Origin of the sequence: Rouxiella sp. Mn2063 (genome assembly GCF_049319665.1) — a bacterium.
Lineage (GTDB): Bacteria > Pseudomonadota > Gammaproteobacteria > Enterobacterales > Enterobacteriaceae > JBMOUD01.
In genome coordinates this window covers 173,015-288,357 of the sequence record NZ_JBMOUD010000004.1, presented here as the reverse complement: position 1 = coordinate 288,357, position 115,343 = coordinate 173,015, and the positions used below count along the sequence as shown (strand labels likewise).

Annotated in this window: 107 protein-coding genes, 1 tRNA gene, 1 other RNA gene and 2 pseudogenes (2 of these 111 running past the window's edge); 52 read left to right on the top strand and 59 right to left on the bottom strand. The window is 47.7% G+C overall.

From position 1 onward, the window contains the following. Nucleotides 1–385, top strand: the 3' portion of a protein-coding gene (locus ACL9RG_RS08820; protein ID WP_422792218.1) for a lactonase family protein. It extends 809 nt beyond the left edge of the window; the window shows 385 of its 1,194 coding nt (coding positions 810–1,194); the start codon falls outside the window, past its left edge; it ends in the stop codon at nucleotides 383–385. 182 nt (nucleotides 386–567) lie between these two features. After that, complete coding sequence (locus tag ACL9RG_RS08815) at nucleotides 568–2,484, top strand: BglG family transcription antiterminator (RefSeq protein WP_422792217.1); 1,917 nt, start codon at nucleotides 568–570, stop codon at nucleotides 2,482–2,484. Between the two features lie 50 nt (nucleotides 2,485–2,534). On the opposite strand, the gene npr is transcribed toward ACL9RG_RS08815, so the two are convergent. From npr to ACL9RG_RS08760, 11 genes are all read right to left on the bottom strand, one after another. Next, on the bottom strand, nucleotides 2,535–2,807 hold the full coding sequence (gene npr, locus ACL9RG_RS08810) for a PTS phosphocarrier protein NPr (RefSeq protein WP_422792216.1): 273 nt from the start codon (nucleotides 2,805–2,807) through the stop codon (nucleotides 2,535–2,537). Then, on the bottom strand, nucleotides 2,804–3,658 hold the full coding sequence (rapZ, locus tag ACL9RG_RS08805; RefSeq protein WP_422792215.1) for an RNase adapter RapZ: 855 nt from the start codon (nucleotides 3,656–3,658) through the stop codon (nucleotides 2,804–2,806). The genes npr and rapZ overlap by 4 nt, the downstream gene beginning before the upstream one ends. A gap of 58 nt (nucleotides 3,659–3,716) precedes the next feature. Beyond that, nucleotides 3,717–4,187 carry a PTS IIA-like nitrogen regulatory protein PtsN gene (gene ptsN, locus ACL9RG_RS08800; RefSeq protein ID WP_422792214.1) on the bottom strand — a complete coding sequence of 157 codons (471 nt, stop codon included), beginning with the start codon at nucleotides 4,185–4,187 and terminating at the stop codon, nucleotides 3,717–3,719. Between the two features lie 185 nt (nucleotides 4,188–4,372). Continuing rightward, the gene (gene hpf, locus ACL9RG_RS08795) at nucleotides 4,373–4,660 is read right to left on the bottom strand and encodes a ribosome hibernation promoting factor (RefSeq protein WP_422792213.1); all 288 of its coding nucleotides are present in this window, start codon (nucleotides 4,658–4,660) and stop codon (nucleotides 4,373–4,375) included. A 23-nt stretch (nucleotides 4,661–4,683) separates the two neighbouring features. Beyond that, nucleotides 4,684–6,117, bottom strand: coding sequence for an RNA polymerase factor sigma-54 (gene rpoN / locus ACL9RG_RS08790; RefSeq protein WP_422792212.1), 1,434 nt, complete (start codon nucleotides 6,115–6,117; stop codon nucleotides 4,684–4,686). A gap of 144 nt (nucleotides 6,118–6,261) precedes the next feature. Beyond that, nucleotides 6,262–6,987: an LPS export ABC transporter ATP-binding protein gene (gene lptB, locus ACL9RG_RS08785; RefSeq protein ID WP_422792211.1), complete on the bottom strand. Its 726-nt coding sequence runs from the start codon at nucleotides 6,985–6,987 to the stop codon at nucleotides 6,262–6,264. A gap of 6 nt (nucleotides 6,988–6,993) precedes the next feature. Continuing rightward, nucleotides 6,994–7,548 carry a lipopolysaccharide ABC transporter substrate-binding protein LptA gene (lptA, locus tag ACL9RG_RS08780; protein WP_422792210.1) on the bottom strand — a complete coding sequence of 185 codons (555 nt, stop codon included), beginning with the start codon at nucleotides 7,546–7,548 and terminating at the stop codon, nucleotides 6,994–6,996. After that, nucleotides 7,517–8,098: an LPS export ABC transporter periplasmic protein LptC gene (gene lptC / locus ACL9RG_RS08775; protein ID WP_422792209.1), complete on the bottom strand. Its 582-nt coding sequence runs from the start codon at nucleotides 8,096–8,098 to the stop codon at nucleotides 7,517–7,519. The genes lptA and lptC overlap by 32 nt, the downstream gene beginning before the upstream one ends. Beyond that, nucleotides 8,095–8,661, bottom strand: coding sequence for a 3-deoxy-manno-octulosonate-8-phosphatase KdsC (gene kdsC / locus ACL9RG_RS08770; protein WP_422792208.1), 567 nt, complete (start codon nucleotides 8,659–8,661; stop codon nucleotides 8,095–8,097). The genes lptC and kdsC overlap by 4 nt, the downstream gene beginning before the upstream one ends. Nucleotides 8,662–8,737: 76 nt before the next feature. Further along, nucleotides 8,738–9,724 (bottom strand): arabinose-5-phosphate isomerase KdsD, encoded by a 987-nt coding sequence (kdsD, locus tag ACL9RG_RS08765; RefSeq protein ID WP_422792207.1) that lies wholly within the window; start codon nucleotides 9,722–9,724, stop codon nucleotides 8,738–8,740. Nucleotides 9,725–9,812: 88 nt separating this feature from the next. Next, nucleotides 9,813–10,790, bottom strand: a complete 978-nt coding sequence (locus tag ACL9RG_RS08760) for a calcium/sodium antiporter (protein WP_422792206.1) — start codon at nucleotides 10,788–10,790, stop codon at nucleotides 9,813–9,815. A gap of 331 nt (nucleotides 10,791–11,121) precedes the next feature. Here ACL9RG_RS08760 and mlaF point away from each other — a divergent pair, with 331 nt between their 5' ends. The 7 genes from mlaF (at nucleotide 11,122) to murA (ending at nucleotide 15,939) form a co-directional block, all read left to right on the top strand. Then, nucleotides 11,122–11,925 (top strand): phospholipid ABC transporter ATP-binding protein MlaF, encoded by an 804-nt coding sequence (gene mlaF, locus ACL9RG_RS08755; RefSeq protein ID WP_422792205.1) that lies wholly within the window; start codon nucleotides 11,122–11,124, stop codon nucleotides 11,923–11,925. A gap of 14 nt (nucleotides 11,926–11,939) precedes the next feature. Further along, nucleotides 11,940–12,722, top strand: coding sequence for a lipid asymmetry maintenance ABC transporter permease subunit MlaE (gene mlaE / locus ACL9RG_RS08750; protein WP_422792204.1), 783 nt, complete (start codon nucleotides 11,940–11,942; stop codon nucleotides 12,720–12,722). A 3-nt stretch (nucleotides 12,723–12,725) separates the two neighbouring features. Further along, nucleotides 12,726–13,274, top strand: coding sequence for an outer membrane lipid asymmetry maintenance protein MlaD (mlaD, locus tag ACL9RG_RS08745; RefSeq protein ID WP_422792203.1), 549 nt, complete (start codon nucleotides 12,726–12,728; stop codon nucleotides 13,272–13,274). Between the two features lie 12 nt (nucleotides 13,275–13,286). Beyond that, a complete protein-coding gene (gene mlaC / locus ACL9RG_RS08740) occupies nucleotides 13,287–13,931 on the top strand; it encodes a phospholipid-binding protein MlaC (protein ID WP_422792202.1) in 645 nt (214 codons plus the stop codon). Next, nucleotides 13,931–14,230 (top strand): lipid asymmetry maintenance protein MlaB, encoded by a 300-nt coding sequence (gene mlaB, locus ACL9RG_RS08735; RefSeq protein ID WP_422792201.1) that lies wholly within the window; start codon nucleotides 13,931–13,933, stop codon nucleotides 14,228–14,230. Before mlaC ends, mlaB begins: the two co-directional genes overlap by 1 nt. 144 nt (nucleotides 14,231–14,374) lie before the next feature. Further along, entirely contained in the window at nucleotides 14,375–14,629 is a 255-nt protein-coding gene (gene ibaG / locus ACL9RG_RS08730; RefSeq protein WP_422792200.1) for a BolA family iron metabolism protein IbaG, read from the top strand. Between the two features lie 50 nt (nucleotides 14,630–14,679). Next, nucleotides 14,680–15,939, top strand: a complete 1,260-nt coding sequence (gene murA / locus ACL9RG_RS08725; RefSeq protein WP_422792199.1) for a UDP-N-acetylglucosamine 1-carboxyvinyltransferase — start codon at nucleotides 14,680–14,682, stop codon at nucleotides 15,937–15,939. A gap of 92 nt (nucleotides 15,940–16,031) precedes the next feature. Here murA and degS read toward each other — a convergent pair whose 3' ends face one another. The 3 genes from degS to zapG all read right to left on the bottom strand — a co-directional run bounded on the left by degS (nucleotide 16,032) and on the right by zapG (nucleotide 19,090). Further along, nucleotides 16,032–17,099 carry an outer membrane-stress sensor serine endopeptidase DegS gene (gene degS, locus ACL9RG_RS08720; protein WP_422792198.1) on the bottom strand — a complete coding sequence of 356 codons (1,068 nt, stop codon included), beginning with the start codon at nucleotides 17,097–17,099 and terminating at the stop codon, nucleotides 16,032–16,034. 88 nt (nucleotides 17,100–17,187) lie between these two features. After that, nucleotides 17,188–18,555, bottom strand: coding sequence for a Do family serine endopeptidase (locus ACL9RG_RS08715; RefSeq protein ID WP_422792197.1), 1,368 nt, complete (start codon nucleotides 18,553–18,555; stop codon nucleotides 17,188–17,190). 133 nt (nucleotides 18,556–18,688) lie between these two features. Then, entirely contained in the window at nucleotides 18,689–19,090 is a 402-nt protein-coding gene (gene zapG, locus ACL9RG_RS08710) for a Z-ring associated protein ZapG (RefSeq protein WP_422792196.1), read from the bottom strand. Between the two features lie 277 nt (nucleotides 19,091–19,367). On the opposite strand from zapG, the gene zapE reads away from it, so the two are divergent. The 5 genes from zapE to sspB all read left to right on the top strand — a co-directional run bounded on the left by zapE (nucleotide 19,368) and on the right by sspB (nucleotide 23,140). After that, entirely contained in the window at nucleotides 19,368–20,507 is a 1,140-nt protein-coding gene (gene zapE, locus ACL9RG_RS08705; protein ID WP_422792195.1) for a cell division protein ZapE, read from the top strand. A 310-nt stretch (nucleotides 20,508–20,817) separates the two neighbouring features. After that, nucleotides 20,818–21,246 (top strand): 50S ribosomal protein L13, encoded by a 429-nt coding sequence (gene rplM, locus ACL9RG_RS08700; protein WP_013577239.1) that lies wholly within the window; start codon nucleotides 20,818–20,820, stop codon nucleotides 21,244–21,246. Between the two features lie 16 nt (nucleotides 21,247–21,262). Next, nucleotides 21,263–21,655, top strand: coding sequence for a 30S ribosomal protein S9 (rpsI, locus tag ACL9RG_RS08695; RefSeq protein WP_011091939.1), 393 nt, complete (start codon nucleotides 21,263–21,265; stop codon nucleotides 21,653–21,655). 345 nt (nucleotides 21,656–22,000) lie between these two features. Then, nucleotides 22,001–22,642, top strand: a complete 642-nt coding sequence (gene sspA / locus ACL9RG_RS08690; RefSeq protein WP_422792194.1) for a stringent starvation protein SspA — start codon at nucleotides 22,001–22,003, stop codon at nucleotides 22,640–22,642. A gap of 3 nt (nucleotides 22,643–22,645) precedes the next feature. Then, nucleotides 22,646–23,140 carry a ClpXP protease specificity-enhancing factor gene (gene sspB, locus ACL9RG_RS08685; protein WP_422792193.1) on the top strand — a complete coding sequence of 165 codons (495 nt, stop codon included), beginning with the start codon at nucleotides 22,646–22,648 and terminating at the stop codon, nucleotides 23,138–23,140. A 192-nt stretch (nucleotides 23,141–23,332) separates the two neighbouring features. Here sspB and ACL9RG_RS08680 read toward each other — a convergent pair whose 3' ends face one another. Together ACL9RG_RS08680 and gltB are read right to left on the bottom strand one after the other, a co-directional pair. Further along, the gene (locus tag ACL9RG_RS08680) at nucleotides 23,333–24,751 is read right to left on the bottom strand and encodes a glutamate synthase small subunit (protein WP_422792192.1); all 1,419 of its coding nucleotides are present in this window, start codon (nucleotides 24,749–24,751) and stop codon (nucleotides 23,333–23,335) included. A 9-nt stretch (nucleotides 24,752–24,760) separates the two neighbouring features. Next, nucleotides 24,761–29,218 carry a glutamate synthase large subunit gene (gene gltB, locus ACL9RG_RS08675; RefSeq protein WP_422792191.1) on the bottom strand — a complete coding sequence of 1,486 codons (4,458 nt, stop codon included), beginning with the start codon at nucleotides 29,216–29,218 and terminating at the stop codon, nucleotides 24,761–24,763. 878 nt (nucleotides 29,219–30,096) lie between these two features. On the opposite strand from gltB, the gene arcB reads away from it, so the two are divergent. Both arcB and mtgA read left to right on the top strand, forming a co-directional pair. Next, nucleotides 30,097–32,433, top strand: coding sequence for an aerobic respiration two-component sensor histidine kinase ArcB (gene arcB, locus ACL9RG_RS08670; protein WP_422792190.1), 2,337 nt, complete (start codon nucleotides 30,097–30,099; stop codon nucleotides 32,431–32,433). 912 nt (nucleotides 32,434–33,345) lie between these two features. Next, nucleotides 33,346–34,077, top strand: coding sequence for a monofunctional biosynthetic peptidoglycan transglycosylase (gene mtgA / locus ACL9RG_RS08665; protein ID WP_422792189.1), 732 nt, complete (start codon nucleotides 33,346–33,348; stop codon nucleotides 34,075–34,077). A gap of 59 nt (nucleotides 34,078–34,136) precedes the next feature. Here mtgA and dolP read toward each other — a convergent pair whose 3' ends face one another. From dolP to ACL9RG_RS08645, 4 genes are all read right to left on the bottom strand, one after another. Further along, a complete protein-coding gene (gene dolP / locus ACL9RG_RS08660; protein WP_422792188.1) occupies nucleotides 34,137–34,712 on the bottom strand; it encodes a division/outer membrane stress-associated lipid-binding lipoprotein in 576 nt (191 codons plus the stop codon). A gap of 9 nt (nucleotides 34,713–34,721) precedes the next feature. Continuing rightward, nucleotides 34,722–35,312, bottom strand: coding sequence for a DnaA initiator-associating protein DiaA (gene diaA, locus ACL9RG_RS08655; protein WP_422792187.1), 591 nt, complete (start codon nucleotides 35,310–35,312; stop codon nucleotides 34,722–34,724). Nucleotides 35,313–35,361: 49 nt separating this feature from the next. After that, nucleotides 35,362–35,718: a YraN family protein gene (locus ACL9RG_RS08650; protein ID WP_422792354.1), complete on the bottom strand. Its 357-nt coding sequence runs from the start codon at nucleotides 35,716–35,718 to the stop codon at nucleotides 35,362–35,364. Nucleotides 35,719–35,805: 87 nt separating this feature from the next. Continuing rightward, nucleotides 35,806–37,839, bottom strand: a complete 2,034-nt coding sequence (locus ACL9RG_RS08645; protein WP_422792186.1) for a penicillin-binding protein activator — start codon at nucleotides 37,837–37,839, stop codon at nucleotides 35,806–35,808. A 62-nt stretch (nucleotides 37,840–37,901) separates the two neighbouring features. Here ACL9RG_RS08645 and rsmI point away from each other — a divergent pair, with 62 nt between their 5' ends. From rsmI to ACL9RG_RS08620, 5 genes are all read left to right on the top strand, one after another. After that, nucleotides 37,902–38,783: a 16S rRNA (cytidine(1402)-2'-O)-methyltransferase gene (gene rsmI / locus ACL9RG_RS08640; RefSeq protein WP_422792185.1), complete on the top strand. Its 882-nt coding sequence runs from the start codon at nucleotides 37,902–37,904 to the stop codon at nucleotides 38,781–38,783. Between the two features lie 82 nt (nucleotides 38,784–38,865). Further along, nucleotides 38,866–39,244, top strand: an RNA gene (gene rnpB / locus ACL9RG_RS08635) — RNase P RNA component class A. Between the two features lie 272 nt (nucleotides 39,245–39,516). Then, nucleotides 39,517–40,008, top strand: coding sequence for an Hcp family type VI secretion system effector (locus tag ACL9RG_RS08630; RefSeq protein WP_422792184.1), 492 nt, complete (start codon nucleotides 39,517–39,519; stop codon nucleotides 40,006–40,008). Nucleotides 40,009–40,019: 11 nt separating this feature from the next. Next, the gene (locus ACL9RG_RS08625) at nucleotides 40,020–40,376 is read left to right on the top strand and encodes a tlde1 domain-containing protein (RefSeq protein WP_422792183.1); all 357 of its coding nucleotides are present in this window, start codon (nucleotides 40,020–40,022) and stop codon (nucleotides 40,374–40,376) included. Further along, nucleotides 40,373–40,873: a hypothetical protein gene (locus ACL9RG_RS08620; protein WP_422792182.1), complete on the top strand. Its 501-nt coding sequence runs from the start codon at nucleotides 40,373–40,375 to the stop codon at nucleotides 40,871–40,873. The genes ACL9RG_RS08625 and ACL9RG_RS08620 overlap by 4 nt, the downstream gene beginning before the upstream one ends. A 79-nt stretch (nucleotides 40,874–40,952) precedes the next feature. On the opposite strand, the gene ACL9RG_RS08615 is transcribed toward ACL9RG_RS08620, so the two are convergent. Next, a complete protein-coding gene (locus ACL9RG_RS08615; protein WP_422792181.1) occupies nucleotides 40,953–41,657 on the bottom strand; it encodes a pirin family protein in 705 nt (234 codons plus the stop codon). Between the two features lie 114 nt (nucleotides 41,658–41,771). On the opposite strand from ACL9RG_RS08615, the gene ACL9RG_RS08610 reads away from it, so the two are divergent. After that, a complete protein-coding gene (locus ACL9RG_RS08610; RefSeq protein WP_422792180.1) occupies nucleotides 41,772–42,677 on the top strand; it encodes a LysR family transcriptional regulator in 906 nt (301 codons plus the stop codon). Nucleotides 42,678–42,727: 50 nt separating this feature from the next. Here the strand turns inward: ACL9RG_RS08610 and ACL9RG_RS08605 are convergent, their stop codons facing one another. From ACL9RG_RS08605 to argF, 12 genes are all read right to left on the bottom strand, one after another. Continuing rightward, on the bottom strand, nucleotides 42,728–43,714 hold the full coding sequence (locus ACL9RG_RS08605; protein ID WP_422792179.1) for a glutathione S-transferase family protein: 987 nt from the start codon (nucleotides 43,712–43,714) through the stop codon (nucleotides 42,728–42,730). 319 nt (nucleotides 43,715–44,033) lie between these two features. After that, nucleotides 44,034–44,426, bottom strand: a complete 393-nt coding sequence (locus ACL9RG_RS08600) for a DoxX family protein (protein ID WP_422792178.1) — start codon at nucleotides 44,424–44,426, stop codon at nucleotides 44,034–44,036. Between the two features lie 307 nt (nucleotides 44,427–44,733). Next, nucleotides 44,734–45,030 carry a YqjK-like family protein gene (locus ACL9RG_RS08595; RefSeq protein WP_422792177.1) on the bottom strand — a complete coding sequence of 99 codons (297 nt, stop codon included), beginning with the start codon at nucleotides 45,028–45,030 and terminating at the stop codon, nucleotides 44,734–44,736. Then, complete coding sequence (locus ACL9RG_RS08590; protein WP_422792176.1) at nucleotides 45,027–45,431, bottom strand: phage holin family protein; 405 nt, start codon at nucleotides 45,429–45,431, stop codon at nucleotides 45,027–45,029. The genes ACL9RG_RS08595 and ACL9RG_RS08590 overlap by 4 nt, the downstream gene beginning before the upstream one ends. Nucleotides 45,432–45,433: 2 nt before the next feature. Continuing rightward, nucleotides 45,434–45,739 carry a DUF883 family protein gene (locus ACL9RG_RS08585; RefSeq protein ID WP_422792175.1) on the bottom strand — a complete coding sequence of 102 codons (306 nt, stop codon included), beginning with the start codon at nucleotides 45,737–45,739 and terminating at the stop codon, nucleotides 45,434–45,436. Between the two features lie 148 nt (nucleotides 45,740–45,887). After that, entirely contained in the window at nucleotides 45,888–46,259 is a 372-nt protein-coding gene (locus ACL9RG_RS08580) for a DUF1090 domain-containing protein (protein ID WP_422792174.1), read from the bottom strand. A gap of 115 nt (nucleotides 46,260–46,374) precedes the next feature. Beyond that, nucleotides 46,375–46,788: an EnvZ/OmpR regulon moderator MzrA gene (mzrA, locus tag ACL9RG_RS08575; protein ID WP_422792173.1), complete on the bottom strand. Its 414-nt coding sequence runs from the start codon at nucleotides 46,786–46,788 to the stop codon at nucleotides 46,375–46,377. After that, the gene (locus ACL9RG_RS08570) at nucleotides 46,788–47,468 is read right to left on the bottom strand and encodes a DedA family protein (protein ID WP_422792172.1); all 681 of its coding nucleotides are present in this window, start codon (nucleotides 47,466–47,468) and stop codon (nucleotides 46,788–46,790) included. The genes mzrA and ACL9RG_RS08570 overlap by 1 nt, the downstream gene beginning before the upstream one ends. A 471-nt stretch (nucleotides 47,469–47,939) precedes the next feature. Continuing rightward, nucleotides 47,940–48,326 carry a 2-iminobutanoate/2-iminopropanoate deaminase gene (gene ridA / locus ACL9RG_RS08565; protein WP_422792171.1) on the bottom strand — a complete coding sequence of 129 codons (387 nt, stop codon included), beginning with the start codon at nucleotides 48,324–48,326 and terminating at the stop codon, nucleotides 47,940–47,942. Nucleotides 48,327–48,429: 103 nt separating this feature from the next. Continuing rightward, entirely contained in the window at nucleotides 48,430–48,894 is a 465-nt protein-coding gene (gene pyrI / locus ACL9RG_RS08560) for an aspartate carbamoyltransferase regulatory subunit (RefSeq protein WP_422792170.1), read from the bottom strand. Between the two features lie 13 nt (nucleotides 48,895–48,907). Continuing rightward, on the bottom strand, nucleotides 48,908–49,843 hold the full coding sequence (pyrB, locus tag ACL9RG_RS08555; protein ID WP_422792169.1) for an aspartate carbamoyltransferase: 936 nt from the start codon (nucleotides 49,841–49,843) through the stop codon (nucleotides 48,908–48,910). Nucleotides 49,844–50,202: 359 nt separating this feature from the next. Next, nucleotides 50,203–51,210 carry an ornithine carbamoyltransferase gene (argF, locus tag ACL9RG_RS08550; protein WP_422792353.1) on the bottom strand — a complete coding sequence of 336 codons (1,008 nt, stop codon included), beginning with the start codon at nucleotides 51,208–51,210 and terminating at the stop codon, nucleotides 50,203–50,205. Between the two features lie 168 nt (nucleotides 51,211–51,378). Here argF and rraB point away from each other — a divergent pair, with 168 nt between their 5' ends. Further along, on the top strand, nucleotides 51,379–51,807 hold the full coding sequence (rraB, locus tag ACL9RG_RS08545; RefSeq protein ID WP_422792168.1) for a ribonuclease E inhibitor RraB: 429 nt from the start codon (nucleotides 51,379–51,381) through the stop codon (nucleotides 51,805–51,807). 100 nt (nucleotides 51,808–51,907) lie between these two features. On the opposite strand, the gene ACL9RG_RS08540 is transcribed toward rraB, so the two are convergent. From ACL9RG_RS08540 to pepA, 7 genes are all read right to left on the bottom strand, one after another. Beyond that, nucleotides 51,908–53,344, bottom strand: coding sequence for a 6-phospho-beta-glucosidase (locus tag ACL9RG_RS08540; RefSeq protein ID WP_422792167.1), 1,437 nt, complete (start codon nucleotides 53,342–53,344; stop codon nucleotides 51,908–51,910). A 60-nt stretch (nucleotides 53,345–53,404) separates the two neighbouring features. Continuing rightward, nucleotides 53,405–54,940, bottom strand: coding sequence for a PTS transporter subunit EIIC (locus tag ACL9RG_RS08535; protein WP_422792352.1), 1,536 nt, complete (start codon nucleotides 54,938–54,940; stop codon nucleotides 53,405–53,407). A 173-nt stretch (nucleotides 54,941–55,113) separates the two neighbouring features. After that, entirely contained in the window at nucleotides 55,114–55,851 is a 738-nt protein-coding gene (locus tag ACL9RG_RS08530) for a MurR/RpiR family transcriptional regulator (RefSeq protein WP_422792166.1), read from the bottom strand. Nucleotides 55,852–55,873: 22 nt separating this feature from the next. Continuing rightward, nucleotides 55,874–56,377, bottom strand: coding sequence for a GNAT family N-acetyltransferase (locus ACL9RG_RS08525; protein ID WP_422792165.1), 504 nt, complete (start codon nucleotides 56,375–56,377; stop codon nucleotides 55,874–55,876). Nucleotides 56,378–56,522: 145 nt separating this feature from the next. Further along, on the bottom strand, nucleotides 56,523–59,378 hold the full coding sequence (locus ACL9RG_RS08520) for a valine--tRNA ligase (RefSeq protein WP_422792164.1): 2,856 nt from the start codon (nucleotides 59,376–59,378) through the stop codon (nucleotides 56,523–56,525). A gap of 14 nt (nucleotides 59,379–59,392) precedes the next feature. Further along, on the bottom strand, nucleotides 59,393–59,857 hold the full coding sequence (locus ACL9RG_RS08515; protein WP_422792163.1) for a DNA polymerase III subunit chi: 465 nt from the start codon (nucleotides 59,855–59,857) through the stop codon (nucleotides 59,393–59,395). Nucleotides 59,858–59,945: 88 nt separating this feature from the next. Next, on the bottom strand, nucleotides 59,946–61,457 hold the full coding sequence (gene pepA, locus ACL9RG_RS08510) for a leucyl aminopeptidase (protein ID WP_422792162.1): 1,512 nt from the start codon (nucleotides 61,455–61,457) through the stop codon (nucleotides 59,946–59,948). 279 nt (nucleotides 61,458–61,736) lie between these two features. Here pepA and lptF point away from each other — a divergent pair, with 279 nt between their 5' ends. Then, a complete protein-coding gene (gene lptF, locus ACL9RG_RS08505; protein ID WP_422792161.1) occupies nucleotides 61,737–62,831 on the top strand; it encodes an LPS export ABC transporter permease LptF in 1,095 nt (364 codons plus the stop codon). After that, nucleotides 62,831–63,901, top strand: a complete 1,071-nt coding sequence (lptG, locus tag ACL9RG_RS08500; RefSeq protein ID WP_422792160.1) for an LPS export ABC transporter permease LptG — start codon at nucleotides 62,831–62,833, stop codon at nucleotides 63,899–63,901. Before lptF ends, lptG begins: the two co-directional genes overlap by 1 nt. Before the next feature lie 331 nt (nucleotides 63,902–64,232). On the opposite strand, the gene ACL9RG_RS08495 is transcribed toward lptG, so the two are convergent. Together ACL9RG_RS08495 and ampH are read right to left on the bottom strand one after the other, a co-directional pair. After that, on the bottom strand, nucleotides 64,233–64,403 hold the full coding sequence (locus tag ACL9RG_RS08495) for a hypothetical protein (RefSeq protein WP_422792159.1): 171 nt from the start codon (nucleotides 64,401–64,403) through the stop codon (nucleotides 64,233–64,235). A 335-nt stretch (nucleotides 64,404–64,738) separates the two neighbouring features. Next, entirely contained in the window at nucleotides 64,739–65,887 is a 1,149-nt protein-coding gene (gene ampH / locus ACL9RG_RS08490; protein WP_422792351.1) for a D-alanyl-D-alanine-carboxypeptidase/endopeptidase AmpH, read from the bottom strand. A 407-nt stretch (nucleotides 65,888–66,294) separates the two neighbouring features. On the opposite strand from ampH, the gene ACL9RG_RS08485 reads away from it, so the two are divergent. Together ACL9RG_RS08485 and ACL9RG_RS08480 are read left to right on the top strand one after the other, a co-directional pair. Then, nucleotides 66,295–66,379, top strand: a tRNA-Leu gene (locus tag ACL9RG_RS08485). A gap of 221 nt (nucleotides 66,380–66,600) precedes the next feature. Then, complete coding sequence (locus ACL9RG_RS08480) at nucleotides 66,601–67,668, top strand: DUF1176 domain-containing protein (protein ID WP_422792158.1); 1,068 nt, start codon at nucleotides 66,601–66,603, stop codon at nucleotides 67,666–67,668. Nucleotides 67,669–67,761: 93 nt separating this feature from the next. On the opposite strand, the gene ACL9RG_RS08475 is transcribed toward ACL9RG_RS08480, so the two are convergent. From ACL9RG_RS08475 to ACL9RG_RS08460, 4 genes are all read right to left on the bottom strand, one after another. After that, entirely contained in the window at nucleotides 67,762–68,589 is an 828-nt protein-coding gene (locus ACL9RG_RS08475; RefSeq protein WP_422792157.1) for an aldo/keto reductase, read from the bottom strand. Next, nucleotides 68,589–69,635 carry an LLM class flavin-dependent oxidoreductase gene (locus tag ACL9RG_RS08470; protein ID WP_422792156.1) on the bottom strand — a complete coding sequence of 349 codons (1,047 nt, stop codon included), beginning with the start codon at nucleotides 69,633–69,635 and terminating at the stop codon, nucleotides 68,589–68,591. Before ACL9RG_RS08470 ends, ACL9RG_RS08475 begins: the two co-directional genes overlap by 1 nt. Nucleotides 69,636–69,712: 77 nt before the next feature. Next, nucleotides 69,713–70,114, bottom strand: coding sequence for a DoxX family protein (locus ACL9RG_RS08465; RefSeq protein ID WP_422792155.1), 402 nt, complete (start codon nucleotides 70,112–70,114; stop codon nucleotides 69,713–69,715). A 49-nt stretch (nucleotides 70,115–70,163) separates the two neighbouring features. After that, on the bottom strand, nucleotides 70,164–70,775 hold the full coding sequence (locus ACL9RG_RS08460; RefSeq protein WP_422792154.1) for an FMN-dependent NADH-azoreductase: 612 nt from the start codon (nucleotides 70,773–70,775) through the stop codon (nucleotides 70,164–70,166). Nucleotides 70,776–71,088: 313 nt separating this feature from the next. On the opposite strand from ACL9RG_RS08460, the gene ACL9RG_RS08455 reads away from it, so the two are divergent. Both ACL9RG_RS08455 and ACL9RG_RS08450 read left to right on the top strand, forming a co-directional pair. Further along, on the top strand, nucleotides 71,089–72,051 hold the full coding sequence (locus ACL9RG_RS08455; protein WP_422792153.1) for a LysR family transcriptional regulator: 963 nt from the start codon (nucleotides 71,089–71,091) through the stop codon (nucleotides 72,049–72,051). A 205-nt stretch (nucleotides 72,052–72,256) separates the two neighbouring features. Beyond that, nucleotides 72,257–72,823 (top strand): glycerol-3-phosphate responsive antiterminator, encoded by a 567-nt coding sequence (locus ACL9RG_RS08450; protein WP_422792152.1) that lies wholly within the window; start codon nucleotides 72,257–72,259, stop codon nucleotides 72,821–72,823. Nucleotides 72,824–72,867: 44 nt separating this feature from the next. Here ACL9RG_RS08450 and ACL9RG_RS08445 read toward each other — a convergent pair whose 3' ends face one another. After that, nucleotides 72,868–74,343, bottom strand: a complete 1,476-nt coding sequence (locus ACL9RG_RS08445; protein WP_422792151.1) for an FGGY-family carbohydrate kinase — start codon at nucleotides 74,341–74,343, stop codon at nucleotides 72,868–72,870. Nucleotides 74,344–74,380: 37 nt separating this feature from the next. Continuing rightward, a complete protein-coding gene (locus tag ACL9RG_RS08440) occupies nucleotides 74,381–75,688 on the bottom strand; it encodes an MFS transporter (RefSeq protein WP_422792150.1) in 1,308 nt (435 codons plus the stop codon). Between the two features lie 387 nt (nucleotides 75,689–76,075). On the opposite strand from ACL9RG_RS08440, the gene ACL9RG_RS08435 reads away from it, so the two are divergent. The 5 genes from ACL9RG_RS08435 (at nucleotide 76,076) to ACL9RG_RS08415 (ending at nucleotide 81,425) form a co-directional block, all read left to right on the top strand. Next, nucleotides 76,076–76,861, top strand: coding sequence for an SDR family oxidoreductase (locus ACL9RG_RS08435; RefSeq protein WP_422792149.1), 786 nt, complete (start codon nucleotides 76,076–76,078; stop codon nucleotides 76,859–76,861). 69 nt (nucleotides 76,862–76,930) lie between these two features. Then, entirely contained in the window at nucleotides 76,931–78,385 is a 1,455-nt protein-coding gene (locus ACL9RG_RS08430) for an FAD-binding oxidoreductase (protein ID WP_422792148.1), read from the top strand. Nucleotides 78,386–78,551: 166 nt separating this feature from the next. Next, complete coding sequence (locus ACL9RG_RS08425; protein ID WP_422792147.1) at nucleotides 78,552–79,919, top strand: MFS transporter; 1,368 nt, start codon at nucleotides 78,552–78,554, stop codon at nucleotides 79,917–79,919. Nucleotides 79,920–80,565: 646 nt separating this feature from the next. Then, nucleotides 80,566–81,084, top strand: a complete 519-nt coding sequence (locus ACL9RG_RS08420; RefSeq protein WP_422792146.1) for a type IV secretion protein Rhs — start codon at nucleotides 80,566–80,568, stop codon at nucleotides 81,082–81,084. Then, nucleotides 81,081–81,425 (top strand): putative T6SS immunity periplasmic lipoprotein, encoded by a 345-nt coding sequence (locus ACL9RG_RS08415; protein ID WP_422792145.1) that lies wholly within the window; start codon nucleotides 81,081–81,083, stop codon nucleotides 81,423–81,425. The genes ACL9RG_RS08420 and ACL9RG_RS08415 overlap by 4 nt, the downstream gene beginning before the upstream one ends. 94 nt (nucleotides 81,426–81,519) lie before the next feature. On the opposite strand, the gene ACL9RG_RS08410 is transcribed toward ACL9RG_RS08415, so the two are convergent. Then, a complete protein-coding gene (locus ACL9RG_RS08410) occupies nucleotides 81,520–81,837 on the bottom strand; it encodes a hypothetical protein (RefSeq protein WP_422792144.1) in 318 nt (105 codons plus the stop codon). A 389-nt stretch (nucleotides 81,838–82,226) separates the two neighbouring features. Beyond that, nucleotides 82,227–82,715, bottom strand: coding sequence for a hypothetical protein (locus tag ACL9RG_RS08405; RefSeq protein WP_422792143.1), 489 nt, complete (start codon nucleotides 82,713–82,715; stop codon nucleotides 82,227–82,229). Between the two features lie 124 nt (nucleotides 82,716–82,839). Here ACL9RG_RS08405 and ACL9RG_RS08400 point away from each other — a divergent pair, with 124 nt between their 5' ends. The 17 genes from ACL9RG_RS08400 (at nucleotide 82,840) to ACL9RG_RS08320 (ending at nucleotide 106,514) form a co-directional block, all read left to right on the top strand. Further along, nucleotides 82,840–83,535, top strand: a complete 696-nt coding sequence (locus tag ACL9RG_RS08400; RefSeq protein ID WP_422792142.1) for a DUF1963 domain-containing protein — start codon at nucleotides 82,840–82,842, stop codon at nucleotides 83,533–83,535. A 128-nt stretch (nucleotides 83,536–83,663) separates the two neighbouring features. Further along, complete coding sequence (locus ACL9RG_RS08395; protein WP_422792141.1) at nucleotides 83,664–84,248, top strand: hypothetical protein; 585 nt, start codon at nucleotides 83,664–83,666, stop codon at nucleotides 84,246–84,248. A 1,296-nt stretch (nucleotides 84,249–85,544) separates the two neighbouring features. Then, nucleotides 85,545–86,141 (top strand): LuxR C-terminal-related transcriptional regulator, encoded by a 597-nt coding sequence (locus tag ACL9RG_RS08390; RefSeq protein WP_422792140.1) that lies wholly within the window; start codon nucleotides 85,545–85,547, stop codon nucleotides 86,139–86,141. Between the two features lie 541 nt (nucleotides 86,142–86,682). Further along, on the top strand, nucleotides 86,683–88,113 hold the full coding sequence (gene wbaP / locus ACL9RG_RS08385; protein ID WP_422792139.1) for an undecaprenyl-phosphate galactose phosphotransferase WbaP: 1,431 nt from the start codon (nucleotides 86,683–86,685) through the stop codon (nucleotides 88,111–88,113). 179 nt (nucleotides 88,114–88,292) lie between these two features. Continuing rightward, on the top strand, nucleotides 88,293–89,441 hold the full coding sequence (locus tag ACL9RG_RS08380; RefSeq protein ID WP_422792138.1) for a polysaccharide export protein: 1,149 nt from the start codon (nucleotides 88,293–88,295) through the stop codon (nucleotides 89,439–89,441). Next, a complete protein-coding gene (locus ACL9RG_RS08375; protein WP_422792137.1) occupies nucleotides 89,438–89,872 on the top strand; it encodes a protein tyrosine phosphatase in 435 nt (144 codons plus the stop codon). Before ACL9RG_RS08380 ends, ACL9RG_RS08375 begins: the two co-directional genes overlap by 4 nt. Before the next feature lie 22 nt (nucleotides 89,873–89,894). Beyond that, entirely contained in the window at nucleotides 89,895–92,066 is a 2,172-nt protein-coding gene (locus tag ACL9RG_RS08370; RefSeq protein WP_422792136.1) for a polysaccharide biosynthesis tyrosine autokinase, read from the top strand. A 293-nt stretch (nucleotides 92,067–92,359) separates the two neighbouring features. After that, nucleotides 92,360–93,520, top strand: coding sequence for a glycosyltransferase (locus ACL9RG_RS08365; RefSeq protein WP_422792135.1), 1,161 nt, complete (start codon nucleotides 92,360–92,362; stop codon nucleotides 93,518–93,520). A 104-nt stretch (nucleotides 93,521–93,624) separates the two neighbouring features. Beyond that, nucleotides 93,625–94,611, top strand: a complete 987-nt coding sequence (locus ACL9RG_RS08360) for a glycosyltransferase family 4 protein (RefSeq protein WP_422792134.1) — start codon at nucleotides 93,625–93,627, stop codon at nucleotides 94,609–94,611. A 258-nt stretch (nucleotides 94,612–94,869) separates the two neighbouring features. After that, entirely contained in the window at nucleotides 94,870–96,117 is a 1,248-nt protein-coding gene (locus tag ACL9RG_RS08355; protein ID WP_422792133.1) for a hypothetical protein, read from the top strand. Nucleotides 96,118–96,125: 8 nt separating this feature from the next. After that, nucleotides 96,126–97,775: a right-handed parallel beta-helix repeat-containing protein gene (locus ACL9RG_RS08350; RefSeq protein ID WP_422792132.1), complete on the top strand. Its 1,650-nt coding sequence runs from the start codon at nucleotides 96,126–96,128 to the stop codon at nucleotides 97,773–97,775. A 164-nt stretch (nucleotides 97,776–97,939) separates the two neighbouring features. After that, a complete protein-coding gene (locus ACL9RG_RS08345) occupies nucleotides 97,940–99,403 on the top strand; it encodes a lipopolysaccharide biosynthesis protein (protein WP_422792131.1) in 1,464 nt (487 codons plus the stop codon). Between the two features lie 156 nt (nucleotides 99,404–99,559). Further along, nucleotides 99,560–100,981, top strand: a complete 1,422-nt coding sequence (locus ACL9RG_RS08340) for a mannose-1-phosphate guanylyltransferase/mannose-6-phosphate isomerase (protein ID WP_422792130.1) — start codon at nucleotides 99,560–99,562, stop codon at nucleotides 100,979–100,981. A 15-nt stretch (nucleotides 100,982–100,996) separates the two neighbouring features. Then, on the top strand, nucleotides 100,997–102,376 hold the full coding sequence (gene cpsG / locus ACL9RG_RS08335) for a phosphomannomutase CpsG (RefSeq protein ID WP_422792129.1): 1,380 nt from the start codon (nucleotides 100,997–100,999) through the stop codon (nucleotides 102,374–102,376). 268 nt (nucleotides 102,377–102,644) lie between these two features. Further along, nucleotides 102,645–103,799 (top strand): glycosyltransferase family 4 protein, encoded by a 1,155-nt coding sequence (locus tag ACL9RG_RS08330; protein WP_422792128.1) that lies wholly within the window; start codon nucleotides 102,645–102,647, stop codon nucleotides 103,797–103,799. Between the two features lie 47 nt (nucleotides 103,800–103,846). Further along, the gene (locus tag ACL9RG_RS08325; RefSeq protein ID WP_422792127.1) at nucleotides 103,847–105,013 is read left to right on the top strand and encodes a nucleotide sugar dehydrogenase; all 1,167 of its coding nucleotides are present in this window, start codon (nucleotides 103,847–103,849) and stop codon (nucleotides 105,011–105,013) included. A 406-nt stretch (nucleotides 105,014–105,419) separates the two neighbouring features. Beyond that, nucleotides 105,420–106,514 carry a GDP-mannose 4,6-dehydratase gene (locus ACL9RG_RS08320; RefSeq protein WP_422792126.1) on the top strand — a complete coding sequence of 365 codons (1,095 nt, stop codon included), beginning with the start codon at nucleotides 105,420–105,422 and terminating at the stop codon, nucleotides 106,512–106,514. 423 nt (nucleotides 106,515–106,937) lie between these two features. Here ACL9RG_RS08320 and ACL9RG_RS08315 read toward each other — a convergent pair whose 3' ends face one another. After that, nucleotides 106,938–107,126, bottom strand: a complete 189-nt coding sequence (locus ACL9RG_RS08315) for a hypothetical protein (protein WP_422792125.1) — start codon at nucleotides 107,124–107,126, stop codon at nucleotides 106,938–106,940. A gap of 151 nt (nucleotides 107,127–107,277) precedes the next feature. After that, a complete protein-coding gene (locus ACL9RG_RS08310) occupies nucleotides 107,278–107,562 on the bottom strand; it encodes a type II toxin-antitoxin system RelE/ParE family toxin (protein WP_422792124.1) in 285 nt (94 codons plus the stop codon). Between the two features lie 304 nt (nucleotides 107,563–107,866). Here ACL9RG_RS08310 and ACL9RG_RS08305 point away from each other — a divergent pair, with 304 nt between their 5' ends. Then, the gene (locus tag ACL9RG_RS08305; RefSeq protein ID WP_422792123.1) at nucleotides 107,867–108,322 is read left to right on the top strand and encodes a nitrogen fixation protein NifS; all 456 of its coding nucleotides are present in this window, start codon (nucleotides 107,867–107,869) and stop codon (nucleotides 108,320–108,322) included. Nucleotides 108,323–108,643: 321 nt separating this feature from the next. On the opposite strand, the gene ACL9RG_RS08300 is transcribed toward ACL9RG_RS08305, so the two are convergent. From ACL9RG_RS08300 to ACL9RG_RS08270, 7 genes and pseudogenes are all read right to left on the bottom strand, one after another. After that, complete coding sequence (locus ACL9RG_RS08300) at nucleotides 108,644–108,952, bottom strand: hypothetical protein (RefSeq protein ID WP_422792122.1); 309 nt, start codon at nucleotides 108,950–108,952, stop codon at nucleotides 108,644–108,646. A gap of 296 nt (nucleotides 108,953–109,248) precedes the next feature. Then, nucleotides 109,249–109,638 carry an Imm50 family immunity protein gene (locus ACL9RG_RS08295; RefSeq protein ID WP_422792121.1) on the bottom strand — a complete coding sequence of 130 codons (390 nt, stop codon included), beginning with the start codon at nucleotides 109,636–109,638 and terminating at the stop codon, nucleotides 109,249–109,251. Nucleotides 109,639–109,652: 14 nt separating this feature from the next. Then, a pseudogene (locus ACL9RG_RS08290) lies at nucleotides 109,653–110,234 on the bottom strand (HNH/endonuclease VII fold putative polymorphic toxin); the annotation flags it as partial. 348 nt (nucleotides 110,235–110,582) lie between these two features. Continuing rightward, nucleotides 110,583–110,987: an SMI1/KNR4 family protein gene (locus ACL9RG_RS08285; RefSeq protein WP_422792120.1), complete on the bottom strand. Its 405-nt coding sequence runs from the start codon at nucleotides 110,985–110,987 to the stop codon at nucleotides 110,583–110,585. Further along, nucleotides 110,978–111,541: pseudogene (locus ACL9RG_RS08280) on the bottom strand (RHS repeat-associated core domain-containing protein); the annotation flags it as partial. The pseudogene ACL9RG_RS08280 and the gene ACL9RG_RS08285, both read right to left, overlap by 10 nt. Nucleotides 111,542–111,984: 443 nt before the next feature. After that, nucleotides 111,985–112,467, bottom strand: a complete 483-nt coding sequence (locus ACL9RG_RS08275; protein WP_422792119.1) for an immunity 26/phosphotriesterase HocA family protein — start codon at nucleotides 112,465–112,467, stop codon at nucleotides 111,985–111,987. Further along, on the bottom strand, nucleotides 112,464–115,343 hold the 3' portion of the coding sequence (locus ACL9RG_RS08270; RefSeq protein ID WP_422792118.1) for an RHS repeat-associated core domain-containing protein. The gene runs 1,344 nt beyond the window's last position; 2,880 of the gene's 4,224 nt are visible here — the last part of the coding sequence; its start codon lies beyond the right edge, outside the window; its stop codon occupies nucleotides 112,464–112,466. The genes ACL9RG_RS08275 and ACL9RG_RS08270 overlap by 4 nt, the downstream gene beginning before the upstream one ends.

The following is a 115,343-nucleotide window of genomic DNA, read 5'->3' as shown; positions in this document are numbered from 1 at the left end:
TCGTTTTGATGCTGAAAAAGGCACGCTGAGCGAATTACACAGTCTGTCGACTCTTCCTGTCAGTTATAAAGGCACTAATTTTGCCGCTGGGATCGTACTTAGCCATGACGGGCGTCATCTCTATGTTGCAAACCGCCTGCATAACAGTATTGCGTTGATCAATGTTAATGCAGAGGGCGAGTTACATTGGGGGGGCGAAGTCTGGACGCACGGAGATTATCCACGCACGCTGACTTTATCAGCCAATGGCCAGTATGTTTATGCCATGAATCAGCGTAGCGATAACATCACGCGATTTAAGATTGAACCTCAGGATGGCAAGCTAACTTTTATTGACGACTATACTGCAATAGGCAGCCCGTCACAGATGGTGATTGTGCCCTGATTTTTGAGCGATGCGCTTGGCAATAAGTTTGCTATCAATCGGTGGGACGACATGGGGTTATCCCACCGTTAATTTTTAAAAGTTATACCCGTCATACTTTAAATTGCAGGGTTGGTGGCTGCTCTCGATTGCTGCCTACCTGTAACTTGACGTTTCTTGGGTATACAAATAGCGAAAGGACGATGGTGAGATTTCCTAATCAACGATTGGCGCATTTATTTGACGCTTTACAGGCTGAGACTTTGCCGCAGGAAGAGCTGGCAAAGCGTTTGGCTGTCTCGACGCGTACGGTGCGCGCGGATATTACCGCGCTCAATGAGATCATGGCGCAATATGGCGCGCGTTTTGTACACAGTCGCGGCAGTGGTTATCAGCTGACTGTTGATGACAGCGAACTGTTTGCCGCCTTTGCTGAGCTTAATCGCCGCGTCAACCCTACGCCACGTACTGCGGCTGAGCGGGTCAATGCGTTGTTGATTCGTTTTTTAACCTCTGCTTTTTCTCTTAAGTTGGAAGACCTGGCCGATGAGTGGTTCATCAGCCGGGGGACGTTGCAAAATGATATGGCTGAGGTTAGAGAACATCTGACAGGCTATCACCTAAATATCGAAACCAAACCGCGTTACGGCATGAAATTGTTCGGGTCTGAGCTGGCAATTCGCGCCTGCCTGACCGATTTGGTCTTTCAGTTAAACAGTGAAGACCAAATTAACCCGCTGCTGAAAGCAGAAAGCTTCGAACCCGCAGTGTTGACCCCTTTGACCGAATTTATGCATCAGTTATTAACCCAGTCGGCGATTCAACTGACTGATGAAGGGGAGAAATACCTAATCCTCTACTGTGCGGTGGCATTAAAGCGTATTGCTGGCGGCTATCCGCTGACTGACTTTGATGCTGAAGAGGGCGATCCTGCAGTTGAACGGGTGTCTACCAAGTTAGCGGCCGAGTTGCGAAATATGGCGGGCAAGGCGATCCCCGCAGCGGAAGAGGCCTATTTACGGGTGAATATTGCCGCCCGTCGGGTACAAAATATTCTGCCAACTGATATTAACGCCGATGATGATGAATCACTGGTGGACTATATCCTCGACTATATCAATGCGCACTATAACTATGATTTGCAAGGTGATAAGCAGCTAAGAACTGACCTGCTTACCCATATTAAAGCCATGATTACTCGGGTGAAGTATCAGATAAATATCCCCAATCCTCTGCTTAATAATATTAAGCAGCACTATCCGATGGCCTACGATGTGACGCTGGCGGCGGTATCAAGTTGGGGAAAATATACGCCTTATACGCTCAGTGAAAACGAGATAGGTTTTTTGGTATTGCATATCGGCGTGGGCCTGGAGCGGCATTACAATATTGGCTATCAACGTCATCCGCGGGCCATGTTGGTCTGCGATACCGCCAATTCGACCGTACGGATGATCCAAGCGCAGATTGCACGCAAGTTCCCGCAAATTGAGGTCACTCAGGTCATTACCCTACGTGATTACGAAAAATGTCAGAGTATCGACGAAGATTTTGTTATTTCTAACGGTCGGTTAACCGAGCGTAATAAGCCAGTGGTGGTGTTATCACCGTTTCCTACCGAATATCAGATGGCACAATTAGGCAAGTTAGTGCTGGTGGACCGCACGCGGCCTTATATGCTGGAGAAATTCTTCGATCAACGCCACTTTATGATTTTAAATGAACCGATGACCCAAGCGCAGTTATTCCGTTTGGTGTGTACCCAGCTGGAAGAGGAAGGTTACGTTGATGAGGCCTTCTATCCATCGGTTCTGGAACGAGAAGAGATTGTTTCTACTATGCTGGGTGAAGGGATTGCTTTGCCGCACTCACTCGGGCTGCTGGCGAAGAAAACGGTGGTGATTACGGTGTTATCACCGCAAGGTATTGTCTGGGGAGAAGGTGAAACCGCGCACGTGATTTTCCTGCTGGCAATTAGCAAGGCTGATTACGAAGAGGCGATGGCAATTTATGACCTGTTCGTCACCTTTGTGCGCGAGCGTTCTATGAGCCGCTTATTAAGCAGCGAGAATTTCGATAGCTTCAAAGCCATTGCTATTGATTGCCTGAGTCGTATTTAATTCTTTATTGCTTAAATACTAGTAGATTAAGAGCTTACCGTGGCAAGCTCTTAATCTTCATCAAAGCCTGAATTTATCAGATCGATTACCGCTTTTAACGCCTGTGTCTCATCTGAGCCGGTGGCCTCAATTTCAATCTGCTGGCCTTTTGGCGAATCGAGCATCAGCAAGGCAATAACGCTGCTGGCTTCGGCTTCAATACCCGCATCATTGCGTAGCATCACTTCAGACTCAAAACTTTGTACCAACTCAAACAACTTCATCGCCGGGCGGGCGTGCATGCCCAGCCGATTTTTGATTTCTACTGTTTGTTTAACGGTCATGATTTACGTTTTTCCAGCGTGCGGTGGCGCGATTGAACATTCTTCCCACGGGAACGGAAATAGTCGGCTAATTGCTCGGCAACGTAGACTGAACGGTGCTTACCGCCGGTACAGCCAATGGCTACAGTCAGATAGCTGCGGTTATTGGTTTCCAGCATTGGCAGCCATTGCTCGAGATAGCTACGGGTTTGATAGATAAAGTTATGGACTTCGGTATGTCTATCCAGGAAGGCGGCAACCGGTTTATCTAAACCGGTCATCGGCCTTAATTTTGGATCCCAGTGCGGGTTAGGAAGAAAACGCACATCGAAAACGTAATCGGCATCGATTGGAATGCCGTGTTTGAAACCGAAAGATTCAAACACCATCGTCAGCTCGCGTTCACGTTTACCCAACAGACGGGTACGTAGCATTTCAGCCAACTCATGAACCGACATTTCTGAGGTATCAATAATCAGGTCAGCGCTAGAACGCAGCGGCTCGAGTAGATCGCTCTCTTCATCAATCGCGCTTTCCAGCGACAGATTTTTGCTTGAAAGAGGATGCAGACGACGGGTATCGCTGTAACGACGGATCAGCGTATTGCGATCGGCATCAAGGAACAGTAACTGCGGAGAGAAGCTAGCAGGTAGCTGGGTGATGGCATGCTCGTAGACTTCCGGCGTTTCCGGCATATTACGCACGTCGATGCTCACGGCGGCAGAAGTATTGCGTTCAGCAAGCGTTTGAGCAAGCTGAGGCAATAGCACTACCGGCAAGTTATCGACACAGTAAAACCCCATGTCCTCTAAGGCACGTAAGGCAACAGACTTCCCCGAACCGGAACGGCCGCTGACAATCATCAAGACCACGTTGTCACTCCCTCAGCTTTCGCTAAAAACAGTACGATCCTGCTTTCAGGCTATTCAATTACTCTATTTCAGTGATGATTTGATAAAGCTCTTCATCGCTTTGCGCGCCACGTAAGCGGCGACATACGCCTTTATCAGCCAATTTCTTGGCGACTAAAGACAAGGTATGTAAGTGGGTTTTACATTGATCTGCCGGAACCAGCAAGGCAAAAAGTAGGTCCACGGGTTGATTATCAATGGCGTCAAAGGCGATAGGTTGCTCAAGTTGGATAAACACGCCAACGGCTCGCAGCGTATCCTCTTCCAGTTTACCGTGAGGGATAGCTATCCCTGCACCAATACCGGTACTGCCCATACGTTCGCGGGTTAAGATCGCATCGAAAATGACCTGCGGAGCCAGATTCAGTTGTTTGGCTGCTAGCTCGCTGATAATTTCCAGCACGCGTTTTTTACTGGCGCATTGGACGTTACTTTTGGTGCACTCGGCGTTTAAAACCGAGGTTAACTGTAGTGCTGAATCGTTGTTCATCTCATCTTTCGCTTAGGTGCGTTTTTTTGCTTAGGCACATTTTCGCTTAACTAGGTTTATCGCTTAAGTGCGTTTTCACTTAGGTGCATTTTCACATAAGTGTCTTGCCCTTTGATGCTTATCGGCCCGGACCTGGGGCCACGAGCCGATGTGCAAAACTGTAGCCTTAGGTGCTACGAGTAAGGTCAGTGCTGTTTCAGTTTATCTTTATGCTTGTTGAGCTGTCGGCTCAGTTTATCAATTAAACCGTCAATAGCAGCATACATATCCTGATGCTCCGAGGTGGCATGCAACTCGCCGCCGTTCACGTGCAGAGTAGCTTCTGCAACTTTCTCTACTTTTTCAGTGCTTAATATCACATGAACCTGATTGATTCGGTCAAAGTATTGCTCAAGTTTGGCAAACTTTGTGGTCACGAATTCTCGCAATGGATCGGTGATATCAACGTGATGTCCGGTAATGTTGAGCTGCATAATGTCTTCCTTCTCTGTTGAGGTCAAACTAACTGTTTGCGTTGGTTTGACGGCGGGATGGACAAGGACTCTCGGTATTTTGCAACAGTACGGCGGGCCACCATAATCCCTTGATCGGATAGCATCGTGGCCAACTTGCTGTCACTCAATGGTTTGACGGGATTTTCCGCCGCGATCAATTTCTTCACCAATGCACGGATAGCGGTTGATGATGCCTCGCCACCGCTGTCTGTATTGACGTGGCTGGAGAAGAAATATTTCAGCTCAAAAATACCGCGCGGGCTGTGCAAAAACTTTTGCGTGGTGACGCGCGATATGGTTGATTCATGCATTTCTACGGCACTGGCGATATCGGCCAACACCATCGGTTTCATATGCTCTTCACCCAATTCAAAGAAGGCTTGCTGCTGTTCAACAATACAGCGGGTGACTTTTAATAATGTCTCGTTGCGGCTTTCCAGACTTTTGATCAACCATTTGGCTTCTTGCAGATTACTACGAATAAATTGGCCGTCGCTGTCGTTACGTACCGAATTACCCATAGCCGCATATTGCTGGTTGATTTTTAAGCGAGGGATGCTGTCTGAATTTAATTCGACGGCCCACACTTTGCCGATTTTTCTCACCAAGACGTCTGGGATCACATATTCGGATTCGCCAGTGTTGATCGATTGGCCTGGGCGAGGGTCCAGCGACTGAATCAGTTGCATCGCACCTTTCAGTGTATCTTCTTTTAGGCGGGTTGCTCGCATCAGCGCGCGGAAATCGTGGTTGGCGAGCAAATCTAAATGTTCGCTGACGATAAGTTTAGCTTCACTCAGAAACGCGGTTTCGGTGACATATTGCGAGAGTTGAATGAGCAGGCAATCGCGCAGATCGCGTGCCGCGACGCCAACAGGGTCAAAACGTTGCACGCGTTTGAGTACGGCGGCAACCTCTTCCATGCTGACTTCTTCATCACCCATACTTTCGAGAATGTCATCGAGTGACACGGTCAAATAGCCAGTATCGTCAACCGCATCAACGATTGATGTGGCGATAGCGCGGTCGGTATCAGAAAACGGTGTCAGCTCAACCTGCCACATCAGATAGTCTTGCAGCGTTTGGGTGGTTTCGCCTTGATAAACGGGCAATTCATCATCGCTGTAGTCGTTACCCATACCTGAAGGCGTGCCTGCGGTATAGATTTCGTCCCAGGTGGCATCTAGCGGTAGCTCCTCTGGCATATCTTTTTGTTCGAGGGCTTCGCGGGTATCCAAGTCTTCGCTATCGACGCTCTCTTGGGCGTCGATTTCACCATGTAAGTCGGTTTGTTCCAACAATGGGTTACTTTCCAGTGCGAGCTGGATTTCTTGTTGGAGTTCAAGCGTAGACAGTTGCAACAAGCGTATCGCCTGCTGTAGCTGTGGGGTCATGGCCAATTGTTGGCTGAGCCTGAGTTGCAAACCTTGCTTCATATCTTGGCTGTACTTCCGTTAATAACGAGAACCTATTCGGATACCACTCATACTATTTCTGAACGGTCATACTGTTTTCGAGCATTGCTACACAACATTATTTCGCACAACATCAGGTTATACAACGACGCCTACTTGGCAACGTTACAAGCGGAATGCTTCACCCAGATAGACGCGTTTTACTTGTTCATCGGCGAGAATATCCGTTGGTGAGCCGTGGGCAATCAATTGGCCTTGGCTTACGATATAAGCTCGCTCACAGACGTCGAGAGTTTCACGCACGTTGTGGTCAGTAATCAGAACCCCGAGGCCGCTGTCACGCAAATGTTCGATGATCTTTTTAATGTCGATAACGGAAATCGGATCGACCCCGGCAAAGGGTTCATCAAGCAGGATAAACTTAGGATTCGCGGCAAGTGCACGGGCAATTTCCACACGGCGGCGTTCACCACCAGATAGCGATTGACCGAGGTTATCGCGCAAATGTGAAATATGGAACTCTTCCATCAACTCATTGGCACGGTCGTTACGCTGCTCTTTGCTGAGATCGTCGCGGATTTCCAAGACGGCCATTAAGTTGTTGTAAACGCTCAGGCGGCGGAAGATCGAAGCTTCTTGCGGCAGATAACCGATACCGCGACGAGCACGAGTATGCAGCGGTAACAGGCTGATATCTTCTTCATCGATAATGATGCTGCCTGCATCGCGCTGGACGATGCCAACAACCATATAAAAGGTAGTGGTCTTACCCGCACCATTTGGTCCTAGCAAACCGACAATTTCACCTGAATTTACGGTCAGGCTAACGTCTTCAACGACTTTACGCCCTTTATAAGCCTTAGCCAGATTTTTTGCGATTAATGTTGCCATAAGCTATCAGTTACTCTTTTTCTGGCCGGCTGCTGCAGCGGGCTTTTTATCCTGCAATTCATTCGGCACCAGCACAGTGGTGACACGTTTGCCTTTATCGCTGAAAGCTTCCATCTGCTGTTTTTGCACCAGATAAGTAATGCGATCGCCTTTGACGTTGCTATCTAGCTGTTCAAGGTAGGCATCACCCGTCAAGGTAACCAAGTCGGTGGCGACTTCATAGCGTACTTTCAGCGCGTGGCCGGTAATAGGTTTGCCATTGTCCTGCATCTGATAGAAAGTCACTGGATTGCCGTAACCTTCTACAATCTCTTTGCCTGACTGGCCTTGTGGTCGAATGACGACGACTTTATCGGCTTTTACCTGAATCGTTCCTTGATTGACAATTACGTTGCCAGTAAAGGTGGCGGTATTGGTGTTGACGTCCAATGCCTGATTATCCGAATCGATTTTAATCGGTTTAGTCGTGTCATCTTTCAGCGCGAAAGCCGGAATACTGACGGCCAAAAGCGTGCTGGTAATCAAGAAGTTACGGATTTTGTTTTTTGTTTGGAATTTCATAAGAGGTATTTACCTTTTCGATCAGCTCTGCGGTTTTATTCCGCAAATTCCCACGCATTTTCATGCCATTAGAGGTGAAGTCAGTACCGTACAATGTGACTTCGTCATCTGAGGAGACATCTTGAGTAGTCAGATTGACTTGAGCATTGTCTGTTTTAATTCTTTGTAACTGAGACGTTGCTGGCGTCAAACTGTCTACCTGTACATGGCCGTATAAATACAGCATTTTGTCATTAGTCAGTTTGGCGCGGTCTGAGCGGACTGTCCACGTTGGAACCGCATTCTCGTCGTACATCGTCATGACCGGATTGGTAAACCAACTTAACTGATCGGTAGTGTAATATTTGACCTCATCCGACACCAGTTTGTAATTCAGTTTGCCGACAGGGCTATAAACTACCGTGACAGTATGCTGGCTTTGGTAAGTCGGCTCTTGATCGTTGGTTGCCACTGGTGTTGTTTGGTTGCTGTTATCGGACATTGTCCAACCAATCAGTACCAACACAATAATGGCCAGGACGATGGTTATCCAAAGCTTTATTTTACTCATATTGATAGCCCCTTGGCGTCTTCTAGCTTGCCCTGAGCCAGTAAAATCAGGTCGCAAAGTTCTCTCACTGCGCCGCGTCCGCCAGCAATTTGGGTCACATAATCGGCTTTAGGCAACAAAATGGGATGCGCATCTTTAACCGCAACAGACAGGCCCACTTTTTCCATGACTGGCCAGTCGATCAGATCATCACCAATATAGGCGACCTGATGAGCTTGCAGCGACAGTGTATCTAAGAGTTCATTGAAGGCCAAAAGCTTATCCGATTGCCCTTGGTAAAGATGGCGAATGCCAAGTGTATTAGCACGATCTTCCAACAATTTCGCATTGCGGCCGGTGATAATCGCCACTTCGATATCTGAGGTCAGCAGGCAGCGGATGCCGTAGCCATCACGGACGTTAAAGCTTTTAAGTTCTTCTCCTTGATTACCCATATAAATCAAACCATCAGACATCACACCATCGACATCACAGATCAGCAGGCGGATGGCGCTGGCGCGTGCAATAACCTCTGCGCTAACCGGGCCATAACAGGTCGCAACCTGTGCTGCGCTATTACTCATGTGGGCAGTTCCTTATGGAGAAGCTCGTCATTTCAAACCTACTGTCATTTCAAATCTATAGTAATTCTGGTCGTGATCACACCACGCCTGCGCGTAGCATGTCGTGCATATGCAGCACACCCAATAGTTGGTCACCGTCAGCCACCATCACGCAGGTAATATGACGCTCTTGCATGATGTTGAGTGCATCTACCGCCAGCAGAGAAGGGCGCACCCGGATACCACCGGTCGTCATGACATCGGTAATCTTGGCTTCGTTGACGTTAACGCCCATATCAAAGATACGGCGTAAGTCACCATCGGTGAAAATCCCTTCGATTTTCATCAAATCATTGCAAATAACCGTCATTCCTAGGTTTTTGCGTGTGATTTCTAGCAGCGCATCACGTAAAGATGCATCGCGGCTAATGTGTGGAATTTCACTGCCAGTATGCATGATATCACTGACGCGTAGCAGCAGTTTACGTCCCAACGCACCGCCTGGGTGTGATAGTGCAAAGTCTTCTGTGGTGAATCCACGCGCCTGCAATAGCGCTACGGCTAATGCATCGCCCATCACCATCACAGCCGTAGTACTGGTGGTCGGTGCTAAACCTAATGGGCAAGCTTCTTGCGGCACGCTCACACAAATATGAACATCGGCAGCTTTGCCCATTGAGCTTTCAGGGTTAGCCGTCAGGCAGATAAGCGTAATCGACTGACGTTTTAACACCGGGATCAGCGCGAGAATTTCATGAGATTCGCCGGAATTGGAGATAAGGATCACCACGTCCTGTTTTGACACCATCCCCAAATCGCCGTGGCTGGCTTCTCCGGGATGCACGAAGAAAGCGGGGGTGCCGGTACTGGCGAAGGTGGCAGCCATTTTGCGCCCCACGTGCCCAGATTTACCCATTCCCATCACAATCACTTTACCGGTGCACTTAAACATCTTTTCGCAGGCGCGATTAAAGTCATCGTTGATATATTGGTCCAGCTGCGCCAAGCCTTCACGCTCGGTCTGTAGTACCTGTTTACCTACTTCGCTAAAATCAAAAACAGGATGTAAATCGTTATTTGTCATCGTCAATTCCTGCGACTTGGTGCATTGGAGCGTAGTTATTGCGAATCAATGCTAAACGCCGTTCCAATGCTCTTATAAATTCACGGTTTTAAAACTCGACGCTGCCAGGTATCAAGAACAGCATCGCTAAATAGGCGAAGAAACCACATAACAACAGGGCACCTGCAATATGTCCAATGCGGTGCTTACGCATCAAGCATAGTCCAATGAGCACGACGCTTACCGCCAGCATCACCCAGTAATCCCGGTGAAACGCATCGGGGCTAAAACGTCCTGGAGCGACTAACGCAGGCACACCGAGCACCAGGCATACGTTAAAAATATTGGCACCGATAATATTGCCGAGCGCAATATCGTCTTCGCCTTTTATCGCTCCAGCAATAAACGTTGCCAATTCTGGCAGGCTGGTACCAATTGCCACAACGGTGAGACCGATAATCAGTTCGCTTACCCCAAAATAACGGGCGATAACCGTGGCGTTGTCTACAATCATATTCGCGGCCAGCGGCATGATAATAAACGCCAGCGCCAGCCATAAAAAGGCCACGGTATTGCTACTATCTTGCGGTAATTCGGCGATTTGTTCGCTGGTTAATGTATCTCGCCCCTCTAGTTCGGAGAGTTTGGCAATTTTGATCATCAACGTCAGGAATACACCCGCACTGGCAATCAGTAATAGACCATCCCAACGGCTCAATTCGTTATCGCTTATCAGGAAGCCACAAAGAATGGTCACCAGCAACATTAACGGCAGTTCACGCCGCAGGATATCAGAACGAACGGAAAGTGGATGAATTAGTGCCGCTCCACCCAGAATAAGCAGAATATTCGTAATATTGGAACCAAGCACGTTTCCTACTGCCAAATCCATTTGCCCATTAATGGCGGCAGTTGTTGATACCACCAACTCGGGCAGGGAAATACCTACACCCACGACGGTCATACCAATAATTAAAGGGGGAATACCCATCGAGCTTGCCAGAACAGCAGCACCGTACACCAGACGATCGGCGGCATATACAAGTAGAAACAAGCCGACAATCATTAGTACGCTAGCGAGAAGCATGAAAAATCCTTTCTTGGGTATAATGCGAGGTTCATTGGTCTGGCTGGCAACCAAGGTTTTCAATTAAAAACAGACCCTGGGTGGTGTGTTTTACCCGGTTTGCTTTATATGCTGTAGGATAGACGATGACCGCTTGCATCTTGCTCATCATTTGCTATTGCTGCAGCCTGTTGATTTTGACTGTCTAAGCCTCAAAAGTAAATCAATGGCAACTTTCGTGACAACTTCGTAGTAAGTTTTTGTAAAAATACCAAAAATATATGCAAATTTGACGAGTAGGTGCCCTAACATAACGGATAGTTAAAGGCTCCTATGGTCCAAGGGATAAAAAATGAGCGAAAGCGCATCGAATCTGGTTGAGATTAAAGGCATGAGTTTTACTCGTGGCGATCGCTCCATCTTCGAAGAAATCAATATGACCGTGCCGCGGGGTAAAGTGACCGCGATCATGGGGCCTTCCGGAATTGGTAAAACCACACTGCTTAGATTAATTGGCGGGCAACTGACGCCCGATCGCGGTGAAATTTGGTTTGACGGCGAAAATATTCCTGCGTTATCACGCCGAAAACTGTATGAATCACGTAAAAAAATGAGCATGTTATTTCAGTCTGGTGCGCTATTCACCGACTTAAGCGTGTTTGAAAACGTGGCTTTTCCACTGCGTGAACATAGCAATTTGCCAGAAGAGTTGCTGCGCAGCACGGTGATGATGAAACTCGAAGCCGTTGGGCTGCGTGGCGCTGCCGACCTACAGCCTGCCGAGTTATCTGGCGGTATGGCGCGACGTGTTGCGCTGGCCAGGGCTATTGCACTTGATCCTGAACTGATTATGTTTGATGAGCCTTTTGTCGGGCAGGATCCTATTACGATGGGTGTATTGGTTAAACTCATTGATGAGCTCAACCATGCGCTAGGTATCACCTGCATCGTCGTTTCTCATGATGTACCCGAAGTGTTGAGCATTGCCGATTATGCCTACATTGTTGCTGCGGAGCGCGTCATCGCTGAGGGAACCCCCGAAGAATTACAGACTAACCCCGATCCCCGCGTTCGTCAGTTCCTTGATGGTATCGCCGATGGGCCTGTTCCTTTCCGTTTCCCAGCCGGTGATTACAAAACCGAGCTCCTTGGATGATGGAGTAGTAGATAATGTTAATAAAGACGTTAGCGTCTTTTGGACGCCGCGGGATTCAAATCTGTACGGCGTTTGGTCGTGCCGGGCAAATGCTTTTCGGCGCATTGGTTGGGCGGCCACAGCTTGTTAAGCAATTCCCGTTATTAGTTAAGCAACTGTATAGCGTTGGGGTACTGTCTTTACTGATTATTGTCGTGTCAGGTTTGTTTATCGGCATGGTGCTCGGCTTACAAGGGTATTTAATCCTCAATACTTATGGCGCTGAATCTAGTCTGGGCATGATGGTTGCGCTGTCATTGCTGCGTGAACTTGGGCCAGTGGTCACCGGGCTGTTATTTGCTGGCCGTGCGGGTTCGGCTCTGACTGCAGAAATTGGCCTGATGAAAGCTACCGAGCAAATCTCCAGTCTGGAAATGATGGCGATTGATCCCCTGCGTCGTGTCGTGGCTCCGCGTTTTTGGGCTGGTATGATTTCCATGCCATTGCTGACTATTATTTTTGTGGCAGTGGGCGTCTGGGGCGGTTCATTAGTCGGCGTGGATTGGAAAGGTATCGACAGCGGATTCTTCTGGTCGTCAATGCAAAATGCCATAAATTGGCGAGTGGATTTGCTTAACTGTTTGATTAAAAGCGTGGTTTTTGCCATTACCATTATCTGGATTGCTCTGTTTAACGGTTATGACGCAATCCCGACTTCAGAAGGTATTAGCCGGGCAACGACCCGTACTGTCGTCCATTCTTCATTGGCGGTACTGGGATTAGATTTTGTGTTAACAGCACTGATGTTTGGGAATTGATGCATGAAAACTAAAAAGAGTGAAATTTGGGTTGGCGCTTTTATGATTATTGCACTGTGCGCGGTGCTGTTCATTTGTCTGAAAGTGGCGGACATCCGCTCTTTTGGTAGCGACCCGACCTACCGGATTTATGCAACCTTCGATAATATCGGCGGCTTAAAAGCTGAGTCACCGGTTAAAATCGGTGGCGTAGTGATTGGCCGGGTAAGCAGCATCACCCTGGATAAAAACTATTCGCCACGTGTTGCGATGGACATCGACAGTAAGTACAACCAGCTTCCTGATACCAGTTCACTGGCAGTAAGAACATCAGGATTGCTCGGCGAGCAATATCTGGCGCTGAGCGTTGGTTTTACCGACCCAGAAATGGGGACGTCTATTCTTAAAGATGGCGGCTCTATTCAGGATACGAAATCCGCGATGGTGCTGGAAGATTTGATTGGCCAGTTCCTGTACAAAAGTGGCAATAACGACAATGCGGCCAAACCGGGAGATGCAGAAAAATCTCCTGAAGGTGCAGCACCTGCGGCTCCCGCAGCTTCTAGTCATTAAGAGGAATTCTGAATGTTAAAACGTTTACTTATGGTTGCTTTGCTGGTGGTTGCTCCATTGACTCAGGCCAATGCTGAAGCAGTTGCTGATAAAACTAACCCTTACAGCATGATGAACGCTGCAGCTAAAGCGACATTCGACCGCCTTAAAACTGAACAGCCGAAAATTAAACAAGATCCTAACTATCTGCGTACTATCGTGCGTGAAGAGTTACTGCCATTTGTGCAGATTAAATATGCGGGTGCGCTGGTGTTAGGTCGTTATTACCAACAGGCGACACCTGCACAGCGTGAGGCTTATTTCAAAGCGTTCGGTGACTACCTGCAACAGGCTTATGGCCAGGCGTTGGCCCTGTACCACGGTCAAACTTATGAAGTTGAGCCAGCTAAACCGGTTGGTGATGCCGATATCGTGGCGATTCGTGTGACAATTATTGATAAAGATGGTCGTCCGCCAGTGCGTCTTGATTTCCAATGGCGTAAAAATAGCATCACCAAAGAGTGGCAGGCTTACGACATGATTGCCGAAGGTGTCAGCATGATCAGCACCAAGCAGAGTGAATGGGCCGGCGTGCTTCGTCAGCAAGGCATCGACGGGCTAACCGCGCGCCTGCAATCTGCTGCTGCTCAGCCAATTACCTTGGATCAGAAAAAGTAATGGCAGCCTTAACCTGGCAGACTGGTCCACAAAGCCTGAGCCTTAGTGGCGACTTGGATCGCGAAACGCTGCTACCTTTGTGGCAACAACGGGAGCGCTTGCTGGCGGATGTGAAAAGAATGGATGTCTCACAGCTACAGCGTGTCGATTCTGCCGGTCTTGCTATGCTGGTACATTTGCGTGACCAGGTGAGTAAACGAGGAAGCAGTTTAGATATTTGTGGCATCACCGATCGTCTGCGTACTCTTATTGAGCTCTACAATCTGCAAGAGATAATTCCTGTAGATACGGTAAGTTAGCCAATATTCACGGTGAATTCTGCTTTCAGAGATCAACAGCCCCGGTGTGAAACCCTCATGCCGGGGCTTTTTCTTAGTTTAAGAGTCGGCCGGATTCCTCTAATATGTTCGGCTGTTAACATGCTTGATGAAGAATTGGACCTTATGGAAACTAACGAAATTAAAGAAGTGTTGATGCAGTCATTGGCACTCGATGAAGCGCATGTCACTGGTGATGGCAGCCATTTCCAGGCCATCGTGGTCGGTGCATTATTCGATGGTATGAGCCGCGTGAAAAAACAGCAGACTGTTTATGCGCCGCTGATGGAATACATTGCAGATAACCGCATCCACGCCCTGTCAATTAAGGCCTATACGCCTGAAGAGTGGCAGCGCGATCGCAAGCTAAACGGCTTCTAAGCTGCGGGTCTTACCGGCAGCTCCCGAGAATTAAAAATAAGAGAGTGATAATGGATAAATTTCGTGTGCAGGGCGGTACTCGTCTGAGTGGTGAAGTCTCAATCTCTGGGGCTAAAAATGCGGCACTGCCGATTTTATTTGCTGCTCTGCTCGCTGAAGAGCCGGTTGAACTGCAAAACGTTCCGTATCTAAAAGATATTGATACCACCATTAAACTGCTAAGCCAGCTTGGCACCAAAATCGAACGTAATGGCTCAGTGTTTGTTGATGCGCGTGACGTGAACGAGTTTTGTGCGCCTTACGATTTAGTCAAAACCATGCGTGCTTCTATCTGGGCATTGGGGCCGTTGGTGGCACGTTTTGGCCGCGGACAGGTCTCTCTACCAGGCGGTTGTGCGATTGGCGCTCGTCCTGTTGATTTGCATATCACCGGTCTTGAGCAGCTTGGCGCGAAGATTGTACTGGAAGAAGGTTACGTCAAAGCATCTGTTGATGGCCGCCTGAAAGGCGCGCATATCGTGATGGATAAGGTCAGCGTTGGCGCAACCGTCACTATCATGTGTGCTGCGACCTTAGCTGAAGGCACCACCATTATTGAAAATTCTGCGCGTGAGCCAGAAATTGTCGATACCGCGCGTTTCCTTAATACGCTGGGTGCCAAAATTAGCGGTGCCGGCACCGATAAAATTACCATTGAAGGCGTTGAGCGTCTCGGTGGTGGTGTTCACAGCGTAGTACCAGACCGTATCGAAACCGGGACGTTCCTGATTGCTGCAGCTATTTCTGGTGGCAAAGTTGTATGCCGCAATACCCGCCCAGATACCTTGGACGCAGTATTGGCTAAGCTGCGCGAAGCCGGCGCGGATATTGAAATTGGCGAAGATTGGATAAGCCTGGATATGCATGGCAAACGTGCGAAAGCCGTCACCTTGCGTACTGCACCGCATCCTGGTTTCCCAACCGATATGCAGGCGCAATTCAGCCTGTTGAACCTGGTAGCCGAAGGCACTGGTGTTATCACCGAAACCATCTTTGAAAACCGCTTCATGCATATCCCTGAACTGATTCGTATGGGTGCTCATGCGGAAATCGAAAGCAATACTTTGATTTGCCATGGCGTTGAAAAGCTATCAGGTGCTCAAGTGATGGCAACTGACTTACGTGCTTCTGCAAGCCTGGTATTGGCCGGTTGTATTGCTGAAGGTGTGACGATTGTTGACCGCATTTATCACATTGACCGTGGCTACGAGCGCATTGAAGATAAGCTGCGTCAACTTGGTGCCAAGATTGAGCGTGTGAAAGGCGAGTAATTTATATAAAACTTGCCTCTGCATGTGATTAAAAAAACCGGCTAAGGAGTATCCTGCGCCGGTTTTTTTATTGTCTTACTATCAGAGCACTGTTAGTGCGAAGGGTATTCCTGCACCGTAACGTTGAGCTCTATTTTTTTGCCATTGCGAATAATTTCGACGGGAATAACGGAACCTGGGCGGACCTCAGCCACTTGGTCCATGGTTTCCATCGCGGAAATTGCCGTTTTATTATTCACACTGACAATCACATCATTGGCCTGTATGCCAGCATTTGCAGCAGGGCCATTTGGTGTCACCGCGTTAACGATAATGCCTTGTAGATGGTCCATGCCGCTACCTGGGCTGTGCATTGGTGAGACTTCGCGCCCTTCAATGCCGATATAACCACGGATAACCCGCCCATCACGAATTAACTTACCCATCACTTTGGTTGCCAGCGCAGTAGGAATCGCGAAGCCAATCCCTTCGGGCGTTGCACCATCATTACTTTGGTCAAACGATAGCGTGTTAATTCCCACTAATTCACCCAATGAGTTCACCAAGGCACCGCCTGAGTTACCGCGGTTAATCGAGGCATCAGTTTGCAGGAAGTTTTGGCGTCCTGATGGGCTCAAGCCGATACGTCCCGTGGCGCTGATGATCCCTTGAGTAACGGTTTGCCCAAGGTTATAGGGGTTGCCGATAGCCATGACGACGTCGCCGATATGCGGTACACGGTTGGGATTAATTGGGATCACTGGCAAATTAGTGGCATCGATTTTTAAGACCGCTAAATCGGTCAGGCTATCAGAACCGACTAAGAGTGCGTCAAAAACGCGACCATCCTGCAAGGCCACAATAATCTGCTCGGCATCGTTGATCACATGCTTATTGGTCAGAATATACCCCTGATCATTCATGATCACACCAGAACCTAGCGTGCGGATTTGCAACTGGTTTTGCGAGCCATTGCCCATATTGCGGTTATAAACATTCACGACCGCTGGCGCAGCACGACGCACTCCAGAGTTAAAACTGACTGGCTGTTCGCTATCTTCGCTGAAATTATGGTCAAACAGTGGCTGCGTGACGTTTTTCCGCAGCATAGGCACGAAAGCCAGCAAAATACCGGCAACAATCAGCCCAATAACAGAGGATCTCAGTAATTTAACAAACATGTATTCTGGACGTGTGAAGTAAAATGTGGAGGCAGGATAACATGAGTTAATCGGGCGCAGTATTGACTACGCCCGATTTTCGTATTTTTTAAGGCATTAACAGGTAGATACTTTGGCCTTTACGTAAAACATTCAGTGCGATCAACTCCGGCTTGCTCTCAAGCACCTTACGGAAGGTGGCCAGATCGGCAATGTCCTGCCGGTTTACACCGATAATCACATCATCTTTTTGTAAGCCAATTTGTTCTGCCGGCGAGCCTTTAACCACTTCATCGACGTGCACACCTTTGGTCGCTTTATCCGTTGAATCGCTTAAGGTTGCGCCGGTTAACGCAGGGTTAACTTTCTCAATACCTTCGACTGCATCAGGGCTTTGTGCCAGCGTTACGTTGACATCCATCGGTTTACCATCGCGCAACAGGCCGATTTTAACTGTGACGCCCGGTCCGGCAGTGCTTACCTTGGCGCGTAGTTCGGCGAAGCTGCTCAGTGGCTTATCTTGTAGGCTAATTAACACATCGCCAGCTTTAATGCCCGCTTTGGCTGCAGCGGAGTCTGGCAATACTTCATTGACGAAGGCTCCGCGTTGTTTATCTAGTTTAAAGGCGGTCGCCAGCTCTGGTGTCATTTCACTGCCAAGAATCCCTAACAGGCCGCGCTTCACTTGACCAAATTGAATAATCTGTTGACTCAGGCTTCTCGCCATATTACTCGGGATGGCAAAGCCAATCCCCATGCTGCCACCTTGCGAAGAGAGGATCGCGGTATTGATACCGACCAGTTCTCCTTTCAGATTAAGCAGTGCACCACCGGAGTTGCCTCGGTTGATGGAGGCGTCGGTTTGAATAAAGTTTTCCAGACCTTCCAGATTGAGCCCGCTGCGGCCCAGCGCTGAGATAATCCCAGACGTGACAGTCTGGCCCAGGCCAAATGGATTGCCGATTGCCACAGCAAAATCACCAACCTGCAACTGATCGGAGTCGGAGAACGGAATTGCGCTCAAATTCTTAGCGTCAATCAATTGGATGACGGCAATATCGGATTGATCATCTTTGCCCACTAATTTGGCACTGTACTGACGACCATCGTTAAGTTGCACTGTGATCTTATCTGCGTTGTTAACCACATGATTATTGGTTAGTACATAACCTTTTGCTGCATCAATAATGACGCCTGAACCCAATCCGGAAAACGGTTGCCCATCCTGTTTTTCACTAGGCGCATTAGGACCAAAGAAGAATTTGAACTGTGGCGGCACTTTGTCGCTTGGCGGTTGAGTCCCGGATACCTGTACGCCGACCACGCCTGGCAACGCTTTTTCCAACATCGGTGCCAGACTTGGTAAAGGCTGACCTTCAACCGCAACAGGGAGTGCAGCGTTAGCGGCTGGCAGCGAGGCAAAAGTTAATCCCAAACTGATGGCGAACACATTGAGTAAAAATAACGGCTTCTTCATTAGTCAGATTGTTCTCGCATAAAGTTTAAAGTCAGTGGTCTTAAAAGCATAGACAGGATTGGCAGAGGGGAAGGTAATTATAGAAGAGGCCAGTTACAGCAGGACGTTGCAACTGGCCTTTGATTGCTCTGGATTATTTACGGCGAGGACGATCGCCGCGCAGTAAACCAGAAGAACCTTCAGAATAATCACGCGGCATTTGCACCGGAGCCTGATCGTTGTCTGCTTCTGCGCCCGTTAAGCGGTAATTAAACGGGTTGTCATGTGCAGGTTGATTTGGCAGCAGGCTATTAGAGCTTTGTGCCATATGCTGATACAGCTGACGGTAATCTGTAGCCATATTATCCAAAAGCTCAGCGCTACGAGCGAAATGACTCGTTAGCTCCATACGATACTGCTCCAGCTCGTTTTTACTTTTCTCGATCTCGTTCTGCATCACTTGTTGATCGCGTAATTTGCGATTACCAAAGCGCATCGCTACCGCACCGATGGCGATACCAACCACTAATCCAATGAGCGCGTACTCCCAGGTCATGATGACTCCTTTTTTTGACTTCGTTGTCCAGTGAAGCAATTTGGCGTAATTTTAACACCAAAGTTTTTCCACGTGACTTTCTAAAAGTGGTTTTTTATATCAAACGCAACCCACTATAACCGTTAACCTTGTATTAGTGGAATCCTGTGGTAACTTTCGCAGCGGTGTTGAAAATTATCTGCTGATAGATACAAGCTAAAAATCACGAATAAGTGGATAATTATCGGCTAATCACCCCGAAAATCTGAAAATTTTTTTCTCACGGATGTTGATCAACATGCAACCAACTACGCCGCTTAGTTTATATCAGAGTGCTCTTGATGCCGGAGAGTTCCAACCAGATGCTGTTCAAAAAGAAGCAGTAACGCGTTTAGATGCCATTCATCAGGCGCTAACGGCTAAGTCACCCCAGGCGGAAAAATCTGAAAGCAGTGGCTTGGGTTCACGCTTGGGGCGCTTATTTAAAAAAGAACCGAAAAAAACGACCCAACAACCGGCTCAAGGTCTGTATATGTGGGGTGGTGTTGGCCGAGGCAAAACCTGGCTGATGGACATGTTTTTCCATAGTTTGCCGGGCGAGCGTAAAATGCGCCTGCATTTTCACCGCTTTATGTTACGCGTGCATGAAGAGTTAACGCAGTTGCAAGGCCAAAGCGATCCGCTGGAAACTATTGCTGACCATTTTAAAGCTGAAACCGACGTGTTGTGCTTTGATGAATTTTTTGTGTCGGATATCACCGACGCGATGCTGCTGGCCACTTTGTTGCAGGCGCTATTTGCCCGCGGTATTACGCTGATTGCCACCTCAAACATTCCGCCAGACAATCTGTATCGCAACGGATTGCAACGTGCGCGCTTCCTGCCGGCTATTGCGCTTATCAACCAATATTGTGATGTGATGAACGTTGATGCGGGTATTGATTATCGCCTGCGTACTTTAACGCAAGCCAATCTATGGCTGACGCCGCTAGCTCCTGAAACCGACGCGACCATGAAAAGCATGTTTGGTAAGTTAGCGGGGCAAGATACCGCGGCAGCGCCACTTCTGACCATTAATCACCGCCCGCTGCAGGCGTTAGCTTCTGCCAACGGTGTGTTAGCCGTGGCCTTTCATACCTTGTGTGAAGAGGCGCGCAGTCAACTCGACTATATTGCTCTGTCCAAGCTCTATCACAGCGTGTTACTACACCATGTGCCGGTAATGGGCGCACAGGGGGAAGGAGAGAACGCGGCTCGGCGTTTCCTGGCGTTGGTCGATGAATTCTATGAGCGCCACGTCAAATTGGTTATCTCTGCTGAAGCCTCGATGTTTGAAATTTATCAGGGAGAGCGGCTGAAATTTGAATATCAACGCTGCTTATCTCGCCTGCAGGAAATGCAAAGCGAAGAGTATCTCAAACGAGAACATTTACCGTGATTGCCTGATATGGCCACGATCGACCGCTGATTGAAAATGGAGGCAGGAAATCTCCATTTTTGTCAAAAAAGGGTTCGATTTTTGCCGGGGACTTCTCTATAATCTTGCGACCCCACGTTACAACAAAGTTTTTTTCCCGAAACTTTATAGTGCCGGCAATGGCTATTCGAAGGGGTAGGTTTGCTGGACTGATGGTCGTGTGAACCTCCAATACTTATTTTATAAACAGTGTTTGTAAAAATATTGTTTATAAAAACATATAGGCGTTTGGGTGTTCGCCAACGTGTAACTTTAATTGGGTAAGCTTTTAATGAAAACTTTTACAGCTAAACCGGAAACCGTACAACGTGACTGGTTCGTAGTTGACGCTACCGGCAAGACCTTAGGTCGCCTGGCCACTGAACTGGCTCGCCGTCTGCGTGGCAAACATAAAGCGGAATACACTCCGCACGTTGATACTGGTGATTACATCATCGTTCTGAACGCAGAAAAAGTTGCTGTAACCGGCAACAAGCGTAACGACAAGATTTATTACCATCACACCGGCCACATCGGTGGTATCAAGCAAGCGACCTTTGAAGAGATGATCGCTCGCCGTCCTGAACGCGTGATCGAGCTCGCGGTTAAAGGCATGTTGCCAAAGGGCCCGTTGGGTCGTGCAATGTACCGTAAAATGAAAGTTTACGCGGGTAACGAGCACACTCATGCGGCGCAACAACCGCAAGTTCTTGACATTTAATTCGGGATTATAGGCAATGGCTGAAAATCAATACTACGGCACTGGTCGCCGCAAAAGCTCTGCAGCTCGCGTTTTCATCAAGCCGGGCAGCGGTAACATCGTAATTAACCAGCGTAGCCTGGAACAGTACTTTGGTCGTGAAACTGCCCGCATGGTAGTTCGTCAACCTCTGGAACTGGTCGACATGGTTGGTAAATTTGACCTGTACATCACTGTTAAAGGTGGTGGTATCTCTGGTCAAGCTGGTGCTATCCGTCACGGTATCACTCGTGCACTGATGGAATATGACGAAAGTCTGCGTGGCGAACTGCGTAAAGCAGGCTTCGTTACTCGTGACGCTCGTCAGGTTGAACGTAAGAAAGTCGGTCTGCGTAAAGCACGTCGTCGTCCTCAGTTCTCCAAGCGTTAATTGTTTTCTGCTTCGGCAGACAAACAATATGCGAACAAAACCCGGTACTATACCGGGTTTTTTTATGTCCTAAGCTCATCATATATCTGCCTAAATTGTTATCAGATACACATTTTCCCACTAAATAGTGGTCTGAGTTCCCCACAAAACGAGCAAAATCTGTTAAACTGACCACACTTTTGTGCCCGTTCCTCGAGCAGTTGACGTTGTCACGCTTTCTGGTTGGTTTTATCCCGCCATTGCTTAATCTACGAGACTGCTGGTTCAAGGCAAAGATGATTGTTCAGGATAGCGGCCTGCAGTTGGCTATTCACGGTATAATTCTAGATAAACTTGGAGGTTTTCATGGCTGTCGCTGCCAACAAACGTTCGGTAATGACGCTGTTTTCCGGCCCGACCGACATTTTTAGCCATCAAGTACGTATCGTACTGGCGGAAAAAGGTGTGAGTGTCGAGATCGAGCAGGTAGAAATGGGAAACCTGCCGCAGGATCTTATTGACCTCAATCCCTATCGCACCGTACCAACTCTGGTCGATCGTGAGCTAACTCTGTTTGAATCTCGCATCATCATGGAATACCTTGATGAGCGTTTCCCACATCCTCCTCTGATGCCTGTTTACCCGGTTGCCCGTGGTGAAAGCCGTTTGATGATGCACCGCATTGAAAACGACTGGTACTCTTTGCTGCGCCAAATCGAGCAAGGTTCTGCGTCAGAAGCTGATGCTGCACGTAAGCAATTGCGTGAAGAGCTGCTGGCTATCGCGCCTATCTTTGCTTACATGCCTTACTTTAAAAGCGAAGAGTTCAGCCTGGTAGATTGCTATTTGGCTCCGCTGTTGTGGCGTTTGCCTGAATTAGGCATTGAGCTGACAGGTGCCGGTTCTAAAGAGCTGAAAGGCTATATGACTCGCGTATTTGAGCGTGATGCATTCTTGGCTTCCCTGACCGAAGCTGAGCGCGAAATGCGTTTGCATACTCGGGGCTAAGAGATGGAAATGACCGACATGACCCCGCGTCGTCCGTATCTGCTGCGTGCGTTTTATGACTGGCTGCTGGATAACCAGTTAACGCCGCACTTGGTGGTTGACGTGACGTTACCTGGTGTACTGGTGCCGATGGAATTTGCCCGTGACGGTCAGATCGTGCTTAACATCGCACCGCGTGCGGTTGGTAACCTGGAATTAGGTAATAAAGATGTACGTTTTAACGCCCGTTTTGGCGGCGTTCCGCGCGAAGTCTTTGTTCCTATTTCTGCGGTGCTGGCTATTTATGCTCGAGAGAATGGAGCTGGCACGATGTTTGAGCCTGAACCTGCGCTTGATAGCGACGTTGAATTTGACGGTTTAGACGAGCAGCAGCACACGCCAATGACTGCAATGTCAGTGATCGATGGTGACTTGCCTGATCATCCTGAAGATGATCCAGACGATGAACCACCAACACCGCCACGCGGCACTCGGCCTGCGTTGCGTGTCGTTAAGTAATCGCCAGACTTGAGTAATAGAATAACCCTGCGCAATGGCGTGGGGTTTTTTTTGCCTTGGTGTTGCCTATCACGCTTTATTCAATAAAAAGGTTGTTCTGCCAACTCTCTCCTCTAAGCAATTTTATCTAGCGGTTTCGCCAATAAAAAAGGCCGCTTGCGCGACCTTTTGAATAGCTTGCCAGTATCTGGATTACACTTCGAGGAAGTTCATAATTCCATCTGCCGCTTTGCGACCTTCGGCAATCGCAGTGACCACCAAATCAGAACCGCGAACTGCATCACCACCGGCGAAGATTTTCGGGTTGCTGGTCTGGAAGGCGTTATCGCTGCCTTCAGGTGCCAGGATACGACCTTGAGAATCTAATGCAACGTCGTGTGCTGCCAGCCAGCTCATCTTGTGTGGGCGGAAACCAAAGGCCATCACTACCGCATCGGCTTCCAGGATGTGTTCAGAACCGGCAACAATCTCTGCCTGACGGCGTCCGTTAGCATCTGGTGCACCTAACTCGGTACGTGCCATTTTCACGCCACATACGCGGCCAGAATCGTTCAGCTCAATGCTCAGCGGTTGCAGGTTGAATTTGAACTCAACCCCTTCTTCCCGGGCATTTTTCACTTCACGACGTGAACCAGGCATGTTCTCTTCATCACGGCGATAGGCACAGGTTACGTGCGTTGCGCCTTGGCGAATTGAAGTACGCACGCAGTCCATCGCGGTATCACCACCGCCCAGAACCACCACGCGCTTACGCTCCATATTGATATACGGCTCGTCTGGCTGCTCTTCGTAGCCCATCAATTGCTTGGTATTGGCAATCAAGAACGGCAGGGCATCAAACACGCCTGGCGCCTCTTCATTTTCCAAACCACCGCGCATGGATTGATAAGTTCCCACGCCGAGGAATACGGCATCGTATTCAGCCAGCAGCGTCTCAACGCTGATATCTTTGCCGATTTCAGTGTTCAGTTGGAACTCGATACCCATTTCGGTAAAGATTTCGCGACGCTTGGTCATCACGGATTTTTCCAGCTTGAAGGCTGGGATACCGAAAGTCAGCAGGCCACCGATTTCTGGATGGCGGTCGTAAACTACCGCTTTAACACCGTTACGGGTCAGCACGTCAGCACAGGCCAAACCTGCCGGGCCTGCACCAATGATCGCCACACGCTTGCCGGTTGGCTGCACGTGGGACATATCAGGACGCCAGCCCATCTCGATAGCTTTATCGTTGATGTAACGTTCGATATTACCGATGGTGACGGCACCAAACTCATCATTAAGCGTACAAGACCCTTCACACAGGCGGTCTTGCGGACAAACGCGCCCGCAAACTTCCGGCAAACTGTTGGTCTGGTGAGCTAAGTCCGCCGCTTCCATAATGCGGCCTTCGTTAGCCAGCTTCAGCCAGTTAGGGATGTAGTTATGTACCGGGCATTTCCATTCGCAATACGGGTTACCGCATGACAGGCAGCGGTCTGCCTGCGAGGCTGCCTGAGTTGCTGAGAACGGCTCGTAAATTTCAACAAATTCAATTTTACGGATCTTTAGCGGTTTTTTCGGCGGATCAACGCGCTGTAAGTCGATAAATTGATAAACGTTTTGACTCATCTTAACCTCTTACTGCGCTTGTACCCGCAGCTCAGCTGCGGAACGACTACGGTGACCCAACAATGCTTTGACATCACTGGACTTCGGTTTAACCAAGGCAAATTTCGGTGCCCATTCATGCCAGTTTGCCAAAATCTCTTCGCCACGCGTCGATGCAGTTAACTGCACGTGCTCGGTGATCAATCCACGCAGGTGTTCTTCGTGGATTGCCAAGTCATCAACTTCCAGCACTTCAACCAGCTCTGGGTTAACGCGCTTACGGAATTCACCGTCTTCATCCAGCACGTAAGCAAAACCACCGGTCATCCCTGCGCCAAAGTTCACGCCGGTACGACCGAGTACGCAAACAATACCGCCGGTCATATATTCACAGCCGTTGTCGCCAATACCTTCAACCACGGTAATCGCACCTGAGTTACGCACCGCGAAACGCTCGCCAGCACGGCCTGCGGCAAACATCTTGCCACCGGTTGCGCCATACAGGCAGGTGTTACCAATAATACTGGCTTCATGGCTACGGAAAGCTGAACCAATTGGTGGACGGATAGCAATGCGACCACCTGCCATGCCCTTACCAACGTAGTCGTTAGCATCGCCTGTTAACATTAAATCAACGCCACCGGCATTCCACACGCCGAAGCTCTGGCCTGCGGTACCACTGAAGTTAATGCGCACCGGATCGGCTGCCATACCCTGATCGCCATGTTTCTCAGCGATAGCACCAGATAACAATGCACCCACTGAACGGTCGGTGTTACGGATATCAAAGTAGAACGATTTGCTCTGCTTGGTATCGATATGCGACGCGGCTTGCTCAAGAATGTCTTTGTTCAACTTGCCATTATCAAACGGCGGGTTGCTCTCGGTGCAGTACACCGCTTTGCCAGGATGTGGCGTAGCCGTTTTCAGCAGCGCCGACAAGTCTAGTTTGTTCTGTTTAGCAGTGAAGCCATCAAGCTCAAGCAGTAAGTCGGTACGGCCAATCAAATCGACCAATTGGCTCACACCCAGTTCTGCCATGATTTCACGGGTTTCTTGGGCAATAAACTTGAAGTAATTCGCTACACGCTCTGGCAGACCGTGGTAGTGATTACGACGCAGTTTATCGTCCTGAGTTGCTACACCGGTTGCGCAGTTGTTCAGGTGACAAATACGCAGGTATTTACAACCCAGCGCCACCATTGGGCCAGTACCAAAGCCGAAGCTTTCTGCACCGAGGATGGCAGCTTTAACAATGTCAGCACCGGTTTTCAGACCGCCGTCAACTTGCAGACGGATCTTGTGACGCAAGCCGTTAGCGACCAGCGCTTGCTGAGTTTCAACCAAGCCTAATTCCCACGGGCAGCCAGCGTATTTAACTGAAGACAGCGGGCTTGCACCGGTACCGCCGTCATAGCCAGCGATGGTGATTAAATCGGCATAAGCTTTGGCTACACCGGTCGCGATAGTCCCTACGCCCGGCTCAGAAACCAGTTTGACCGAAATCATTGCCTTCGGATTCACTTGTTTCAGGTCGAAAATCAGCTGTGCCAAGTCTTCGATTGAGTAAATATCGTGATGCGGCGGAGGTGAAATCAGCGTCACACCTGGCACGGAATAGCGCAGTTTAGCGATATACGGCGTCACTTTATCACCCGGCAACTGACCGCCTTCGCCCGGTTTTGCACCTTGCGCCACTTTAATCTGAATAACATCGGCATTGACCAGATAAGCTGGCGTCACACCGAAACGACCGGATGCCACCTGCTTGATGCGTGACACTTTATTGGTGCCATAACGCGCTGGATCTTCGCCACCTTCACCGGAGTTAGAACGACCGCCAAGGGTGTTCATCGCTTCAGCCAAGGATTCGTGTGCTTCTGGGCTCAATGCGCCGATAGACATCGCGGCGGAGTCAAAGCGAGTGAACAGACCTTCGGCGGGTTCCACCTGATCTACTGGGATCGGCTGGCCTTTCGGAGTGATCTGCAACATGTCTCGCAGTGTGGCAACCGGACGCTCATTAACCAATTTAGCGTATTGCTGATAGTCGCTATATTCACCAGAACGCACCGCGGCTTGCAGGGTGTTAACGACATCTGGGTTATACGCGTGATATTCACCACCGTGGACAAATTTCAACAAGCCACCTTGCTCCAGCGTCTTGCGTTTCAGCCAGGCGCGTTTAGACAAGTTTTGCAGGTCTTGTTGGAAGTCACTGTAGCTGGCACCGCCGATACGACTCACCACGCCCTGGAAGCAAACGTCAGTCAGGTCTTTATGCAGGCCAACGGCTTCGAACAGTTTCGAACAACGGTAAGAGGCTACGGTAGAGATGCCCATTTTGGACATGATCTTGTACAGGCCTTTATTGATGCCGTTGCGGTAGTTGAGCATCACTTCACGGTATTGCTTGTCGATAACCTTGGTATCTACCAATTTGGCCAGCGTTTCGTAAGCCAGGTAAGGGTAGATTGCCGTCGCACCGAAACCGATCAGCACTGCAAAGTGGTGCGGATCGCGGGCGCTGGCGGTTTCAACAATGATGTTGGCATCGCAACGCAGGCTTTTTTCTACCAAGCGACTTTGCAATGCACCCACGGCCATTGGTGCTGGCAGCGGCAGGCGGTCTGGCGAGATATTACGGTCAGACAGTACTAACAGCACCGCGCCTTCGCGAACTTTACGCTCGGCTTCATCACACAGCGCTTGAACAAACTGCTCCATATCCTGTTCTGCAGGATTGAAGGTCAGGTCCAGCGTTTCGGCGCGATAATATTTACTGTCGAGCGTGGTTAACTGGTTGAAATCTGAATACAGCAGGATTGGTGATTTAAAGCTCAGACGATGTGCCTGACCTTCGGCTTCACAGAACACGTTCATTTCACGGCCAATGCTGGTCGCCAGTGACATGACATGTGCTTCACGCAATGGGTCGATTGGCGGGTTGGTGACCTGTGCGAATTGCTGACGGAAATAGTCATAAATGACGCGTGCACGGCTAGAAAGCACGGCAAATGGAGTATCGTCACCCATTGAGCCGACCGCTTCTTGGCCATTTTCACCCAGCACACGCAGGATTTGATCCAGCTCTTCGCTGTTGTAGCCAAACTGTTTCTGATAGGTTTCCAGCAAGTAATCATCAAGCTCGCGGCTACCTACCTGATCGTCAGGCAGATTTTCAAACGGCACCAGACGCTGAACGTTTTTCTCCATCCATGCGCGGTACGGATGACGGCCTTTCAGGTCATTATCGGTTTCAGCTGAGTGATGGATCTTACCGCTGCGGGTGTCGATTACCATCAGTTCGCCTGGCCCAACGCGGCCTTTTTCGATTACTTCGTCTGGCTGATAGTCCCAAATCCCGACTTCAGAAGCGCAGGTGATCAGTTTGTCTTTAGTGATGACATAACGTGCCGGACGCAGACCATTACGGTCAAGGTTACAGGCGGCGTAGCGGCCATCTGACATCACGATACCGGCAGGACCATCCCACGGCTCCATATGCATGGAGTTGAAATCGAAGAATGCGCGTAGATCTTCGTCCATATCTGGGTTTTGCTGCCAGGCTGGTGGTACCAGCAAACGCATGGCGCGCAGCAAGTCCATCCCACCGCTCAAGAACAGCTCCAGCATGTTATCCAGTGAGCTGGAGTCCGAGCCGGTTTCGTTAACGAATGGCGCAGCATCCTGCAAATCTGGGATCAGCGGGGTTTTGAACTTATAGGCACGAGCACGCGCCCATTGGCGGTTACCGGTAATGGTGTTGATTTCACCGTTGTGCGCTAAATAGCGGAACGGTTGAGCCAATGGCCAGCGCGGCACGGTGTTGGTGGAGAAGCGTTGGTGGAACAGGCAAATAGCCGATTCCAGACGCAAGTCTGCCAAATCGAGATAAAAACGCGGCAGGTCGGCAGGCATGCACAACCCTTTATAAATATTCACCGCATTAGAGAAACTACAGACGTAGAAATCTTTATCGGTAATACGTTTTTCAGTACGGCGACGCGCCATATACAGGCGACGTTCCATATCACGTGGACGCCAGCCAGCAGGGGCGTTCACAAAAATCTGTTCAATGCGCGGCAGGGAGGAAAGCGCTATTTCGCCCAATACGTCCGGATTGGTCGGCACATCGCGCCAGCCAACAACAGACAGGGTTTCGTTTTGCAGTTCTTCTTCAATAATGCGGCGGCTGGCAGCAGCCTCTTCCTCGTCCTTGCTCAGGAAGATCATGCCAACGGCGTAGTTTTTAGCCAAACGCCAACCGCGCTCTTCGGCGATCATGCGGAAGAAACGGTCTGGTTTTTGTAATGACAGACCACAACCGTCGCCAGTCTTGCCGTCAGCAAGAATTGCGCCACGGTGTTGCATACGTGCCAGCGCGTGAATCGCTGTACGCACGACTTTATGGCTAGGTTCGCCTTCTATATGGGCGATCAGGCCGAAACCACAGTTGTCCCTCTCTTGGGATGCATCGTACAACATATAGTGAACCTCCCCAGGCTCTGCGAGACTCTCACACCAATTGCGAGGGTGCATAATGACGAAAATATCCCAACCGGCTAACGCACTCTTATGGTGCGATTTTGGCGGACATCCTCCGTCAGCAGCCCCTCGTGACGGTTCTCACAAGTGGTCAATGACTTGTTTTAATGAGGGAGTCTTCTATTACTGCATAAATATGACGAGTTGTTGTTGGCTCGTCGGTTGTTTGCTTATTTAGAGTGCTTCCAGCGGACTCCCAACTTAGCGAGAAAGCACGGGTAGGTCAAATAGGGTATAAGGATAGGCAAAAAAGAGTTAAAACATGCTTAACTAAATGATATTTAAGTTTTTTACCCTATTTTATTGACCGTATTAACCGTGTGGGAGGGGGGATGAAGTGTGAGCTGTCTCACTATAGTGCATGGTCAGTAACTGCGCACCATGCTAGTGCGGGGGTGATTGCCAGAATTTTATCCTGCAAAATGCAGGTCGCGTGTGCTATATCGCTGTTTTTAACCTGTACGTAATAATGTCATGAACGGGGTTAAATAATAAGAATTATTCATACATGACAAAGTGATTTTATTTGCACTAATAGTGAATAGTTATTCTTCGCATTAACGATGGGTAAAGTAAAAAAACGATGAACTAACAGGAGAAAAGTCTTGTACTGGCGGGGGTTGGCAAAAACTCGCTAAGTAGCATTAATAATGCTTCCGTGGGAATTAGTCAATAAATCTCCCATTTGGCAAGTTTGCACCATGGTCATGGCCCAGGAAGGTGCAGAGATTATTGCGTTGCTCCGCTGTACAGATCTCATCCCCCGTTTACCGCTTTTTACGGTATGATCTAGAGGATTTTTTCCAAAAGGAAATGTGATGAAACAAATCCGGCTATTGGCCCAATATTATGTCGATCTGATGGTGAAACTAGGGCTGGTGCGCTTTTCGCTGCTGCTAGCGTCTGCATTAGTTGTATTGGCAATGATTGTCCAAATGGCAGTCACCATGTTGCTGCGCGGTCAGGTCGAAAGTATTGATGTTGTGCGATCGATCTTCTTTGGTCTGCTGATCACCCCTTGGGCGGTGTATTTCCTCTCTGTGGTGGTGGAGCAGCTTGAAGAATCGCGCCAGCGCTTATCGCGCTTGGTCGATAAGCTGGAGGAAATGCGTCACCGCGATTTGGAGCTTAACAAGCAGCTCACTGACAATATTACCCAACTTAATCATGAGATTGCTGACCGTATCAAAGCCGAAGAGGCGCGTTTGGCGGTGGTTGATAAGCTAAAACTGGAAATGCATCACCGCGAGCAGGCGCAAATCGAGTTGAGTCAGCAATCAGCGCTGTTGCGTTCATTCCTCGATGCTTCGCCAGACTTGGTCTATTACCGCAATGAAGATAAAGAGTTTTCTGGCTGTAACCGGGCAATGGAGTTGTTAACCGGCCGTAGCGAGAAGCAGTTGATTGGCTTGACGCCTAACGATGTCTATAGCGCAGACATTGCCGAGAAAGTCATAGAAACGGATGAGAAAGTATTTCGGCACAATGTCTCGCTGACCTATGAACAATGGTTGGTTTACCCTGATGGCCGCAAAGCCTGTTTTGAACTGCGCAAAGTGCCTTTCTACGATCGCGTTGGCAAACGACATGGGCTAATGGGATTCGGTCGCGATATTACTGAGCGTAAGCGTTACCAGGACGCGTTAGAGAACGCGAGTAGGGATAAGACGACTTTTATCTCTACGATCAGCCACGAGCTTCGTACGCCGCTTAATGGCATCGTTGGTTTGAGTCGCATCCTGCTTGATACCCATCTTAACGATGAACAGCACAATTATCTGAAAACCATTCACGTTAGTGCGATTACGCTGGGCAACATTTTCAATGACATCATTGAGATGGATAAAATTGAACGCCGTAAAGTACAGCTGGATAATCAGCCTGTTGATTTCACAGGATTCCTTTCCGATCTTGAAAACCTTTCTGGCTTGCTAGTCCAGCCAAAAGGGCTGAAGTTTATTATGGAGTCCGAACCACCGCTGCCTCACTCGCTGATCACTGATGGCACCCGCCTGCGACAAATACTGTGGAACCTGATTGGTAATGCGGTCAAATTTACCAGTGAAGGGGAAATTATTGTCCGAGTGCATTATGAACCGAAAGGTTTGCTGCGTTTTGAAGTGCAAGATTCTGGCATGGGCATTCCTAAGGATGAACAAGACAAGATTTTCGCCATGTATTACCAGGTCAAAGATCGCAAAGGTGGCAAACCGGCAACCGGAACCGGGATTGGCCTGGCGGTTTCCAAGCGTCTGGCGCAAAGCATGGGCGGGGACATTAGCGTAGACAGTTCGCCGGGGCAGGGTTCCTGCTTTACCTTGACGGTGCATGCACCTGCGGTGGATGAGCCAACGGTAATTGATCATGATGAAGATGATTTGCCGTTACCAGCGTTGCATGTATTGCTGGTCGAAGATATTGAACTCAACGTTATTGTTGCCCGCTCAGTGCTGGAGAAATTAGGTAACAGCGTTGAAGTCGCGATGAACGGACATGATGCATTGGCGATGTTTGATCCTGACGAATTTGATTTAGTGCTGCTAGATATCCAACTACCAGATATGAGTGGTTTGGATATTGCGCGCATATTACGAGAAAAATATGCCGGACAACATTTGCCGCCTCTCGTGGCACTTACGGCTAACGTTCTAAAAAACAAGAAAGAATACATTGATTCCGGGATGGATGATGTATTGAGCAAGCCGCTATCTGTCCCTGCACTGACCGCGATGATCCAGCAATATTGGGATCACCAACCTGAGTTGATGGCCGAACCGGAACATAACCTGATGAAAGACAAAGAATCACTGCTTGATATTGCGATGCTGGAACAATACATGGACCTCGTCGGGTCAGGGCTTATTCATCAAAGCGCTGATATGTTTGAAAAGATGATGCCGGGCTATCTTGAGGTGCTGGATTCGAATATGACTGCGCGCGATCAAGACGGCATTGCGGAAGAAGCGCATAAGATTAAAGGGGCGGCAGGATCGGTCGGGTTGAAACATCTACAACAACTGGCACAACAAATTCAGACGCCATCGTTGCCAGCGTGGTGGGATAACGTTCAGGATTGGATAGACGAGTTGAAATTGGAATGGCGTAACGATATTCAGGTATTACGTGACTGGACGGCAAATGCTGAAAAAAAATAACCCCAGCCGAGGCCGGGGTGCGCGAATACTGCGCCAACACCAGGGAAATCGTTAACCCACGAATCGTTATTGGGGCTTTTGGTTTCGTAGGTCTTGGTAATTGTGACATCGAGTCTAGTACATAATATTTGACTCAACATACCAAATATAAAAGTAGCTGCGACTAAATTCATTAAAAACTGTGATGTAGAGTAGTCTTTGTCACTACATAAGTTCAAGCGTTTATCGTAGGAAATTTTCACAAGTATTAGTGAAATTTGTCAGTGTACTGCCTTCTAGAGGAGTTTTTTACCTTGGAACAGAGCCCTAGAAGGCATTAATACGCTGACTTTTATTTAATAAGCTACTGTATTGTTAACGCTTTTTTGTTTTTTTTATATATAACATTATGTTTTTTAAGAAATAATTAATATAGCCGGATTCGATAAAAAAAACTCGTCGTCAGATTGTATAACAATTGTCCGATGTGGCGATTTTTTGTTTAAGGAATCGAGTCCATGTGCTTTTTATATGCGATTTTACTAAGATTTTTTTAGCTACACGAGCCGTTTCGTTTCTATAAACTGTGCTATTTGTCAGCAATAATGACTTAAAAAGTATGCATTTTTCCTAATCTGAAACATAAGAAATGTAAAACAATGATGTTTTCAAGGCCCAATATCTGATTAATTTTTAAGTTTTATGTAATAAAATAACATGTCACTTTAGGGCATAAAGGTGTATTAGAATTCAGCGATATGATCGAGGCAGCATAGCTTATTTAACTCGTTGCTTACGTTATCTCAGTTTTGGATAAACCGGCTGTTTATACGGATTTTAGAGGCGATTATTCTTATTTGTTAAATATGAAGCGTCGTGTGATTTGGGATATTGATAAGTTGGTCTGGTGAGTAAAGTAATGGGCAGTATTTTATGAGCAAAAAATCCAAAAAAGGGTTATTAGCCTGGCCTTTATTATGGCTGAGAAGAGTGATATTCACTCTGGTTGGGCTATGGCTGGCTGGTATTATCTTGTTTTCGTTTCTGCCAGTGCCACTTTCTGCCGTGATGGTTGAACGCCAACTTTCCGCCTGGTTTAGCGGTAACTTCAACTATGTAGCCCACTCTGATTGGGTACCGATGGATCAGATATCGTCACCAATGGCATTGGCGGTGATCGCTGGAGAAGATCAAAAATTCCCAACCCACTGGGGCTTTGATGTCGATGCTATCCAATTAGCGTTAGATAACAATGATAAGGAAGACGCTCGAGTTCGCGGTGCTTCAACGATTTCGCAGCAAACAGCAAAAAATGTGTTTTTGTGGGATGGCCGCAGCTGGCTGCGTAAAGGTTTAGAGGCCGGACTGACCGTCGGTATAGAAACCGTCTGGAGCAAGCGGCGTATTCTAACGGTTTATTTGAATGTGGTGGAGTTTGGTGATGGGGTATTTGGTGTGGAACAGGCCGCCCAACACTTCTTCCATAAACCTGCCAGCCGTTTAACACCGTCTCAAGCGGCCTTATTAGCGGCGGTATTACCTAATCCACATATCTACAAGGTCAACGCGCCATCGGCTTATGTTATTAGACGTCAGCAGTGGATCCTACGGCAAATGAACCAGCTTGGCGGCGATCGCTTCTTACAAACTAACAAGCTGCATTAAGGCTAGTGAAAAAAGAAAGGGACTGCATGAGCAGTCCCTTTGTCTTTATATCTAAATGCTTACTGAACGTAGGTAAAGGCGGTCGTCACGTGTTTTACACCGCTGACGCTAGCGGCAATATTCGCTGCTGCTTTACCTTCTTCTTGTGTCACCAAGCCTAGTAAGAAGACTTCGCCATTTTCTGTGGTGACTTTAACGTTAGAAGATTTAACCGAGTCGCTGGTCAAAATCTGTGAGCGTACCTTGGTGGTGATCCAGGTATCGACGGAGGCTGTGCCTAGACTGACGGGTTTCCCCATACGAATCTCATTGTAAACATCGGTAGTACCATCAACACCAAGCGCGATTTGCTTAGCGCGTGTTGCCATATCGGCACTCGGTGCCTGGCCTGTTAACAGGACTTTGCCCTGATAAGCGGTGGCGACGATACGTGCATCAGTTTTTAACTGTTTATCTTTGCTGATGGCGTTAGATACGCGGGCTTCCAGCGTGGTGTCATCAACTTGAGTACCGACGGAACGCGGATCGGTGCCAGTTTTGGTTGCAACACCTGCAACGCCGACCACAGCGGCCGCTACGCAGCCTTGTAATACGAGGGCGCTAAGTACTACAGCAAACAAGTAACTAGCCTTCATTGGTTCTCCTCAATCGTCCTGGTGTGGGAACAAAGTATTATCTATAAGGTCGCACAGGCAATTCACAGTCAGCATATGCATTTCCTGAATACGAGAACTTCGATGGGACGGAATTCGGATCTCCACATCATTGGGCCCCAATAACCCGGCCAATTCACCGCCGTCATAACCAGTTAGAGCAACGATGGTCATATCGCGCGTGACGGCAGCTTCAACCGCTTTGACAATATCACGACTATTACCACGCGTCGAAATAGCCAGCAGAACGTCACCCGCCTGGCCAAGCGCTCGCACTTGCTTGGCATAAATTTCGTCATGCAGGCGATCGTTAGCGATAGCAGTCAGAATAATATTATCTGCACATAGTGAGATTGCAGGAAGGCTAGGACGTTCAGTTTCAAAACGATTTATCAGACTGGCGGAAAAATGCTGCGCATTGGCCGCAGAAGTACCGTTACCACAGCACAGAATTTTGTTGCCATTGAGCAGGGATTGCACCAGCGTCATCGCTGCTCGTGATATCGCATCAGGCAGCGCTTCCGCTGCGGCAATCTGGGTTTGGATACTTTCGGTAAAGCAGACTTTGATTCTATCCAGCACGTGATTTTTCTCGTCAGTTAGGCTGTAAAGGCAACCAGTCGATCTTGATTTATCCTTGCGCATTGAATGCATCAGGGAGCCATTCTACTTGGCTACCGGTGATGGCTAAAACATCAAAACGGCAAGATGATGTGTCAAAGCTCGCACCTTTGTGTGCAAGCCAGATGGCCGCGGCGTGTAATAAACGTCGCTGTTTATGATAAGTAACACTAGCCGCTGCGCTGCCGAAGTTGGCATTGCGACGGTAACGGACCTCAACAAACACCCAGGTTTGCCGATCGCGCATAATAATATCAAGCTCGCCACCGCGATAACTCACATTCGCGGCAATAAATTTAAGTCCGGCACGCTCTAAATGCTGTCTGGCTAGTGCTTCATAGTAAGCCCCGCGTTGGCGGGTGCTCATCGTTTTCTCTTGCATTAGCACATCCTTGTACCTGATCTAGGCTGACAGTCTCGTCGATTGCCAGCCTAGATCATATTATATCGAACACTAATTACCAACAGCGCTCAAAGTTCCTTGATGATACTGCAGCCAAGGCAGCTTACGGTGGATCACACAGTTAGTATTGGCTGACAGTTCGCCAGTGCTGCCAGCTAGCTGGAAGCCTGGAATCTGACGCATTTGCGAGAAGTTATTGGCCAGGTTATAAGCATCAATCCCCATCGCATAGAGGCGAACCAGAGAATAATCATTGCCTAATTGGCTGCTTGCTTGTTGCATTAGCGCCGGGTTAGAACCTGCCAGTAATGGAATGTCGCTGAACTGCACGCCTTCCATTTCCAAACGATAATCCGGGCCAGCGCCTGCCTGATAGCTACGAGAGCTGGCATAAATAGTCGGTTTCACTCGGGTGTTGATTGATAAATCAATCATTGGCTTGATAAGCGTCAACTCATCTTGCGTTGCCACCACATACAACGAGTCGATAGCACCAGATGGCGCGCCAGAAGTTTGCGCAATCTGTGCATCCGTTGGTGGTGCTGGAATCGTCAACCCGGCGATAGTCACGCTAGGCTGTGCTGGTGTCGCTTGTGCAGTAGAAATAACTGGCGTGCCGGACAGGCGTAAGCCTCCGCCACGACTAACCTGTTGTTTCAAATCAGAGTAAGTGCCGAAAGTCTGTTTCAACACTGTCTGGCCGCCCTGTTTCTGCCACTCATCGGCAAAGGCTTGGGCAACGCGATCGCCGAAGTTACCGTTTGGTACCAGCAATAGCGGGGCTTGTTTATGCTGCGCCCACATGTGGCGTGCCGCGTCACGAGCTTCATCTTCAGGAGACAGGGCAAAATAACAGATATTTGGGCTGTTTTTCTCAGTTTCAGGCTGGTTAAGGGCCAACACATTGAGCTGAGTACTGGTCGCTTCTAATGCACTCACTTGATCTTTGATCAATGGCCCAACGATTAACGTCGCGCCATCTTGCTGAGCCTGGCTGAGTAGCACAGGAATAGGCTGGCTATTGGTATCGTAGACTTTTACCTGGACGTTAGCCGCAGGGGCTGGAGCGGGGGCGGCAGGCGTTGGAGCCGCTGCTGGCGCCGCCGGCTGGTCTGTTGCTGCGGTGACTGGTGGTGTTGCTGTGCTCACGACGGCATTTGGGTCTGCAGGTGCTGCGGTTGGTTGCACTGGGGCAGGTTGTGCGGCCGGTGCTGCACTAGGTAGCCCTTTTACTGCTGCGTTGAAACCTTGGGCGATAGCATTACCATAAACCTGCGCAGGCCCACTCATTGGCAAGAACAGTGCGATAGTTTCGGCTGAAGCCGGTTTAAAGCTCAGCACATTAGTTAACGGCTGCGGCAGGTTTTTAGCCGCCGGGTTATAAGGATAGCGTTTTTGCCAATCTTCAATACCGGCTTTCAGCAATGCAGGGTCTTGCTTATTGGTTTGCCAAACATTAAGTAAGTCCAACCAACCTTGCAGCACGTTCTCATTGGCATTGATCACAATGCTGTTGATGTCTTGTGCAGAAAGTTGAGTCAGCGTCAGCCAGGTGCTATCGATATTATCCTGATGATCTTTACCTTGTAGCAGCGGCTCTTGCGCAATATAGGCGCGGATCAGCGGCAGGCTGGCGCGGCCTTGGCTGGCGGCGATTTGTGCCTGATAGAAACGCACTTTCTGATCGCCAGAGAGGCTATCGACATCGAGTTTTCCTAATTGTGCCGCTGCTTCTGGATAATTTTTTTGCGCAATTTGCAGCTCTACTCCCAGCAGTTGTTGCTCCTGAGCCTGGACTGCGGTCAATCCTTTTGGCGGCAACTGTGCAAACTGATCTGCTGCTTGTGGCAGATTGCCTTCACGTAACAGGGCACGAATCGCAAGTAATTGCCACTCAGCCTTGTTATCATCGCTACTTTGCTGCGCTTGGGCCAGATAGTAGGCGGAAGTTCCAGCTGCTGCTCCCTGAACACTTTCTGGTGGCGTTTGTGGCGCTTGGCTCGAACAACTGGCGAGTAACATCGCTACAATAATGGCAGGGATTAAACGTCCCGTGCGTGTACGAAAAATTGTTGAGGAAGGCATGCTGTTTCCAGTGATGTTTTTTTCAAGATGCTCAATATTAAATCGGCAATCCGGATGAAACAATGAATCAACACGATCAAGCAGATATTTCTGCATCAACGCTGTATGTGGTACCGACTCCGATCGGCAACCTGGCCGACATTACTCATCGGGCATTAGCGGTACTTAAAGGCGTCGATTTGATTGCTGCCGAAGACACTCGCCACACGGGATTACTGCTCCAACATTTCGCCATTAACGCCAAAATGTACCCGTTGCACGACCATAATGAACAGCAGAAAGCCGATCATTTACTGGCAAAACTCCAGGAAGGTCAAAGTATTGCATTAGTTTCTGATGCAGGAACACCATTGATTAACGATCCTGGTTATCACCTGGTGCGCCGCTGTCGTGAAGCCGGTATACGTGTCGTTCCTTTGCCGGGAGCCTGTGCGGCAATTGCAGCACTGAGTGCCGCCGGTTTGCCCTCGGATCGTTTTTGTTACGAAGGATTTCTCCCGGCCAAAACTAAATCGAGAAAAGATGTGTTGCAGGCATTAATTGAAGAGCCGCGTACCATGATTTTCTATGAATCCACTCACCGGCTGTTAGAAAGCTTACAGGATATGGTGACGGTGTGGGGGCCAGATCGTTATGTTGTGCTGGCACGTGAGCTGACAAAAACCTGGGAAAATATCCGTGGTGACGGCGTAGGCGCTTTGCTTGATTGGGTCAAAGAAGACGAAACACGTAAACGTGGTGAAATGGTATTGATTGTGGAAGGTCATTCACCGGATAGCGAAGCACTGCCTGCGGAAGCACTGCGCACGCTGTCGCTTTTGCAAAAAGAGTTACCGCTGAAGAAAGCCGCAGCACTTGCCGCAGAGATCCACGGTGTGAAAAAGAACGCGCTTTATAAATACGCGCTTGAACAACAAGGTGAAGAAGTCGACGACGTCGAATAATTGCACTGTTTTTGGTCAGTTGCAGAGTGTGAAAGGCGATCGGCGCTATACATCCTGAGCGGGAACCCCTATAATCCGCGCCGGAGTTGACCAGACAGTCGCCGCTTCGTTGCCGTCCCTTTCGGGGGAGACAGATGAAGGGGAGGAAAGTCCGGGCTCCATAGGGCAGGGTGCCAGGTAACGCCTGGGAGGCGCAAGCCTACGACAAGTGCAACAGAGAGCAAACCGCCGATGGCCCACGCAAGTGGGATCAGGTAAGGGTGAAAGGGTGCGGTAAGAGCGCACCGCGCGACTGGCAACAGTTCGTGGCATGGTAAACTCCACCCGGAGCAAGGCCAAATAGGGGTTCACATGGTACGGCCCGTACTGAACCCGGGTAGGCTGCTTGAGCCAGTGAGCGATTGCTGGCCTAGATGAATGACTGTCCACGACAGAACCCGGCTTAACGGTCAACTCCAACTTCTTTAAAAACAATGGGTTGATGTATTCCATCTACATTTCGCGTTAACGTGAAGACTAAGATGGAGTGCATCAGCGCTTGTTCCAATCCCAAACACAATTCTCAGCGGTAACAGCAATTAACGTTATTTCAAATTTCCTATCGCTAAATTCTTTTGTGCATCTCTGCACGGCATCACAAGCCTGACTAATTAGTACATAAAAAGATCAATAACCCTGGTTTTAGTGTTGTTTTTGGTTACTCTATTCACCTCATTCATAAGGAGGTGTAATTATGGCAATACCAGCATATCTGTGGTTAAAGGATGATGGCGGCGCTGATATCAAGGGTTCAGCGGATGTTTGCAAGCGTCAAGGCAGCATTGAGATTATTGCGCTCAATCACTGTGTCTCAACGCCCACCGATAACAACACAGGAAAGATCACCGGAAATCGGATACATGCTCCGTTCACTTTTGATAAAGAGATCGACTCCTCTAGCCCCTACCTTTATAAGGCCTTATGTACTGGCCAAACGCTTAAATCTGCTGAAATAAAATACTACCGAATCAACGATGCGGGCCAAGAAACGGAATATTTCAACACCCTTCTGGAGAACGTCAAAATCGTCGGAATAATTCCGCTGATGTATGACACCAAATCTGCGTATGGTGAGAGGCGCAATCATCTCGAGTATGTTGAATTGTGCTACGAAAAAATCACCTGGAAGTATTTGGACGGCAATATTGTTCATTCAGATAGCTGGAATGAACGCGTTACTGCATAGGGAGATGAATAATGGTTTGGACTTATAAACAAAGTACCGGTGAGATGTTTCATGATGGTGAATTAGTTGGGCAGGGATATTCCGGCGTATTGACCAACAAAAACAATCCAGATCGTCAGCAGGTTAAAGGAATGGGACCACTTCCGAGAGGTACGTATCGTATTGGGGCAACGACGCTTTCAAAAGGACCAATGACTATCGAACTTCACCAAATCTCAGGGGATTCTTTCGGCCGGAATTTATTCCGTATTCATGGAGAGCGTATCAATAAGCCTGCGGGTTTTGCTTCCGCAGGGTGCATTATTTTGGCTCCATCGATACGCCGTCTGATTAAAGACTCTTCAGAGCATCTTGAGGTGATAAGGTGAAATTACTCGCTGTGCTATTACTATTTCCAGCTCTAGCTAGTGCTGCAATGACACCTCAAGATATTCGTGAGCAGGTACATAAATACGGGACTGTCGAATTTTCTGCAAAAGTGTCGCCTAATGAGTGGAAAGCCGTGCTGGATAATATTTCTAGCGGTAAAGGTGAATGGATCGCACTTGCGCCTGATTTAGCCCCCGCCATTAATCTACAGCAAGCTAATCAACTTACCGATGCGCTCTATTATGCGCTGGCACCTAATGCTAAAGAGACGTTGAAGGTACTGGCAATACTTGATAAACATCATGATAAATATCAGCAAGGTACGGCTTTGTCTTGTGTTTCACCACTGGATAAACCTAAAGATGAAATGCTGCGTATTTATAATCACACTCGTCTGTCTTTACTTGATGCCGGGCCACAAGCAGCAGAATGTCTTTGGTCACTGGAAGGGTGGATTGAAGAAGTAAAAGCAGAAGAGGCTCAAAAAGCCAAATGAAGACTGTATATGCTGGATATTTCCCCGCGTAACCTCAGTTACGCGGGCTTTTCTCATTTGTTTTCGATGTAAAAGTGGATCACACCGGCAAGTCAATCAACAGGGCGCGCAATGGCGTCTGCGCTTTTACCGTGATTTTATTTTCCAGATGGATAAATGCACCATCGCCACATACCAGTTTTTGGCAATCGTTGCTCTCGTTGCCGATAGCATCAACCTGACCGTGAATTGATTGTAGGTAAGCGCGGGGGCCGTTAATCGTTAGCGTCTGTTGCTCACCCGGCTGTAAATCAAGCTGATGAATCCACACCTCTTGGCGCAGTTGCAGGCTGCCGTCTTTGCCGTTTGGTGACGCCAATAGCTGATAAGCATCGCCATTAAGCTGCAACTTTTGTAGCAATGGATTCTCATGCTGTGGGCAAGCATCCAGCCATAGCTGCATTCTGGTCAGCGCATGGGTATTGCTTATATTATGTTCACTGTAGCTGACGTTAGCTCGGGTTGAGAGCAGAGCGGCTTCTCCTGCGGCAACAGTAATAATATTGCCATCGCTGTCGCGATACTCAGCTTCCCCTTGCAACACCAGATTGAGGATATCAACGCGCGGATAGGTTCGAGGTTGAAGGCTGGCTCCGGGCGCCAAGACTTCTTGATTCAATACGCGTAACGACGCATACCCCATTAGTTTTGGGTCGAAATAGTGCCCAAAGGAAAAGGTATAACGTGCCTGCAGCCAACCAAAGTCGGCTTTTCCGCACTCTTTTGCTGTTCTACTTTTAATCATGGCGGCGGCTCAGTGATGAAAATTGTCGATGAAGTAAATGTTAAGCGTCTGGACGCTCGATTGTAAGCCAGTTAATCTGGTGACTATATTCAAATTTCCTGACAGAGACTTGCGATGGGCAAAGACCGCGCGTTAACACTTGAAGCATTGAGGGTCATGGACGCTATCGATCGACGCGGCAGTTTTGCGGCGGCGGCCGATGAGTTGGGCCGTGTCCCTTCTGCATTGAGTTATACCATGCAGAAACTCGAAGAGGAGCTAGATGTTGTGCTGTTTGACCGTTCTGGTCATCGAACAAAATTCACTAACGTCGGCAGAATGCTGCTCGAACGCGGACGTGTATTGCTTGAGGCCGCCGATAAATTAACGGTAGATGCGGAAGCCTTGGCCCGCGGATGGGAAACGCATATTACGATTGTATGTGAGGCGCTGTGTCCTGCGGTACAACTGTTCCCGTTGATTGAAAAACTGGCACAAAAAGCCAATACCCAAGTGTCTTTGATAACAGAGGTACTGGCTGGTGCGTGGGAGCGCCTGGAGCAAGGGCGTGCGGATATTGTGATCGCCCCGGATTTGCATTTTCGCTCCTCATCAGAAATCAACAGTCGTAAGTTATACCAATTAACCCGGGTTCATGTTGCTGCGCCGGATCATCCGATTCATCTGGAACCCGAGCCCTTATCTGATGCAACGCGAGTAAAATATCGTGGTATTGCTGTTGCCGATACCGCACGCGAGCGACCAGTACTCACCGTGCAACTGCTCGAGAAGCAGCAGAGACTGACAGTGAGTACTATCGAAGAAAAACGCCAAGCGTTACTGGCGGGATTAGGGGTGGCAACGATGCCGTACGAGATGATCGAGCAGGATATTGCCGAAGGTCGTCTACGAGTGGTCAGCCCTGAGTTTAGTCGTGAAATCGACATTATTATGGCCTGGCGTCGCGATAGCATGGGTGAGGCAAAAGCCTGGTTCCTGCGTGAAATACCTCGTTTGCTGGCAAAGCGCGAGGATAAATAGCGAGGTAATGACTCCTTAGCTTTTACGAGGCTAAGGAGTCATGATAGCGCTTAGCCGAAACGGACGTCACGTCCGTGAGGGGCATCAAGGTCTTGTACCGGGCCGGTCGAAATAATCGCATGCGGATTAATTGTGGCGTGGCTGCGGTAATAATGGTGGCGAATGTGCGCCATATCTACGGTCTGTGCTATCCCAGGTATCTGATAAATATCACGAAGAAAAGCAAACAAGTTCGGATAATCGCTGATACGTCGGCGGTCACATTTAAAATGGGTTACATAGACAGGGTCAAAACGAATCAGCGTCGTCCACAGGCGAAGATCGGCTTCGGTTAAGGTATTGCCTGTTAAATAACGCTGTTTATCCAGTATTGCTTCCGCGCGGTCTAGCGCGTTGAACAGCCCGTCAACCGCTTCATCGTAAGCTTCCTGGCTGGTGGCGAACCCTGCCTTATACACGCCATTGTTAATGTGCGGATAAACCCACTCATTAACCTCATCAATTGCCCCGCGCAATGTCTCTGGATAGTAATCTCCGGCTCGTGCACCTTGGGCATCAAAAGCACTATTAAAGATACGCATGATATCGGCAGATTCGTTGCTGACAATGGTCTGCTGATGTTTATCCCACAGAATAGGCACTGTTACCCTACCTGTGTAATCTTGCTGTGCCCGCAAATAAACTTCATAGGCATAGTTCAACTGATACAAGTCATCACCGGTTGCATTGGGGAAGTCGGTGGCAAATGTCCAGCCACGGTCAAGCATCACCGGATGCACCACTGATACAGGAATTAGCGATTCCAAGCCTTTTAGTGTCCGCATCACCAAGGTGCGATGCGCCCAAGGGCAAGCTAATGAAACGTAAAGATGATATCGGTCTTTCTCGGCGGCAAAACCACCACGCCCTTGCTCTCCAGGTGAACCATCAAATGTGATCCAATTACGAAACTGCGACGCGATACGCTTGAAGTGCCCGCCCGTTGATTTGGTGTCGTACCACGTGTCTTGCCAGATACCTTCGACCAATTGTCCCATGATGCGTCTCCTCGAGTCGTGGATGCAGAAGAATATTGAACGATATACCCGTCATACTTGAATTTGTCTCTACATTGGCTGCGCTTACTTACCCGGATCACTTAGCTTAGTAAGCTCATCGGGATTATGAGCTCCATCTTTGGAGCTCACCCTGCGGGCCTGCGCAAAGCGCTGTTCAAATCAGTTCCAGACTGATTTGTCATGCTCTTGCCGCCTTGATACAACTCCAATTATTTGGGGTATAAATAAAAAAGGGCGAAGTGGTTATCACATCGCCCTAAGGAATCAACTTATGAGTTTTGCATTTGACGAAATGCGATTACCAATTTTTCTTGATCAAACGGTCAATACTGTAAGCACCTGGGCCTGCAGCGAACAGCAACAGGTAGCCACCGGCAATAGTCAGGTTCTTCAAGAACATGATTTGGTTAACTTCTTTTGCGAAGTCAACGTGGAAGATTAATGCAGTCAAAATGGTGAAGCCTGCGGTAAAGATAGCCGTGGTACGAGTCAAGAAACCGAACAGAATTGCCAGACCGCCGCCAAACTCCAGCAGGATAGTCAGTGGCAGAAGCGCGCCAGGTACGCCCATTGAGCTCATATAGCCCGCAGTGCCAGTGTAGTTAGTGATTTTTCCCCAACCAGCAGTAATAAACAGGATTGGCATCAGAATACGTGCGACCAGAAAGACGGTATTTTGTAACTTGTTCATCTTTGACTCCAAATGTAATGCAATTAATTGATAAATAAGGTTATTATTCCACTCAGGTATTATTCACTTTCGCTACCATGTTGGGTGATGATCAGATAGTAGTCGTTGCTAATGATTTTTGTTATCGAGTAAAACTGTCTGAATTCATCAAATAAATTGAATTAGGCACGAAATGCTTACAAATAAGCATAGTATGCCTTGAAAAAAGTAGGGAGATTGGATCGGGGGAAATACAAACGGGCAAGATTCAGAAGCTCAATCATGCCCGTTTAGGGAGCGAGTAACCTATTGCAATATCGCTTGCTACTCACTTAGTAAAGGTGCGGCGCATTAAACGCACGGTACTCCAGACGCCAAACCCACGCTTGGCCCAGCGTAGCAAGAAGCTTGGATGGCGAATGCTATAGATAGCCAATACGCTGGAACCGACGGCCAAATACTTGCGCATATCGACCAGTTTAATCCAGGCGCGGTCGACTTTTTCGGTAGCCTGTAGCCAATCATGACTTGCTATGCTCAGCTCGCTACGTTGGCGCTCGATTTGGCGCAAGAGTCTGGCTTTACGGATAGCGGCGGCCGGTTTCGGTGCCTTGTTTTTGCTCATTCATCATCCTTTTCCAACAACGCTCGATCAATTTCAAGCTGTTTGCGAGTCGCACCCAGAATCATTGAACGTTTAGCTTTGGAAAGGGTACAAACCGCAAAAATAATTGCTAGCACCAGTAAAACAGCGGTTGTTACCACCATCGCCGTGAGTCGGTATTCTGGCTCAATAGCTGAGAAAATCAGAATTAACAGACTCATTAAACCGAAGGCGGTGAGGATCAATGTGACGCCAACCATCAGCAGGAGTTGGAAGAGGTTCGTTTTCTGCTCTTCTAACTCGACTACGGCCAGGCGCACCCGCGTTTCGACTATGCCAACTAACACACTGATAATGCGCTGAGCACTATCGAATATGCCTTTTCCTGGCCCTTGAGGTGGTGCTTTTAAAGGTTCAGCCATAATTAACGGCGAGCTAGCAGAACGCCGATAACAACGCCGATAGCGGCACCAATACCAACACCTGTCCAAGGTTTATCATGAACGTAATCATCAGCACGGCTGGCGATTTCTTTCGAATGATGAGCGATTTTCTCACCGGTTTCGCCCAAGCGTTCACGGGAATCTTTCAACAGACCTTCAGCCTTGCTGCGAAGTTTATCTAGTTCAGCTTTAGACTTATCAGTTGATGAAGAAAGCACTTCTTCAAGTGTATCCGCCAAGGATTTAAGTTCAGTGCGCAGATCGTCGGAAGTTGTATTTTTAGCCATGTGTATTTCACTCCATTCATTTCTGATACGAATATTTACCATAGCGGGTTTCCGGTAGATCGCAAATGCTGATGCACGTCTCTAACGGAAACCAACGGCGGGAATTTCCACGAAAATCCAACGTTCTCACGTTGGATATCTCACATTATTATTGAGCCTGTGCTTGCTGCAATTCTTTGCGTGCGCTGTCTAATCTTGCCTGTTTCTTCTCAATCTTATCTTGTCTTCCTGAGGCCTGAGCTTCTTTCAAATCCTGCTCACGTTCTTCAACCTTTTTTTGTTTCTGAGCAATATGGCGCTGCTTTTTCTCGGCCAAACCACTATCCGTACAATTTTGTTGAGTCTCGGTCAGCGCTTTTTGCAGCCCATCGATCTGTCCTTTGTTGTTGTGCTGGTGAGCAAACTCAAGTTGAGTTTTTATCTGTTGGATTTTTACAGCGCAAGTTTCTGGGGCGGCGAAGGCGGCAGAACTGAATGCCAATACGGGTAATATAAATACAGCGGAGAGCTTTAGCTTCATGAGGTCACATCCATTTTTCCAATTAAAACGAGGTATTAGCAATTTCTTCCTAAAACTATTTTCTCATAGTTAACTTGCCGAGATCTTGAGGTTAATCTGAAAAGCTTGGATAAAACTAGCCAAGGTGGAAGTCATCGTGGGCTAATTTATCTACCCACTCGGTTTGTTGCGGCAGAGTGGAGACATTAATTTCATAGCCAATGGGCAGGATTTGTTTCAACGCGTTTTGCGCCTGTTGTCGTTGTGCTGATGAACTCAGCGCAACAATCAACATATTGTTTTTTCGAGTGATACTTTGAACAGTGATCCCGCGCTGGTTTAGCCCTTGATAGAGATAAAAGCCGTCTGGCAGCTCTTGGCCAACTTGAGATGAGCTAATTTGTAGCGCGTTATCGATAGGTGATGCTGGAGGAAAAACGAAAAAATTGACGAGTAATCCTACGGCAGCCAACAGAATTGAGGCGTAGACGAACGCGCGGTAAGGCTTTTTGGCGATGTTCTTTATGGCCTCATTCTGTGGCTGACTCATTATGCATTGTTCCCTTTACTCTGACCTTGGGTTCTTCTCTTACGCCACAGCACCACGAGAGAGCCGATAAAGCCAATCACCAGCAATGCCAGAGGCAATATCATCAGGCAATACATCAGTTCATCTTCATAACGCAGGAATAGCGGGGTTTTGCCCAGAACATAGCCTAAGGTGGTCAAAATTAAGATCCACAATAAGCCGCTGAGCCAATTAAATATCTGAAAACGCGTATTACTCAGGCCTGAGAGTCCGGCGATGGTTGGCAGTAGAGTACGCACAAAGGCGATAAAACGAGCAACAAGTAACGCAGATAAACCATGGCGGTGGAACAGGCGATGCGCTCGTTCGTGGTATTGCGCTGGCAAATGCGCCAGCCAGCCTTGGACGATGCGAGTATTGCCCAGCCATTTGCCTTGAATATAACTGAGCCAGCAGCCGAGGCTAGCGGCGGTAGTCAGCAGGAAAACGGTAAGTGGGAAATTCATTGCATCTTTGGCGATTAATACGCCGACCAAAATCAATAAACTATCACCGGGCAAAAATGCCGCAGGTAATAGACCGTTTTCCATAAAAATAATTAAAAACAGAATGAAATAAAGCGTCCACACCAAAGAGGGATTGGCTAGCGTTTCATAGTCCTGTTGCCATAAGGCCTGTACAAGCGAGCTAATGATTTCCATTTAACGTAAGAAACTCCATAGTTTTTATTCATTCAACACCGTGCTCGCCTTATTTGAGTGGAGCACGACAATCCAATACTGAAATACGATACTGATTGGCGTTGAGGTTCAGCCTTATCCGTGGCGGGAGATGGGGTCAAACAACCGGGCAATGCGATGATTTCTGCTGCACATTACCAGTAAAAAAAGTGGTCTAACTGTAACAAAATACCAATGGCTGAGACAGGTAAATATACAGTGTTCAGCGTGTTGGTTTAACTTTGATAGCGCTTTATCTCAGGGTTTTACACTCTCTGACATTACTCGACAGTGTTTGACAGCGAAATGGAGGTAAATCGCATAAAAGCGTGGGAAATATCTGATGTTTGCAGCGTTGTTACCGGATGTGCTCGAGGGATTGTTGATGACAGCGAAAGAGGGGGAATGCTTTACGGTCAGCACCAGGCTGACCGCAATAATCAACGCGGCCGATTAACGGCGAACGGCAATAGCTTCGATTTCGATCTTCACATCTTTTGGCAGACGGGCAACTTCAACGCATGAACGCGCTGGGAATGGCGCTTTATGCTCAGTAAAGAATGCTTCATACGTAGCATTAACCGTCGCGAAGTCATTGAGATCTTTCACGAATACGGTTGTTTTAACGATATCAGCTACTTTCAAACCAGCGGCTTCAACGATAGCCTGTACGTTTTCTAGCGATTGACGCGCCTGCGCGGCAATATCTTCCGCCACATTGCCGGTTTTTGGGTCAACCGGGATCTGGCCTGAAGTTATGATCATGCTTCCAAGATCAACGCCTTGAACATAAGGACCAATAGCGGCTGGGGCGAGTTCAGTACTGATTTCACGGGACATGATATCTCCTGGTTTTGAGTAAAATAACGTGAGCAGACAGTATATAGCGCAGTAGGTATACCCGCCATCCTTCAAGTTTATCTACGGCTTGATGTATAACGTTTTAGTCTGCTTGCATCACCACGTTATGTTCGAATTCCTTCTCGCAGTATTTGCATTGCAACTGTACCTCGGCGGCACGTTTCTTGACTGCAAAACTCGATACGACCGGCTCAAAACGGCTGATGCAGTTGCTGTTCGGGCAGCGCAGCACGCCATTGATTTGGTCTGGCAATGTCGGCATCAGTTTTTTGACGACTACGTAATCGTCGATGCGATTAACCGTGGCTTTTGGGGCATATACCGCTAGCTGATTAACCTGCTGCTCGGTCAGGAACGTATTTTCGATTTTAATAATATCTTTACGGCCCAATTCATTGGACGGCAAATTTAAGCCGATAGTGATACGTTGATCCGTTTCAGTCAGCTTAAACAACGACAGCAGTTTAAAGCCGATTTGCGCGGGAATATGGTCGATCACTGTGCCGCATTTGATGGCTTCAACCTGGAGCTTGTTGTCTTGAGTCATGGTGGAGTTCTCCTTATTGCGCAGTGTCAGCGTTTAAAACCAGTGCTAGCAGCGCCTGGCGTGCATAAATACCATTTCCTGCCTGCTGGAAGTACCAAGCGTGCGGCGTCTTATCGACATCAATGGTGATTTCATCAATGCGTGGTAGCGGATGTAGCACTTTTAAGTGGGGCTGGGCATTGGCCAAATCTGTGGCACGCAAAATAAACTGCGCTTTAACATTGGCGTATTCAGAGGGGTCCAGACGCTCTTTCTGTACCCGAGTCATATAGAGAATATCGAGTTCAGGCACGACCTCGTCGATACTTTCATGCAGGCTGTATTCAATGCCTTTTTCTTCAAGCAAATTGAGGATATAGCTCGGCATGGCTAGCGCATCTGGCGCAATAAAATAGAAACGGTTGCCGGTAAATTTCGCCAGCGCCTGGGCCAGTGAATGTACCGTGCGGCCATATTTCAAATCACCGACCATCGCGATATTAATGTTATCCAAACGGCCCTGAGTTTCTTTAATGGTAAACAAATCCAGCAGCGTTTGCGTTGGATGCTGGTTAGCCCCGTCACCGGCGTTAAGTACCGGGATACCGCCAGAAAACTCGGTCGCCAGACGCGCTGCGCCTTCTTGTGGATGGCGCATCACAATCGCGTCGACGTAAGTACCGATAACCGAAATAGTATCTGCCAGCGTCTCGCCTTTTTTACCTAAAGAGGTATTGCTGCCGTCGGCAAAGCCAACCACTGAGGCACCAAGGCGGTGGATCGCGGTTTCAAAGGAGAGGCGAGTGCGCGTTGATGCTTCGAAGAAGCAACTGGCTATCACTTTATGCTTCAACAACTCCGGCTGTGGATTCGCTTTCAGACTGGCGGCGGTATCGAGCACCAGTTCCAGCTCTTCGCGGCTGAGATCATTGATTGAGATAATGTGTTTTTGGTACAGCGGGTTAGCCATATCACTCTCCTAAATTCCGCCCTGACTTCGTGCGGCCGGTGGTTATATTCAGATTGCAGACAAAAAAAAGCCCCTCAATGAGGGGCTTTCTGCGATCGGGTCAGCAATGGGAGAAACACGGGCTGAACGCCGCCAGTTGGCAGGTGATGTTGTATCAGCATGTGGCGATTATTCATGTCTTTCTCCCGGCAAATTGTGGCGCATTATACGCGCAGCAATTTTAGCTGCAAGGGGAAGGGGTCACCTTTTTGCATCATTATGCGCTTTACCGAGAGTGATGTGGCGAGCTACTAAAGCCTGGCAAAACGTGCCGCCACCCGATGTTAAAACGCCCCATCGGGTGACAGACAAAAGAGGTGTTACAGGGAACCGAGGGTGGCGACCATCACTGCTTTGATGGTGTGTAAGCGGTTTTCCGCTTGGTCGAATACTACGCTATGCGTGGATTCAAACACTTCATCGGTCACTTCCATACCACCGTGCAAATCATATTCTTCGGCCATTTGGCTGCCGAGCGTGGTTTGATCATCATGGAATGCTGGTAGGCAATGCAAGAACTTAACCTGCGGATTGCCGGTCAGGGCGAGGGTATTCATATTGACCTGATAAGGGCGCAGCAGACTAATTCGTTCTTTCCAGGTCTCTTTTGGCTCGCCCATCGATACCCAAACATCGGTATATAAGAAATCAGCCCCTTTGACACCTGCGGCGATATCTTCCGTTAAGGTGATAGACCCGCCGTTGGCGGCAGCCAGTTCCTGACAGGTTGCTACCAGCTCGGCATCCGGCCAGCAGGCTGTCGGTGCGACTAAACGTAAATCCAACCCACACAGTGCCGCCGCTTCGAGCAAGGAGTTGCCCATATTGTTACGCGCATCTCCCAGATAGGCCAAGGTCATTTGCGACAGCTTTTTAGTGGGTAGATGTTCCTGCATGGTCAGCAAATCGGCCAGTAGCTGCGTTGGGTGGAATTCAGTGGTCAGTCCGTTCCATACCGGTACGCCAGAATATTCCGCCAACGTATCGACATTTTTCTGCGCAAAACCGCGATATTGAATACCGTCGTAAAGACGACCCAGTACGCGAGCCGTATCTTTCATTGATTCTTTATGGCCAATTTGGCTGCCGCTTGGGCCGAGATAAGTGACTTGAGCACCCTGATCGAAGGCGGCAACTTCGAAAGAGCATCGGGTACGAGTCGAGTCTTTTTCGAAGATGAGCGCGATGTTTTTCCCTTGCAGGCGGGCTTTTTCAGTGCCGTTTTTTTTAGCGGCCTTAAGATCGGCTGACAGGGTTAACAGGAACGTTAGTTCGCTCGGGGTAAAATCCAGCAGCCTAAGAAAATGGCGCTTACTCAATAAACTCATCATATCTCGCTCCGGTGATTCATTATTTTCAATTGCATTAAAATTCAATTTATATGTATGAATATGCAATTACAACCCCGTGAGAAAAACTTTGTCGTTTATAGTGGAGGCGAACCCGGTGGTGTGTGAAAATAGCACCTAAACGTCATATTGATTGAGGACTGAGGCATGGCAAACCGTGAATTGCTTGAAGAACAACGTGAAGAGACCCGCTTAATCATCGAAGAGCTGCTGGATGATGGCAGCGATCCTGACGCGCTTTACACTATCGAACACCATTTCTCTTGCGAGAAATTTGATGTTCTGGAGAAAGCCGCCGTTGCGGCTTTCGCACTCGGTTATGAAGTCACTGATGCCGAAGAGCTGGAATTGGAAGATGGTTCTATCGTGATGTGCTGCGATGTGATCAGTGAGATCGCACTCAATGCTGAGCTGATTGATACCCAAGTTGAACAGCTGGTGGCATTGGCTGAAGCGCAGGGCGTGAATTACGACGGTTGGGGCACTTACTTCGAAGGCGACGACGAAGACGAAGATGGCGAAGAAGATGAAGACGGTGAATTCGTTGACGAAGACGATGACGGTAAGCGTCATTAATCACGCGTCGATAACCGTCTGGTCGGGCGCTTCGCCGATGCCAATATAATAAAAACCGGGCACATCGATTGCCCGGTTTTTACTTTTTAGGTCACGGCTGTTATAGCTGTTCGCCGTTGCTTTTAATCACATTGCGGTACCAGTCAAAGCTCAGCTTGCGTGAGCGCGCCATGCTGCCGCTGCCATCATCGTTCTTATCGACGTGAATAAAGCCGTAGCGCTTGCTGTATTCACCAGTGGTGAATGACACGCAGTCAATACAACCCCACGGCGTATAACCCATCAAATCCACGCCATCTTCAAACACGGCTTTCTTCATCTGCTCAATATGTGCTTTCAAATAAGCAATACGATAGTCATCGTGCACCATGCCATCTGCAGCGACTTTATCAATGGCACCAAAGCCGTTCTCAACGATAAACAGCGGTTTTTGATAACGCTCATAGAGCACGCTTAATGAATAACGTAAACCCACTGGGTCAATCTGCCAGCCCCAGTCAGAGGCTTTAACGTGCGGATTTGGTACGCTACCGGCAAAACCAGACAGCCCGTTGTCAGTCCCTGGATTATGTGCTGAGACTGCATTGCTCATGTAGTAGCTCAGGCCCATATAATCGGCACAGCCTTCACGCAGTGCCTCTAAATCGCCGTCTTCCATCTGAATGTTAAAGCCGCGACGTTGCCACTCTTTCAAAATATATGATGGGTAATAACCACGCATATGCACGTCACCAAACAGGAAGCGTTCGCGCATGGATTCTACGGAATACATCATGTCATCAGGATGGCAGGAGAAAGGATACAGCGGGACCATTGCCACCATGCAGCCAACCTGGAAGTCTGGATTGATCTGATGGCCTAGCTTGACCACTTTAGCGCTGGCAACAAACTGGTGATGCAGCACCTGATACATCGTTTCTTCGGGGTTTTCCTGCTCGGTATATACCACGCCAGAGCAACAATAGCCGAACAGCGGATACTTCCAGTTACGCTGGTTGTTGATCTCGTTAAAGGTCATCCAGTATTTTACTTTGTTCCGGTAGCGCTCCATCACCACTTCGCTGAATTTCACAAAGAAATCGACTACTTTGCGATTCTTCCAGCCGCCATACTCTTTCACTAAATGCCACGGCATTTCGAAATGCGACAGAGTAATGACCGGCTCGATACCGTATTTGAGTAACTCATCGAACATATCATCGTAGAACTGCAAACCGGCTTCATTAGGTTGCTGTTCATCCCCGTTGGGGAAGATGCGCGTCCAGGCAATTGAGGTACGGAAACACTTAAAACCCATCTCGGCGAACAGCGCAATGTCCTGCTTGTAGTGGGTATAAAACTCTACGGCTTCGTGGTTAGGGTAGCGATAACCTTCTTGTACGCCGTCGGTCATGATGCGATCGACACCGTGCGCACCGCCAGACAGAACGTCGGCAATGCTCACGCCTTTACCGCCTTTATTCCAGCCACCTTCTACCTGATGGGCAGCAACGGCACCGCCCCATAAGAAGTCTTTTGGTAATTGTTGCGAGCTCATGAGCTTCTCCCTTGATTGAAAGGGGGCAAAGTCTTGTCTGCCCCAACGAATAAATATCTTTTAAGCCTGCTTCAGCGCGGCCTGTGCTTTAGGTGTCTTGGCGGCAGGCGTCGGTGCTTTCACGTTGTCAGCTTCATCTTTAAAGCCCACCAGCCAGGTAATGAGTACGCCGAGTACAAAGGCGACGACAATCGATAAGACAAAGCCGAGGAACTGCGGCATATGTCCGGTTTTGAAGAACACCGGGATCACCGCAATACCAGGTATGCAATAGCTCCAGGACACCGCATTAAAGAACCCGCCAATTGCGCCACCAATGCCGCCGGCGATGCAGCTGCAAATAAAGGGTTTTTTCAGGCGCAACGCGACGCCGTACAGTCCAGGCTCGGTAATACCAAACAGTGCGGTCACGCCGGCTGACAGTGAAATCCCTTTCATTTCACGGTTGCGGGTTTTCAGGTAGACGCCAAACAGGCTGCCTGCCATCGCAAAGACTGAAGAGGCCTGCAGGCTGGTAAAGGTGTCATAACCCAGCGTTGCATAGTTACCGACGGTGACCGGCGTAATGCCCCAGTGAACACCAAAGATCACTAACAGCTGCCAGAATGCACCAACGACAAAACCGGCAATCGCTGGGCTGAGGTGATACAGCGTGTTGTAAACCCCGCCAATTGCGCCACCGATAAGATTGCCCACCGGGCCGAATACCAGCAGCGTCAGAGGCACCATAATGGCAATACAGAACATTGGCGTGAACAGGTTACGCACCACGCTCGGCAGGACTTTTTCGAAGAAGCGTTCAATATAAGACATGGCCCAGACCATCAGAATGATCGGGATGACGGAGGCGGTATAGCTGAGGTATTGAATCGGAATGCCAAAGAAATCCAGCGCTGGTGCTGAAACCGGAATACCAGCCACGCTATTGAGAATATGCACTATCTGAGGATTATTCAGCGCTTCATGCATCAACTGCTGCATTGCCGGATCGGCTGAGTTGACCGTGGCAATTTTATTGGCCGTCAGCATATTCATGTAATCCGGGCTGATCAGCGCACAGGCGGTGATCACCGCGGTAAACGGGTTAACATTAAATTTTTTCGCCGCAGTAAAAGCAATCATCACTGGCAAGAAGGTAAAGGCAGTCCAGGAGACGAAGTTAAGAATGCGGTAGGTACCGCTATTGGCATCCATCCAACCTATAGCCGCTAATAACGAGATAATGCCCTGTAGGATACCGCAGGCGGCAAGAGGGTAGAGGAATGGGGCAAAAATACTGGAGATGATATCCATCAGGCGACTGACAATACCGACTTTAGGCGCGGCCACCGGTGCGCTGTCATCAATGTTTATCAGTTTCAGCACTTGTTTAAAGGCATCTCCCACGTGATTGCCAATAACCACCTGCATTTGGCCACCGGCTTCAATTACAGTAATAACGCCTTTGACACGATTTAATTCTTCTTTATCGACTATCGTATTATCTTTTAAAATAAATCTTAATCGAGTTGCGCAATGTGTGACAGTAATCACATTATTATCGCAACCAATATATTTTAAAATTTCTTGCGCCGTTTGGGCGTAATCAATCGCCATCATTATTCTCCTGATGCAGGGACAGACTGAGGTTTTTTATTTTTTTTGGTTTATTAAGATGTCGATTGGAGTGTAGCAAAAAGCAAAATCAAGTCACGATATAACGAAATGCCTGGCTGGTGATTTGTCACAAGGAAAAAACACCTTGTTTTATGGCATTTTCTTTAATTCTATTAATGCTTCGGTTTGATTAATAATGGCAGTTTCTTGCCAATGGTTTCAATAATATAAATAACGGGGATCTGGGTAGTAATATTGTACTGTCCTTCTAATAAGGACGGTGCCATATGATAGGAAATGTTAAGATCTGCCATGCGTGCCAATGTTGAGCTTTCGCTATTAGTTAAACTAATTAGCTTACATTTATGTAAGCGGAACTGGCTGGCAATACGTATTATTTCCTCTGTCTCTCCGGAAACAGAAAGAATAATGGCGACAGCATCCTGATACATGTCACTATTAATAGGATAGTAAGGATCGTCTATATAGGTACTGAATTTCCCTATATTAGAAAAGAAACGTGCGCTATATTTTCCCAACGCACCAGAAGTACCGACGCCCACAAATATGACGCGTGAAGTAGCGGCAATTTCCACTGCGGCCTGCTCAAGTAATTCATCAAACTCGCTATTATTAATGCTTTTAAAATAGCTGATGATTTCACTGACGCCAAAACTGACCGGCGGTTTTTCTTCATGTTCGAGATATAATTTGAAACGGATACGGAACTCAGAATAGCCATCGCATTGCATCTTTTTGCAGAAGCGTAAAATAGTTGTCGTCGATACTCCTGCTACATCAGCCAGCTCACGAATGGTCATATACATCACTTTGTCGGTATTTTTTATGATGTAGTTGTAAACCATCAACTCTAATTCATTGAGTGATGCAATGGCTTTGTAGGTAAACATAGTGATGCGCTGACTCCGTCCGTTAGAGAGATTTTAGCATCGTGACTTCACAATCGACATGACCGGTAAAGCCTAGCGGCCCATCAATATGTTCAAAGCCCAGACGTTCATATAGGGCAATAGCTTGCGTCAGGCTCGCGGTGGTCTCCAGATAGCAGCGGCTAAAATGCTGCGAGCGACCGTAATCGAGCGCCTGTAATGCCAATTTTTTTGCCAGCCCTTGTCCGCGAACCGACGGCAGGAAATACATTTTCTGCAACTCACACACCGAACCATCGCCGCCGCTTAAAGGTGCAACGCCGCCGCCACCAACTACGTTACCATCAAGTTCTACCACCCAATAGGCGCTATGCGGCTGGTTGTAGGTTTCATATAAATGATCGAGGTTAGGATCGGCTACCGTATAGCCTTTGTCTGCCGTCAAACCAAACTCCGCCGAGACTTGGCGAATAACATTGGCAATGGCCGCATTGTCTTCTAACTGGATAAGACGGACCAGAAGGTTGGTGGGCGTTACGGTAGACATAAGATTCACTCGGATGTTGTGTTTCGTGCATTCAGACCGTCTTAATACCATTTAAAGGCAAGAAGATGCAATGCTCGGTAAGAGGTAAGAAAGGCCGCTTACGCGGCCTTTCATCTGACATCACTAACCGTTTTTGCCAAGGCAATTACAGCGCAGCGATAGTCTCTTTCTGTTCTTGCAGTTTGGTTTTTGCTTCACCACAAGCGACCAGACGTTCACGTTCTTTCGCAACGACAGCTTCTGGGGCGCGCGCCACAAAGCCTTCATTAGAGAGCTTGCTTTCGATTGCGGCAATTTCAGCATCAATCTTCGCGATCTCTTTATCTAAACGCGCCAGTTCAACGGCTTTATCGATGAGGCCAGCCATTGGGATCAACAGTTCAGCACCTTCCACCAGCTTAGTGACGGAAACTGGGCCTTTATCGCCAGCTGGCAGCACTGTGATCGACTCAAGACGCGCCAGAGATTGAATGAAGCTCTGGTTCTGCTCAACACGACGCTGTGCATCCGCGCTTGCGCCACGCAGCAACAGCTCCAGTGGTTTGCCCGGAGACAGGTTCATCTCTGCGCGCACGTTACGGATAGCGATGATGGCTTCTTTGATCCACTCCAGATCGGTCAGCGCACCTTGGTCTGCTTTATCGGCGTCATATTCTGGGAAAGGTTGCAGCATGATAGTCTCAGCCGTAATGCCTTTGAGCGTTTTCACGCGCTGCCAGATAGTTTCAGTGATAAATGGAATGATTGGGTGCGCCAGGCGCAGCAAGCCTTCCAATACTTCAACCAGCGTATGGCGCGTACCGCGTAGCTGTGCTTCGGTGCCACCGTTCATTACCGGCTTGGTCAGCTCCAGATACCAGTCGCAGAACTGGTTCCAGGTGAATTCGTACAGAATATTGGCTGCCAGGTCAAAACGGTAACCATCCAAGGCTTCACGGTAAGCTTTCACCGTGCGGTTATATTCCGCCAGGATCCAACGGTCGGCCAATGACAAGTCCAGTTCGCCGCCATTCTGGCCGCAATCTTGATCTTCGGTATTCATCAACACGAAACGGCTGGCGTTCCATAGCTTGTTACAGAAGTTGCGGTAACCTTCCAGGCGCTTCATATCCCAGTTGATATCACGACCGGTTGATGCCAAGGCGGCCAGCGTGAAGCGCAGCGCATCGGTACCATGTGGTTCAATGCCGTTCGGGAATTGCTTCTCGGTACGTTTGCGGATCTTTTCTGCCAGCTGTGGCTGCATCATGTTGCCGGTACGTTTTTCTAACAGATCTTCCAGCGAGATCCCATCGATCATATCCAATGGATCGATGACGTTACCTTTAGACTTGGACATTTTCTGCCCTTCGTCATCACGGATAAGCCCGGTCATGTAAACGGTATGGAAAGGCACCTGTGGCTTGCCGTCTTCGTCTTTGATGAAGTGCATGGTCAGCATGATCATGCGCGCAATCCAGAAGAAGATAATATCGAAGCCGCTAACGACCACGCTTGAAGGGTGGAAAGCTTTCAGCGCTTCAGTTTCATTTGGCCAGCCCAATGTAGAGAAGGTCCACAGGCCAGAAGAGAACCAGGTATCCAGCACGTCTTCGTCTTGGTTCAGCGCAATATCTGCACCAAGGTTATTTTCGCGGCGCACTTCTTCTTCATCGCGGCCCACGTAAACATTGCCCTGAGCATCATACCAGGCTGGGATACGGTGACCCCACCACAGCTGACGAGAGATACACCAGTCCTGGATATCACGCATCCAACTGAAGTACATGTTTTCGTACTGTTTTGGTACGAACTGGATCTCACCTTGCTCAACCGCTTCTACCGCTACTTTTGCCAACGGTGCAGTACGTACGTACCACTGGTCGGTCAGCATTGGCTCGATAACGACGCCACCGCGGTCACCGTAAGGTACGGTTAAATCGTGAGGTTTGATCTCTTCCAGCAGGCCTGCTGCTTCGAAGGCTGCAACCACGGCTTTACGCGCGGCAAAGCGCTCAAGGCCACGGAACTGCTCTGGGATTTCACCGCTGACGGCGGTGCTCTCTTCGCCTTTGGTATCGAACACTTCGCCAAGCTGACGAATATCGCCATCAAAGGTCAGAATATTGATCATCGGCAGGCTGTGACGTTTACCGACTTCATAGTCGTTAAAGTCGTGAGCTGGGGTGATCTTCACGCAGCCGGTGCCTTTTTCCATATCGGCGTGTTCATCGCCAACGATCGGAATACGACGGCCCACTAATGGCAGGATCAGCTCTTTGCCGATCAAATCTTTATAGCGCGGATCTTCTGGGTTAACCGCCACGCCGGTATCACCGAGCACGGTTTCCGGACGGGTGGTGGCGACGACCAGATAATCTTTACCTTCGGCAGTCTTCGCGCCGTCGGCCAGTGGATAGCGCAGGTGCCACATGGAACCCTTGGACTCGCGGTTTTCTACTTCCAGGTCAGAAATCGCGGTGCGCAGTTTTGGATCCCAGTTAACCAGACGTTTGCCACGGTAAATCAGGTTTTCTTTATACAGACGGACAAAGACTTCACGCACCGCATTGGACAGACCTTCGTCCATAGTGAAACGCTCACGCTCCCAGTCAACGGAGTCGCCAAGACGGCGCATCTGGCGGGTAATGGTGCCACCAGATTCTTCTTTCCACTGCCAGATTTTGTCGATGAAAGCTTCACGGCCGTAATCCTGACGCGTTTTACCTTCTTCTGCGGCGATCTTGCGCTCAACAACCATTTGGGTCGCGATACCGGCGTGGTCAGTACCAGCCTGCCACAAGGTATTTTTACCCTGCATGCGCTGGTAGCGGATCATCGCATCCATAATGGTTTGCTGGAAAGCGTGACCCATGTGCAAGCTACCGGTGACGTTCGGCGGCGGGATCATGATGGCGAAGCTTTCTTTGGTCGTGTCGCCATGTGGCTTGAAGTAGCCTTGCTTTTCCCAGTGCTCGTAAAGAGGCTGCTCGATATCTTGCGGGTTATATGTCTTATCCATTTCGCTTCGTTTTTTTAGTCGGTCGATGTAGTGACCGACGGCGGCGTTGCCGTGGTCAAGGTAAAGCCGACGCTGCGATAGGCTTTGTAGCGTTCGCGCGCCAACTGTTTTAAGGAATCTTCATAAGGTACGAAGTCTACCACTTCATGGAAAGCGGTGGCAAAATCTGCAAATTGTGGCAGCAAACTGATCAACAAGTCTCGCGGTGCATTACCACGTTTTCCCGGCCAGCATAACTCTACCGGAGCCCCGAATTTCGGGCCTTCGCCAGCCAGATTATGCGGCACAAACTGACTTGGGTCGCGCTTCCACAAGGCTTCGTCCAGGCGCTCGGCCTGTTTTTGGTCTTCACAGGCCAGCAGCACACGTTTCCCGGCGCGGCAACGCTCTGCGGCCACCTGGCAAGCCAGCGCCTCGTGCGTACTCAGCCCATCGCCAGCGCCAGGCGAGTCGAGAAGAAAGAAAGTTGCTTGTTTCATTGGCATGATCCGAAAAGAAATAGGCCCTCCGGCCGAGTTGGCCGCGAGGGACATTTTATTTACAACGTAAAGTGGCCAGCAAAATGGCTTAATCGTCGCCGTTCAGACCTGCACGGTTCAACAAAAACTGTGACAACAACGCGACTGGACGACCGGTCGCGCCTTTGCTCTTACCTGAACGCCATGCGGTACCGGCAATATCCAAGTGCGCCCAGCTGTACTTGCGGGTAAAGCGCGACAAGAAGCAGCCCGCGGTGATAGCGCCACCCGGACGTCCGCCGATATTCGCCATATCTGCAAAGTTTGAATCCAGCTGATCTTGATACTCATCTGCCAACGGCAGACGCCACGCGCGGTCGCCCGCCTGCTCAGATGCACTAATCAACTCGTGCGCCAGCGGGTTGTGGTTCGACAGCAGGCCGGTAATGTGATGACCCAACGCAATCACACAAGCACCGGTCAACGTAGCAACGTCGATCACTAACTCTGGATCAAAACGCTCGACATACGTCAGCGCATCACAAAGCACCAAACGGCCTTCAGCATCGGTATTGAGCACTTCAACCGTTTGGCCGGACATCGTGGTCAGAATGTCGCCCGGGCGGAACGCTTGTCCGCCTGGCATGTTTTCACAGCCAGCCAGCACGCCAACCACGTTCAGCGGCAGGTTCAATTCAGCGACAACGCGCATCACGCCATAAACGGTGGCTGCACCGCACATGTCGTACTTCATTTCGTCCATGTCTGCCGCAGGCTTAATGGAAATACCACCGGAGTCGAAAGTCAGACCTTTACCGACCAGAACAATCGGTTTGGCATCCGAATTAGGATTCCCTTTATATTCCATAATCGACATCAGCGATTCGTTTTTCGAACCGGCGCCGACGGCCAGGTAGGAGTTCATCCCCAGCTCTTTCATCTGCTGCTCACCAATAACGCGAGTAGTGATGTTGGTGCTAAAGGCGTCAGCCAATTGACGTGCCTGTGATGCCAGGTAAGCCGGGTTACAGATATTTGGCGGCATATTGCCTAAATCTTTCGCCGCTTTAATACCAGAAGATACCGCCAGACCGTGCTGAATCGCGCGCTCGCCGCTGGTTAATTCACGACGCGTTGGTACGTTAAAGACCATTTTACGCAGCGGACGACGTGGTTCAGTTTTGTTGCTTTTTAACTGATCAAAGGTATACAACGACTCTTTGGATGTCTCTACTGCCTGACGAACTTTCCAATAGGTATTGCGGCCTTTGACGTGTAGCTCGGTCAGGAAGCAAACGGCTTCCATTGATCCGGTGTCATTCAATGTATTGATGGTTTTTTGAATAACTTGTTTATACTGACGTTCATCCAGCTCACGTTCTTTGCCACAACCGATGAGTAGGATACGCTCAGACAGAATGTTCGGCACATGGTGCAACAATAGCGTTTGTCCCACTTTGCCTTCTAGTTCACCGCGGCGGAGCAGGGCGCTGATGTAGCCATCACTGATTTTGTCGAGTTGTTCGGCAATTGGTGACAGACGGCGTGGTTCGAAAACACCGACTACAATACAAGCACTGCGCTGTTTTTCCGGGCTACCGCTTTTTACACTGAACTCCATGCACTCTCCTGAATCTTAAAGACAAATGAGGGAGGTACGGATAGAATGGTACATCCGTTATACTCTCCTGCCATCTGTGGTAATAACCTGTGATACCCTGTACGGCATAGTTATTTTATTTTGGTGGCTATAAGCATGTTCCTATAGGACACCTAAATTATGGGTGTTGTAATACTACTTTAGCTGTGAAGGTTGCCATATGATGACAAAAAATAACGGACTAGCGATGAAATTATCGATTTTCCTGCAAAAAGACAAGTTTTCACAGGCGTATTAAGCGTGATCATCATTAGATATCTGGTTAGGGAAACCTTCAAGAGCCAATTTGCGATTCTTTTCATTCTGCTATTAATCTTCTTTTGTCAGAATCTAGTCAGAGTGCTTGGAGCCGCAGTTGATGGCAAAATCCCAACAAATTTAGTCCTGCAACTACTGGGCTTAGGCGTGCCGCAAATGGCGCAGCTTATCCTGCCGTTGAGCCTATTCCTGGGTCTGCTAATGACCTTCGGCAAGCTTTACACCGATAGTGAAATTACGGTGATGCACGCCTGTGGGCTCGGAAAACGTCCACTTATTGTGGCGGCTATGTCATTGGCGTTATTTACATCACTTTTTGCTGGTGTTAACTCCATTTGGCTTGGACCTTGGTCATCTAAACACCAAGATGAAGTTCTTGCTGAAGCGAAAGCTAACCCAAGTATGGCGGCAATGGTCGAAGGCCAGTTCCAAGAAGCACAAGATGGTAATGCGGTGTTGTTTGTCGGCAGTGTGAAAAACAAAGAATTTCACAACGTCTTTTTGGCCCAGCTTCGTGCTAACGGTAACCAGCGTCCTTCGGTGGTAGTGGCAGATAAAGGCCATATGACGCAGCGAGCTGACGGCTCGCAACTGGTGATGTTGGATAAAGGTGTGCGCTATGAAGGCACCGCGATGCTGCGTGATTTCCGAATTACTCACTTTACTGACTACTTAGCGGTTGTTGGTCATCAGGCGGTCGCGCTGACGACCAGCGAATCGGATCAGATGAGCATGACACAGTTGTGGCACTCAACCGATCCTGATGCACGCTCCGAGTTCCATTGGCGACTCACACTGATTGCCTCTGTATTTATTATGGCCTTGATGGTTGTGCCGCTCAGTGTGGTTAACCCGCGTCAGGGGCGTGTGGTGAGTATGTTGCCTGCTATATTCCTTTATCTCATCTTCTTCCTCTTGCAGAGTTCGTTACGTTCTAATGGAGCGAAAGGCAAGTTTGATCCGATGATCTGGATGTGGGCCACTAACCTGTTATACCTCGGTTTAGCCCTGGTACTGAATATGTGGGATACCGTACCAATGCGCAGACTTCGTGCACGTCTAAGAGGAACTGCCTGATGTTTGGAGTATTAGACCGCTATATTGGTCGTACTATTTTCAACACCATCATGGTGACATTATTCATGCTGGTGTCGCTCTCCGGCATCATCAAATTTGTCGATCAACTTCGCAAAGTAGGACAAGGTGGGTATTCAGCATTCGGTGCGGGGATCTACACCCTGCTTAGCGTGCCAAAAGATATTGAAATCTTTTTCCCGATGGCAGCGCTGCTTGGCGCACTTTTAGGCTTGGGGACATTAGCTCAGCGCAGTGAATTAGTGGTGATGCAATCGTCGGGTTTCACCCGTATGCAAATTGCACTCTCGGTAATGAAAACCGCTATTCCGTTAGTGCTGCTTACTATGGCGATTGGCGAATGGGTGGCACCGCAGGGCGAACAAATGGCGCGTAACTATCGTGCGCAAGCGATTTACGGCGGGTCATTAATGTCTACGCAAAGTGGCCTGTGGGCGAAAGATGGTCATGACTTTGTTTATATCGGCCGCGTGACAAACGACGATACGCTAGAGTGGGTCAACATTTATCATTTTGATGATGATAATAAGCTGTTGTCAGTGCGTTATGTTTCTTCAGCCACCTATCATGACGGTATCTGGAAATTATCGCAGGTTGATGAGTCCGACTTGACTAACCCTAATCAGATTACAGGCTCACAGACGCTGACTGGCGAATGGAAAACCAGCCTAACGCCAGAAAAACTCGGTGTCGTGGCACTCGATCCTGACGCCTTGTCGATCAGTGGATTATATAACTATTCCAAATATCTGCACCAAAGTGGGCAGGAATCCAACCGTTATCAACTGAATATGTGGAGCAAGATATTTGCCCCGTTATCGGTGGCGGTGATGATGCTGATGGCGCTATCGTTTATCTTTGGTCCATTACGTAGCGTAGCTATGGGCGTACGAGTCTTGACGGGTATTTGCTTTGGTTTCCTGTTCTACGTATTAGATCAGATTTTCGGCCCGTTGAGTCTGATATATGGTATTCCGCCAATTTTTGGCGCGTTATTACCAAGTGCTCTGTTCTTCTTCATCAGTGTTTTATTACTGCTGAAACGCAGTTAGGGTTTCATAGTTTTAGGAAAACTATGGGTAAATTGGTATTTGTAAAAACCGGAAATTGGTTTTGTAAAACCAATCAAAACTGGAAATGGTTTTGGAAAACCAGAACGGTGAATTTTTCGGTTTCCGAAGAGCGGGGCTCAATGTGGCCTCGCAGCCGAAACCGAGCAAAGGAGCGTAGGCGCGCTCCTTTGCAATCCCGCGCCTTTTCTAACCCCCATATCCAGCCCAGCTGAAGCCATGTTTCAGATACCACGGCGACAGGCGCAAATTTCATGGCTCCGCCATTCCTTCCTCGGATTCGAGCCTACTCGCTAAAAACGCTCGCTGTCTCTCAACGCGTCGTCAGTGAAATTTTGAGTGCGCCTCGCTGGCTTTTAAAGTCAAAAGCTAAACTGCCTTTGCCTTTGCCTTTGCCTTTGCCTTTGCCTTTGCCTTTGCCTTTGCCTTTGCCTTTGCCTTTGCCTTTGCCTTTGAACTTGATCTTAAAAGCCGCTAAGCGCACTCAAAATTTCACCGGTAAGTGGTAAAGAGACAACAGTATTATCGTTGGCTCGTACCCGCAGGCGGGCATCCCATAGGGATGAAATTTGCGCTATAACGGAAGTGTCTGAAACATGGCTTCCACTGGATCGGATGTTAATGTTTGAAAAGGCGGGGGATTTTCAAGGGTGGCGCCACCCACCCTTGAAGCGGTTCGGGCTGCGGAGTCACATTAAACTCCGCATTTGAAGAACCGAAAAATTCTCGATCCTCTGTTTTGAAAACGGCCAATCCCGACGGGGGATTAAGCCCTGAGCCCTTCTGGCTCTAAGAAACCACCCAAACCTTGGTCTAGGTTCAAATCTCGTTATTACGCACTAGCGCCGCGACCAGATCATTGACGCCATCGCTCATATTTTTGAACTTGGTCAGCTCAGAGCGCGTGACGACAACAAACACGCCAACGCCGCGTTGTGGCACCATTGCCATGTAAGTGATGAAGCCACCGCCACCGCCGGTTTTTTCGATAATACGCGGCAATAACGGTGTTGGACCCATTGTCACCCAGCCCATACCTAACTCTTCTGCCATGCCGGGAACGTCCATCCCTTTCAACGACACCAAATCAGCACGTTTGAAATACATCTTCTGAGCCAGAGCGGCGGTTGCGCTTGGCTGACCCAATGCAGAAGGCAAGAACTGCTTCATCCAGCGCCCCATGTCGGCAGGCGTCGAATAAACGCCACCGCTACCGGTTGCTGCGACGGTGCTGATACATGGGCTCGGACGTAATCCAACCATCAGGCGTGCACATTGGCTGGCGTTTGGAGTGTAAGTGGTATCAGTCATACCCAGCGGTTTGGTTATCTCATCACTGAACAACTGGGTATAAGGCTTATTGGCGGCTTTTGACAAAGCATCTGAAAGCAAATCAAAGGCTAAGTTAGAGTAGGAAGCATGTGAACCTGGCGGCACGGTAATCTTAGCGATACGCAGCCACGCCCAGCGTTCACTGCGATTCGGCCAGGTAAACACTGAACGATGCGGTTGACCGCCCGGCTGTTCGCGAGGTAGACCGCTAGTGTGAGTCGCTAGGTTGAGCAGTGTTATCGGCGTGGTGGCGCTATAGGCCGGAATCCGGGCGTTAGCTGGCGCGTATTTGCGTAGCGGGTCACGAATATTGACCACGCCTTTTTGCGAGAGCTTTACTAGCACTTCGCTGGTCATCAGCTTGGTTAACGATGCAATACGAATCACCGAGTCCTCACGCGGACGGGTATCTGAACCGGGGCGAGTTTCTCCAAAGCTGCGAAAAACTTGTTGGTTATTATCGATGACCACCAGCGCCATACCCATCGCACCGCTGCCATAAAAAATATGTTCTGCGTGATCGTCAACCACTTGCGAGGCCAAACGTGCAGTCTGCGCCTGACTCAGTAACGGTGTAGCGGCAAAAGCCATCGCAATGAGCGAAAGAGAAAGTTTTCTAAACAAGCTGGCATCCATCGAAATAGGTAAGTGAGGAAATATCGCTATACCCAAAATAATTGACGTTGCCTCAAGGCGGCAAGGGAGCGCATCCCGATGAGCTTACTCAGGTAAGAGATTCGGGTAAGTGAGCGCAGCCAACACAGAAGCAACGTCAAGTATGACGGGTATAGATATACTAATGCCATGTGCCTAGAACATCATGAGGAAATCGCGCCTTCACGAGAAATTTTACAAAAAGTAGGCAAGTAAGGAAATGATGCGAGTATTTTATGGCGATAATTCAGTCAGTTAAGGTTGAAAAAACATCACTTAGCACTGATTTGCCGTTTTTTTCGGCACTTGAATCAATCTTGGTAGGATAAGTATTGCGTGACCCTGCTGGGAATGTATAATGCACGAGTTTTCCGCATACTACCTGTTGTGCCGAAGTGGCGAAATCGGTAGACGCAGTTGATTCAAAATCAACCGCCGAAAGGTGTGCCGGTTCGAGTCCGGCCTTCGGCACCATTAGTTAGTATGCAAAAAATTAAGTCATCTTCGGATGGCTTTTTTTTTGCCTGAAATTCGGCAGATACAGTTCTAAAAGCACGTAAAATCGTTCGTTAGCCTTTCACTGCCTACCACATATATCCTCTATTCTTAGTAAAACGGTTTCCCCCTCAAAAAAGACTTTGCAGAATGAGACACATTATTCACACTCTCTACCTTAACCATTAAGGAAGGATGGCATGCAAAACAAATATAAAGTTGCTCTCATGCTGTTAAGTACGCTTAGTGCGCCAGTGATAGCAGAAAAGAGCGGTGTATCTTTTACACACAAAGACTGGGAAGTGGTTTGCGATAATACACTGACTTGTCGTGCTGCAGGCTACGGGCAAGAGAATGAAACCGGTGGATCTGATGGCTCGGTGCTGCTCACTCGTGAGGCTGGGCCGGGTACGGCAATTAGCGCAGATGTGGTGCTGGCGGATATTGAAGATGACGACGATGACGACAGCTCTTCGCCTCCTTTAAGCTTATGGATCAATAATCAATCGGCAGGCAACCTCAGTATGACAAGTGAGGGTGACTGGCGCTTATCCGGCTCACAAACGCAGGCGCTGATCGACGCGATTAAAGGTAGTGGCAGAGTCGAATTCAAAGGGGGGACACGATCCTTTGTGCTCTCTGGTGATGGTGCTTATGCCGCGATGCTGAAGATGGACGATGTGCAAGGGCGTATTGGGACCCACGGTGCGCTGAGTAAAAAGGGTGATAAAGCAGAAAGTAGTGTATTGGCTGCTATCCCTGCACCCGTTATTCAGGCTGTGAAGGTCGATAAGGAACAGATTCGTCCTTTGACTGCGCCAGAACTGGCCGCTCTTGAACCTAAACTTCGCGCCACGCTCAATCAAGATAATGTGTGCGATCGCCTTCAACCCTCTGAAGATCATGATGAGAGAAGCGATGAAGGCATTACCATAACGCCTTTGGATGACAAACATGCTTTGCTCTCAACGCTCTGTTGGCGGGCGGCCTACAACGAAGGTTACGGTTACTGGGTCATTGATAATGCGTTGCAAGAAAATCCGCTGCTAGTGACGGACTCTGGTACTGATTACAGCGACGGTACGATTTCAATGGGGCAAAAAGGTCGGGGATTAGGTGACTGTTGGGCAACGGCAAGCTGGGTATGGGATGGACAGCACTTCCGTAAAAGCAGCGAGTCTAGCACCGGTATGTGCCGTTATATCCGTCTTGGCGGCACCTGGGACTTACCGACATTTGTCGCGGATGTCATAAAACCCGCGCAATAAGCACATCACCATTTGCCATTTATGGCCTCCGGTTGATAAAAATCTACCGGAGGCCTCAAAAAAGATGTGTCGCCCCGCTATTTGCTCTGCGGCTCATGAGTCCCAATTGGGTGCCAGCCCCGGGGGATTGACAATACGGCTTCTTGGACGCGCCAGCTCGTGAATGACCTTCATCTCTTCTGCGCTCAGTTCGAAATCAAACACCGCCAAATTTTCTGCCAATCTACTCTCTTTGGTGGTACGCGATAAAGCGATGATTCCTTGCTGTTGAATCAGCCACCTCAGGACAATTTGCGCGATACTGCGGCTGTGCCTGGCTGCGAGTTTGGCAAGCAACGGTTCACTTAATACCCGGCCAATTGCCATGCCACAATAGGCAGTTACGGCAATACCGGTACGTTGTGCGGCTTCTATCAATAAAGATTGATCAAGATAAGGGTGGCACTCAACTTGGTTGGTAACCAGCGGTAAATCAGAGAGCGCAACGGCTTGTGCCATCAGCGCACGGTTAAAATTACTGACCCCGATATGTCTAACCTTTCCTGTGCGCACCACATCATTTAGTGCCCCAATTTGCTCAGCCAGTGGTACATGATTATTCGGCCAGTGCAGCAGTAACAGATCGATATAGTCCGTACGTAATTTCTTCAGGCTTTCATCAACGCTGGCGGCGAAAGCGCGAGCCGGATAGTTATCGCCCCACACTTTAGTGGTAATAAATATCTCACTGCGGGCGATGCCGCTGGCGGCCACACATTCGCCAACTTCACCTTCATTACGATAAATTTGCGCCGTGTCGATATGACGAAACCCGGCTTTTAATGCTGCGGGCAACATACGCAACATATCGGCACGTCCCATGCCGTAAGTGCCGAATCCTAGCGCTGGAATGCGAGCTCCATGCACATCGACAGTTTGCATTATAAGCTCCAGGAGTGCGTTGATCGGCGAATAATAGGTGCAACATCGTTGCCGAGCAGTTGGATAGACTGCCTCATCGCCGAGTGGGACATTGAACTTGAACTCATCTGTAATGTAATGCGTGAGACGCCACCGAGCACCTCGCTGGCGGCGATCATTTTGGCCGCGACGGTTTGTGGGTCGCCAATCAAAAAGGCACCATGTGGGCCGCACATTGCTTCGAACTGGGCACGAGTCGCCGGTGACCAGCCGCGTTCGCGACCAATCTCAGTGAACATATATTGCCAGCCGGGGAAGAAAGCCTCTTTGGCCTCTGTGGTGGTTTGGCCAACAAAACCGAGTGCGTGCACACCGACTTTAAGCTTGTCCGGTGAATAGCCCGCCTGACGTCCAGCCTCGCGATAGAGATCGACCAGCGGGCGGAAACGACGGAACTCGCCGCCAATAATCGCGACCATTAGCGGCAGACCGAGTGAACCCGCGCGAGCAAATGACTGTGGCGAACCGCCGACACCGAGCCATACTGGCAACTCTCCCTGATGCGGGCGTGGATACACACCCTGACCACTTAGCGCAGGGCGGTGTCGACCAGACCAGTGAACATGGGTTGATTCACGCAACGTTAATAGCAGGTCGAGTTTCTCTGTGAACAGCGCATCATAATCGTCGAACTGAAAGCCGAACAGTGGATAAGCCTCGCCAAAAGAGCCGCGTCCAACCACAATTTCAGCCCGGCCCTTAGCAATCAAATCCAAGGTGGCAAATTCTTGAAAAACCCGCACCGGATCGGCGGCACTCAGCACGGTGACGGCGCTGGTCAGGCGAATATTCTTGGTACGAGCGGCGGCGGCGGCCAGAAGAATAGCGGGGGCAGAATCGAGGAACTCGGCGCGGTGATGTTCACCGATACCAAACACATCCAGCCCGACTTTATCGGCTAATTCGACCTCTTCAAGCAGATTCGCAATCCGTTCAGTGGATGAAATGACGTTGCCGGTTGCGGGCTCGGGTAAGATTGCTGCGAAACTATCAATGCCGATTTCCATGATAAATACTGACCTGTTATTAGCGGGATTGGCCTTGGTATCTGCTGACACCAAGGCCGTTAACTCACGATTGTTACTTACAATTGACGAGCCAGGCGGCGCGAATCGAAGCTCAATGACGTGGCACCCAGTGCAGAGATTTGCAACAAGCCACTGGCAATCATCAAATTCTTCAAGAAGTGCAGCATAGTGTTTTGATCGGCGAAATTATGGTGGAAGAAAACTGCCGTTGCGACGGTGAAAATTGCCAGTAAAGCGGCAATCAGACGCGTACGATAGCCCACCAGCAGCAACACACCGCCACCAATTTCAGCACACAGCGCAATAATATAGCCCAGCACCGGGAACGGCAGCCCGACGGAGGCGATAAAGCCCTGCGTGGCTTCTGGTGCCGCGATTTTGCCCAAGCCGCTCATGATAAAAATGGCGGCAATCACGATGCGACCAAGTGTCGCGAAATTAGTAGCGTATCTGCTCATTTAAATATTTCTCGTTAAATTGAGGACGAATTGGCAGCTGTTTTGATGATTAAGACAGCGCGGCAATCTGTTCTTGTGCACCGGTAATGGCCGCATTTTTGGCTTCATCACCACGGCTTAAACCTTCGGCGCGAATAACAGTCACATCGGTCAGACCGATAAAGCCCAATACCGCTTTCAGGTAGGTTTCATGATGTTCCAGGAAAGCAGCCGGGCTATCACCGGTGTAGAAACCACCGCGTGAAGAAGCAATAAACACTTTTTTGCCTTTTGGCAGCAGGCCTTCTGGGCCATTTGCGCCGTACTGGAAGGTGCGGCCTGCGACACAAACGCGGTCAACCCACGCTTTCAACTGTGAAGGGATAGAGAAGTTGTACATTGGCGCACCGATAACAATCACGTCAGCGGCAAACAGGTCTTCGATAAACGCGCCACCGGCAGCCAGGTCGGCACCGAGTGCTGCATCAGTCACTTCTGCGCCCTGGAAGACGGCAAGATGTTTGTCTGAAAGATGTTGAGCGGGTGCTTGTACCAAATCACGATAGATAATTGTTGCGCCAGGATGCAGGACTTCCTGACGTGCGACGATCTCTGCTGACAATTGACGGCTGACTGAATAACCGCCGAGAACACTTGAATCGATATGAAGAATAGTCGACATAGGTATAGCCTCCGGGGTGGATCTTTGTTTAGGGAATAAGCACGCGATAAGTCTTTTGAATACACTGGACATGAACGTGATCCATCTTTAAATGTGCTGAACATGAACGTCACTATGCCACTGCTGCTGCTACCCGAATAGCCGTTATATTTCGATGTAATCCATCGGTAATGGCGATGGGTTATTCTGAGTGAAAAAGGGCAAGCTTTGGGATATAGGAGGTGAAAGTTGGCGATGACAACGCACAGCGCAATGGTTATATTGCGACTCTCTTCCTCGGTCAGGCGCTAATCAGGCGCGAAAAGGAGCGGTGATGCTAGACGGTATTTCCCTGGATCAATTGCGCACTTTTATCACCGCGGTTGATGAAGGCAGTTTCTCTGCTGCCGCGCGTAAGATGTACCGGGCACAGTCGGTGATCAGTGACTTGATTCGCGGGCTGGAAGCACAAATTGGCATACAGCTTTTTGACCGCTCGGGACGCTACCCGAAACTGACGGCGGAAGGGGCGGTGCTGCTGGCCGATGCTCGCGGTATTGTCTCCGGCGTTGATTTTATGAAGGCGCGCGCGCGTGGTATGTCATCGGGACTGGAGTCCGAACTTTCTGTGGTCGTCGATGTTTTCTTCCCGCTGGAGGCGATTACCTCGGCGGCGAAGGCATTTCGAGAGCAATTTCCTGGTACCCCGTTGCGGCTGTTTGTTGAAGCGCTTGGTGGGGGCTATAAACCGATTCTCAACGGCAGTGCGGGGATCGGTATTCTCGGCTCACTGCCGGTGATGCCTTCCTCGCTGACCGGCGAGCGTTTGACCGGGGTATCATTGGTCATGGTTGCCGCCCCAGATCACCCGCTGGCGCAGTTCAAAGGCATGGTGCCAAAATCAGAATTGAGCAAGCATGTTCAGTTGGTACTCACTGATAGATCCGAACTCTCTGACGGCCACGAGTTTGGCGTCATGTCGCCTTCGACCTGGCGGTTGGGTGATTTATTTGCCAAGCACGCATTTTTGCTCGATGGATTAGGCTGGGGCAGTATGCCATCGCATGTCGTCACACGGGATATCAGCGAAGGGCGGCTGGTGGAGTTATCAATTGAAGACGTACCGCCGGGTGGATTAGCGTTGCCGATGTTCGGTGTTTATCCCACTTCCGCACCGCCGGGGCCAGCCGGTCGCTGGCTGATCGAACGATTAAAAAATCTCTGCCCGGGGAAGATGGAAGAACATCAAACGGCAATGCGTAAACGCTCTGCCGGCAAAGCAGAATCGGGTTTATGACTAACATGGCGGCGCATTGACGCTGGTCTTAATAAACCCTGATTAAACCTGAGAGTTGCAAGCCCGATCACAATCTGAATATAGAGTGGTGATATCTCCATATCCTGTCAGTTGGGCAAACTGCCTTGGCGGGTTATGTTAGCTCTGATAACTCGAGTAGCGCCTATGGCGCTGTGGTATTGAGTGTTTTAATCAGGGGAAAACCGTGTCTATTGTTGAATTACTCGCGTCGCATCCGGTGATCGCGGCGGTAAAAGATAACGAAAGCCTGCAAGCGGCAGTAAAATCCGATTGCCGAATTATCTCAGTATTATACGGTAACATCTGTAATATTGGGCGCATCGTGCAGCAAATTAAAGAAGCCGGTAAAATTGCTTTTGTGCATGTTGATTTGCTGGAGGGGAGTTCTAACAAAGAGATTGTGATTAACTTCCTGAAAATTGTTACCGCTGCCGATGGCATTATCAGTACCAAAACCGCGATGGTTAAAGCGGCGCGCCAGCAAGGTTTTTACGCCATTCATCGCCTGTTTCTTCTCGACTCCATCTCGTTTCACAATATCGATAAGCAAGTCGCGCAATCCATGCCGGACTGCATCGAAATCTTGCCCGGCTGTATGCCGAAAGTATTAGGATGGGTGGCGGATAAAATCGACCTGCCGATTATTGCCGGCGGCTTAGTGTGTGATGATGACGACGCCCGTAGCGCGCTGAATGCCGGTGCCATCGCCGTCTCCACCACCAATCACGATGTCTGGAAATTCCAGCGATAAGCACCGGCTTTTTAATAGGGGGCGCCAGGCCCCCAATTTATTCATTAACCAACGGAACCGATATCAACCAACGGACTTAGCGCTTGCAGCAGGGGATCAAGATGCTGATTCACGCGCTGATAAACCTGTTGGTTGAGCTGTTGATAGAATTGATGGTGTTGCATATTGGGTTCAAAGCTATCGCCCATACGCACCAGTTTCTGTGCCGCCTGCTCATAATTATCGAACACGCCAATCGCCATCCCGGCATTAATCGCACAACCGACGGCGGCAGAGCCTTTCATCAGATTGCGACAGGTTGGAATGCCAAACATATCGGCGAAGATCTGCATAAACACATCGCTGTTCGCGCCGCCGCCGGAAATAATCAGCTTTTTAAACGGCGCGTTCAGCTCCTGTGCCATTTTATCCATATGATTTTTCATGGTGAAAGCGATGCCTTCGAGCATCGAGCGGTACATATGCGCACGGGTATGGCGACCGTCAAAACCAATCATCGCCCCTTTGCGATACTCCGCTTCTGCAGGCGGTGCCCAGTCATGAACCGTAATCAATCCTTCGCTACCGGCAGGCACGCGTTCGGCTTCGCGATTGAGCAACTCCTCAATGCTGACGCCTGCGTCGTGCGCATCGGCCAGCGCGGCGGCACCGAACTGATCGCGGAACCAGCTAATCGTCCACATCCCTCGGCGAACGCCCATGCACTCATATAAATAGCGGCCGGGAATTGAAGCCTGAAACGGCCAGAAATTCTGTGCATCTTTCACATTGGCGCGGCCGTGCACCATGGCTCCAATATAGGTACCGAGTGAAATTAGCGCTGTTCCATCATCGAGTGAGCCTGCGCCGAGTGCCTCAACGGCTTTATCATGGGCGGTCGCCACCACCGGAATACCGGCCGGGATACCCAACAGCTGGGCGACAGTCTCCGTCACATGGCCGAGGATCTCCCCTGGTTTCACCACGTCCAGCACTTGCTCTCGGGTGAGGTTGCAGCTTTCCCATGCCGCCGGGTCACGACTCCAATCTAGCGTGTCATTATCCATCGGCCACCAGCCAATATAGTTGGCACAGGTATCTTTAAACTCACCGGTCAGACGGTGAGTAATATAGCCTGATGTGGTGGTGACATAACGCACGCCTTGGTATGCCTCGATATATTCATAAGGCTTATTCAGGCGCTTATCCATCCAGTTAATGACCGGATAAGCCAGCTCGCCGTCGGCTTTCAGTAATACGCGACAGCAGCGCACAATACAGATGCCCATCGCCTGGATCTCACTGGTCTTGCCGCCCAGTGCCCCAAAGCGTTGCATCACCCGACGAAACGCCACCTTGAGCGAATCCCACAAATCATCGTCAGGATGTTCGGCCAATAATGGTGCGGGAATATTCATCTTGCGTAACTGCTGTTTCCCTTCGCAGATGGCATTGCCATCCAAATCAAAAATTACCACTTTTGCACTTTGGGTACCGACGTCGACACCCATCAGATATTTTTTTAAGCCCACGCTAGTCATTGCATAACTCCTTGATCTTGTTTTTTTTCTTTAACGCTTATTGAGCACGTTCGGCGGTTGGCTGAGTGATGTTGTTGTTAGCGCCAGCGTCTCTTACCTCTTTGGCTCTCATGTTTCTAAACAGCAGCGTAGTAAATATCACCACCAGACAGGTGGCCCCGAGCCCCATTAGCCACATGTTGTGATAAGCCTCGGCGGCGGGCAGCGTGTCTTGCCAGTGGCCGATAATGGGATAGACGAAAACATCGGGCAGAAAACCAATCACCGAGCAGATACCGACGGTGGTGCCCATAATATATTGCGGCGTGCGCGCTTCGCCGATACAGGCAAAATAGAGGCCGCGCGAGGCATAACAGACAAAAGCCAGCAGCAAAATCAGCCCAATACCCAGTGCTACCGAGGTTGGACTTTCATCGGTCATCAGCAGCGCGCCCAGCGTGACAATACTCACCAGCGCCAGCAGCTGAATGGCGCGAGTGGGAGATTTGAGGCGAGTATAGGTGGTAATCAGTCCACCGATGGGGCCGCACATTGCACGGAAAATCTTGTTGATCACCACGCCCATATAGCTGGCGGCTACCAGCGTCATGCCATACATTTCTGTCAGATAGTTGGTGGAATAGCTGAGGATGGCGTAGATGGTATAGACGCCAAAAATAATCATGCTGCAATACCAAGTGGTACTGATTTTCAGCACTGAGAGGATATCGCCAAGACTGAACTTACGCGGTATTTCTGCGGCGTCCGTGGCCGCCGTGAAGCCATCGCTGACCAGAAACCAGCACAGAATTCCCAACAAAATATAGACGCTGCTGTAGATAAGGATCACTGCTTTCAGGCTGTTGGGATTATCCGGTGCAAACAGTGAAAATACCCACATGGTGAACACCGCCAGCGCCATGACGCCAACGCCGCGCAGGCCTTCCATCCAGCCCATGATTTTGCCTTGTTCTTCATGGTTGCCGAGCAACGAGCCCGCTTTAATCGAGACTGACCACAGCAGCAAAATAGTGGTAATCGCAAAGGCGACTTGAATCAGCAGCATGACCCAGAGCGGTGGATACGTTGCCATGATTAGCCCCAATAATCCGGTGGCAATCATCGCAAAGGTCATCATTTTTCTATGTGAAAATTTATCGGCAATAATACCGCTTGGCGCATAAAGAATAATCGCCGTAATACCGAAGGTGCTCATGATTAATCCAATTTCGGTATTGGAAAATCCCATAAATTTCGCCATGGGAATTTGATAAATATAACGCAGGTAAGCCAGATCAAAACTCACTCCGCCGCTGATACTTATTATGGCTAGTGTTAACCAACGGTGAGAATAAGGTTTTTCCATGGTGTCATTCCGCAAGTATTATTGCATTAAACAAAAAAAAGAGAAAAGCAATCTTCCTGCCAGGCAGGAAGTTACTTTTCTCTTCGTCTCTTTCAGTAACTGTAATAATAAATAACACGCCGATGGTGCCTACTTCTGTGAGTGTTATCACAAAACCATTTTTGATGAATGTTAATAAAATTAATCCTAAATAAACTATTGTTATTAAATTAAATGAGAGATTGACTACGGTAATTTGTGATTCTTATCACGGAATAAGCGCAAAGGGATGTGTTAGTTTTTCTGCCAGTTACTCGAGACGAAGAGAAAAGTAACTTCCCCGCCAAGCGCAGGGAGGTTTACTTTTCTCTTTTTTTTTGCGTTTTTTTCTGACCAAGGGGCAATAAGATGTCATCAAATGCACTCAATGCGTTCTCACTGGATTTCTTTTCACTGAAGGGAAAAACCGCCATCGTCACCGGCGGCAATAGCGGTCTCGGGCAGGCATTTGCGATGGCGTTGGCGAAAGCCGGAGCCAATATTTTTATCCCTAGCTTCATCATGGATCAGGGGCAAACCCGTAAAATGATTGAGCAACAGGGCGTACGCGTTGAGTTTATGCAGGTTGATATTACCGAGAAAGGCGCGCCGGCTAAAGTCATTGCCCAATGTCTGGAAACCTTCGGCTCGCTAGACATCTTGGTCAACAACGCCGGGATTTGTAAGCTTAACAAGGTACTGGATTTTGGTCGCGACGACTGGGACCCGATGATCAACATCAACCTGACCGCCGCATTTGAACTCAGCCATGAAGCCGCCAAAATTATGGTCCCGCAAAAAAGCGGAAAAATAATTAATATCTGTTCGCTATTCTCTTATTTAGGTGGGCAATGGTCACCGGCTTATTCTGCCACTAAACATGCATTGGCGGGCTTCACTAAAGCCTATTGTGATGAATTAGGCCAATATAATATTCAGGTGAATGGTATTGCTCCCGGTTATTACGCCACCGATATTACCGCAGAAACGCGTAAAAATCCGGAAACCAATAAACGCGTTCTGGATCATATTCCCGCTAATCGTTGGGGAGAGACGCAAGATTTAATGGGCGCAATGGTATTTTTAGCCAGTCGCGCCTCCGATTATGTCAATGGCCATTTATTGGTCGTGGATGGTGGTTATTTAGTTCGTTAAATAAACAGTTGTTTATTTAATTTATAATTTTTTATTTCTTATTCTTTATTACATCGAGAAGGGTTAATTATGTCTCTGACACGTGAATCTATTGTCAATCATCTGAAAGAAATCGTTGGCCCGGATCGGGTCAATACCGACGAAGAAGTACTGAAGAAAAACAGCGTCGATCGCTTCAGAAAATATGCCGATATTCACGGTGTATTTACCCTGCCGCTACCTGCTGCTGTGGTGAAACTGGCCGATACTCAGCAAGTCTCTGACGTGCTGGCCTTTATGAATAAAAACGGCATCAACGGCGTGCCGCGCACCGGCGCATCCGCTACCGAAGGCGGGCTGGAAACCGTGGTCAAAAACTCGGTGGTGCTTGACGGTTCCGGCATGAACAAGATTATCAATATCGATATCCGTAACATGCAGGCCACCGCGCAGTGCGGCGTACCTTTAGAAATTTTGGAAAACGAACTGCGTGCTAAAGGCTATACCACCGGACACTCGCCGCAGTCTAAACCGCTGGCGCAGATGGGCGGGTTGGTGGCAACGCGCAGCATCGGTCAGCTTTCTACGCTGTACGGTGCTATCGAAGATATGGTGGTCGGTTTAGAAGCGGTTTTCCCGAATGGCCAAATCACCCGTATCAAAAACGTGCCGCGCCGTGCCGCTGGCCCGGATATCCGCCATGTGATTATCGGTAACGAAGGCACACTGTGCTTCATCACCGAAGTGACGGTAAAAATCTTCAAATACATGCCTGAAAACAATCTGTTCTACGGCTACACGCTGGACAACATGCAAACCGGTTTCGACGTGCTGCGTGAAGTGATGATTGATGGCTATCGTCCGTCGATTGCTCGCCTGTACGACGCCGAAGACGGCACCCAGCACTTTACCCACTTCGCCGCCGGTAAATGCGTGCTGATCTTCATGGCCGAAGGCTCGAAAGGCATCGCGCAAGCCACCGGTGCAGGTATTGAAGAGATTGTGGCCCGTTATCCTGAATGTAAAAAAGTCGACAGCAAACTGATCGAAACCTGGTTCAACAACCTGAACTGGGGGCCGGAGAAAGTCGCTGCCGAGCGTGTACAGATCATGAAAACCAACAACATGGGCTTCACCACTGAAGTGTCCGGCGACTGGGCCAGCATCAATACGATTTATGAGAACGTGATCCGCCGCATCCGTAATGAGTTCCCGCACGCGGGCGACATCACTATGCTGGGCGGCCACTCTTCGCATAGCTATATCAACGGCACCAACATGTACTTTGTTTATGACTACAACGTGGTGGATTGCAAGCCGGAAGAGGAGATCGACAAATACCATAATCCGCTGAACAAGATCATCGTCGAAGAGACGATCAAGCAGGGCGGATCGATGGTGCACCATCACGGTATTGGTAAACACCGTACCCACTGGACCAAAGACGAACACGGTAGCGCTTACTACATTCTTAAAGCGCTGAAAGAGGTCTATGACCCGAACGGCATCATGAATAGCGGCACGATTTATCCGATTGAAAAATAAGTAGTTAAAGACATAAAGAATAAAACGGCGGGCGGTCATTGATCAGATTAGCCCGCCATTCGCGGTGAGAGACAGGGGGTTGGCTGATGCCAAGCCCCTGTCTGCGTTGCGTTACTAGCGACCGTGCCGCGCTTTTTTCACCAACAGGGGTTAACAGGGGATAGCTATGACATCACAACGTATTACTGTGCAGAGGCCGCCGCAATCTGTTCGCATGGATGATATTCCGCTCAATGCTTTTCACCTGAAAATTGCCGGACTGACCTTTGGTGCGCACCTGACTGACGGCTATGTGCTGGGCGTGATTGGTTTTGCGCTGGCGCAGCTCAAACCACAAATGGGTTTGACGCCGTTTTGGGAAGGGATGATCGGCAGCTCGGCGCTGATCGGCCTGTTTCTCGGCAGTCTGGTACTCGGATGGGTATCGGATCATATTGGTCGCCAGAAGATCTTCAGCTTTAGCTTTGTGATCATCACGCTGGCCTCCTTTTTACAGTTTTTTGCCACCTCGCCAGAACAGCTATTCTGGTTGCGTGTGTTGGTCGGGATCGGACTGGGCGGTGATTATGCCGTCGGTCACACTATGCTGGCGGAGTTCGCACCGCGTAAACATCGCGGCATGTTATTAGGATCTTTTAGCGTGATTTGGACGCTGGGTTACGTAGCCGCCAGCTTTGCCGGGCATTGGATGGCGGGCGTTGGGCCGGACGCCTGGCGCTGGCTGTTGGCTTCCAGCGCGTTACCCGCGGTACTGATTATGCTATTGCGCATTGGTACCCCAGAATCCCCACGCTGGCTCATGCGTAAAGGCCGCATCGCTGATGCGCATCAGGTAGTGCGCCGCTGCTTTGGCCCGCATGTCATCTTAAACGATGAGATCCCGGTAGAAACTGCGCGCCATATGCGCACACTGTTCTCCGCCCGTTACTGGCGACGCACCGCCTTTAACAGCCTGTTCTTTGTCTGTTTGGTGATCCCCTATTTTGCGATTTACACCTTCCTTCCCTCGATTCTGACGACATTAAATATGAGCCAGAACTTCGCCACCGACCTGTTGCTCAATGGCCTGTTGCTGCTGGGCGCAATATTGGGGATTGCATTAACTCAATGGCTGTCGCGACGCCACTTTCTGATCGGTGCCTTCTGGGTATTGGCGATAAGCCTCGGCACCATGGCCTTCGTGCCGCCGGGACAAGCCGCCATGTTAGTGCTGTTCGCGGTATTTACCCTGACTATCTCCGCCGTGAGCAATCTGGTCGGCGTGTTCCCGGCAGAGAGCTTCCCCACTGATATTCGCTCCCTTGGCGTCGGCTTCGCCACCGCCATGAGCCGTTTAGGATCGGCCATTGCCACCGGTTTATTACCACTATCGATGCTCTCACTCGGCTTGGCTACCACCACGCTAATGCTCAGTGGCATACTCGTTTTCGGTGCCATCATCTCGATGCTGTGGGCCCCGGAAACCAAAGACATGACGCTGGTGGGGGCATCCTCGGCGAAGGTGAGTGGGGCTGCTTCAACTCCTGCGGCGTAGTTTGTGTGCCAGTCTGAGCCCGATAACCAAAACCTCGTTCTTCACCTCGATGGCCTTTTTTAGCGACAATCTGACGAGTAATGGTTTGGTCGTTACCGGCTAATGGGTCGCTGGTGTAATGCAACAAGCCGGCAAGCCGCCCCATGTCGATGGTGATCGTTGGGCGGGTGGTGGCCAGCGTACAAAGCGTGGCACGATGCAGTTCGTCTTCGCCAATATAAAAATCATTGCTAGTTTTGTGATACCGCCGGTTCGCCCGGATGCATCGTTATAGCGGCCCATATTATTGACGTGTTGCGGCCTGACTAATGTTTTTCAACATATTATCGGGTTCGCTCTTCAGCGATTAGCCTAAATTGTACGCTTTATATAGAGTGTTAAGTCATATGACGGATTGTAATGTAATTAATAAAATAGACGGAATAGATTAATAGGAGATGGTAATAAAAAGTGAAAGGAAGGAGGGGAGTAAAAAATAATTATTATTTTTCATAGTATAAAGTGATCCATATTTTTGGATATTTTACTGTTTTTCAATAAAGACTTTTATTTTCTCGCTATTGGCTTAAACTATATAGGTTATTTTCGCTTAAGAAATATACAATTATATTGGTACAATTGGATTGAGTAAAAATAAGGGATTAATATGCTTAAACGTAATGGATTAAGGATTTTAACCACCGGTGAAATTTCGTTAGCAAAAGAGCTGTTTTCCTCTTCTATTCTCTATAACAAAGTTTGGGTTCATCACGGTAGCTACCTTCCTTTTAACTTACAGGACAAGGATACAGCGATGACGCCTAACGGGGAGATATGGTTTGAAACTAACGTTTACCACGATGATTTCTCACAAGCGTCAGTACGTAACCAGCTCTTGTTTTTGCATGAAATGATGCATGTCTGGCAGCATCAGAAAGGCATGCTGGTCAGGACGCGTGGGCTTCTATCCTGGGCTGCTGACTATTATTATCTTCTAAATAAAAGCAAATTGTCAGATTACTCTATGGAGCAACAAGCAGGTATTGTCGCTGATTATTGGGTGCTGATGAGATACGGAGTGGCTGAATACGCTACAAAAAACAATAATAAAGGTTATAATTCTAAAGTTAAGGTTGATTCTTTGATTGAGAATTATCAACGTATTTTGAGAGGTTTTCCACAATGAAAAAAATAATCATAGCTGTTTTTTTTACTTTATTTCTTTCTGCATGTGGTTCAGATCGTCTGGCGTTCAGTAACCGAGGCGAGGTTTACCTACTCGGAAATGATTTGCTTTGCATCAAGTCGAAACCAGGCGATGTTATTTCGTTTTATAGTTTAAGCTCTTCAGAGAATAAATATTATCCGGCACTTGTTTCTGAGTTTGAAATCAATAATAAATATCCAGATACTTGTATTAGAGTTTCATTGAAAAAAGATGTTTCTTATGAGCTTATTTATACGATGAATAAAGTTGATTACAGTGCGGTGTTTAATTTAGAAAATGATAAATTAAAGCAAAAATAAGTGGCATCAATCACGTAACGGGTTCTTATTGAGTGTAGGAACCCGTATGTATTTTAAACCGCTATTTTTACCTGGCTCAACGATTCAGGGTCTATCAGTCCGCCTTCACCTTCATCAACCGCGCATTGCTCTGCTCAACGATCGCCATCAGCGCCGGAATAACATGCGCCGAAGCTTTGAGATAACCGCTGACCTGCTCAAGATTATTCGGCACGTTGTCAGGTTCGCTCTCCAGCGATTCGCCTAAATAACCTAATCCGTGGCACAAACCTTCGGCGGATTCAGCGGCAATGGCGTTGAGATCGTAGAGCTGCGCTTCATTAAGTTGATCGAACGGCAACGAGGCAATTAACGAACGGAAGAGGGTGATAGAGCTTTGTTGATCATCTGTTTCATAGATAGTGTTAGTCATTTTAAATCTCCGAATAGAAATATATGACTCCCACACGAGACGCTAAACTCGGGTGGCAGCCCAGACAGGGTTAGCGTTACCGGACTCGGAAACCGGCGCTTCTTGCGAAGCCCCTGCCTGAGCCACCATAATTTATAGATGGATCAAAGCTTGCGGCATTATGCCACAGTGAAACCGAGTAAGTCTTATACGGAACGCTAATCCCAGCTACGGATTTTGCCGCAGCCAGTAAACTCTATTCCTGTAATGACGCTAATAAAATAGGCTGGATGGATTTACAGGGAGTTGTAGCAGAGTTTGGAAGGGGGATCGCAGAAAGCGGGGAATGATTTATCTCCATAGTCATCATTGCTTCAATATACGCATGACGAAGAAGTTTACTTCAATCACTATTCCCTAAACCAAACCCTTTGCACATAATTCGAGTCGTCGATGACGCAAATTTGCTCACCCGATTGCGTGTGCATGATGCGTTCAACGATCGGAGAAGCACACGCTTCCTGATAATTAATTGGGTACTGTGCACTATCGAAAAAGCGCCGCAAGTGGGGTTTTAGTTTTTCCGTTAACGTTGTATCGGGGCTGTATATATAGAAAGTGACGATATCTAATTGGTCGGTCAGGTCGCGATAGCAATCCACAATCAAGTAGCTGTTGGCGTAGATTGCCGAGTTAAACACGACAATATCCCCGCTCCCGACAGCAATCTCATCAAAGTAAAAATCGCACAGATCGCAGAGATTGATCTTTATCTGCATGGTGTCGAGAGCTGCCTGTAAATCTGCGTTAGGTAAAAACAGACCTTCTTCAGCAAGAACATAAGTCCAATCTGTCATTGATACGCTGAGCGTAAAAACCGTTGTGGATATCGTCATCATCTCTCCTTAAAAACGAAGTGTTTTGCCTCTGGGATAATACCCTCTTATATTGGGGGATAAAGCGGACAATAGCGTAGATCAAAACCTTTGGAAGCTTTTCATATAAAAGAGGAAAGAGAACAATATGGATATCGCAGAGATTCAACGTCGTTTAGCCAAACCGGCTGCCAAATTGGTGGCGGGGGGTTTTAGGCCGACTCATCAGCTTGAGGAAAGTTGGTTTGGGAAGGTGTTTCTTTTTCGTCAGGGAGAAGATGTACCACAGAATGATAAAGGGAAACTGATGATTCCTTACGCTCAGTTTTATCTGCCTGCGCTACCGCTTATCAGCCCTCTGCTAGAGAATACCCGTGTGCTCACGCTGTTTATCTCTGAACAGCTTCCACAGCCTCTAGAGAAGATGGGCTACAACTGGGTGATCCGGGAATACGGTGATAATGATGTGCTTATTCGTCAGGATTCCTCAGCCGAGCATATAACACTCAAGGCGTTCCCCTTGCGAGCGGAATATATAGCCGCAGATTTTCCGCTGTGGGATGGTGGAGGTGTGTCGTGCGAGTTAGAACGTGAAATCCTCAAGCTGGAACAAGCTAAAGAGATCGACTCTTATTACGATATCGTGACACATCAATATGGCCATAAAATTGGTGGGTATCCTTCCTTTTGCCAGTCAGGGGTCGATGTTGGGGAGGATTTTGAGTTTGTGTTTCAGATCTCCAGTGATGAGAAAATCAATCTGAATGTGGTTGATAGCGGCAGTCTGATGTTTTGGAAAAACAAACGCTCAGGAGAATGGGCGATGTATTATGATTTTTACTAGAAATCTTGTGGTCTACACCTAAAATAATTGCGGTCGCATCAACGCGGCAAGTGACCACAGGCAATGCAGAAGCCGCTTCAAGTATGGCGGATAGGTAAAACGAATAATGTAACGGGACGGAGCCTAGATTGTACTTTCGTAAAAAGAGATTGATGGAGCGTATTTTCACCAAAAATAACGGTTTTGTTGTGGTGTGTTTCGCTTTTCTTGCTGCTTATATCGCCTATCTTGGCTGGTCATCGAGTATTTCTCACAGGGTTGTTTTCTTCCGGTCGTTTCCGGCATTTGCCTGGACGCTAACTGTTTCCTTAATTGGCGGCCTATTTTTTGCCTGGCGGGGATTTTACTATCGACCAGTGGGCAAAACAGCCAAGCATATATTTGAAATGTTCTTCGGCGGCTGTGCATTGCTCTTCGTTTTAACGATGAATATGTTCGATGTGTATGTTTATCTTTTCCCAAAAGAAGTAACCAGTTATGTCACCGACTATGATATCTCCTTCCCAGGTCCCTCGCGCGGAAAAAACGGTCGATGTGAGGCGGGGTTATGGATTAAAGAGCGCCATACTTCTCGCTGGATACAACTATGTTCATCTAAAGCTGAGTTAGCAGTAGGGGAACATCATAAGCAAGGGATGGATGGAGTATTGGTGACAGCTAAAATCAATAGTATTGGTACTTACATCATAAACTACGAATTTACCTACAAGTAAAAGCCCTGATGCAAATTTAGAAAGAAAGACCGAGACGAGCTAATGGCGTGAGCTATTAACTTTTCGTTGCAACACTGTGATCCGCGCTAGCAAACATGGGGAAATTAATATCCTCAGTATAATTACCAAGGGTAACTATATTTATCATTTTTTAATGAAGATTTAATTCCTTAATTCGGCAATGTTACATTGACTTACTTATTTTAAGATTTAGCCTAATTTTAATTGCGCTATCCATATAAAATCCTCGTCTTGATTAACGCACTACGTAATGAGTAAGAGCATAATAAAAACTTATAACCCAGTCACCATGCGGCTTGGTGTTATGGTATTTCCACATGACATTACTAATCCATCGGATTTATCGTATATCAGTAAATATTTGCTTACCGGTTATTTAAACACTTAATGGATGAAGCAGCGCTTGCATCGCGTTGTTGTAGACGTATTTCCTTCAAGGATTTCTATTCTCTTTAATGCTGATGATTTTATCCGCTATTTTTAGTTTTAGTTATCGGGATGTTCTTACCATACAGTGTTCTCAGTAAAAATCTCGATATTTTGGCCAAAATCACATCTTTCCATATCCACAAAATCTACATTGAAGCCTGTTTTCATCGTTATGGTGTCTAAATTGTTTGTATTTTGATCATAAAACCCTAATGCACGGCAAGAGGAAAGAAGAAAATACACCTAAAAGCTAAATAGCATCAATGCATTGCCACATTCTGCATGTAGTTTCTCCCCTTCCTGGATTATGTGACGACTTTGCTGGTTTTTGTTGAATGATTTGTGAATCCTAGCGCAATTTTGAGTATCAACTACCAGCAAAGTAAAAAAAAACGCTTAAATTTTTATTTGATTAGAATATTGATACGATAAATCTTAAATAAGTAGATATAAATTCCGAATTATTTTTGTGAAATAAACCGTTTAACTTAGGTAGGAATACTCTTAGATTTTCAAATAGCGTCAATAATATGTAAACAAGACAATAGATATTTTGGCATATTGTAAAGAATGGAAGTGGGAATATGCTTAGCTTTTTATTGCGTTGCGCCTATAGGATATTGCCTAATTGATTGGAAAAAGCTATCGTTTCCGAGAGTTAGCAGCGAGAAAAACGATTTGAAGAGTTAGTGCCGCGTATTATTATTCGTAACATCAAGAGAAAGAACGAAATTGAATAGATCAATTTAGAAGTCTATATTTTATTTTTTTTGGGAAAATTCTTATTTCTTATTATCAGAACGAGAGATAAGGGAATTGTATTTTACATACAACTTAGGTGGTTTAATGTCTCGGATAGTAATCTGGAGTGAGTGCCAATTTGCCAAATTCGCACTGCAAAAAATTATCTCGCAAAGACTTCCGTATATTAACGATATCGTGCATTTTAGTAAGAATGAGGGGGTTAAATTATCGTCTAATGACTATCTCATCATCGATCCGTCTGGTTGTGGTTTTCACAAGTGCTATAACTTTTTGAAGGAATATGAAGATGTACTGGATCCTGAAAGAATCCTTATATTTTCATCTATGGTTGACATGCTGATGCTGCAGCTATTTTTCAAGAAAACCTTCAAGTTCCTTGATAACAAAAAGAACATAACAGAAATCATTAATGTTATTGAACAGTTTGTACAGCTTGAAAATATTACAACCCATTCGAAACCTTATAACATTACAAAAATGGAAGGTAAGATTTTGGTGATGATGATGTCTGGGTTGTCGGTAATGAATATTTCGAACATTTTAAAACTGAGCGTGAAGACGGTCAGTGTGCATAAATGCAACTCATTAAGGAAAATAGGGATTGATGCCAGTAGGAGTTCTACTTTGTTCTTCCTGCAAGGCCATAACGTGTTTTCGAAGGATGAGATTCAATATTAGTAATATGTAATAACGCTTTCCTGACAAAAAATGAACGAATAAATAAAATCCTCTAACCAGGGGCCGATTGCTAATGGGCATTTTTTAAGCTTTAAAAGTGAGAGAAATTGTCCAGTTTGTATGCGGAAATTTTTGCTGTTTTCTAATGAATTTATTATTACGGTGGTTATGGCTCTTAGAGCCATTATTACCTTTATTCTCGTTTGGAATTTTTATGAAATGTAAATCATAAGAATAACACATGGATGTTTATGGTTATAAAGTTAGCAGTGAACATATTTTCTAAGTAATTTCTTAATGATATTTATTGTCTTTTTTTTGAGTAATTATTTTTACTCAAAAGTACAGGGTTATTGTTTTTTTATGCCGGCAATGTGGATAGCCGTAAATCATAGGCGGTAGCCTGCCTGAGAGTTTTATAAATTATAAGTTGATGCTGGTGTGAGCCGATAAAGGATATCAGCGTCTTATGTTAAACCTTATAAGTATTGCTTAATCTTATTATAAGAAAAGCAATGGTTGCTTTTTCATAAGAGGGAATATGAAATTTCTCAACAAAAGTCTCGTGTCCACCCTATTGCTAGCATTATCGGATTTACTCAGTTTTTCGCTTTCAATTTACTTAGCGAAATGGGTACTTGACTTGGTTAGTCCTGATTTTGAAAAGCATATATCACATGATCAAATCGTTGCCTGGTTTACGTTGCATTGGGTATTAGCCTTCGGCTGTGTCGGCTTGTTCTATTTTCGTTTGCGTCACTATCACCATCGCAAAACGTTCTGGTATGAACTCAAAGAGATTATTCGCACCTTATTAATTTTTGCAGTGATTGAGATTGCGGTTGTTGCCTTCGCTAAGTGGTATTTCTCCAGCTCGCTTTGGTTGCTTACCTGGGTATTGATGTTGGTATTAATGCCAGTCGCCAGAATCATTACTAAGCGTATTCTTAACTCTTTTGGCTTATGGCTGCGTGACGCAATTATTATCGGCACCGGACCGAATGCCAGAGAAGCGTTTAAAGCGATTAAAAGTGATAAACACGTTGGTCTGCGAGTCGTTAACTTTATCTCGACTGAGGAAGAGGATAAGCCAGGAGATGTCATTGATGGCGTACCGATCCTTATTGCGGATGAAAAGTGGTTGAGTACCTACGGCAATAAGAGAACGCAATTTATTGTCTCGGTAGAGGCGCTGCAAGGAGAGATACGTAATACCTGGCTGCGACTGTTTATGATCAACGGTTATCGCTATGTTTCGGTTATCCCGACGCTGCGTGGCATGCCGCTTGATAACACTGATATGTCATTTATTTTTAGCCACGAAGTGATGATTTTCCGCGTTCATCAAAATTTAGCGAAATGGTCTTCTCGCGCGGCGAAGCGAGTCTTTGACATTGTCGTCTCTTCTATTGCGATTTTGATGTTATCGCCACTGCTGTTCTATATCGTGTCCAAGGTTAAAAAAGACGGCGGACCGGCAATATATGGGCATGAGCGTATTGGTCAAGGAGGCAAATCCTTTAAATGCCTTAAGTTCCGCTCAATGGTCACCAACTCAAAAGAAGTGTTGGAGAATTTGTTGGCGACTGACCCAGAAGCACGTGCGGAATGGGATGAAACCTTTAAATTAAAGAATGACCCGCGGGTAACACGCATTGGCGCTTTCCTGCGTAAAACCAGCCTGGATGAATTACCGCAGTTATTTAATGTGTTAAGAGGAGATATGAGTTTGGTGGGGCCTCGCCCAATTATTACCGCTGAACTTGAACGTTACTCCGATGAAGTTGATTACTATTTGCTGAGTAAGCCTGGAATGACCGGACTTTGGCAAGTCAGTGGTCGCAGTGATGTTGATTATAAAACGCGTGTCTATCTTGATGCGTGGTATGTGAAAAATTGGTCAATGTGGAACGATATCACCATTCTTTTTATAACAATTAACGTTGTTCTGAACCGAGATGGTGCGTATTAATTCCCACACTACTTTTATGAACTCCCCATTTTAAAACCATGTGCATCGTGATCTTACACAGGCCACGATGCCTAACGTTGCCACTTTTATCGCCGCATTATGAAAATCGCGACTGCCGGACAAATGTGAATATCAGATTGGCCGGCAGATATTCATTTGACCTGAAAGTAATGTGACCCATGAAAAAAAACCTTTTTAAGATTTCTACACTGGCATTAACGCTAGCGTTATTGAGTGGTTGTACCATCATTCCAGGTCAGCACTTGACGACGACCGGTAAAAACGTTGTGAAAGAGGAAGACAGTAATTACGAAATTAACAAGCTGGTTAATGTTTACCCACTGACTCCTCGCCTTATCGATAAACTTCGTGTGCCGACCGTTACGGCACAATCAAATCCACAATTGGATGCGTTGCTCCAAAAATATCAATATCGTATTGGCGTTGGTGATGTCCTCACGGTCACCGTCTGGGATCACCCAGAGTTAACTACGCCAGCGGGACAATATCGTACCGCGGCGGATGCCGGTAACTGGGTCAATGCCGACGGGTCGATTTTCTATCCTTACATTGGCAGAGTACAAGTCGCGGGTAAAACGGTGTCAGAAGTGCGTGAAGAAATCACCCGACGTCTGGCAACCTATATTGAAAGTCCGCAGGTTGACGTGAGTATTGCTGCCTTCCGCTCACAAAAAATTTATGCCACCGGTGAAGTCTTGAAATCGGGCCAGCAGCCAATCACCAATATTCCTCTGACCATTATTGATGCGATCAACAATGCCGGTGGATTGGCACCAGACGCTGACTGGCGTCATGTGGTGTTAAATCACAACGGAGTAGATACCCGTATTTCACTGGAAGCCTTGATGCAAAAAGGCGACTTGACCCAGAACCGTCTGCTTTACCCAGGCGATATCTTATTTGTACCGCGCAATGACGATTTGAAAATCTTCGTGATGGGTGAAGTGGGCAAACAAAGCACGCTCAGAATGGATCGCAGCGGTATGACTTTGGCCGAAGCATTGGGTAGCGCCGATGGTGTGTCTCAAGACCTGTCAGATGCCTCCGGTATCTTCGTTATCCGGCCAGTGGTCGGTACCACTAGCGAAGGCAAAATCGCCAACATCTATCAGTTAAATGCTAAAGATGCGTCGGCGATGGTGATGAGTGCTGAGTTCCAGCTCAGACCTTATGACATTGTTTACGTCACGGCGGCACCAATTGTTCGTTGGAACCGTGTAATCAACCAGATGACCCCAACAATCAACAACGTGCATAGCCTCATCGATTCTAGCCGTGAAATCCGTCAGTGGATGCCAGTGCAATGATCGACTCAATCCTAGTTATCTGCACGGGGAATATTTGCCGCTCGCCTATCGCCGAGCGGCTGTTACGGCAAGCGCTACCGGATAAAAAATGTGACTCGGCGGGAATGGGGGCGTTAGTCAACCATTCTGCCGATCCTTCCGCTATCGAGGTCATGGAAAATCACGGCTTGTCGCTCGACAACCACTTAGGCGTGCAGTTTACGGCTGAGCTAGGCCGCAAATATGACCTGATCCTGGTGATGGAGAAATTGCATCAGGAACAGATAAGCCGGATATCTCCGGAAGTTCGCGGGAAAACCATGCTGCTTGGGCACTGGATGGGGCAGACAGAAATACCTGACCCTTATCGTAAAAGCCAGGAAGCGTTCGAAGCGGTATATCAGTTAATTGACCAGGCCTGTCAGTCTTGGATGAAAAAGCTGAGCGGTTAAATCCATGAGGGAAAACCTAAATATGTCATCAGTTATGTCAAAAAAAGTGGCCTCTTCAGATTCAGATGAAATTGATTTAGCGCGCCTGTTTGGCGAACTTCTCGATCACCGTAAGCTTATTATTAGCCTTACCGCCGTGCTGACCGTACTGGCCATTGTCTATGCATTGTTTGCCACGCCGATTTTCCAGGCCGATGCCATGATTCAGGTCGAGCAAAAGCAAGGCAACGCCATTTTAGAAAGCTTGAGTCAGGTATTGCCGGACGCTCAACCATTGTCTGAACCAGAAATCGCGTTATTACAGTCGCGAATGATCTTGGGGAAGACCGTTGATGATCTAGATTTGCAGATTGCGGTCGAGCAAAAGTACTTCCCTTTATTTGGTCGCGGTTGGGCCAGATTAACCGGGAAAACGCCTGGTCAACTCTCTATTAGCCGTCTGTATTTGCCGGATTCTGATACCAGCCCTCATGTGGTCGTGACGGTGGTGGATAAAACCCACTATCTGGTTGACGGCGATGGTTTCCAACTCAAAGGTGAAGTCGATAAGTTGGTGACCGGGCAGGGGATATCGATTTTCATCGATCAGATCCAGGCGCAGCCGGGGACCCGTTTTGACGTCTATTATTCGAGTCGTCTGAAGACCATCAACGATTTACAGAAAACCCTGCTGGTCGCCGATCAGGGCAAAGATACCGGTATTCTTAACCTGACGTTAAATGGTGATAATCGCGAGCTGGTTGCTGCTATTTTGAATAGCATCAGCCAAAACTATCTGGACCAAAATATAGCCCGTGAAGCGGAGCAAGATGCAAAAAGTCTGGATTTCCTGCAACAGCAATTACCGCAAGTTCGTGCACAGCTGGATGCATCGGAAGACAAGCTCAATGCTTACCGTAAACAAAAAGACTCGATCGATTTGTCGATGGAAGCGAGATCGGTATTGGACCAGATCGTCAATGTTGAAGCACAGCTCAACCAATTGACCTTCCGTGAAGCTGAGATTTCTCAGCTCTACACCAAAGATCACCCGACCTATAAAGCCTTGTTAGAAAAGCGCCAAACTTTACAGCAAGAAAGAGTTCGTCTTAACAAAACCGTTGCGGCGATGCCAAGTACTCAGCAAGAGGTTGCCCGTTTAAGCCGCGATGTAGAATCGGATCGTGCGATTTACATGCAGTTGCTTAACCGTCAGCAAGAGTTAGGTATCGCTAAATCGAGTGCGATTGGTAACGTGCGTATCATTGACCACGCGATTACCGAAATTAAGCCGGTTAAGCCGAATAAAATACTGGTAGTGATTATTGGCTTTATTCTGGGCGGCTTCCTGTCAGTCGGTATCGTGTTGGTGAAAGCCTTCCTGCACCGTGGCATTGAATCTCCTGAGCAATTAGAGAATATCGGCGTTAACGTTTATGCCAGCATCCCAATCTCGGAATGGCTGGTGAAAAACAGTACCAAGAAAAACGGCGATAAGTTCAAATCGAAGAAGATCAACTCGCCACGTTTCCTGGCCTTGGATAACCCAGCGGATCTGAGTATTGAAGCGATTCGTAGCCTGCGTACCAGCCTGCATTTTGCGATGCTCGATGCCACCAATAATATACTGATGATTTCGGGGCCGAGCCCAAATGCGGGTAAGTCGTTTATCAGTACTAACCTGACTATCGTGATGGCGCAAGCGGACAAAAAAGTCCTGCTGATCGATGCCGATTTACGTAGGGGCGTGGCGCATAAAACCTTAGGGACTCAAAATCAGAGCGGGTTGTCTGATTTGATCATGAAAGGATTAAGCATCGAAAGCACGGTGCAAAAAATCGAAAGAGGGGGCTTCGACTTTATCAGTAAAGGTGGGCTTGTCGCCAACCCAGCAGAACTGCTGATGCACTATCGCTTTGCCGAGTTGCTAACCTGGGCCAGTGAAAACTATGACCTGGTCATTATCGATACCCCGCCAATTCTTGCTGTTACCGACGCGGCAATTATTGGGCGCTATGCGGGTACCAGTATCCTGGTCGCACGCTTTGAGCAAAGCACCGTTAAAGAAGTCGAAGTCAGTATTCGACGCTTTGAACAAAGTGGCGTGGAAATTAAAGGTTGTATCCTTAACGGCATCGAAAAGAAATTCAGTAGCTACTACAGCTATGGATATAGCCATTATGGGTATGACTATAAGGATAAGAAGACCACCTAAATACCCTTCATCCTTCGAGTTGCAGGGGCGTTGTCTGCCCCGGCAACAGTAGAGATCAGTCTTATACCCAAAATAATTGGAGTTGCCTCAAGGCGGCAAGGGAATGACAAATCAGTCTGGAACTGATTTGCACAGCGCTTTGCGCTGGCCCACAGGGTGAGCCCCAAGGATGGGGCTCATAATCCCGATGAGCTTACTCTGGTAAGTGATTCGGGTGAGTGAGCGTAGCCAACGCGGAAGCAGCTTCAAGTATGACGGGTATATATGGCATGAAATGACTAAGGTAGCGCGTAATGAAAAAAATAATAATCGCTTGTCGGGCATATTATCCAGACGTTGCCGGTGGTGGTGAAATATCGACAAAGACCTTATCTGAAACACTGGTCGCACTTGGGTTTGATGTCACGGTCATTGCAATCAGTAACAGCAATAAAAAAGAAGTGGTGGATAACGTCGCTGTTCACCGCGTGGCATATAAAAACGTTTATTGGTCTTATGAAAATAAAAACATGGGCCCGATAAAAAAGATTGCCTGGCATGTTATCGACTCGAACAATGTGCTGATCGAAGGTGAATTAAAGCGACTGCTCAAAGAGATTAAGCCCGACATACTGATCACCAGTACTATTGAAGATGTTTCTTCGGTGATCTGGAAGGTGGCTAAGGCACAACACATCAGAACGGTGCATATCTTACGTAGTTATTCCTTGTTATGTCCGAATGCCAATATGTTTAAGGAAGACAACTGCAATACGCGCTGTGGTTTATGTAAAGTCATTACCTTGCCGAAGAGAATTAACTCTAAATATGTTGATGACGTGGTCGGTATTAGCCATTTTGTCGCGGATAAACATATTGAAAATGGTTACTTCCCTAATGCGAAAAAGCACGTTATTTACAACATATGTTTAGACTACGTGGCAGACGAGCGGGTATATAACGGCTTCGCCACTAAAAAGATAAAAATAGGCTATCTGGGCAGGGTACATAAAACCAAAGGCATCGATCTTATTTTTGACGCAGTCAGTCAACTCGATAGCCAGCAAAAGGCGATGATTGAGATAGAGGTTGCCGGAACCGGCAGCGAGGATTACATCAGCGAGCTGAAAACATTGGCGGCAAAGCAGGCGGTGACCTGTCATTTTCATGGTAATAGAAAGGCCAATGAGTTCCTCGATAGCTTGGATTTATTAATCGTCCCTTCAAAATGGAATGAGCCATTTGGACGAGTACTGATCGAAAGTATGGGGAGAAATGTCCCGGTAGCGGCTAAAACGGTCGGTGGTATTCCTGAGATCCTCTCTGAAAATACGGCATTTTTATTTGATGACGCAGAAGGACTCACTCAGGTTATTAATAAATATTTACGCAGTGAAATTGCTTTTAACTTCAATTTAGATGAGTTTAAAACCGATAATATCATTAGAAAATGGGATGTATTACTTTCTAATTGATTTTACCCACCGTATTTCAGATGACAGGCAATATGTTGACTGCCCCTCTGCCTGTATGTCGAAGTTTATTGGGTTTATTTTAAGGTATAGCGTGGGGAAACATAATGAAAAAGATAGTTTTCGATAAACGTTGGGAAGGAAGTCATGGTATTGGCCGTTTTTCTTCAGAGATCACTAAAAGAATAAAGTTCGATAAATATATCGATGCGAAAGTGAAACCTACCAGCCCTATTGATATCTTTGTCACGCCTTGGTATCTATTCTTCAACAGAAGTATTTATTTCACCCCAGGATTCAACGCGCCTTGGTTGTTTGTTAAACGTTCTATTTTAACGGTTCACGATCTTAATCATGTGGATACGCCTGGAAATTCCAGTTTTTTAAAGAAAATATATTATAACCTGGTCCTGAAAAGAGGCTGTAGAAAGTCCCTGGCAATATTTACCGTTTCTGAGTTTTCAAAGACAAGAATTGTCGATTGGTCAGGCGTCGACCGTAATAAAGTCGTCGTAGTCGGCAATGGTGTGTCGAGCGAGTTTTCTCCTGACGGTCCAAAGTATCAGCCGGGTTATAAATATATTTTGTGCGTCAGTAACAGAAAAGAACACAAAAACGAAGTGCTGCTGATCCGCGCATTCGCCAAAATTGCGCGTTCAAGCGATGTAAAATTGGTATTTTCCGGTAGTATGACGCCAGCCCTGTCTGAGTTAGTCGATAAGTTAGGCATTAAAAAGCATATTGTCTTTACCGGATTTATTAAGGACAGCGAACTCCCTAACTACTATCGCGGTGCGACAGCGCTGATTATGCCTTCACTCTATGAAGGATTTGGTTTGCCGGTCATTGAGGCGATGGCCTGTGGTATCCCTACCATTGCATCCTCGACGACCTCATTAGGTGAGATTGCTGCGGGGGCATCATTGCTGGTTGACCCGACAGACATTGATGATATATCGCAGGCAATCGCAAAAATTGTCACTAATGCCGAATTAAGAAAAGAGTTAAGTGAAAAAGGCTTAGAACATGTGAAACAGTTCACATGGGATAACACGGTAAGAAAAATAGAAGAAGTCGTAAAAAGAAGTAAATAGATATATTTATGTGTAATAAATATAGTCTACTTGTTTTTACGCATATTCTTATTTAAATAAAATGCATGAGAGTGCTATGATTTTTTAGTCATAAACTCTGCCGAGTTATTGCGATATATATTTGAAATAATTGGCGTTGCGTTAAAGCGGTAAGCGGATTCACCACGGTAAGTTGGCGGGTGATCGTGGGCTGAGATGCAACGTCAAATATGACAGGTATAAGTAGACAACCTATCAAGTTAAACGTCAGAGACCATTATGATTAAGTTGTTCTTATTTTATTTATTAACTGCTCTGTATTACAACTCATATAGGTATATTTTAAAGATAAACAATGCGAGAACGTCACCAACTTACTCAGATACGCCATCTTGGTTGTCCGGTGGAAAATACATCATCATATTGTTTATTTTTTGTTTGATACTTTCATTGCTTGCGATGCGCAAGAAAAAAAATAACTATTCAAATAATCCAACGGTATTCAGTGCTAAGAATAAAAAACATGCTACCTATGTGATGTTTTTTCTGGCTTTTTACTTTTACTCCATTGTCATTACTGGCATTACGAGTGATTTTTATGCCTTTGAAGCAACGTTTTTCTTCCCGATATTTATCTTTATCTTACTAGGGGACTTTGACCGCCATGCTTTCTTCAATAAAGTCTTCAATTTTTTAAAAGCTTCTGTCTGGATATTTTTGATCGTCGATATCATTCAGTATCTGCTGTTTTATTTCTTCAACCGATTACCTGCGCTGGCTTATGAAGGCTCTGTCTCTGTCCGCTTTGGATCATTACAGGATGACCCCAACGGTTATGCCTTCCTGATGTCATCGTTTTATTTTGTTGGCATGTATTATCGTGGCATTGCCCGATTTATGTTTTACTCATTGTTTGTCGTTAACCTTTTACTGACGATTAGTTTTACCGGTATGGCCGCAGTGCTGCTTGCTATTGCGATTGTGACGTTATTAAGCTCAAAACTGACCTTTAATAAACTCATCTTGTACTGGTCTTCACTGGTTGTGGCGGTGGCCGGTGTGATAGTGATCTCACAGTTGCCATTGGTGCAAAAAATAATCTCCACCAAACAGGGCTCTATCGATCAGCATGCCAACTTATTCAGTGCATTGACCGGTATCGGTGTGTCGGATGTGTTTGGCTTTAATCCCGTGGGTTGGATTGCCGAAAGTGCGTATGTGAATATATTGCTCAACTTTGGTGTGATTGTAACCTGTGTGATTTATTTTTTGGTTGCGTCTATTCTATATAGTTATATTCGATATCTAACAAAAGTTAAGCCAGATTATAATCGGTTGAAGAAAGAGCCGGTGTATATTCTAGGACTTTGTGCATTCTCGTTCAGTTTGTCTATTTTTATTGGCGGCGTGAATTTACCTCTTGAAGTCGTTTTCCCGGTAAATGCATTGTTCCCCTTTTTCTTATCTCTGCTTTGTATCATTCCAAGTTATCGCTATGCCTTGGATAACGCTTATCAATCTGAATGAGTATGAATATGATCGAATTAAAGAGAAGAAAATTGATTACCGGGGCGCTCTCTTTTTTAGTTTATGCCAACTGTCATAAAGCGATGGCCAAAATGACCGGGTCAGCACCCGGCATACAATTTTCCGATGTGAATGCGTTGCGAAACTCACAGCAGCTCAATGCCGCTGCCGTTATCGTGTTAAATGAATACACGCAGGGAAGCGGCAAAGGCGGGGGTTCCTTCAAGGTAGATCCTAGCGATACCACCACTCAGGATGACGGCGGATACTGTTTTGTTAACCAAAGCCAGCAGCGATTAAAACGAATTTGCGCCAACAACAGTATTGCTGCCAGCAGTTTCGGGATGACGGGACAATCCGCCGATAACACCAGCGCCTTCAAAAATTTTATGAAGGTCAATCTGGATAAAGTCATCGATGTGAATATCTACACCGGTGGGGTTGCCCAGGTGGCTAACAATACCCGCGTATCGGCGACGAATAACGCGACTATTTTTGCTACTGCCGATATTTATCATGATAAAGGCCGGACCAAGAACAATCAGGGACAGACGTTAGAAGTCGGCGACAACTGCCATCTTGAAAACGTCAAAATTAACGGTATGGGCTATAAGAACAACGGCTTCTTAGTCGATAGCCGTAGCAACGTGGTGATAAAAAATTGCCAGGTCAAAAATGGCAAAGGGCAGGCGCTGCTGGACATCATGGGGCAAAATTGTACCTATGATGGCAACACGCTCAGCACGTCTCAGCATGGTATTCAGTTATGGCTATCCAAGGGAACGGTCGTCACCAATAACACTATTTTCCAGGTTACCGGTGGAATCTGGACCGCCTGTGCTTCCAATGTCTCTGTCACCAAAAACTACATTCACGACTGCGCCGATGTGGGCATCGATTGGGAAGGGGGAAACAACTGTACCTCCGACAGCAACAGGGTTGAACACTGTGCGAATGGCGAGCTAGCTGTGTTTGCTTCAGGTCGCCAACTGCTGAAATACAATGTGCCAATGGGCAACCTGTACCATAAAAATAATACTGTAGTCAGAGGCGGGCAGTATCTAAGCCGCGATGGGACGACAAAAACTAACTCTCTCGGCGATGCCGGCGCCTGTATGATTTATGGCAACCTTGATGAACATTTGATTGGCCCTATTGTTTTTGAAGGGAATATTATAAAAATTGAAGACTCAAATGAAAAATCAGTGAGATGTTTTTCATCTCGGGGCAGTGCAGGAAGCGATGCCAATATTATTTTCAAAAACAATAAATTCACCTCTTACTCATCAGATATGGGGCAGTTGCGGAATTTAAATAACGTACAGTTTACCGGCAATCAATTCTCCTATGCGGGGGCGTCATACAAACCGACTGCTACGGCGTTCCAAAATATTAATCATTTAAGCGTTGTCTCTAATACGGTGACGATAAATAACAATCAGCAGGATACGCCGCCGTGGATGTTATATCACTGGGCTGAAGGGAACAATAAGGTTGAAATAACCAATAATACCTTCACTGGTTTTAAAAGTTATGCCTTTGTTATCAATAATCAGAATGAAGCCTCACCCGCGGTGATTAAAAATAACAATTTTAAACAAAAGGATAATTCAACAGTGAGTGGCAAAGGTTATTTGGTTAGAGGGATGGATAACTAAATTTTATGTGCGGCACAGGGATGTGCCGAGATTCTATATTTGACTGCCTATCAATATATTGTTGTCAACGCTTCACACTACTCCATACATTTTTTTGTGAAAATAAAATGTATCACGGGTGATGATAAATTATTAAATCCTTTAAGATAATGAAAGGTGCAACTTTGAAAAGTAACGACAATAAAAAAGGCCCCAGCATTGTCTCTGGTGCAATTTGGTCTGTGCTGGATAATACGGCTTCACAAATCATTACTTTTGTCATATTTATTATCCTGGCGAAACTGGTCACGCCGGGTATCTATGGCATGCTCAGCGTCTCTTTATTGGTGACCCAGTTCTTCCGTATTTTTATTTTTGACAGTATTGCGACCTCGATAATCAGAAAGAAAGACCCGACATCGGTCGACTACAACTGCTCATTTTTACTCTGTTTTTTACTCTCGTTACCGGCTTTCTTAATCGTATTCGTTGCCGCACCTTACGTAGAGTCTTATATGAACGTGCCGGAGCTCTCCAATGTGATCCGCGCGACAGGCATTATTATCTTAGTCAGTGGCTTAACCCGAACCCACGAAGCCTGGTTGATGCATAACCTGATGTTCCGCTCATTAGCGATACGGTCGATTATCTCTATCTCCATCGGCGGTATTGTCGGGGTTTATCTGGCCTATCACGGCCATGCGGTGGCCAGTTTAGTGGTGCAGCAGGTAGTGACGTCGTTTATCTCTCTGGTGGTGCTATGGATAACCACGCCGTGGAAACCGCGGCTGAATTTTTCTAAAACCTCGATTAAAGAGTCGTTGGCCTATTCCAAACATGTGGCATTGAGCAACATCACCTTTTTTGTGAACCAAAGCTCTGACGTCTTCTTTGTCACTTATTTTCTGGGTAGCACTGCGGCGGGGATCTACTCGGCCGGTAAACGCATCGTCAACACCTTAAGTCTGGTGCTGACCTCGGCATTAACGCGCGTTTCTTTACCCGCATTCTCGCGTTATAAAAATGACATCAACGAGTTTGGTAAAAAATATCTGCAGGCGACCTACTTTACCGCGCTGGTGACTGCTCCGGCCTTTATCGGTTTAGCAACATTATCCCACGATGTGACTTACCTGCTGTTAGGGGATAAGTGGATGTCATCGGTACCGATCATGCAAATCGTCAGCGCGGTGGGCTTTATTACCGCGATTGGCAATTACAATCAGTCGGTGATATTTGCCCGTGATAAACCCGAATGGCAGGCCAGACTGGCGCTGTTCACGGCGGTCAGTAACGTGATTGCTTTCTACTTCTTCGTCAGATTTGGTGTGGTGGCGACCGCGTTAATCTTCTCGGTGCGAACCGTGCTGCTTTATCCGGTCTCAGTGTGGTGCGCGCTGACGCTGCTGAATTTGAAATTTAAAAACTACATTGTTGAATTAATTGTCCCGGTACTGTGTTCCCTACTGATGTGTTTGTTAATTGTTATTATTCAACAGCACTTTATTTTAAGTTCAACCTGGCTTGGGATGATAGTTAAAATAGTCGTCGGTGCTGTGTTCTATACGCTGTTAATTCTGTTGTTCTCATCATCAAAGAAAAAAACAATGATATTTGGTCTGGTGAGAAAAATTGCCAATGCGAATTAATTAATTCGTCGGTTTATCAATTTTTGGAAGGGGGCTACAGGGAATATATTCTTGTCGAGGCGTAATAACGTTGTCATCTCATTAAGAAAATCGTCAAAGAGTTGTGCCATTTACATCACATTTACTTTTTAAGTCCAATTTCTTGAGATAAATATCATGATACTTCCAGTAATTATGGCCGGCGGTACCGGCAGTCGTTTATGGCCGATGTCTCGCGAACTTTATCCTAAACAATTCCTGCGTCTATATGGTGAAAACTCTATGTTGCAGGAAACTGTTACCCGCTTAGAGGGATTAGAAACCAGCGCGCCATTGGTGATCTGTAATGAGGAGCACCGTTTTCTGGTTGCTGAGCAATTACGAGAAATCAATCAGCTGTCTAATAATATTATTCTCGAGCCGGTAGGGCGTAATACGGCGCCAGCGATCACCTTAGCGGCATTAAGCGCGGTGAAACATGGCGGTGACCCATTATTACTGGTATTGGCCGCTGACCATGTGATTGAAAATCAGGTGGCGTTTCATCAGGCGGTAGAAAATGCCATTTCTTATGCCGATCAGGGCAAATTAGTGACCTTTGGTATTGTGGCGACCGGACCTGAAACGGGATATGGCTATATTCAGCGTGGTAGTGAGTTAAGACTGGGCACCGATTCTGCCTTCAAAGTGCAGCGCTTTGTTGAAAAACCTAATCTCCCGACGGCACTGCAATATCTCGAAAGCGGCGAATATTACTGGAATAGCGGCATGTTCTTGTTCCGTGCCCAGCGTTTTCTCGATGAGATGGCGCAATTTCGCCCGGATATTCTCGCGAGCTGCAAGCAGTCTTTCGACAAGGCCGAGCTGGATGCCCAGCAAGATTTCATCCGTGTCGACAAAACTTCCTTCCTGGCCTGTCCTGACGAGTCGGTTGACTATGCGGTGATGGAAAAAACCACCGATGCGGTGGTGATCCCACTCGACGCGGGCTGGAACGACGTCGGCTCGTGGTCAGCATTGTGGGAAGTGAATGACAAAAATACCCACGGCAATGCGCTTAATGGCGATGTGTTCACCCATAACACCAGTAACTGCTATATCCACACCGAACAAAAACTGGTGGCGGCGATTGGCGTAGAAAACCTGGTGATTATCGATACCAAGGATGCGGTCCTGGTGATTGATAAATCCCAGGTGCAAGACGTCAAGAAAGTGGTCGAGTTCTTAAAGACTAACGATCGCAGCGAACATCGTATCCATCGTGAGTCCTATCGACCGTGGGGCCGTAATGACAAAGTGGTGAGCTCACCGCGCTACCACGTTAACCGTCTGACCGTAAAACCCGGTGGTGTCTTCTCACAGCAGATGCACCATCACCGCGCTGAGCACTGGGTGATCCTGTCCGGTACGGCCAAGGTTACGCTGGACGGCAATACCTACCTGCTGACAGAAAACCAGTCAACCTTCATTCCTATTGGTGCCCAGCACATGCTGGAAAACCCAGGGAAAATCCCGTTAGAACTATTGGAAATCCAGTCGGGCTCCTATTTGGGCGACGACGATATTATTCGAACAAAAGATCATTATGGCCGCTGCTAATTCGGGGAATAAAAAATGACAGACAAACTGACTTGCTTTAAAGCGTATGACATTCGCGGAAAATTGGGCGCGGAATTAAACGAAGACATTGCTTATCGTATTGGCCGCGCTTATGGCGAATATTTAAAACCGAAGAAAATTGTGTTGGGCGGCGACGTGCGTTTAACCAGCGAGGGATTAAAACTTGCGCTGGCTAAAGGCTTACAAGATGCGGGTACCGATGTGATTGATATTGGTCTGTCAGGCACCGAAGAGATCTATTTTGCCACCTCTTATTTAGAAATTGACGGCGGCATTGAAGTCACCGCCAGCCACAACCCAATGGACTATAACGGGATGAAGCTGGTGCGTGAGGCGTCTAAGCCTATCAGCGGTGATACCGGCTTACACGATATCCAACTGCTGGCTGAAGCCAATGATTTCCCTGCTGTAGAGCGCAGCAAGCGCGGTTCTTATCAAAGCACGTCGGTGCTGAAAGCCTATGTTGATAAACTGCTGAGTTATATCAATTTAAGCAACTTTACTCGTCCACTAAAACTGGTGCTTAACTCTGGCAACGGTGCGGCAGGGCATGTTGTGAATGCCATTGAAGCACGATTCAAACAAGCGGGCGTGCCGGTCGAGTTTATCAAGGTGCATAACCACCCGGATGGCAACTTCCCGAACGGTATCCCTAACCCATTGCTGCCAGAGTGTCGCCAGGACACCACCGACGCGATTATTGCGCATAATGCCGATATGGGGATCGCCTTTGACGGCGATTTTGACCGCTGCTTCTTGTTTGATCATCAAGGTAATTTCATCGAAGGCTACTATATCGTTGGCCTGCTGGCCGAAGCCTTCCTGGAAAAACACCCGGGTTCATGCATCATTCATGACCCGCGCCTGAGCTGGAATACCATTGATATCGTTAATCAGGCGGGCGGTACGCCGGTGATGTCAAAAACCGGCCACGCATTTATCAAAGAACGCATGCGTCAGGAAGATGCAGTGTACGGCGGTGAAATGAGTGCTCACCACTATTTCCGTGATTTTGCCTATTGCGACAGCGGCATGATCCCGTGGCTATTAGTGGCCGAGCTGTTACTGGTCAGAGGAAAATCGCTACAGGAATTAGTCAGCGATCGCATGCTTGCTTACCCAGCATCCGGCGAGATCAACAGCGTACTACAGCAGCCGAAAGAGGCGATTGCTCGCGTACTGGCCGTGTATGAAACCGACGCGTTGAGCATCGATCACACCGATGGTATCAGCATGGAATTTGCCGACTGGCGATTCAACCTGCGTAGCTCGAATACCGAACCTGTGGTGCGTTTAAATGTCGAATCCCGCGCCAATGTGGAATTGATGCAAGCCAAGACAGAAGAAATCCTGCATCTTCTGCGCAGAAAGTAAAACCCGAATTATTTTCAGAAAATTAAGTGATTCTCCCGTAGCGCGACGTCATTCAACGTCATAAAAGTCATCAATGAGTAAGTAAAAGCATTGTATTAATTCATAACCTGCGCCCTCTTGTTATGACATTAAATAATGAAATTACAAACTCGATATTTTAACTGATTCTATTAACTAATAACTAATAGCTAATAACCACGTCACTCGGCGTGGTTATTAATATTTTTGCGCGAGCATGCTTGATGCTAAATAATAGGAGGACTACACAATGTCACATGACGTAAATGTGGGTATTGTTGCTGACTGGTTGGTTTCATTTGCCGGTTCAGAGAAAGTTATCGCGGAGTTTATCCATTTATTCCCGGATTCAGAGCTTTATTCAGTGGTTGATTTTCTTTCTGATAACTCCCGGAAATTATTTAAAGGTAAACACGCTACCACCTCATTTATTCAGCGTTTACCGAAGGCAAAAACGAAATATCAACAATACCTGCCTCTTATGCCGCTGGCGATTGAACAACTTGATGTCACCAAGCATGATGTGATCCTCTCGAGCAGTCACGCCGTGGCAAAAGGCGTGTTAACCGGCCCGGATCAGCTGCATATCAGCTATGTGCATTCTCCTATTCGCTATGCCTGGGATTTCCAGCACCAATACCTGAGAGAATCAGGTTTAGATAAAGGTTTGAAAGGCAAGTTAGCCCGCTGGTTCTTACATAAAACTCGCCTGTGGGATTACCGCACGGCCAACGGTGTAGACCACTTTATTGCTAACTCGCAGTTCATCGCCCGCCGTATCAAAAAAGTCTATGGCCGCGAGGCTGACGTGATTTATCCGCCGGTCGACGTGGAACGCTTTACCCTGCAGGAAACGAAAGAGGACATCTATTTAACCGCTTCACGCATGGTGCCCTATAAGCGTATTGACTTGATTGTGGAAGCCTTCAGCCAGATGCCGGATAAAAAACTGGTGGTGATCGGCGACGGTTCTGAAATGGCAAAAATCAAAGCCAAAGCGGGCCCCAATATTGAGATCCTTGGCTACCAGCCGGACGATGTGATGCAGGATTATATGCGTCGCGCCAAAGCTTTTGTCTTCGCCGCTGAAGAAGATTTCGGCATCACGCCGGTAGAAGCACAGGCTTGCGGCACCCCGGTGATTGCCTTTGGCAAAGGCGGCGCGCTGGAGACGGTTCGACCTTATGGCGTGGATAAACCCACCGGCGTTTTCTTCACTGAACAAACCACGCCGTCGGTTATTCAGGCAGTGAAGCAGTTTGAAGACGTCAGCGAGTTTATTCTGCCGCAAGATTGCCGTGCTAACGCATTACGTTTCTCCGCCGAGCGTTTTCAGCGGGAGTTGGGTGAATATGTTCATAGCAAGTGGCAACAGTTTAATGAGCGTAAGGCCATCGTTTATTGAAAATGTGTTATATCACTCACCATATACATTATTAAGTCGAGAATAATATGAAAATAACCATTGTTGGCACAGGCTATGTTGGGCTTTCAAACGGCATTTTGCTGTCACAGAATCATGAAGTGGTGGCATTGGATATTGACCAGGCCAAAGTAGATAATATCAACGATAAAGTTTCCCCTATTGCCGATAAAGAAATTGAAGAGTTTCTGCAAACCAAATCCCTGAATTTTAAAGCCACCACCGATAAGCAACTGGCTTATGAAAACACTGACTTTGTGATTGTGGCGACGCCGACTGACTATGATCCGGTCAGCAATTACTTCAATACCAAAAGCGTCGAAGCGGTGATTAATGACGCGCTGGCCGCCGCACCGCAGGCGACGATTGTCATCAAATCAACCATCCCGGTAGGCTTTACCCGCGGGCTGAAAGAAAAATTAGGCGTGGATAATATTATTTTCTCGCCAGAGTTCCTGCGTGAAGGCCGTGCGCTGCACGATAACCTGCACCCGTCGCGTATCGTGGTCGGCAGCAAAAGCGCGAAAGCCCAGCAATTCGCCGCTTTGTTAGTTGAAGGGGCGATTAAAGAAGATATTCCGGTGCTGTTTACTGACGACACCGAAGCTGAAGCCATCAAGCTGTTTGCCAACACCTATCTGGCGATGCGTATTGCCTACTTTAACGAGCTTGATTGCTATGCCGAGTCCAACGGCCTGAACAGCCGCGAGATTATTGAAGGCATCGGTTATGACCCGCGTATTGGCTCGCACTATAACAACCCATCCTTCGGCTACGGCGGCTACTGTTTGCCGAAAGATACCAAGCAACTGCGCGCCAACTATGAAAACGTGCCGAACAACATTGTCAGCGCGATTGTTGAAGCCAACCGCACGCGCAAAGATTTTATTGCCGACAGCATTATCCAGCGCCAGCCAAAACGCGTCGGTATTTACCGCTTGGTGATGAAAGCCGGTTCTGATAATTACCGTGCGTCGGCGGTACAGGGCGTCATGAAACGCCTGAAAGCCAAGGGCATCGAAGTGATGGTTTATGAGCCGGTATTAAAAGAGAGCCATTTCTTTAACTCCCCGGTGACGCACGACCTGAATGAATTAAAACAGAGCTGCGATATTATCGTCGCTAACCGTTTGGTCGATGAGTTGGTCGATGTGGTAGATAAGGTGTATACCCGCGATCTCTTCGGTAACGACTAATATCCCCGTCATACTTGGCGTTGCTTCTGCGTTGGCTGCGATTACTTACCCGAATCACTTACCTAAGTAAGCTCATCGGGATGCGTTCCCTTGCCGCCTTGATGCAACGCCAATTATTTAGGGGATATATTTGTCATACTTGGCGTTGCTTCTGCGTTGGCTGCGGTCGCTTGCTGTCTTGAGGCTACGCCAATTATTTTGAGTATGAATATAATTTCCAGATCAAATCGCTAATCAATGTCGGGATACCAATTCTGTATCTCGACATATCTCTGACCTATTCAAATCGTTGCTCCTCTATAACACTTATCACCTAGGTGAAATAAACGAAGAATCATATAGAGGATATATTTCTTTCCATCGTCTCAACTCGATGTCCTGTCATTTAATGAATAAAGGATTTCATATGCCTAAAGTCGCACTCATTACCAGTGTTACTGGACAAGATGGTTATTATCTTGCTGAGCTTTTATCCAGAAAAGGTTACATAGTTCATAGCATTAATCGACATTCTTCTTTATTAAAAAAAGAACATTTCGAGGAAATTTATCAAGAAGGGGATAAACCCTGTCCTGATATCCATATTCATTATGGTGATTGGTCTGATATGACGACGCTTAGCCGATTATTAGATCAAATTTGCCCCGATGAAATATATAACTTAGGCGAGGCCAGACGTGTCATTACCTGTGCCGATCCGGCGGAATATCCCAATGATCTGGAAGGTATCGCGACTCTGGATATGTTGGAAGCAATCCGCCGCGTAGGGTTAGAGCAGAGAACACGTTATTACCAGGCTTTCCCTTCGGGATTATACGGTTTGATCAGCCGAATGAAGCTCAGCGACCTGGCGTCCAGCTCTCCGCTACTGCTGAATATCGGTGATAAATGCCGCGACTACTGGGCGACGGTCAATTATCGTGAAGCCTTTGGTATGTACGCCTGCAACGGTATCCTGTTTAACAATGAATCTCCGTATCGTAGCGACGCCTTTGTCACCCGCAAGATCACCCGCGGATTAGCTAACATTACCCAAGGGCTGCAAAAATGCCTCTATCTTGGCAATCTGGATGCACAACGCGACTGGGGACACGCCCGGGATTACGCCAAAATGCAGTGGATGATGTTGCAACAAGATCAGCCCGAGGATTTTGTTATTGCCACCGGCGTGAGATATAGCGTGCGTCAGTTCGTGACCTTTGCCGCGCTGGAGCTCGGCATCAAACTGCGCTTTGAAGGGAAAGGGGTATCAGAAAGAGGGATAGTGAGCGCGATCATTAGCCCAAATGCCGCCGCATTGAAAGTTGGGGATGTGATTGTTGCCGTTGACCCACGTTTTATCCGCCACGAAGAAGAAAGCAAAATGGCGGCAGATCCGACCAAAGCCAGGAAAAAATTGGGCTGGATACCAGAAACCTCACTGCAAGATTTAGTGATTGAAATGGTACAAGCCGACCTTGTGGCCGCCAAACAGCGCGCCAGATTGGAAATGCATAGCTAACGATGGTATGACGTTATAAAGATGACCGGCAGTTGCTGGTCATTTTTTTATGCCATAATCTGCGAAACATTTCCTTAATAGATTCAGCGATCATAGCGTTCAGGTCGACAAGCTTGGATTCACGTACGAGTAAATATGATTCAACTATTATCCAATGGATAGATTAATTAAACATATTTATCAGGCATTATCTTTCCATATATAAAATATATTACATATGCCGTTATCAATGTTAGTTTTCCCCAATGATCTGGAATGAAATGTGAGTACAAAACGGAAAGTATAATGGTGATAATCAAACAAATCCCGGCGAGTGATTCATATAATATTCTTTTTATCACTTTAATACTCCTTCAAGCACTCTAATAATATCCTGCCCCGTCGGTTGATTCATTGATTTTATAGCCCTGCGGTTTTCAATTTTTAATTCTTGGCAGACATCTTGATAGTTAGAAGAAAGACAAGATGCATACCAGCTCGCTCTATCCCATTTTCTATGGTACCTGTTGTTTGACCAAGATCTTTAATGACAGCGTTAACGCCTTTAGTCAAAGAGGAGGCGATCTTTTTTTCATATAATAAGCGATTTCTTAAATATAAGCTGCTGTTCATTATGTAAAACTCCATTTATTAAAAAGTCCACGTACATTTATACAATCCCATCACTGTCAAATTATATCGCCATTATATGAATTAAATCTACGTTAAATATACTTTCGATACTTAATATTGCAGGCTATTTAATAGTTATTACTAACTAGAATTACTTACTCAGATAAGTGATTCTAGTTAGTGAGCGTAGCCAACGCAGAAGCAACTTCAAGTATGACGGGTATATTTCTTCTGCTGGCGTCTTCGGTGACTTCTTGATGAAAACCCGAAGTATGATGATGCTATTGTTTTTGTGGTATACCCAGATACCTCTGGATATGTCCGTTCCCATCGTACGGATCTCAAAAAGCCCTTCGCCCAGGGGCTCTGAATCCGGTTCCCGCAGTAATCGGGCATCATATTCTAGTTTGCTGTAACGGCTATCTATGTAAGACAATGACCCCTGCCTTTATCTTCATCAACTGATGACAACTCTGTTCACATATGGCCATTAGCGCCGGGATCAAATGCGCCGATGCTTTAAGATACGCGCTGGCCTGCTCAATACTCTCCTGCACGTCCTCTGTTCTATTCTCTGGTCAACCCCGATTTCTTACTTTTTCCGACTAATAAAGCGTGATTTACATCACAAAAAAATAAGATAAAAACGGCTTGTTGATTGAAAATAGTACAATTGATAATATTGCTAATGATTATCAATATCACTTTTCACTATGTGCAGGTTTCCGAGGAGAAGGTACATGGATGTGACAGTGTCCGTTGCAATTTTACATGAAATGAATCGATGGTCATCCTGGGGAGATGTAGTGAATAAAATTTACTTTATTTATATGCCTAGCCGATTGTTAGGAAGAATGCCAGGTTTTGGCGCAAATGGTGGATTATTTTCCTTTTTTAGAGAGGATAAATACATCGCCGCGGTACAAAAAGCAATAAATAAACGGAGTCTTGACTGGTGTATAGAACGTGATGATACAGAATCTGATATAAAGGGATTAATTAAAAAAAATGCAAGAGTTTTGGTCTGTGCACCAGGTCTGAGATTTATGTTTTATAGAAAAGGATTTAATAAAAATCGAATCGTGTATTTAAGTATGATGCAATACCTGAATAACGATATAAAACCTGTAATGACTAAACTAAGGGAGTTAGATGATGAAAGAGAGTCACAAATAGGTACTCCAAGAAATTACTGATGACCTCGAACTCATGGCTATTTCTGGAGGGGAAGGTGGCTCAGGTGATTGGGTTACAGGTGCGCAAGGTGTTTGGGGCGTAACAGTAGGAGCTGCTGCTGGTTCATATGGCCTTTCATGTTCGTTACCATCGCCATTTATGGCGGTGGTGGCATGGATATGTCGATGGAAGCATTTTGTCGTATGAAAGGGAGGTCAGGTAATTGTTGGTAACCAATGATGAAAAAGGCAACTGAATGAAGGGATGAGTTGCCTTTTTGTTAATTTAAATGGATTATTTTATCTGCTGAATAAATGCTTTAACTATCGAGTAGAAGGTAATTAATCTACTTTCATCCTCATCAACTGATGACAACTCTGTTCACATATGGCCATTAGCGCCGGGATCAAATGCGCCGACGCTTTAAGATAGGCGCTGGCCTGCTCAATATTCTCCTGTACGTCCTCTGTTCCCTCCTCCAGCGATTCCCCGATATACCATAATCCTTGGCACAACCCTTCGGCTGACTCAGCGGCAATCGCGCTGAGATCGTCAAGCTGGGCTTCATCAAGCCGATCAAAAGGCAGGGAGGCAATAAGCGAACGAAAGATCGTTACGGAGTTTTCGGTGTTATCAGTGGTGATGTTCATAGATGTATTCCTAGGATTAGAGTTTAAGTTTTAATCCTGAGAGTTTTGGGGTTCCAATCCCAACTGCGGATTTTGCCGCAGCCAAGCAACTTTATGCCTCTGCTATCACGAATGAAATAGGCTGGATGGATTTACAGTGAGTTGTAGCGAAATTTGGAAGGTGGATCGCAGGAGTGGATTTTCCTGATAGGTCGTTGGCAGGGAATCATACAATTTTAATTCCAAGCTTTTATGGGTAAGAAAATAGCCGAAAAGATCAGGGAGATCTTTTCGGCTAATGTATCTAAGTCAGCTAATTAGTCCCATCTTTCATCTATGTATGGTGTTATGGCATCAATTGTTAAAAATTTCGATTTACAATATAAACTCAGGCTTTCATGTTCTATTTTTATTTCAGAACAATCTTTTAGAGAAATTATTTCTGGTGAACAAGAAAAGCCAACCCTTGAGCCAGTAATATCTAATTGAATTACATCACCAAAAGTAATTTCCATACTAATAGCATTAAAACCTTCTTTACTCCATTTATCAGGATGTTTTTTTGGTATGTTTTTTAAAAAAAATCTGAATTTCAAATCCGAAAATCGCTCTAGTGAAAAGCTATATATTTCAATGTCTTGAATGTACAGCTCATTATCAAACATGAATTTTATTTTTTCTTTACCTATAGCATTTTCAAACCACATTATAAATATACCTTTTAAAAGTTATAATGACCATGAGTGCCAGGCACACTACCGGTATTCAAATTTTCAGGAGGCCTAACATTAAAGTGTGGTTCTGCACCATGTCCTGAAGTAGCCTTTGAATGTCCTAGAATATGTTCCTGTATAAAAACAGATTTACCCTTATTATTGGTAAACTCATATTGTCTTGTTTTTATCGGCTGCCCATTGTTGTTTAATACTTTACTACCATTGTCCAGTAAATCAGGTCTTGTAATTGATTTAGGCTGTTGGTTCATTGGAACTCCTGCATCACGTTTTGCCTGCCTAAATGCATCCCTTCGACTAGAACCCTCGTATGTAGTTTTCTTATTTGGTCCGCACGAACTCAAGCCCAGCGGATCAATCCATCCCAACGGATTCGGCGCATATTGATATAAGTTTATCCCCCCAGCCAGCCCAATCGGGTCCTGAACCGTAAACCGGCCCATTTGTGGATCGTAATAGCGGAACAGGTTGCAGTGCAGGCCGGTTTCGTCGTCGGCGTATTGGCCGCTCCAGCGCACTGCGCCGGTTTCATCGCTAACTTCCAGCGGGGCGCTGTTGAGATCGGTGCTATGCCGGGAAGGCTACCGCCTCGGTAAATTACTGCTACAAAGCGCTATAATCATAGCTGGTGAGGTAGATTGCGTCATGCGCTGGAGCGACGACGACAAGAGAAGAAAATAGAGGGACAAATCAAACAACTCGATGGTTATTCGGCAGCGAATAATATCTGTGCTCGCTGCTGAATAGATACTTTAACTATCGGGTAGAAGGTAATTAATCTACTTTCATCTTCATCAACTGATGACAACTCTGTTCACATTACGTGGGTAGGATCACATGTCTGAATTTGGTGACCGCTTGAGCGATCACCTTTGATACGGTGGTAGTTACACTGAAGTATCGATGAGCATCGATTATTATGTTAATTCTTCGATGAAAGAAGTAAACGAACCGGATACGATGTCGAGCTCTTTTTCGTCCATGAGCCATACCATAACTTGCCCATAGTCTTTAAGATTAGTTGATATAAGGAATAAATTCCCTCCATCGTCATATGCGAAGGGAATTAGACCTCGTAGTTCAGGAAAGCCTTCAATAAGATCATGATAATGCTTCTCCGCTGGTACTCTCCCATATTTTATATGAAGAAAACCACCAAGCAAGAAGGGATTGCTATCATCAGATTCTAGAAGGTATCCCCCATTGTTATTTAGGTAGAACGTGACAAAATCCTCTGGAAGAGAAACGTTATTCTCATACTCAAACTGTTTAAGGTCTGCGGGAGTGAGGTTGCTCTCTGACTCTTCTAAAATTAGGGGCATGGTTTTTTTCCTCTAAATCTTGCCGGATGGGTATAGGTTTTGCCTGTTGCTAACTTGTACTGACTGACACCGCCGCTATGTGGTATTCCTGAATGCGCATTTTGCTCTACTAACTGCATTGCCCCTTTGTTAGTTACAGGATCATAATCATCTAGATGGTGCCACACATAACCCTTTGGTGTAGTTTTCTGATTCAATCCTGCAGCATTATTAGCAGCTTGGAAGTCTAGATCGTAATGTCCAGTATATTGGATCTTCACTACCGGATTTACTTCGGGTTTCTTGTTATATAGTGCGTCACTGAGAGAGTAATCTAGACTACCTCCATTGGTCTTAGTTACACCGCTATATCCCCTTTCTTCTATTTTTGCAATTGGGTCTACAGCTAGCCCTAATGGATCCACCCAACTCAACGGATTCACCGCATACTGATAAAGATTCCACCCCCCAGCCAGCCCAATCGGGTCCTGAACCGTAAACCGGCCCATTTGTGGATCGTAATAGCGGAACAGGTTGCAGTGCAGGCCGGTTTCGTCGTCGGCGTATTGGCCGCTCTAGCGCACTGCGCCGGTTTCATCGCTGGCTTCCAGCGGGGCGCTGTTGAGATCGGTGCCATGCCGGGAAGGCTACCGCCCCGGTAAATTACCGCCACAAAGCGTTATAAGCATAACTGGTGAGGTGGATTGCGTCATGCACTAGAGCAACTATCATAAGAGGAGAAAATAGATGTATGAATCAGACAACTCAATAATAACGCCGCAGCGAATACAGATATTATTCGCCGCTGAATAAATTAAATACTCTTAGTTAGCTATCCTGAGAATATTGAGATTTCAATCCCCGTTTGCCGCAGCTATCGCGAATGAAATAGGCAGGATGGATTTACAAGGAGTTGTAGCGAAATTTTGAAGGGGGATCGCAGGGATGGAAATTATTACTGAACAACGGATAAAATAAATTCTGGAAAGATACGATAATCTTTCCAGAATTTTAATAACTATATATCTTTTAATAAATTTTTAATATCATAGTCGCCGTGGGGACTTAAACGAGGATATTTTTTTGATTCATCCTCTGATATGGATATTTCATTATCAAATACATCTACTTTTTTGCAAGAATTACCTAATCCGTAGGTGAAATATATTCCTTCAATATTTGAAGGTTTAAAGTTTTCTTGATGGCCAATAATTCTCCAATCACTACCTTCTTCAATTTTTTTATCAAATAATGAGTACGTATCGATCACAACTGGCTCAATAAGTCTTTTTGATTTTTTTATGTCATCTTCTTTTATTTCAGTTGAGGTGGAAATAAAGTCAAACAATTCAGCAACATGCCCAGTCGTTATTTTGGATATTATTCTACCAAAACAGTACTTTTCACTATTTAAAGTAAAGCAGAAAATATCGCCAGCTTTGACAAAGCGAAGCATGGTTCTTGGTTTTTTATCCCAACTCCAAAATTTAAAACTACTCATTGACAACTACCTCCACCTTTTAAATTTGATCCTTTTTTCTTACTGTTATAAGCATTATCAAAATATTTCTGCCTTGCAGGATCACGAGTTGTACTATTACGATCATAGGAGTTTATTTTATTTCCACGATTAGATGGAGATATATTTTCACCTCTAGTACCAGTCTTAGTTTCAAATTCATCAATATAAAACTGTTCATAACCCCGTGCTTGGCCATATGTAATATTTTTATCAAGGGCCTCCATCCTTGTTCCAGGGGTCAATCTGCCACTCAGCCTATGTTGTCCAGCGCGAATATCAAGGTCATTGGTGATGCCCACGTAATATGGTTTGGTTGCACCTGGATCGAACAAGCCATAAACATGGTATCCCGGTGCATCAACAGCCGTCAGTCCAAGTGGATCCACCCACCCCAATGGATTCACCGCATACTGATAAAGATTCCATCCACCAGCCAACCCAATCGGGTCCTGAACGGTAAAGCGGCCCATTTGTGGATCGTAATAGCGGAACAGGTTGTAGTGTAAACCGGTTTCGTCGTCGGCGTATTGGCCGGCGTAGCGCAGTGGTTGCTGCAACGTTTGTTGGCTGCTGGCAAGACGCTGGAAGCCTTCGCTTTGGCGTTTGACCTGCCCAAAGCTGTCGTATTGGCCGCTCCAGCGCACTGCGCCGGTTTCATCGCTAACTTCCAGCGGGGCGCTGTTGAGATCGGTGCTGAACCAGAAAATATCGCCCTGTGCGCCGCCGTGATGGTCGATACGCGCCAGCGGGCTCCAGGTGTCGTTAGGGTTGTAAACGTAGGTGCGACACTGGCCGTTGGGCTTGCTCTCTTGCAGCAGGCGCGGGCCTTGCCATAAGAAACAGGTGGTGTCGCTGCCGCGAACGTTGTTGACCTCTTTGCGGATACGCCGTCCGAGGGGATCGTAATGATACTGTGCACGGAATTGCCCCTGCGGGCCGGTGCCGTGCGCGGCGATCAGTCGGTTCTCTGCATCGTATTGATAATGCTGTTCGTGCAGGCCGTTGCGGCGGCTGGTCAGGTTGCCCCAGCTGTCGTAATGCAGGAACAGCTGCTGCCAGTGACGCAGACGGTTATCGGTGGTCGGCGTAGCGGGCAACAGATCGTCATTGGCCGCCAGGTTATCCGCCGCATCGTAGGCAAACAGGTTGGAGGTCAGGCTTTGACGCGGCTCGTTATGTTTGAGCAAACGGCCTTCGGCATCATAGCCATAATTGACCTCGCCGCGCAGAGTATCGCTCACGCCAGCCAGTTCGCCGCGGGCGGTATAGCGGAAGGCGCGTTCCAATATCTTTTGTTCTGGCAAGGTGACGTCACCGCGCAGCTGGCTTCGCTGCAAGGTGCGACGGCCAAGGCTGTCATAACGCGTAAAATGCTCGCGTGCGCCTTGGGTTCGCTCGGTCTCGCGATGCAGGCGGTCGCGGGTGAACTCGCTGATCGTCTGCTGATTGAATTTTATGGCGCTGACGTGGCCGGAGCCGTAATGCAACCAAGAAACGTGCTGCTCACCCGGCAGCGTCAGTGAGGTGAGGTTGCCCAACGCGTCCCATTGATAACCCAGCTTGCCATTGGCGGCGTCTTCGCTCACCAGACGACCGGCGGCATCGTAAACAAAGTGTAATTGGTCGCGGTCGATGCCCAATGCTTCACCGGCTGCGGTAGGCTGGCGGGTTAAAGCGCGTAGCCTGCCCATGTTGTCGCGCTGATAGTGGTATTCGGCGTGATCGTGAGCACGCCAAATCAGCTGGCCGGCCGCATCGTGGCGGAACTGCTGCAAGCGTTGGGCGATACCGCCATCGGCCGCCGGTTTGCCTTTCTCACACAACAGGCTTAACTGGCCGCTGTCATTCCAGCGGTATAAACGTTCGGTATCGTCAGGGCGGCTCTCGCGCAGAGGACGGCCAACGGCGTCATAGTCAAAGCGGTAAGCGCCGCCGTTGCCGTTGTCCAGACGCGTCAGGTTGCCGCGTGCATCGTAGTGCCAGCGGCGGGTGCGATTGATACGGTCGGTGAGACTGATCGGTAACCCCAGCGCGTTGTATTGCCAGCTGACTTCGCTATCCAGCGGGTCGCGCCAGGCGCTAAGCTGCCCACGGGCGTTCCAGAGCAGCGTCTCCCGACTGTCGTCGGGGTGGGTAACCGTGCTGAGCTGCCCTGCGGCGGTCCATTCGCGGCGGCTGATATTGCCTTCAGCGTCTTCGCTGCGAACTAGCTGGCCGAAGCGGTCATACTCGAAGGTGGTCACGCTGCCGGAGCAGTCGGTGCGACGCGTCAGCAGCCCTAGACGGTTCCACTCCAATTTGACCTCGCCGCCAATTGCGTCGGTGACGGTATCGGGCAGCGGTTCTTCATCATCGGGATAGTGGTATAGCGTGACGGCGTTCAGCGCATCGGTTTCACTGACCAGACGCGAGTGCTGGTCATAAGCCATTTTCTCGCGGCTGTCGTCGGGATAAATCACTTGGGTAATACGATCGGTTAAGCGATGCCAATGGTATTCGGTGCGGCGGCCCAGCGCATCGGTTTCAGAGGTCATGCGACCGTAGCTGTCCCAGGTGCTGTTACGAATCGCGCCGCCCGGCATGATCACACCACACAGCTCACCGTTTTCATACAACATGCTGGTCTGGCTGCCGTCGTAATCGGTAAAGCGAGCGACGTTGTTGTCATCATCAAGCAGCCATTCTGCCTGTGCGCCGTCATCGCGGGTTACACGGCGGGTACCACCGGTGAAATCGTAATGGAAATCAAGCTGTTCACCAGCGCTGTTGCGATAGGCGACGACGCGCGGCAGGCCGTCAATCTCGCGCCAGCGGTATTCACTAACCAGCCCGTTGGCATCTTCGTGGCTCGCCAT

Bases quoted from the DNA above. Each gene is read 5' to 3' on its own strand.
- ACL9RG_RS08815 (WP_422792217.1), top strand. From the start codon at position 568: ATGGTGAGATTTCCTAATCAACGATTGGCGCATTTATTTGACGCTTTA.
- npr (WP_422792216.1), bottom strand. From the start codon at position 2,807: ATGACCGTTAAACAAACAGTAGAAATCAAAAATCGGCTGGGCATGCAC.
- ptsN (WP_422792214.1), bottom strand. From the start codon at position 4,187: ATGAACAACGATTCAGCACTACAGTTAACCTCGGTTTTAAACGCCGAG.
- hpf (WP_422792213.1), bottom strand. From the start codon at position 4,660: ATGCAGCTCAACATTACCGGACATCACGTTGATATCACCGATCCATTG.
- rpoN (WP_422792212.1), bottom strand. From the start codon at position 6,117: ATGAAGCAAGGTTTGCAACTCAGGCTCAGCCAACAATTGGCCATGACC.
- lptB (WP_422792211.1), bottom strand. From the start codon at position 6,987: ATGGCAACATTAATCGCAAAAAATCTGGCTAAGGCTTATAAAGGGCGT.
- lptA (WP_422792210.1), bottom strand. From the start codon at position 7,548: ATGAAATTCCAAACAAAAAACAAAATCCGTAACTTCTTGATTACCAGC.
- lptC (WP_422792209.1), bottom strand. From the start codon at position 8,098: ATGAGTAAAATAAAGCTTTGGATAACCATCGTCCTGGCCATTATTGTG.
- kdsC (WP_422792208.1), bottom strand. From the start codon at position 8,661: ATGAGTAATAGCGCAGCACAGGTTGCGACCTGTTATGGCCCGGTTAGC.
- kdsD (WP_422792207.1), bottom strand. From the start codon at position 9,724: ATGACAAATAACGATTTACATCCTGTTTTTGATTTTAGCGAAGTAGGT.
- ACL9RG_RS08760 (WP_422792206.1), bottom strand. From the start codon at position 10,790: ATGCTTCTCGCTAGCGTACTAATGATTGTCGGCTTGTTTCTACTTGTA.
- mlaF (WP_422792205.1), top strand. From the start codon at position 11,122: ATGAGCGAAAGCGCATCGAATCTGGTTGAGATTAAAGGCATGAGTTTT.
- mlaE (WP_422792204.1), top strand. From the start codon at position 11,940: ATGTTAATAAAGACGTTAGCGTCTTTTGGACGCCGCGGGATTCAAATC.
- mlaD (WP_422792203.1), top strand. From the start codon at position 12,726: ATGAAAACTAAAAAGAGTGAAATTTGGGTTGGCGCTTTTATGATTATT.
- mlaC (WP_422792202.1), top strand. From the start codon at position 13,287: ATGTTAAAACGTTTACTTATGGTTGCTTTGCTGGTGGTTGCTCCATTG.
- mlaB (WP_422792201.1), top strand. From the start codon at position 13,931: ATGGCAGCCTTAACCTGGCAGACTGGTCCACAAAGCCTGAGCCTTAGT.
- ibaG (WP_422792200.1), top strand. From the start codon at position 14,375: ATGGAAACTAACGAAATTAAAGAAGTGTTGATGCAGTCATTGGCACTC.
- murA (WP_422792199.1), top strand. From the start codon at position 14,680: ATGGATAAATTTCGTGTGCAGGGCGGTACTCGTCTGAGTGGTGAAGTC.
- degS (WP_422792198.1), bottom strand. From the start codon at position 17,099: ATGTTTGTTAAATTACTGAGATCCTCTGTTATTGGGCTGATTGTTGCC.
- ACL9RG_RS08715 (WP_422792197.1), bottom strand. From the start codon at position 18,555: ATGAAGAAGCCGTTATTTTTACTCAATGTGTTCGCCATCAGTTTGGGA.
- zapG (WP_422792196.1), bottom strand. From the start codon at position 19,090: ATGACCTGGGAGTACGCGCTCATTGGATTAGTGGTTGGTATCGCCATC.
- zapE (WP_422792195.1), top strand. From the start codon at position 19,368: ATGCAACCAACTACGCCGCTTAGTTTATATCAGAGTGCTCTTGATGCC.
- rplM (WP_013577239.1), top strand. From the start codon at position 20,818: ATGAAAACTTTTACAGCTAAACCGGAAACCGTACAACGTGACTGGTTC.
- rpsI (WP_011091939.1), top strand. From the start codon at position 21,263: ATGGCTGAAAATCAATACTACGGCACTGGTCGCCGCAAAAGCTCTGCA.
- sspA (WP_422792194.1), top strand. From the start codon at position 22,001: ATGGCTGTCGCTGCCAACAAACGTTCGGTAATGACGCTGTTTTCCGGC.
- sspB (WP_422792193.1), top strand. From the start codon at position 22,646: ATGGAAATGACCGACATGACCCCGCGTCGTCCGTATCTGCTGCGTGCG.
- ACL9RG_RS08680 (WP_422792192.1), bottom strand. From the start codon at position 24,751: ATGAGTCAAAACGTTTATCAATTTATCGACTTACAGCGCGTTGATCCG.
- gltB (WP_422792191.1), bottom strand. From the start codon at position 29,218: ATGTTGTACGATGCATCCCAAGAGAGGGACAACTGTGGTTTCGGCCTG.
- arcB (WP_422792190.1), top strand. From the start codon at position 30,097: ATGAAACAAATCCGGCTATTGGCCCAATATTATGTCGATCTGATGGTG.
- mtgA (WP_422792189.1), top strand. From the start codon at position 33,346: ATGAGCAAAAAATCCAAAAAAGGGTTATTAGCCTGGCCTTTATTATGG.
- dolP (WP_422792188.1), bottom strand. From the start codon at position 34,712: ATGAAGGCTAGTTACTTGTTTGCTGTAGTACTTAGCGCCCTCGTATTA.
- ACL9RG_RS08650 (WP_422792354.1), bottom strand. From the start codon at position 35,718: ATGAGCACCCGCCAACGCGGGGCTTACTATGAAGCACTAGCCAGACAG.
- ACL9RG_RS08645 (WP_422792186.1), bottom strand. From the start codon at position 37,839: ATGCCTTCCTCAACAATTTTTCGTACACGCACGGGACGTTTAATCCCT.
- rsmI (WP_422792185.1), top strand. From the start codon at position 37,902: ATGAATCAACACGATCAAGCAGATATTTCTGCATCAACGCTGTATGTG.
- ACL9RG_RS08630 (WP_422792184.1), top strand. From the start codon at position 39,517: ATGGCAATACCAGCATATCTGTGGTTAAAGGATGATGGCGGCGCTGAT.
- ACL9RG_RS08625 (WP_422792183.1), top strand. From the start codon at position 40,020: ATGGTTTGGACTTATAAACAAAGTACCGGTGAGATGTTTCATGATGGT.
- ACL9RG_RS08615 (WP_422792181.1), bottom strand. From the start codon at position 41,657: ATGATTAAAAGTAGAACAGCAAAAGAGTGCGGAAAAGCCGACTTTGGT.
- ACL9RG_RS08610 (WP_422792180.1), top strand. From the start codon at position 41,772: ATGGGCAAAGACCGCGCGTTAACACTTGAAGCATTGAGGGTCATGGAC.
- ACL9RG_RS08605 (WP_422792179.1), bottom strand. From the start codon at position 43,714: ATGGGACAATTGGTCGAAGGTATCTGGCAAGACACGTGGTACGACACC.
- ACL9RG_RS08600 (WP_422792178.1), bottom strand. From the start codon at position 44,426: ATGAACAAGTTACAAAATACCGTCTTTCTGGTCGCACGTATTCTGATG.
- ACL9RG_RS08595 (WP_422792177.1), bottom strand. From the start codon at position 45,030: ATGAGCAAAAACAAGGCACCGAAACCGGCCGCCGCTATCCGTAAAGCC.
- ACL9RG_RS08590 (WP_422792176.1), bottom strand. From the start codon at position 45,431: ATGGCTGAACCTTTAAAAGCACCACCTCAAGGGCCAGGAAAAGGCATA.
- ACL9RG_RS08585 (WP_422792175.1), bottom strand. From the start codon at position 45,739: ATGGCTAAAAATACAACTTCCGACGATCTGCGCACTGAACTTAAATCC.
- ACL9RG_RS08580 (WP_422792174.1), bottom strand. From the start codon at position 46,259: ATGAAGCTAAAGCTCTCCGCTGTATTTATATTACCCGTATTGGCATTC.
- mzrA (WP_422792173.1), bottom strand. From the start codon at position 46,788: ATGAGTCAGCCACAGAATGAGGCCATAAAGAACATCGCCAAAAAGCCT.
- ACL9RG_RS08570 (WP_422792172.1), bottom strand. From the start codon at position 47,468: ATGGAAATCATTAGCTCGCTTGTACAGGCCTTATGGCAACAGGACTAT.
- ridA (WP_422792171.1), bottom strand. From the start codon at position 48,326: ATGTCCCGTGAAATCAGTACTGAACTCGCCCCAGCCGCTATTGGTCCT.
- pyrI (WP_422792170.1), bottom strand. From the start codon at position 48,894: ATGACTCAAGACAACAAGCTCCAGGTTGAAGCCATCAAATGCGGCACA.
- pyrB (WP_422792169.1), bottom strand. From the start codon at position 49,843: ATGGCTAACCCGCTGTACCAAAAACACATTATCTCAATCAATGATCTC.
- argF (WP_422792353.1), bottom strand. From the start codon at position 51,210: ATGAGTTTATTGAGTAAGCGCCATTTTCTTAGGCTGCTGGATTTTACC.
- rraB (WP_422792168.1), top strand. From the start codon at position 51,379: ATGGCAAACCGTGAATTGCTTGAAGAACAACGTGAAGAGACCCGCTTA.
- ACL9RG_RS08540 (WP_422792167.1), bottom strand. From the start codon at position 53,344: ATGAGCTCGCAACAATTACCAAAAGACTTCTTATGGGGCGGTGCCGTT.
- ACL9RG_RS08535 (WP_422792352.1), bottom strand. From the start codon at position 54,940: ATGGCGATTGATTACGCCCAAACGGCGCAAGAAATTTTAAAATATATT.
- ACL9RG_RS08530 (WP_422792166.1), bottom strand. From the start codon at position 55,851: ATGTTTACCTACAAAGCCATTGCATCACTCAATGAATTAGAGTTGATG.
- ACL9RG_RS08525 (WP_422792165.1), bottom strand. From the start codon at position 56,377: ATGTCTACCGTAACGCCCACCAACCTTCTGGTCCGTCTTATCCAGTTA.
- ACL9RG_RS08520 (WP_422792164.1), bottom strand. From the start codon at position 59,378: ATGGATAAGACATATAACCCGCAAGATATCGAGCAGCCTCTTTACGAG.
- ACL9RG_RS08515 (WP_422792163.1), bottom strand. From the start codon at position 59,857: ATGAAACAAGCAACTTTCTTTCTTCTCGACTCGCCTGGCGCTGGCGAT.
- pepA (WP_422792162.1), bottom strand. From the start codon at position 61,457: ATGGAGTTCAGTGTAAAAAGCGGTAGCCCGGAAAAACAGCGCAGTGCT.
- lptG (WP_422792160.1), top strand. From the start codon at position 62,831: ATGTTTGGAGTATTAGACCGCTATATTGGTCGTACTATTTTCAACACC.
- ampH (WP_422792351.1), bottom strand. From the start codon at position 65,887: ATGGATGCCAGCTTGTTTAGAAAACTTTCTCTTTCGCTCATTGCGATG.
- ACL9RG_RS08480 (WP_422792158.1), top strand. From the start codon at position 66,601: ATGCAAAACAAATATAAAGTTGCTCTCATGCTGTTAAGTACGCTTAGT.
- ACL9RG_RS08475 (WP_422792157.1), bottom strand. From the start codon at position 68,589: ATGCAAACTGTCGATGTGCATGGAGCTCGCATTCCAGCGCTAGGATTC.
- ACL9RG_RS08470 (WP_422792156.1), bottom strand. From the start codon at position 69,635: ATGGAAATCGGCATTGATAGTTTCGCAGCAATCTTACCCGAGCCCGCA.
- ACL9RG_RS08465 (WP_422792155.1), bottom strand. From the start codon at position 70,114: ATGAGCAGATACGCTACTAATTTCGCGACACTTGGTCGCATCGTGATT.
- ACL9RG_RS08460 (WP_422792154.1), bottom strand. From the start codon at position 70,775: ATGTCGACTATTCTTCATATCGATTCAAGTGTTCTCGGCGGTTATTCA.
- ACL9RG_RS08455 (WP_422792153.1), top strand. From the start codon at position 71,089: ATGCTAGACGGTATTTCCCTGGATCAATTGCGCACTTTTATCACCGCG.
- ACL9RG_RS08445 (WP_422792151.1), bottom strand. From the start codon at position 74,343: ATGACTAGCGTGGGCTTAAAAAAATATCTGATGGGTGTCGACGTCGGT.
- ACL9RG_RS08440 (WP_422792150.1), bottom strand. From the start codon at position 75,688: ATGGAAAAACCTTATTCTCACCGTTGGTTAACACTAGCCATAATAAGT.
- ACL9RG_RS08435 (WP_422792149.1), top strand. From the start codon at position 76,076: ATGTCATCAAATGCACTCAATGCGTTCTCACTGGATTTCTTTTCACTG.
- ACL9RG_RS08430 (WP_422792148.1), top strand. From the start codon at position 76,931: ATGTCTCTGACACGTGAATCTATTGTCAATCATCTGAAAGAAATCGTT.
- ACL9RG_RS08425 (WP_422792147.1), top strand. From the start codon at position 78,552: ATGACATCACAACGTATTACTGTGCAGAGGCCGCCGCAATCTGTTCGC.
- ACL9RG_RS08420 (WP_422792146.1), top strand. From the start codon at position 80,566: ATGCTTAAACGTAATGGATTAAGGATTTTAACCACCGGTGAAATTTCG.
- ACL9RG_RS08415 (WP_422792145.1), top strand. From the start codon at position 81,081: ATGAAAAAAATAATCATAGCTGTTTTTTTTACTTTATTTCTTTCTGCA.
- ACL9RG_RS08410 (WP_422792144.1), bottom strand. From the start codon at position 81,837: ATGACTAACACTATCTATGAAACAGATGATCAACAAAGCTCTATCACC.
- ACL9RG_RS08405 (WP_422792143.1), bottom strand. From the start codon at position 82,715: ATGATGACGATATCCACAACGGTTTTTACGCTCAGCGTATCAATGACA.
- ACL9RG_RS08400 (WP_422792142.1), top strand. From the start codon at position 82,840: ATGGATATCGCAGAGATTCAACGTCGTTTAGCCAAACCGGCTGCCAAA.
- ACL9RG_RS08390 (WP_422792140.1), top strand. From the start codon at position 85,545: ATGTCTCGGATAGTAATCTGGAGTGAGTGCCAATTTGCCAAATTCGCA.
- wbaP (WP_422792139.1), top strand. From the start codon at position 86,683: ATGAAATTTCTCAACAAAAGTCTCGTGTCCACCCTATTGCTAGCATTA.
- ACL9RG_RS08380 (WP_422792138.1), top strand. From the start codon at position 88,293: ATGAAAAAAAACCTTTTTAAGATTTCTACACTGGCATTAACGCTAGCG.
- ACL9RG_RS08375 (WP_422792137.1), top strand. From the start codon at position 89,438: ATGATCGACTCAATCCTAGTTATCTGCACGGGGAATATTTGCCGCTCG.
- ACL9RG_RS08370 (WP_422792136.1), top strand. From the start codon at position 89,895: ATGTCATCAGTTATGTCAAAAAAAGTGGCCTCTTCAGATTCAGATGAA.
- ACL9RG_RS08365 (WP_422792135.1), top strand. From the start codon at position 92,360: ATGAAAAAAATAATAATCGCTTGTCGGGCATATTATCCAGACGTTGCC.
- ACL9RG_RS08360 (WP_422792134.1), top strand. From the start codon at position 93,625: ATGAAAAAGATAGTTTTCGATAAACGTTGGGAAGGAAGTCATGGTATT.
- ACL9RG_RS08355 (WP_422792133.1), top strand. From the start codon at position 94,870: ATGATTAAGTTGTTCTTATTTTATTTATTAACTGCTCTGTATTACAAC.
- ACL9RG_RS08350 (WP_422792132.1), top strand. From the start codon at position 96,126: ATGATCGAATTAAAGAGAAGAAAATTGATTACCGGGGCGCTCTCTTTT.
- ACL9RG_RS08340 (WP_422792130.1), top strand. From the start codon at position 99,560: ATGATACTTCCAGTAATTATGGCCGGCGGTACCGGCAGTCGTTTATGG.
- cpsG (WP_422792129.1), top strand. From the start codon at position 100,997: ATGACAGACAAACTGACTTGCTTTAAAGCGTATGACATTCGCGGAAAA.
- ACL9RG_RS08330 (WP_422792128.1), top strand. From the start codon at position 102,645: ATGTCACATGACGTAAATGTGGGTATTGTTGCTGACTGGTTGGTTTCA.
- ACL9RG_RS08325 (WP_422792127.1), top strand. From the start codon at position 103,847: ATGAAAATAACCATTGTTGGCACAGGCTATGTTGGGCTTTCAAACGGC.
- ACL9RG_RS08320 (WP_422792126.1), top strand. From the start codon at position 105,420: ATGCCTAAAGTCGCACTCATTACCAGTGTTACTGGACAAGATGGTTAT.
- ACL9RG_RS08315 (WP_422792125.1), bottom strand. From the start codon at position 107,126: ATGAACAGCAGCTTATATTTAAGAAATCGCTTATTATATGAAAAAAAG.
- ACL9RG_RS08305 (WP_422792123.1), top strand. From the start codon at position 107,867: ATGGATGTGACAGTGTCCGTTGCAATTTTACATGAAATGAATCGATGG.
- ACL9RG_RS08300 (WP_422792122.1), bottom strand. From the start codon at position 108,952: ATGAACATCACCACTGATAACACCGAAAACTCCGTAACGATCTTTCGT.
- ACL9RG_RS08295 (WP_422792121.1), bottom strand. From the start codon at position 109,638: ATGTGGTTTGAAAATGCTATAGGTAAAGAAAAAATAAAATTCATGTTT.
- ACL9RG_RS08285 (WP_422792120.1), bottom strand. From the start codon at position 110,987: ATGCCCCTAATTTTAGAAGAGTCAGAGAGCAACCTCACTCCCGCAGAC.
- ACL9RG_RS08275 (WP_422792119.1), bottom strand. From the start codon at position 112,467: ATGAGTAGTTTTAAATTTTGGAGTTGGGATAAAAAACCAAGAACCATG.